Genomic DNA, 115,343 nt, shown 5'->3' with positions numbered 1-115,343 from the left:
TGGTCCGATCAAGACCAAGGCAACCCGCGCCATCCACCAGAACGCTCCGGAATATATCGAGCAGTCGACCGAAGCTGAAATCCTGGTAACGGGCATCAAGGTCGTCGACCTTCTCGCTCCTTACGCCAAGGGCGGCAAGATCGGTCTCTTCGGCGGTGCAGGCGTTGGCAAGACCGTTCTCATCATGGAACTCATCAACAACGTCGCCAAGGCGCACGGCGGTTACTCCGTGTTCGCAGGCGTCGGTGAGCGTACCCGTGAAGGCAACGACCTTTACCACGAAATGATCGAGTCGGGTGTTAACAAGCTCGGCGGCGGCGAAGGCTCCAAGGCAGCCCTCGTTTATGGCCAGATGAACGAACCCCCGGGTGCGCGCGCTCGTGTTGCCCTGTCGGGTCTGACGGTTGCTGAAAACTTCCGTGACCAGGGCCAGGACGTTCTGTTCTTCGTGGACAACATCTTCCGCTTCACGCAGGCAGGTTCGGAAGTGTCGGCTCTCCTCGGCCGTATTCCTTCCGCTGTGGGCTATCAGCCGACGCTGGCAACCGACATGGGCGCCATGCAGGAACGCATCACGACGACGACCAAGGGTTCGATCACCTCGGTTCAGGCGATTTACGTCCCTGCCGACGACTTGACCGACCCGGCACCGGCAACCTCGTTCGCCCACTTGGATGCAACGACCGTTCTGTCGCGCTCGATCGCTGAAAAGGGTATCTACCCGGCTGTTGACCCGCTCGACTCCACGTCGCGTATGCTTGACCCGAAGGTCGTTGGCGATGAGCATTACGCTGTCGCCCGTCAGGTTCAGTCGATCCTGCAGCGCTACAAGTCGCTTCAGGACATCATCGCGATCCTGGGCATGGACGAACTGTCTGAAGAAGACAAGCTCACCGTTGCCCGCGCTCGTAAGATCGAACGCTTCCTGTCGCAGCCGTTCTTCGTTGCTGAAGTCTTCACCGGTGCGCCGGGCAAGCTGGTCGATCTCGCCGACACCATCAAGGGCTTCAAGGGTCTTTGCGCTGGCGACTACGATCATCTTCCGGAAGCTGCCTTCTACATGGTCGGCAGCATCGAGGAAGCTCTCGAGAAGGCCAAGAAGCTGGCAGCTGAAGCTGCTTGATGAATTGAATTTCCCGGTGGGCCGCAAGGCCCGCCGTGAAAGCCAATCATTTTGTTTAAGCATGTTCTGAAAGTCGTTTTTTTTTTCGGGATTGTGCTTTTGAATTCAAGTGAGAACCATGGCTCAAGCTTTCCAATTCGAACTCGTGTCGCCTGAACGGCTCCTGCTTTCCGCGCAGGTGACGGAAGTCGTCATTCCGGGTAGCGAAGGCTATCTGACGGCTCTCGCCGGTCATTCGCCGTTGATGACGACGATCATGCCGGGTGTCGTTTCGGTGAAGCTTGCCGACGGCAAGTCCGACTCCTACGTGGTCTTCGGCGGTTTCGCCGATATCACCCCGCAGGGTTGCACCGTTCTGGCCGAATCGGCGACCCATGTGGACGATATCGACCCGGCAGATATTCAGCGCCGCATTGAACATGCCCGCAAGGCTCTGGACGATGCTTCGTCGAACGAACACCGCACCAAGGCGGAAATCTTCCTGCATCAGCTGATGACGCTGCAGGGAACGATCATGCCAGCCTGATCGGCAGCACTCTATCGTTTTTCGGGAAAGCGGGCTCTTGCCCGCTTTTTCTTTTTCAGATCACTGCTCTGCAGTGAATTTGTTCGCAGAACTGTCATATTGCCGCTAAATCCCATCACGCTTGCGTGAGTTCAGGAAGTTCGCTTGAAAATAGTTCGCCAGCGATTTATCCAAATCCGTAATCATTAGTTTACTAATATATAAGGCGGTTGGCATGGATACGGCAGATCTTAAAGCTGAAATGATTGATGCCATGGCGAAGGTTAATCGCAGGCTCCGCACCGTTTTCGACGCGCGTGTGAAGGAACGGGGCCTGACCCTGGCGCGGGCGCGCACCCTGCTTGCCTTGATGGAACAGGAAGGCCTTTACCAGAAAGAACTGGCAGAAGCGCTTGAGATCGAGAATGCGACTATGGTCCGCCTGCTCGATGGTCTGGAGCGCCAGTCATTCATCGAACGGCAAACCGTTCAGGGTGACCGCCGCGCCAAGCGCGTGGTGATGACGGCGGAAGGCAAGATTCTGGCTGAACAGGTCGTGAAGCTCGCCGGTGATGTCCGCGAGGATTTGCTGGAAGGTGTAAGCGACGAGGAGTTGAGCATCGCGCTCAACGTGCTTCGCAAAATGTCAGAATCGATGAACAAGACCCACTGATCGGGTTGTTTTGCCGTAAGTTTTCATCAGTATCAGCTACGTCGTTACAACCTGATACGATAAACGCGATGACAATTTCGGCGCATCTGTTCAATGCGCAGCAATTGACGTTTGGCTACGTTCCAGTGAGCCGGTCACCTAGTGCATGTCTCCCCAAAGCAGGAATCGGTTTTGGGAGACATGCGCAAGAACAAAGAGATAGAGCATTTCCAACGATTCAAACGAGACGGGAAATGCTCTGGCAATCACGATCTTGCGAGGACATGCCGTCCTTGTCGCAGATCAAAGATCGCAAGGTCGGTGAGGTCTTGAATACCTGAGTAACACCATTGCTCAGGAGTTCTCATGATACGCCTTTCCAGACCCTCGTACACAGCCGTGGCACTCGCATTTCTGGCGGTGACCGGGACATCAGCCCTCGCATCTGGTTCGCACGAGCATCCGGCGGAAAACGGCAGTGTCAAAGCTCCACTCAACATTGTCCGTCCGGCGAATGACCTGGCGCCGCCAATTAGAAGAAGCGAGCCAGCGACCATCAAGGTAAAGCTCGATACCGTCGAGGTGACGGGACAGCTCGCAGACGGCGCAGCCTACCACTACTGGACGTTCAACAAGAAGGTCCCCGGCCCGTTCGTGCGCGCCCGAGTAGGTGACACGATCCAGGTGGAGCTCTCCAACAAGGCCGACAGCAGCGAACGTCACAGCGTAGACTTCCACGCTGTGACCGGGCCAGGCGGCGGAGCGGCGGCGACCGATGCCGCACCGGGTGAAACCAAGGCCTTCTCGTTCAAGGCGCTGAAACCGGGGCTGTACGTCTATCACTGTGCTGTGCCAATGGCCGCACATCACATCGCCAACGGTATGTATGGCCTGATCCTCGTCGAGCCGGCAGACGACCTGCCGCCCGTTGACCGGGAGTTCTATGTAATGCAGGGCGAGCTCTACACGTCGCAGCCATACGGATCCAAGGGGAAGCTGACCGAGAGCGTCGAACGCCTGCTCAAGGAAGACCCGGAGTACTATGTCTTTAACGGGGCTGCCAATGCACTCACAGGCGACAATGCCCTGACGGCGAAGGTCGGCGAAACCGTACGCATCTACTTCGGTGTCGGCGGACCCAACAAGACGTCGAGCTTTCATGTGATCGGAGAAATCTTCGACAAGGTTTATCAGCTGGGCTCCTTGACGACGGAGCCGCTATCCGATGTCCAGACAATTTCGGTCCCACCGGGAGGCGCGGCGGCGGTCGACATCAAGCTGGAAGTTCCCGGCGAATACACCCTGGTGGATCACGCGCTGTCGCGAGCGGCACGCGGGTTGGTCGGAACGCTTGTCGTGAGCGGCGAGAACCGTGCCGAACTTTTCCAAAGTGCCATACCTGTCACGACCGAAGTGGAGCAGGGCGAACACAACGCTCATTGATTGGGATTGGTTCTTGTGGGATGGACGCCCTTCCGACGGCCTTAATGTGGCAGAATGGATTTGTTGAACACCATTGAGGAGAGGGCGTCCATCCCTACAAAGCCATATTGGTCGGACGCCGGGTGTCAGGGTGCAAGAGTGCGCAGATAGGCCATCAGTTCACTGGCCGTGTCGCTGGCCCGTTCCGGCTGACGGGAGACGATCGCCTCGATCAGTGTCGCATGGGCATTGGCAGAACCGGCTATGCCGGTCGATGGGCGAAGGCGGAACCAGAAGCGGCGGCTGTGGGTTTGCAGGGGGGCTGCAATACGCGCGGCATAGGGATTGCTCGCCGCCGCGCCCAGAACAATATCGAATGCCTTGTCGGCATCGAGAAACAGGGCCACATCCTCGTTGGGGATGGCCTGCCGCATGGCGGCTGCAGCGGCTTCAAGCCGTTCATAATCGCGAGGGCTGCCAAAGCGGGCAGCATCGCGCGCCAGAACGCGCTCGACACCTTCGCGGGCATCCAGCACCTTGATGAAATCCGTCGGATCGATGGCCGCGATGGCAATGCCTGAGCGCGGACGCACTTCCACGAGACCTTCCCAGGCGAGCCTCTGAATGGCTTCGCGCATCGGCGTGCGGCCCATGCCGGTCAGCTCGATCAGTGTGCGCTCGTTGACAACGGTGCCCGGTTCGAGTTCCAGTGTGACGATGGAGCGCTCCAGAATGCGATAGGCTTGCTCGGCGAGGCTTTCGCTACCCCAGCTATCCATGGTCGCCAACGGCATGTTTGCCGGGCTCCGCGTCAACCTGTCTCGAACGTTTGCTTCTTCCATGCCTGTCCATGCCCTGTGGTTACGACGATTGACATAGTGCAATCTTACAGATATATCTCTGATATATCAATATGAGGTGATTTGAGTTTGTCGATCCCTAACTTTGCCTTTGTGGCTTTTTCAAGCGATGGCGAACTTTCAGCACAGTGTCATTCCAAAAAATCGATGGACAGAGCCGAAAGGCTGGCATTGAACATACTGAACGCCAATTGCTCGAAGCGTCGACATTGTCCGGTTCTTTGGCAAGGCTATAGGCAAAAATGAATCCGGTGGGGAGCCGCACAAGATGAAATCTGATCCGCAGGGTCAGCAGGATATTCTCATTATCGGTGGCGGTATTGTCGGGGTTGCCACTGCCGCCTTGCTTGCCGAGGCTGGGCGCGAGGTTTTGGTCGTCGACAGAACCGGCATTTGCGAAGAGACCAGTTCTGGCAATGCTGCGGCGCTCGCTTTTTCGGACATTCTTCCGCTGGCCTCCAAGGGCGTCATGCGCAAGGTGCCAGGCTGGCTGATGGATCCGCTTGGTCCGTTTACGATCCGTCCTTCCTATTTTCCCAAAATGGTGCCGTGGCTCTACCGCTTCTGGCGCGCAAGCAGCGCGGATGCATTGGCGAAAACCGCGATTGCACAGGCCGACATCATGCGCCTTGCCGGCAGCGAGATGATGGCGTTAATCGACAGGGCAGGGCTGCGCGGGAGATTGCGCGAGAACGGCAATCTGGAGCTTTATGAAAGCGAAGCCGAGCTTGCTGCCTCCCAGCTGGGCTGGGATGTTCGCGAACAGGCTGGAATTGCCTATGAACACGTGCGCGGTGACCGGCTTGCCGAACTGCAGCCCGGCCTGAGCCCGCGTTTCGTTGCCGGAACTTTCGTTCCCGGCTGGAAGAATGTCAGCGATCCGAAACTGTTCGGCAAGGCCATCTGGGCCTATGCCCAGAGCAAGGGTGCGCGCTTCCTTCAGGCCAAAGTCACGAATGCGAAGCAGGGCCATGGCGGGGCGAGCGTTCATCTTGAGGATGGAACGAAAATCAAGACGACGCATCTTGTCCTTATGGCGGGCGCATGGTCTCGCGATCTTGCCAAGGGCTTTGGCGATGCGGTGCCGCTCGATACGGAACGCGGCTACAACACGACGCTGCCAGTGGGCAGTTTCGATGTGAAACGGCAATTGACCTTTCCGGGCCATGGCTTTGTCATCACGCCGATGGAAACCGGCCTGCGTGTGGGTGGTGCGGTGGAATTCGGCGGGCTCGACCTGCCACCAAATTTCGCGCGATCTGAAGCCATGCTTAAGAAGGCTTCCATGTTTCTGCCGGGCTTTCGGACAGAAGGCGGGCGACAGTGGATGGGCTATCGGCCATCCATGCCGGATTCCGTACCGGTCATCGGCCGGGCCTCGGCAGGCGGCAACATCTATTACGGCTTCGGCCATGGTCATCTCGGCCTCACGCAATCGGCGGCAACCGGGCGGCTTATCCGTGATCTCATCACGGGGGCCGCGCCTGCAATCGACATTGAACCTTTCAAGCCACAACGTTTTCGGAACTGACCATCATGGCAAGACATTCCTTCTTCTGCGTCGACGGACACACATGCGGTAACCCCGTGCGTCTCGTGGCTGGCGGCGGGCCGAACCTCGAAGGTTCGACCATGATGGAAAAGCGCGCGCATTTTCTGCGCGAGTATGACTGGATTCGTACTGGTCTTATGTTCGAGCCGCGCGGCCATGACATGATGTCCGGCTCCATTCTCTACCCGCCGACACGTCCTGATTGCGATGTCGCGGTGCTTTTTATTGAAACCTCGGGGTGTCTGCCGATGTGCGGTCACGGCACCATCGGAACCGTGACGATGGCGATAGAGCAGGGGCTGGTGACGCCGAAGACGCCGGGCAAGCTCAATCTGGACACGCCTGCCGGTCTGGTGGCGATCGAGTATGAGCAGAACGGCCAGTATGTCGAGCGCGTTCGTCTCACCAATGTTCCGGCTTTCCTTTATGCTGAAGGACTTGAGGTCGAATGCCCGGACCTTGGCAACCTCAGGGTTGATGTGGCTTATGGCGGCAATTTCTACGCTATCGTCGAGCCGCAAGAAAATTACACCGATATGGAAGATTATTCCGCGCTGCAGCTGATTGCCTGGAGTCCGATCCTGCGTGAGCGGTTAAATGAGAAGTACAAGTTCCAGCATCCGCTGCTGCCGGATATCAACCGTCTGAGCCATATTCTGTGGACTGGGAAGCCGAAACATCCGGAAGCGCATGCCCGCAATGCCGTCTTCTACGGCGACAAGGCAATCGACCGTTCGCCATGTGGAACCGGTACGTCTGCGCGCATGGCCCAACTGGCTGCCAAGGGCAAATTGAAGCCCGGCGACGAGTTTGTGCATGAATCCATCATCGGGTCGCTTTTTCATGGCCGTGTGGAACGTGCTACCGAAGTTGCAGGCCAGGACCGCACATTGCCGGCGATTATTCCTTCAATTGCGGGCTGGGCACGCATGACGGGATATAATACGATCTTCATCGACGACCGTGATCCCTTTGCACATGGGTTTACGGTCGCGTAAAGTGGGTACGGTCGGTAATTTTAATGCTGACCCCCAATTTTTTGGCTTTTCGGCCATGTAGAAAGTATGGAATAAGGCGTCCTGGGTAGGAGAAAAAAACATATACAGGACGTTTAGTAGGGGACATAACTAGTTTGTGGAGGGATGATGCCCTTAGTCTTTTGTCTGAGGCAAAAGGGGGTTGCATTCCTCTATACAGCCGTTAGGTGTAAAGAGCCGGGAATAAAATGAAGGCGCACGAAATAAAGATGCGTCAATAAAATCCCGGGCGGTAAAATGGGTGGCTTCTCGATGGAATATTTCTTCCAGCAGGTGATCAACGGGCTCGCGCTCGGCTCGATCTATGGCCTGATCGCCATCGGCTACACGATGGTCTATGGCATTATCGGCATGATCAACTTTGCTCATGGCGATGTCTTCATGCTCGGCGCCTTCATGGCGCTGATTGTTTTTCTCATGATCACAACCTTCATTGGAGCATTGCCGATTGCGCTGATGCTTCTTCTGATGATGATCGTCGCCATGTTGCTGACGGGTTTGTGGAGTTGGACGATCGAGCGCGTGGCCTACCGGCCGCTGCGTGGTTCGTTTCGCCTCGCACCGTTGATCACGGCTATCGGCATGTCGATTGCCTTGTCCAACTTCGTACAGGTAACGCAGGGTCCGCGTAACAAACCGGTGCCTCAGCTGCTGAACGGTTCCTACAATATCATGGGAACCAACGTGACGATCTCGCTGAAGCAGATTGTGGTCATTGTGGTGACAGCCGTGCTGCTGACGATTTTCTGGTATATCGTCAATCGCACCTCGCTTGGTCGCGCGCAGCGTGCCTGTGAGCAGGATCGCAAAATGGCAGCGCTTCTCGGCATCAATGTCGATCGGGTCATTTCGCTCACCTTCGTGATGGGTGCGATGCTCGCGGCTGTGGCCGGTACGCTCTACCTCTCCTTCTATGGCGTGATTTCCTTTGCCGACGGGTTCATCCCCGGCGTGAAGGCGTTCACGGCGGCAGTTCTGGGCGGTATCGGATCGCTTCCGGGTGCTGTGGTCGGTGGCTTGCTCATCGGTCTCATCGAGGCATTGTGGTCGGCGTATTTCTCGATCGACTACAAGGACGTTGCCGCGTTTTCGATCCTCGCCATCGTGCTGATCTTCATGCCGTCCGGCATTCTTGGCCGTCCTGAAGTCGAAAAGGTTTAATCATGGCTGCACAGTCGAGTTCACGCCCGGATTCCCTTTTTGGCCGGGCCATTCGTGAAGGGTTCTTCGCCGGTCTTCTGGCTCTGGGTCTCTTCTGCCTCATCATCGGTTTCAAGACCGATCAGAACATCAACAACGAACTGGTGCTCGTTCAGCGCTGGGGCGCACTGGCCGTCATGGTCGCGCTCGCTGCGGTTGGTCGTTTCCTGTTCGTTGCATTCCTTCAGCCAACGCTGGAGGCGCGCAAGCTTGCCAAGAGCAAACAGCCGACCGCTGCGGTCGACGAAAGCCCGTCTTTCGTGCGCCGCAACTTCTCGCGCCTCGGCGTTGCCTTCCTTTTTGTCTACCCGGTCCTGATCGTCACCTTTCTGGGCTGGCAGGGATCGCTCAAATGGGTCGATAATTTCGGCGTTCAGATCCTCATCTATGTGATGCTGGCCTGGGGCCTCAACATCGTGGTGGGCCTCGCCGGTCTTCTCGATCTGGGTTACGTCGCCTTCTATGCAGTCGGCGCCTATTCCTATGCACTGCTGTCGGCCTATTTCGGTCTGTCCTTCTGGATGCTGCTGCCGATTGCCGGTATTCTTGCTGCAACATGGGGCGTCATTCTGGGTTTTCCGGTCCTGCGTCTGCGCGGTGACTATCTTGCCATCGTGACGCTTGCATTCGGTGAAATCATCCGTCTGGTGCTCATCAACTGGACAGATGTCACCCGCGGCACCTTCGGCGTTTCCGGTATTGCCAAGGCAACCTTCTTCGGCCTGCCTTTCAATGCCAGCAAGGACGGTTTCGCCGCTCATTTCGGCCTCACCTTCTCGGCGGCGCATTACAAGTTCTTCCTCTATTACGTCATCCTTCTGCTGGCGCTGCTGACGGCCTGGGTCACCATCCGTCTGCGCCGCATGCCGGTTGGCCGTGCTTGGGAAGCACTGCGTGAAGATGAAATTGCCTGCCGTTCGCTTGGCATCAACACCACCACGACCAAGCTCACGGCCTTTGCCACGGGCGCGATGTTCGGTGGTTTTGCCGGTTCCTTCTTTGCAGCACGCCAGGGCTTCGTCAGCCCGGAATCCTTCGTGTTTCTCGAATCCGCCGTCATTCTTGCCATCGTCGTTCTGGGCGGCATGGGCTCCCTGGTCGGTATCGCCATTGCTGCGATCGTCATGATCGGCGGCACTGAAATCCTGCGTGAAATGAGCTTCCTGAAAGCAATTTTCGGCCCAGATTTCACGCCGGAACTCTATCGTATGCTCATCTTCGGCCTTGCCATGGTCGTGGTCATGGTCTGGAAACCGCGCGGTTTCGTCGGAAGTCGAGAACCCAGTGCCTTCCTGCATGAGAAGAAGATGGTGTCGGGTGCCTTTACCAAGGAAGGGCACGGCTGATGGCGGAGATAAGCACTATGTCTGGCACTGCGCCTGATAAAGCCGAATTGGGCAACACTGAAAAAGACACGATCCTGCAGGTCGAGCATCTTTCGATGCGCTTTGGCGGTCTCGTCGCCATCAACGATCTGAGCTTCAATGTGAAGCGTGGGGATATCACGGCGATCATCGGCCCGAACGGTGCAGGCAAGACCACGGTCTTCAACTGCATCACCGGCTTCTACAAGCCGACGGGTGGCATGCTGACGATGAACCGGAAGACGGGCGACAAGTTCCTGCTGGAACGCCTGCCCGACTTCCAGATCACCAAGCAGGCCAAGGTGGCGCGTACCTTCCAGAACATTCGCCTGTTCTCGGGTCTCACTGTTCTGGAGAACCTGCTGGTCGCGCAGCACAACACGCTGATGCGTTCGTCGGGCTTCACGATCCTCGGTCTTCTCGGTTTGCCCGGCTACAAGTCTGCGGCGAAGGATGCGGTTGAAAAAGCGCGTCACTGGCTGGAGAAAATCAACCTGATCGGTCGTGCGGACGATCCGGCAGGCGATCTGCCTTATGGCGATCAGCGCCGTTTGGAAATCGCCCGCGCCATGTGCACCGAGCCGGAAATTCTTTGCCTCGATGAACCGGCCGCCGGTCTCAATCCGCGTGAATCGGCAGAGCTCAACAAGCTCCTGCTCGATATCCGCAATGAAACCGGGACGTCAATCCTGCTGATCGAGCACGACATGTCGGTGGTCATGGAAATCTCCGATCATGTGATCGTGCTGGAATACGGCACCAAGATTTCTGACGGTGCTCCAGAAGCAGTCAAGAATGATCCGCGCGTTATTGCCGCCTATCTCGGCGTCGATGACGAAGAGATTGCCGAGCTTATCGAAGAGGCGGACAAGCCGGGCACCGGTGATGCGGCGGACTTCGTGGCGGCACAACTCGCTGAGGAAGCCATCGAGGAAGAAATTGCCGAAGAGACGGGCGAAGCACCGTCCGGACGCGTTTCTCTCGCCGGTGGTCTGGCGGAGGCACGTGGTGGCAAGGCCGATAATCTGACTCTCATCAAGGGCATCGGCGCGGTCAACGAAAAGAAGCTTCACGAACACGGGATCTATCATTTCGATCAGATTGCCGCCTGGACCGAAGCGGATATCGTGGAAGCTGAAACCTATCTGGAATTCGACGGGCGTATCGCGCGCGAAGACTGGGTCGGGCAGGCCAAACAACTTGCCGCCGGTCAGGCGACAGAGTTCTCCGAGCGCGTTGAACAGGGTGATGTTCCGACGAGCCATAAGACTGCTCCCGTAAAGGCTGCCAAAAGCGGTGGTGCGAAACGCGCTAAGGCGCCGACAAAAGCACCGACTAAAACCGCGGCCAAGCCCAAGAAGGGAGGCGAATGATGCAGGCTGAAACCATGCAGAAAAAGCAACCGCTTCTGGCCGTCGAGAAGGTCGAGACCTATTACGGCAATATTTGTGCCCTCAAGGGCATTGACCTTACCGTCGATGAGGGTGAGATCGTCGCGCTGATTGGCGCTAACGGTGCCGGCAAGTCGACGCTTATGATGACGATCTTCGGCTCGCCGAAGGCGCGTACCGGCCGCATTCTCTTCAACGGCAAGGATATTACATCCATGCCGCCGCATGAGATTGCCAAGCTGCGCATTGCGCAGTCTCCGGAAGGCCGTCGCATCTTCCCGCGCATGACGGTTCTGGAAAATCTCCAGATGGGCGCAAGTCTCGATCATCAGCAACACTTCGAAGAAGACGTGAAACTGATGTTCGACCTGTTCCCGCGCCTGAAGGAACGCATCAACCAGCGTGGCGGCACGCTTTCGGGCGGCGAACAGCAGATGCTGGCCATTGCCCGCGCGCTGATGGCGCGTCCGAAGCTCTTGCTTCTGGATGAACCGTCGCTCGGTCTGGCACCGCTGATCGTGAAGCAGATTTTCGAAGCGATCAAGGAACTGAACCGCACGCAGGGGCTGACGGTGTTCCTCGTTGAGCAGAACGCATTCGGTGCTCTCAAGCTCGCAGACCGTGGCTATGTGATGGTCAACGGCTCGATCACCATGAGCGGCGCTGGCCGCGAATTGCTGGCCGATCCGGAAGTCCGCGCCGCCTATCTCGAAGGCGGAAGGCACTAGGAGGATAAGATGCAGGGTATTCTCTACGAAGAATCGTCATTCTGGTTGTTTTTCCTCATCACCTGTCTGCTGGGCGGCTGGGCCGCCTGGATGACGGGGCGTGCCTGTGCTTCGACGTGGCGCACCTATCCGCAGCTTCTGCTCTATCTGATCCCGCTGGGAGCTGCGGTGCGCTTCATCCATTTCGCACTGTTTGAGGGAACGCTTCTTTCGTTCCACTATTATCTGGTGGATACGATCGTCCTGATGATCATAGGTACGGTCGGCTTTCGCTTCACCCGCACCAAGCAGATGGTGCGGCAATATAGCTGGCTTTATGAAAAAGCTTCGCCTCTCAGCTGGAAGGCAAAATAATTTTAAAGCTTCGCCGTCATGCGGCGAAGCTTTTTTGTAAGATCACGTTGACAGTAATAAGATTCAGCGTAGATATTGCTGAGTATTCAGCAAGAAAATAAGGCGATGCAAAACATCGTTTCGGGGTAAATACAATGATGGGAGTTTCAACAATGAAGAAGTCACTTTTCTCAGGCGTTGCTCTTGCAGCAGTTATGGCTTTCGGGGGCTCGGCTTGGGCTGATGTTCTTGTCGGTATTGGTGCGCCGCTGACGGGCCCAAATGCCGTTTACGGTGCGCAGATCCAGAAGGGCGCGGAAGCGGCCATCAAGGAAATCAACGATGCGGGCGGCATCAACGGCGAAAAAATCGCGATCACTCTCGGCGATGACGTATCGGATCCGAAGCAGGGTATCTCGGTTGCCAACAAGTTCGCAGCTGATGGCGTGAAATACGTTATCGGTCACTTCAATTCGGGCGTTTCGATCCCGGCTTCGGACGTTTATGCCGAAAACGGCATTCTCGAAATCTCGCCTGCTGCGACCAACCCGGTCTATACAGAGCGCCAGCTCTGGAACACGTTCCGTACCTGCGGTCGCGACGATCAGCAGGGCATCGTGGCCGGTCAGTATATTTTCGACAATTTCAAAGACGGGAAAATTGCCGTCATTCACGACAAGACCCCTTATGGTCAGGGCCTTGCCGATGAAACCAAGAAGAAGCTCAACGAGCTTGGCGTCAAGGAAGCCGTCTATGAAGGCGTGAATGTTGGCGAGAAGGATTTCTCGGCTCTGATCGCCAAGCTGAAGCAGCAGGGCGTTACGGTCCTTTATTGGGGTGGTCTGCACGCTGAAGCCGGTCTGATTATCCGTCAGCTTGCCGATCAGGGGCTGAAAGTCCAGTTCATCTCTGGCGACGGTATCGTTTCCAACGAGCTGGCCTCCATCGCAGGCGATGCGGTTGCCGGTACGCTGAATACGTTCGGCCCGGACCCGCGCAATAACCCGAACAATGCCGATCTGGTGAAGAAGTTCCGCGATGCTGGCTTCGAACCGGAAGCCTACACGCTTTACTCTTACGCTGCCGTTCAGTCTCTGGCTGGGGCTGCGAAGGCTGCCGGAAGTAACGACCCGCAGGAAGTTGCCAAGGCGCTTAAGGAAAAGGGTCCGTTCAAGACCGTGCTTGGCGACCTGTCCTATGACGAAAAGGGCGATCCGAAGCTTCCAGGCTATGTCATGTACAAGTGGGAAAAGGGCGCTGACGGGAAATATACTTACATTCAGCAGTAAGTTTCGCTTACATTCTTTCCCGATGAATGGAAATGCCCGGCTTCAAGCCGGGCATTTTCGTTTCGATGGCGTCGGTCCGCATAAAGTCATGCGGAAAAAGCAAGATATAGACTAAATCATTACTTTACTTCGGTATTGAACGTGATTGTATCTAGCTTGACGACTGAATATAGGGCGAATCTCTATATCCAGTCTCGCGTTCTGGTGGGAGGACCAGTTTCAGCGCGGGCAGTTTCAAGCCCGAATTGCGTTTCTGGCGCTGATGCAGTCTCCCATTCGAATATCAGGTTTATGCAACGCCTCTGGTGTTGCTGTTCATGCCTGCAAAAAATGGCGGTCATCTGATCCTGTCAGACTGCCGCTCTGAATGACTATTTTGACGTGTGTCTCGAAAATCGTTTCATACCTTTCGGGATGCGCTTAGTGGGAGCAACTGAAATGAAGAAATCCTTATTCTGCGGCGTCTGCCTTTCGGCACTGGTTGCGATGGGTGGCGTGTCCTTTGCCGACATCCAGCTCGGCGTCGGCGCACCGTTGACCGGCAGCCAGGCAGCTTTCGGCGAGCAGATCAAGCGCGGTGTCGAAGCGGCTGTCGCAGAAGCCAATGCCAAGGGCGGCATGAACGGCGAGCAGATCACCATCGTCTATGGCGACGACGCTGCCGATCCGAAGCAGGGCATTTCGGTTGCAAACAAGTTTGTGGGTGATGGTGTTCAGTTCGTTATCGGTCACTTCAATTCCGGCGTCAGCATTCCGACGTCGGACATCTATGCTGAAAACGGCGTGCTGATGATCGCGCCCGGCACCACCAACCCGACCTTCACCGAGCGCGAACTTTGGAACACGTTCCGCACCTGCCGTCGCGATGACCAGCAGGGCATCGTTGCCGGCAAATATATCGCCGACAATTACAAGGACGGCAAAGTCGCAGTCCTTCACGACAAGACCCCTTACGGTCAGGGCCTTGCCGACGAAACCAAGAAGTCGCTCAACGACAACGGCATGAAGGAAACGCTCTACGAAGGTGTAAACCAGGGCGACAAGGACTTCTCCGCGCTCATCTCCAAGATGAAGGCTGCTGGCATTACTGCTGTTTACTGGGGCGGCATGCATCCGGAAGCGGGTCTGCTCATCCGCCAGATGGATGATCAGGGCCTCAAGGCACAGTTCATTTCGGGCGATGGCATCGTGTCCAACGAACTTGCCTCGATTGCCGGTGATGCTGTTGGTGGTGTCATGAACACTTTCGGTCCCGATCCGCGCGACGACAAGTCGAATGCGGAACTCATCAAGGCTTTCCGTGACAAGGGTTTCGAGCCTGAAGCCTATACCTTCTATGCCTATGCCGGTGTGCAGTCGCTGGTCAATGCCGCCAATGCTGCCGCAAGCAACGACCCGCAGGAAGTTGCAACTGCGATGAAGGAAAAGGGTCCGTTCAAAACGGTGCTTGGCGACATCTCGTTCGACGCCAAGGGCGATCCGAGCCTTTCGCCTTACGTCATGTTCGAATGGCGCAAGGGTGAAGACGGCAAGTATAATTACTTCCAGAAGTAATGGAGCATTTCCAGCAAAAGTGCGAAGCGGTTTTGCGTTGGATAATGCGAGAACACAGATGCTTAGAGCGGTTCTGATGATTGCTTCATAATAGGAACCGCTCTTGTGCCTGATATATTAGCATAAAGTGCTACAAAATTCATCAATCTGCCCGGCATTTAGTCGGGCATTTTGTTTTTATCTCCCTGTTGCACAGTTTGTTTGCGCTTGTGTCTATTGCAGGTTAAGCAATGGCGCCTTTGTCATTGCAGTTAGGGAGATCTGCCTTGTCTTTCGCCCAAAAGCCTATCCGGAAAATTCTGGTCGCCAACCGATCTGAAATCGCAATCCGCGTATTCCGCGCCGCCAATGAGCTGGGGCTCAAAACGGTGGCCATATGGGCTGAGGAAGACAAACTTTCCCTGCATCGCTTCAAAGCCGATGAAAGTTATCAGGTCGGTCGCGGTCCGCATCTGGATCGAGATCTTGGTCCGATTGAAAGCTATCTTTCTATCGATGAGATTATCCGCGTCGCCAAGGTTTCGGGCGCCGATGCGATCCACCCCGGCTATGGCCTTTTGTCCGAAAGCCCGGAATTCGCCGAAGCCTGCGCAGAAAACGGCATCATCTTCATCGGCCCAAAGCCTGAGACCATGCGCCGCCTCGGCAACAAGGTTGCGGCCCGCAATCTCGCCATTGAAATCGGCGTGCCGGTGGTGCCTGCCACCGATCCGCTGCCGGACGATATAGAAGAAGTAAAGAAGCTGGCGGCAGAAATCGGCTATCCGCTGATGTTGAAGGCAAGCTGGGGCGGTGGCGGTCGCGGCATGCGCGCCATCCGCGCCGAAGCCGATCTTGCCCGCGAAGTCACGGAAGCCAAGCGCGAGGCCAAGGCTGCATTTGGCAAGGATGAGGTCTATCTCGAAAAGCTGATTGAACGCGCGCGCCATGTCGAAGTGCAGATATTGGGCGATACCCATGGCAATGCGGTTCATCTTTTCGAGCGTGACTGCTCGATCCAGCGCCGTAACCAGAAGGTGGTGGAGCGGGCGCCGGCACCTTATCTCGATGATGCGCAGCGTCAGGAACTGGCAAGCTATGGCCTGAAGATTGCCCATGCCACCGATTATATTGGCGCCGGTACAGTCGAATTCCTGATGGATGCCGATACGGGCAAGTTCTATTTCATCGAGGTCAATCCGCGTATTCAGGTCGAGCACACGGTTACCGAACAGGTTACCGGCATCGATATCGTCAAGGCGCAGATTCATATTCTCGAAGGCTTTGCCATCGGCACGCCGGAATCGGGTGTGCCGCGTCAGGAGGACATTCGCCTTAATGGCCATGCGCTCCAGTGTCGTATCACCACGGAAGACCCGGAACAGAACTTCATTCCTGATTACGGTCGCATTCAGGCCTATCGTTCGGCATCGGGTTTTGGCATTCGTCTCGATGGCGGCACGGCCTATTCGGGTGCGTTCATCACCCGCTACTACGATCCGCTGCTCGTCAAGGTGACCGCTTCAGGCTCTACGCCTCTGGAAGCCATCCGCCGTATGGATCGCGCCTTGCGCGAATTCCGTATCCGCGGTGTGGCGACGAATCTCACCTTCCTCGAAGCGATCATCAATCATCCGAAGTTTCAGGCAAACGACTACACGACGCGCTTCATCGACACGACGCCGGAACTGTTCGAGCAGGTCAAGCGGCAGGATCGTGCCACCAAACTTCTGACCTATATCGCCGACGTGACGGTCAATGGCCATCCAGAAACCAAGGGGCGCGCAAAGCCGGCTAAGGATGCCGCCAAGCCGCGCGTGCCGTGGTTCGGTGATAAGCCGGTCGTTGATGGCACCAAGCAACGTCTGGACCAGCTTGGACCGAAGAAGTTCGCGGAATGGGTGCGCAACGAAAAGCGTGCGCTGATTACCGATACGACCATGCGTGACGGCCATCAGTCGCTTCTGGCGACGCGCATGCGCACATACGACATTGCCCGCATCGCCAATTCCTATGCGCAGGCACTGCCGAATCTGTTTTCGCTGGAATGCTGGGGCGGTGCGACCTTCGACGTTTCGATGCGCTTCCTCACCGAAGACCCGTGGGAGCGTCTGGCGCTGGTGCGTGAAGCGGCGCCGAACCTTCTTCTGCAGATGCTTTTGCGCGGTGCAAACGGCGTCGGCTACAAATCTTATCCTGATAATATCGTAAAATATTTCGTGCGCGAGGCAGCACGCGGCGGCATCGATCTGTTCCGCGTTTTCGACAGTCTGAACTGGGTCGAAAACATGCGCGTATCGATGGATGCGGTGCTGGAGGAAAACAAGCTCTGCGAAGCAGCGATTTGTTACACAGGTGATATTCTCAATCCGGAACGCGCCAAGTATGACCTCAAATATTACGTCAATCTGGCGAAGGAAGTTGAAAAAGCTGGCGCGCATATCATTGCGGTGAAGGATATGGCGGGGCTTTTGAAGCCTGCCGCGGCCCGCGCCCTGTTCAAGGCGCTACGCGAGGAAACCGATCTGCCGATCCATTTCCATACGCATGATACGTCGGGCATTTCGGCGGCGACCGTACTTGCTGCGATCGATGCGGGTGTGGATGTGGTCGATGCGGCGATGGATGCGCTCTCCGGCAACACATCGCAGCCTTGCCTCGGTTCCATTGTCGAGGCACTGCACGGTTCCGAGCGCGATCCGGGCCTTGATCCGGATTCGATCCGCCGCATCTCTTTCTATTGGGAAGCCGTACGCAACCAGTATGCGGCTTTCGAAAGCGACCTCAAGGGACCAGCTTCAGAAGTTTATCTGCATGAAATGCCGGGTGGTCAGTTCACCAATCTGAAGGAGCAGGCCCGTTCGCTGGGACTTGAAACCCGCTGGCATGAGGTGGCGCAGGCCTATGCTGATGTGAACCGCATGTTCGGCGATATCGTCAAGGTCACGCCATCCTCCAAGGTTGTGGGCGACATGGCGTTGATGATGGTCAGTCAGGACTTGACCGTCGCTGATGTCGAAAACCCGGCAAAGGATATTGCTTTCCCGGATTCCGTAGTGTCGATGATGCGCGGTGATCTTGGTCAGCCGCCATCGGGATGGCCGAAGGCGTTGCAGAAGAAGATTCTGAAGGGCGATGAGCCGTTTACCGTGCGTCCCGGCGCTCTGCTGGAACCTGCCGATCTGAACGCCGAGCGTGAAGGGTTCGAGGAGACGGTCGATCGCAAGATTTCCGATCAGGAATTCGCTTCGGCGCTGATGTATCCGAAGGTCTTCACCGACTATGCATCCGCGCAGGAAACCTATGGCCCGACAAGTGTTTTGCCGACTCCGGTCTATTTCTACGGCTTGAAGCCGGAAGAAGAAGTCTTCGTCGATCTGGAACGCGGCAAGACGCTGGTGATCGTCAATCAGGCGATGAGCGAAACCGATGAGAAGGGCATGGTGACGGTGTTTTTCGAGCTGAATGGTCAGCCGCGCCGCATTAAGGTGCCGAACCGTGCCAAAGGCGCTTCCGGCGGTGTGCGTCGCAAGGTGGAAGCCGGGAACGACAGGCAGGTTGGTGCACCGATGCCAGGTGTCGTATCAACGGTTGCCGTGGCGACCGGCCAGACGGTTACGCAGGGTGATGTGCTGCTTTCCATAGAGGCGATGAAGATGGAAACCGCCATCCATGCCGAACGCGATGGCACCATCGCGGAAGTGCTGGTGCGTCCCGGCGAACAGATCGATGCCAAGGATTTGTTGGTGGTGTATTCCGAATAACGCCAACAAGCGTCTTCCCGGGTCAAAGTTCAATGCCGCGCCGGTAAAAACGGTGCGGTTTTGTTTGCGCTTGCAGAGTTCCCAAAATCTGGTATGCATGTTTATGCCGATTTATGCATGATTGTGCATGATGGGAGGGTGGTGGTGACAGAGCTTCTGCTTCACGAAAGACAGGCGCGCATTCAGGAACTGCTACAGCAGTCTGGTCGTGTACTGGCGGCTGAACTGGCTGAAAGTTTCGGCGTGTCCGAGGATACGATCCGGCGCGATCTGCGCGAGATGGCGGCGGCAGGGCTCTGCAAGCGTGTCTATGGCGGCGCGTTGCGTGCCGTGCCCGAGCCTTCTCCGCTCGCAGAACGGGATTCCGAGCGACCACAAGCGAAGGCCGCCCTGGCTGCGGTCCTGGCGGAACTGGTCGAACCCGGCATGACGGTGTTTCTCGATGCATCTTCGGTGAATACGGCTCTGGCGCGACTTTTGGTCGAACGCGGTGAAGCCATCACCGTCGTCACCAATACGCCGTCTATCGCTGTAATTCTTATGGGCTCGCCGGAGATTGAGCTGATCATGATTGGTGGTCCCATCGACCGGCGGGTGAGTGCCGCCGTCGGGGCGCGCGCCTTGCGTGATGCGGAACTGCTGCGGCCTGATCTTTGCGTTTTGGGCGCGTGCGGTATTGCCGCCGAAATCGGCGTAACGGCGCTGCATCTGGACGATGCGGAATTCAAGCGAGTTATAGCCGGACGCAGCCGGGTGGTGGCACTGGCCATTACGAGCGACAAGCTCGGTACGGTTGCCGCCCATGATGTCGTTCCCTTGGACGATGTCGGTGTCATGGCTGTCGAATATGATGCGGATGAAGCAGCGCTTGCGCCCTATGCGACATCGGATATGAAGATTTTACGTGCGGCAGCGGACCGCAACTGAGGGACAGATGGAACAGGTTTCCGGACGCGAAGATGCGGCGCCTGCGCGTGCGCCGATTGTAACCAGAGAGCGGATTGCCGTTGCGCTACTCTTTCTGATGAACGGCTATATTTTCGGCGGCTGGGCCCCGAAAATTCCGGAATTTGCCGAACGCCTCGGACTTGATAGTGCAGGCATGGGGTTGATGATCCTCGTCTTCGGCCTTGGTTCTCTGGCCATGATGCCGGTCGCAGGTGCGCTTTCAGCGCATCGCGGTTCGGGCATGGTGGTGCGCATTTTTGCACTCGCCTTTATCCCGGCGCTGCTCATCATCGCACTGGTGCCGAATGTGGTCACGGCTGTGATCGTGATGTTCTATTTCGGCGGAACCATGGCTGCGATGGATGTGTCGATGAATGCCAATGCGGTTGCGGTCGAGAAAAAAATGCGCCGGGCAATCATGTCGTCCTGCCATGCATTCTGGAGCCTCGGCGGCCTCATCGGTGCTGCGACAGGCGGCTTTCTTATCGCGCAATTCGGATCGACCGTTCATGCGCTGGTGACGACAATTGTCGCCGCAATCCTGATTGCTATCGCATGGCCTTCGATCATCCCGGACACGGAGCATCATCATCCAAGCGGCGAAAAGCAGAAGCTGACCTTGCCGCGTAATCCTCTGCCATGGCTTGTCGGTGTCATGGCGCTGTTTTCCATGGTGCCGGAAGGGGCGATTCTCGATTGGGGCGCCTATCATATGCGCCAGGATCTGGGTGCTTCCGTCACGGTGGCAGGCTTCGGCTTCGCAGCTTTCTCGGGCTCAATGGCCATCATGCGTTTCGCAGGCGATCTGGTCCGCGACCGGTTCGGTGCAGTCAAAACCCTTCGTGCCTGCACGATCATTGCAATCATCGGCATGCTGATCGTCGGTTTCGGAAACAGCTCAGCAACGGCGATTATCGGCTTCGCGATCTGCGGGATCGGTATTTCCAACATGGTGCCGATCGCCTTCTCGATGGCTGGTAACATGCCGGGCGTCAATCCGAGTGTCGGCCTGTCCATCGCAACGACGCTTGGTTATTCCGGCATGCTGGTGGCGCCGTCGCTGATCGGTTTTGTTGCCAAGCATAGCGGCTTTGGCGTGGTGTTTCTGGCGCTTCCGGTCTTGCTGCTGGTCGTGCTGGCCTTTTCAAGTCTGGCCCGATACGCGGATCATAAGCACTGAACTTTCTTAATGACGCGCATCTTATCCGAAAACCGGTTTCCACTTTTCGAGATGCGCTATTCGGCAGTCCACCCGCCGTCGACGGGAATGGCAGCGCCATTGATCTGCGCTGCCGCATCGCTTGCGAGGAAAGCGGCAAGGGCGCCGATCTGTGCGGTGGTGACGAATTCCTTCGTCGGCTGCTTATCTAGCATCACTTCGCGGATCACGGTTTCGCGGTCCATGTGGTAGGCCTTCATCTGGTCCGGTATCTGCGCTTCGACAAGCGGCGTCAGCACATAGCCGGGACAGATGGAATTGGCCGTGATCTTTGCGGTTGCAAGTTCCAGCGCCAGTGTTTTGGTAAAGCCGACAATGCCATGCTTGGCGGCAACATAAGCCGACTTGAACGGCGATGCCACGAGGCCGTGGGCTGAAGCGATATTGATAATGCGGCCCCAGCCAGTCTTGCGCATATGCGGGATCGCGGCAGCCGAGGTGTGAAAGGCCGATGTCAGGTTTATCGCGATGATGCGGTCCCATTGTTCGGCCGGAAACTCCTCGACGGGAGATACATGCTGGATACCGGCGTTGTTGACGAGAATGTCCACACTGCTGAATTGCTTTACCGTTTCTGCGATCAGTGCGCGGCATTGGTCGGCCTTCGACATGTCGGCCGCAATATAGACCACGCTGACGCCATGTTCCTCGCCGAGCTTGCGTGCGAGGGTATGATCCTCCTCACGGTCGGTGAATGAGTTGATCACGACGTTGTGTCCTGCCGCCGCCAGCGCATGGGCTATACCGAGGCCGATCCCGGAATTCGATCCGGTGACGATTGCGGTCTTGCAGGCAGATGCAGCATTCATGCGTGATTTCCTCCTTGTTCCCGGTGACATAATGAGAGGGCGACAAGGCAACGGCAAGCGATTATATAAAGCGAGAGCCGGATATACGCAGACCCAGATATATGCGGGCCTCAATATAGGCGGGCGTTGACATTCGCGTCGCGCTGCGCCACCTGAGAACAGGTACAGTTAAGAACAGAGCAAAATGTCTTCCGAGGCCGTCAGCTATTTTTCGCATCCATTTCCTCGTCGCCAGTCGGTTGGCGTCAGTGTCGGTGGCGTTATCGTCGGCGGCAGTGCGCCCGTCGTCGTGCAGTCAATGACCAACACGGACACAGCGGATGTGGACTCTACGGTCGCGCAGGTGGCTGCACTTCACCGTGCCGGTTCGGAAATCGTGCGCATCACGGTGGATCGCGATGAATCGGCTGCTGCCGTGCCTAAAATCCGCGAACGGCTGGAACGTCTGGGGCATGATGTGCCGCTGGTCGGTGACTTCCATTATATTGGTCACAAGCTGCTGGCCGATCATCCGGCCTGTGCGGAAGCACTTGCAAAATATCGCATCAATCCGGGCAATGTCGGTTTCAAGGACAAGAAGGACAAGCAGTTCGCCGATATCGTCGAAATGGCGATCCGCTATGACAAGCCGGTGCGCATCGGCGTGAACTGGGGTTCGCTCGATCAGGAACTCCTGACCACGCTGATGGATCGTAATCAGGATGCGGGCGCGCCATTGAGCGCGCAGGAAGTCATGCGCGAGGCCATTGTGCAGTCGGCTCTGATTTCCGCCAATCTTGCCGAAGAGATCGGTCTTGGCCGCGACAAGATCATCCTGTCGGCCAAGGTCAGTCAGGTGCAGGACCTGATTGCCGTCTATACGATGCTGGCGCAGCGTTCCAATCATGCGCTGCATCTGGGCCTCACTGAAGCCGGCATGGGCACCAAGGGCATTGTCGCCTCGTCGGCGGCCATGGGTATCCTGTTGCAGCAGGGCATCGGCGACACAATCCGCATTTCGCTTACCCCGGAACCCGGCGGCGACCGCACCCGTGAAGTGCAGGTGTCACAAGAGCTTCTGCAGACCATGGGTTTCCGGCAATTTATTCCGATCGTTGCGGCGTGTCCCGGTTGCGGTCGCACGACGTCGACCGTGTTCCAGGAACTGGCCCAGACCATTCAGGACGATATCCGCCGCAACATGCCGGTCTGGCGCGAGAAATATCCCGGCGTGGAAGCGCTGTCGGTCGCCGTGATGGGCTGCATTGTCAACGGGCCGGGTGAATCGAAGCACGCTGATATCGGCATCTCGCTTCCCGGCACGGGCGAAACGCCGTCCGCACCGGTCTTTGTCGATGGCAAGAAAGTCACGACGTTGCGCGGTCCTGCTATTGCCGAGGACTTCCAGAAAATGGTTGCCGATTACATCGAGAACCGCTTCGGACTTGATCAGAAAATCGCTGCTGGCCAGAACTAAGCGGTACAGGTGACCGCGCGCGTAGCGGTCTCTGGTGTAGCCTTTAATGTTGCTGCCCAGAAGATGAGCGTGACAAGGCTGATGCCTGCGCCAAGCAGGCAAACGCCATTCCAGCCTGCATAAGCATAGACCCAAGTTGAAACCGCCGAACCGCTTGCGCTGCCGATGGAATAGAAAACCATATAGGCGGCGGTGAGTCTGTTCTGCGCGTCTGGGCGTACACGGTAGATCATCGCCTGATTGGTGACGTGGACAGCCTGAAGGCCGAAGTCGATAATCAGCACACCTGCGATTAGCCAGAGCAGTGAATGTTCCAGCAAGGCTATCAGACCCCATGACACGAACATCAGCAGCAAAGCGATGCCTGTCATCCGCTGGGCATAACCCCGGTCGGCAACACCGCCAGCACGCGACGCGGCAAGCGCTCCGGCAGCACCTGCCAGTCCGAACAGACCGATCTCAGCATGGCTCAGTTCGAAGGGTGGTGCGCTGAGCGGCATGACCAGTGGTGCGAGCAAAGTGGTAATATTGGCGAAGATCAGCATGGCTATGATGGCGCGAATGCGCAGTACCGGCTCGGAGCGAAACAGCGTCACAAGCGACAGAATGAGTGCCGGATAGCTGACGCTGGTCGGCCGCCGCTTCTGGTCGGGCAGGCTGCGCCACAGCAGGAGCGCGATCAAAAGCGTGAGAATAGAGGAAACGAAGTAGACGCTGCGCCAGCCGCCAATGTCGGTGAGGGCGCCAGCTATCGCGCGCGCCAGCAATATGCCGAGCACGATGCCGCTGGTTACGATGCCAACCACATGGCCGCGTCGCGCCGGTGCTGCGAGGCTGGCCGCATAGGCGACAAGTGCCTGTGTGACGACGGCGAGCAGGCCCATAGTGGCCATGGCGACCAGAAGCACGGTGGCATTGGCCGCAAAGCCGATTGCGATCAGGGACAGGACCGACAGAAGGAAATGCGTGATGATCAGCTTTCGCCGGTTGAAGAGGTCGCCAAGCGGGACGAGAAAGATCAAGCCGATTGCATAGCCGAGCTGGCTGGCGGCGACGATGAGGCCTGCTGTTGAGCGTTTGAGGCCAAGGTCGTCAGCCATCACATCGAGCAGCGGGTGAGCAAAGTAGACATTGGCTACCGCCAGTCCGCTTGCAGCCGCAAACAGAAAAAGGGTAGTCGAGGAAAGCAAAGGGCGTGCATCAGGGTTCGCGGACAGCGTTGCGGCCGCGTGGGTTGAAGGTTGCATGACGGACTCCTGCAAAACGGTTTTAAAATGAAACCATTTTGCTTGTAGCTAAAAAGGTTTTATATTGCAACCAGATTGCAATCTGTGGAGTTAACATGGTTCGAAAGAAAAGCATGAAAGGCGATTATTGCCCGAGTGCACGCGCGCTTGATGTGATCGGCGACTGGTGGTCGCTGCTGATCGTCCGTGAAGCCTTCGACGGCGTGACACGTTTCAGCGCCTTTCAGAAGAATCTCGGAATCGCCCGCAATATTCTCTCGGAACGTCTGCGCAAGCTGACGGGAGAGAGAATCATGGAATCCGTGCCAGACCCTAATGGCGGCGCGCATCAGGAGTATCGCCTGACGGCAAAAGGGCGCGATCTGCTGCCTGTCATCGTGTCGCTCAGGCAATGGGGAGAAAAGCATCTCTTTGCGCCGGGTGAAACTCATTCGCGTCTTGTCGACAGCGTTTCAGGCGAGGACGTGGCCGCGCTTGATGTGCGTTCTCAGGACGGGCGCATGCTTTCCGCTGACGATGTGGTTATCGTCAAGGTACGTGAAGACGATCTTTAAATCGTTGTTTTTACGCATTATCCTGAGCAAAATCGGTTTCCGCTTGCGGGAGACATGGTCTAGCTCTGCCGTTCGGCGATGAAGCGGGCGGCCTGTTTCAGGATATCTGCGTCCTTGCCAAAGGGTGCCAGCAAGCTTTCCGCCTGGGTAACCAGTCCGGACAGTTGCTTGCGGGTCCAGTCGATGCCGTGGAGTGAAACCAGCGTGGCCTTTCCGGCGGCGGCATCTTTACCAGTGGCCTTGCCCATCGCCTCGGCGTCAGCGGTCACGTCCAGAAGATCGTCCGCCAGCTGGAAGGCAAGGCCAATAGCGGAGCCGAATTCGGCCATGCGCTCGCGGTCTTCGCTGGATGCATTGGCGATGATGGCTCCGGCCTCGCAGGCGAAACGGATCAATGCGCCAGTCTTCATTGCCTGCAACGTGATGATGCCGGCTTCGTCAGGCTTGCTGGTTTCGGCCATCAGATCGAGAGCCTGTCCGCCCACCATGCCGCCGAGACCGGATGCGCGGGCGAGCGCTGAAACCAGTTGCAGGCGAATTGCTGCATCGAGATCGGTTTCATCCGACGAGATGATGTCGAAAGCATAGGTCAGAAGGCCGTCACCGGCCAGAATGGCGGCAGCTTCATCAAATGCTTTGTGCACGGTCGGCTGGCCGCGCCGCAGGTCATCGTCATCCATGGCTGGCAAATCGTCATGGACAAGCGAATAGCAGTGAATGCATTCGAGCGCGGCAGCAACACGCAGAACGGCGTTGCCACCTTTGCCGAACAAAGCGGCACTTTCGACAACGAGAAAAGGCCGGAGGCGCTTGCCACCGTTCAGGACACCGTGCCGCATGGCGGCGAGCAGCCGTTCGGGGCGGGCGATTTCTCCCGTCTTGAGGCGCTGGTCCAGAAGGCCCGTCAGTGCCATTTCTACTTCCATGGCACGACGGTTGAGAATGGCGGTGAAATCGGTCGACAGCTTTTCCATGTCAAAGGGGATGGACGAAAGCGCTGATTTGGTCAACTGGCCACAACGATCAGCACAGGCTTTTTCATTTGAACGTCACGAAACGGCGTGTTTCGACTTGTTTCCCCGGTTGGATTATGGAATCCGGTTCAAACTTATTAAGGAATGGTTTATGTCGCTTGGGGGAAGGTAGCAGGCGGTGGCAGTGGCAAAAATCATCATCAAGAGCAAAGATGGACGCAATTATCTGGCGGATCCTGTTTGGGGTGCCCGGATTGCTCTCGCGCTCAAGATTCTGGTGATTCTGGCCGTGCTGCCGATTTTCCTGCTTTTCGTCTATTCCGTACCCTTTGTCCGCCCGATCTCGACCCTGATGGTCAAGGACTATGTTTTGTTTCAGGGCGTGGACCGTAGATGGGTCAGTATCGACGATATCGCGCCGGTTCTCGTCAATTCGGTAATGATGGCCGAGGACGGCCAGTTCTGCAGCCATGGCGGGGTGGACTGGCATCAGCTGGGGCTGGTTCTGGACGATACGGGCGAGGGCGGTCCGAGCCGCGGCGCTTCCACGATCACGATGCAAACCGTGAAGAACCTCTTCCTGTGGAATGGGCGCTCCTATGTCCGCAAGGGGCTCGAATTTCCGCTGGCGCTGGCTGCCGACGGTATTCTGTCCAAAAAGCGCATTATGGAAATCTATCTCAATATCGCCGAGTGGGGACCGGGCATTTACGGAATCGAGGCCGCAGCCCAGCATCATTTCAAGCGCCCGGCAGCAAAACTCAATGCGCAGCAATCCGCACTGCTTGCCGTCACGTTGCCAAACCCGGCCTTGCGCAACCCCGCCAAGCCGACGCGCAACATGCAGCGCATTGCCCGGATCGTAGCCGGACGCGCCGCACGGTCCGGTCCCTATGTGGTTTGCGTGCAATAAATGCATGATACGAAAAAAAGATAAGACTCCCGCTGGTCAAATGCCGTTAGAGCGTGTATAGGCACGTGACTTTCCGGAATTTTGTCCGATGTGACAGGCTCTTCGGGGCCGTGCCGGACGTTTATTGACCGATCAGTGGAGCTGGATCCATGGCAGTACCAAAACGAAAAACGTCTCCGTCGAAGCGCGGCATGCGCCGTTCGGCTGACGCTCTCAAGGCCCCGACTTATGTCGAGGACAAGAACTCGGGCGAACTTCGTCGTCCGCATCATATCGATCTGAAGAGCGGTATGTATCGCGGCCGTCAGGTCCTCGAAGCCAAGGAATAAGTCTGACGCTGCATTGCAGCCGAAAGATGGTTTTCAAAAACGCCGTTTCCGGTTTCCGGAAGCGGCGTTTTCTTTTGTGCGGCCTTCTCTGCAAACTGCATGAAAAAGGCCGCATGAAGCGGCCTTGATCGAGAACAATTATTGAAAATCAGCCTGCGTCAGATGCAAAGCCTGCGCCTTCGATGCCGGAAATGGCTGCAATCTCGTCATTGTCCGATGTGTCGCCGGAAATACCGACTGCACCGAGGATTTCGCCGCCTGCATCCTTTATCAGAACGCCACCCGGCACCGGCACGACCTTGCCGCCCGACACGCCCGAGAGGCCTTCCAGGAAGTGTGGACGGTCCTTTGCCTGATTGTTCAGCCAGCGTGAGCCGGTGCCGACCGCAAGCGCGCCATAGGCCTTGCCCGAGCCGATCTCGAAGCGGAGCATGGACGCGCCGTCCTGACGTTGGAAAGCCTTCACATGGCCGCCCGCATCGAGAACGCAAACAGCCAGCGGCTTCAGTTTCAGCTCCGCCGCCTTGGCAAAGGCACCGGCAATAATCCCATTGGCTTGTTCGAGCGTCAGTGAAGGCATGGATAATCTCCTATTTATAGCTAAATGTAATTTAGCGATCATGACCGGCAATGCACACTCCAATGCTGCTCGCCATGGGAAAAACACTTTATCGATTTTCATGAAGACGGTTGCTGACGCACTGCAAAGCTTGCCAAGGCCGGAATTTTGGTCTTTGTGTTGCGCAACATTTCAAGGAGGAAAGAATGTCCGACCAGAAAGCCATCGTCATTGCCAGCGCTGCGCGTACCGCAGTGGGCGCTTTCAACGGTGCGTTTGCCAATATCCCCGCACATGAACTGGGTGCGACGGTCATCAAAGGCGCGCTGGAACGCGCCGGTGTGGCGGCGACTGATGTGGACGAGGTTATTCTCGGACAGGTGCTGACGGCAGGTGAAGGGCAGAACCCGGCGCGGCAGGCAGCCATGGACGCCGGTTGCCCAAAGGAGACAACGGCCTTCTCGATCAACCAGCTATGCGGTTCGGGTTTGCGGGCGGTCGCGCTCGGCATGCAGCAGATTCTTTCCGGCGACGCCAAGATCATCGTGGCAGGCGGCCAGGAATCCATGTCCATGGCGCCGCATTGCGCGCATTTGCGTTCGGGCGTGAAGATGGGCGACTTCAAGATGATCGACACCATGCTGAAGGACGGCCTGACCGATGCCTTCAATGGCTACCACATGGGGATCACGGCGGAAAATATCGCCCGCCAGTGGCAGTTGACCCGCGCCGATCAGGATGAGTTCGCACTGGCCTCCCAGCAGAAGGCGGAAGCTGCACAGACTGCCGGCAGGTTCGAGGATGAAATCGTTCCCTTCACCGTGAAAGGTCGCAAGGGGGATGTAGTTGTCTCAGTAGACGAATATATCCGTCCCGGTACGACGATGGAGGCTCTGACCAAGCTGAGACCGGCTTTCGACAAGGAAGGAACGGTTACAGCGGGTAACGCATCCGGGATTAACGATGGCGCTGCGGCTGTCGTTCTGATGGATGCGGATGAGGCTGCCAAACGTGGTGTGAAGCCGCTGGCTCGCATCGTTTCCTGGGCGACGGCTGGCGTTGATCCGTCGATCATGGGAACGGGGCCGATTCCGGCGACGAAGAAGGCATTGGAAAAGGCAGGCTGGAGCGTCGGTGATCTCGATCTGGTCGAAGCCAACGAAGCCTTTGCTGCGCAGTCCTGCGCCGTTGTCCGTGATCTTGGCCTCAACCCGGATATCGTCAATGTCAATGGCGGAGCAATTGCGATCGGACATCCGATAGGTGCCTCCGGCGCGCGCGTTCTGACAACGTTGCTTTACGAAATGCAGCGCCGTGATGCCAAGCGCGGTCTGGCGACACTTTGCATCGGCGGCGGCATGGGCGTTGCCTTGTGCGTCGAGCGCGACTGACCTTCGCCTTTATCAGAACAGAGGCGGGCGGAGAAATAGCTCCGTTCGCCTTTTTGTTTCCGCAATGAGACGTTTGAAATCGGCGGGGTCGGGCATACGGAATTGCCGGAAAAGTTAATGCGAAATCGAAGAAATGCTCATCAAGGTTCGTCTGGTTTCGATTTTCTATGGTGTGTCGGGCACTTTGAACACCAGATGTGGTGAGAACAAATGGAGAAACTTTGCGGATCAGCGATTCGTCGCCGATTCGTTCCGGCTTTGGCCTGAAGGTTAATGAAGATCGTGTTCGCAACCGTTCAGGGATTAACGAACTATCAGTAATCATTAAGATTTTCTGAAGAATCGCCTTGCTACCGGAACAGCCTGTTGACAGGTTTTGCCAAAAGTTAACGGCGGTGTCGTTTCGCGTCAGGAAAACACAGAAAAGCGGAACATCCGATTCATCATATTGTGGGGTTTTGTGTTAGGCTTACTATATGTTGCCGTGAACAAAAGGCGAAGCTATCCGAGTCAGCGATTCGTCGCCGATTCGTTCCAGAGTCGTTCCAATCGTTAATCGACAAGTTATTGACCGGATGCGTATCGGTCGCCGAAAGGCTGGCAACTCGTCCATATTGAAACTTAACAGGAGCGCTTCCGGTGCAGGTCGTATAGTGCTATCGCAAGAACCAGCATCCAGCCCGTGACGGGCGCTTGTACCGGGAACCCGATTATTGGCATGAACCAACTCCCTGCCCATGATTTGCCGCTGACCTTGAGTGGCCGCGATGTGACTGCGGTGCTTGGGCCGACCAATACCGGCAAAACGCATCTGGCCATCGAACGCATGCTGTCGCATGGAAGCGGGATGATCGGCCTGCCGCTGCGCCTTCTGGCGCGCGAGGTCTATAACCGCGTCGTGGAACGGGTTGGTGCGGCCAATGTCGCGCTGGTCACAGGTGAGGAAAAGATCGTGCCGCCCGGCGCGCGCTATTCCGTCTGCACGGTTGAGGCCATGCCGCGCCGCACCGATGTGGCTTTCGTGGCCATCGATGAAGTGCAGCTCGCCGGTGATCTGGAGCGGGGCCATATATTCACCGACCGCATCCTGCATCTGCGCGGACGGCAGGAGACGCTCCTGCTTGGTGCAGGAACCATGCGCGGCATTCTGGAAAAGCTTCTGCGTGGCATCAATGTGGTGACGCGTCCGCGCCTGTCGCATCTGGCCTATGCAGGGTCCAAGAAGATTACCCGCCTGCCGAACCGTTCCGCCATTGTCGCCTTTTCCGCCGACGAGGTTTATGCGATTGCCGAACTGATCCGCCGCCAGCGCGGCGGGGCGGCGGTGGTGATGGGCGCGCTCAGCCCGCGCACACGCAATGCACAGGTAGAGCTTTACCAGTCGGGCGATGTCGATTTTCTGGTGGCGACCGATGCTATCGGGATGGGGCTCAATCTGGATGTCGACCATGTTGCCTTTGCGCAGAATCGCAAATTCGACGGCTATCAGTTCCGCGATCTGACGCCCGCAGAAGTGGGACAGATCGCCGGGCGTGCGGGCCGACACCTGCGTGACGGCACCTTCGGCGTGACGGGGCAGGTGCATCCGTTTGACGAAGAACTGGTCGAGCGGGTGGAAGCGCATAATTTCGATCCGGTGAAGGTCCTGCAGTGGCGAACGGCCCGTTTCGACTTTTCAACACTCGATTCCCTGCGATTTTCTCTGGAAACGCCCGCGCCGATCGAAGGATTGGCCAAGGCTTTGCCAGCCGTCGATCAACAAGCGCTTGAAAATTTGTCGAAAGACGAAGAGATTGTGCGGCTTGCCAAGACACCGGCACGCATTGAGCTTTTGTGGGACGCCTGCGCGCTGCCCGATTATCGCAAGATCGCGCCGGCGCAGCATGCCGATATCATTGCAACCATCTATCAGGATCTTGTCCGCCGAGGGAGCGTCGATGAAGATTATATGAGCGAACAGGTGCGCCGCGCCGATAGCACAGAGGGGGAAATTGACACCCTGTCGCATCGTGTGGCGCAAATTCGAACCTGGACTTTTGTGTCGCACAGGCCGGGATGGCTTGCCGATCCGACACACTGGCAGGAAAAGACGCGCGAAATTGAGGACAGATTGTCCGACGCGCTGCATGAAAGGTTGACGAAACGCTTTGTAGACCGCAGGACAAGCGTGCTTATGAGGCGCCTGAGAGAGAATGCCATGCTTGAAGCAGAAATCAGCCCTGCCGGAGACGTGATTGTCGAAGGCCACAATGTCGGGCAACTGGAAGGATTCCGTTTTACCGCTGACGTTCAGGCCGAGGGGCCGGACGCAAAGGCGGTGAAGTCGGCTGCACAAAAGGCGCTGGCCGCCGAGTTCGAACGCCGCGCGGAGCGCTTTGCTGCTGCGCCGAACGGCGATTTCGCGCTCGGCTCGGATGGCGTTATGCGCTGGGTTGGTGCAACGGTCGCAACGCTGGTTGCAGGTGATGACCTGCTGAAGCCGCGCGCGGTGATCCTGGCCGACGAACAACTTACCGGAGCGGCGCGCGACAAGGTTGCCGCGCGTATCGAACGGTTCGTCGCCCATCATATCGAAACCGTTCTGAAGCCGCTCACCGATCTGGCTGCCGCTGATGCCCTGACCGGCATGACACGCGGCCTTGCTTTCCAGATCGTCGAGAACCTTGGCATTCTTCCGCGCCGCGATGTGGCAGAGGAAGTGCGTGGGCTCGATCAGGATTCGCGCGCGGCGCTACGCCGTCTCGGTGTGCGTTTCGGCGCCTATCACGTATTCATGCCCATGCTGCTGAAGCCCGCTCCGGCTGGCCTCATCACGCTGCTCTGGGCGCTCAAGAATGATGGCCGCGAACGGGCCGGTTATGGCGACGTCGTGAATGTGTTGGCGGCTGGCCGCACGTCGGTCGTGGTCGATCCGGCGTTCGATCCGATGTTCTACCGTCTGGCAGGCTATCGCGTGCTGGGCCGTCGTGCCGTGCGCATCGATATTCTGGAACGACTTGCTGATCTGATCCGTCCGGCGCTTGCCTGGCGTCCGGGGTCCGGTGCGCGTCCGGATGGCGCTTATGACGGCGGACGGTTCATCGTCACGCCTGCCATGATGTCCATTCTCGGTGCGACCACCGACGATATGGAAGAAATCCTGAAGAGCCTCGGCTATCGTCACGAGGCCATGGAAGCCGCTGCCGTCACGGCGAAGCTTGCTGAGCTGGATGCTTTCGCGGCTGAAGCTGCCGCCAAGGAAGCTGGCGTTTCGCCGGTCGCAGAGGCTGAGAACCCTGCTGTGCCAGCGGCTGAACCTGTGCCCGCACCGGCGGTTGTTGTCGCTGAGACGGAAACCGAAGCCAAAGCGGAAGAAGCTGCATCTGTAGCGGCAGAAACCGAACCGGCAGGTGAAATCGCAGAAGCGGTGGTTGAAGAACCGAAGCCTGTTCTTCTGTGGCGTCAGGGGCGTTTTGAAGGCCGCAACCGCAATCAGGATCAGAACCGTCAGCGTCAAAATCGCGGTAACCAGAATCGTGGTCATCAGAACCGCGATCAGGGCGGCGAAGCACGCAAGTCGGAAGGCGGAGCAGAGCAGCAGGCGCGCAATGATCGTGGCGGCAAGCGCTTCGACAAGCAAAAGCGTCATGACGGCGAAGGCAAGCGCGAAGGTTCCAAGGGTGACTTCCGTGGTGGCAATCAGCGTCAGCCGAAGCGCGATCATGGTCATCAGGGCGGCAAACGTGTGGAGCAGGAACGTCCTGCACGTATCGATCCCGATTCGCCTTTCGCCAAGCTTCTTGCTCTGAAAGAGCAGATGAAGAAGTAAGATGACTGCAGAAGCGGGCGCAAGACAGCGAATCGACAAGTGGCTGTTCTTCGCGCGCGTGGTCAAATCAAGATCGCTGGCGGCGAAACTCGCCGTCGGCGGCAAGGTCCGGGTCAACCGTGACAAGATTGAGCAGGCCGCTCATCAGGTGAAGGTTGGCGATGTGCTGACCATCACACTCGACCGTCGTATCCTCGTTTACAAGATCGTTGCTCCAGGTGAGCGCCGCGGTCCGGCGCCTGAAGCCCAGCTTCTTTATGAAGATCTTTCGCCGCCACCGGTATCTGCTACTGCGATGGCGGCGGAGGCGGTAACGCCGCAACGTGAGAGCGGAGCCGGGCGCCCGACCAAGAAAGAACGCCGTGAAACGGATCGTTTGCGCGGAAACTGATACGGACGCGTTGCCGCAGGCATCTTTTGGCGGTGATGGAAATTGCGTGTTGAACTGTCCCGGCGAAAGCCTTTTCCACGTAAAAGCCTTCAAACGAAATGCTGTTTCAGATGTGCGTGACTTCGTGACATTGCGGCGTTTGTACCCTTGTCACGGCAGGATAAAATCGCTACCTCACGCATTGTCATAAAAGGGCATGGGCTGAGACCCGCAACCATTTCCGTGCACAGTGACTTCGTGGCGAGATATTCCAAAGCCCCGAGCCGATTGTCGGCTTGCCGGAGTATCGGCGCAAAGCTGTAGGATAGATAAGCCGCCTGTTCTGGAATTCGGGCGGCAACAGGAGTTCGACGATGACGTATGTCGTGACCGATAATTGCATTCGCTGCAAATATACGGACTGCGTCGAGGTCTGTCCGGTCGATTGCTTCTACGAAGGCGAAAACATGCTCGTCATCAATCCCGACGAGTGCATCGACTGTGGCGTATGTGAACCGGAATGCCCTGCCGAGGCGATCAGCCCCGACACCGAGCCGGGCCTCGACAAGTGGTTGGAATTGAATACGGAATATGCGGCAAAATGGCCCAATATTACCGCGAAGAAAGATGCCCTGCCGGAGGCCAAGGAAATGGACGGTGTGGCTGGCAAACTGGAGAAGTATTTCTCCGCCGAGCCTGGTAGCGGTGACTAATACCCGGCCAGTATTGCAGGTACTGCTTGCAGGCTGTTGCGAGCTGGACGGTATTGTATAAGTATGTCTTCGTTCCGGAAGACTTTGCGCTCCAGGAACATGTAGGTTCAGCCTGGCAAGACTGCCAGGTTGTCCGACATTACAGGAATGCAGGATTTATCACTTGCTTTTTCTGCAATGCATCGGCAAAAGACGAATGAAATCACGGGAAAACGCCCATATTTTAGGCGTGTTGCATTGCCAGATACGACATATTTGGCAATTTGTTGATTCTTTCGCGAAATTGTGTTAGGTTGCTCCAATAATTTCGGTGACTGGACGTCAATTCGTGGCGCTATGCGTTAATCTCTGAAAGGGCTGATCTTTAGTACCGGGCTGATGGCACCGGGGAAGATGATTGCGATTTGGCGTCGTCCCCCTCACCGTACACCCGGTCGGCTAGATTTGCCGTCAGATACGGTTTCAGTTCCAAGCCGACAAACAACTTCCGTGCTTCATTTCTCCGGAGCGCGGTCGAACATCATGTGTCAACCGGCGGGTCGCGCCGGGCACAACAGGGAGTAATGAAGCGTATGTCATCCCAGCAGAAAAAGTCTCCAGTAGCGCGTGGCGGTTTCAAGGCCGGTGAGGCCATCGTGTATCCGGCTCATGGCGTTGGTCAGATCGTCACTATCGAAGAGCAGGAAGTGGCAGGCCACAAGCTCGAGCTTTTCGTAATCGATTTCGAAAAAGACAAGATGCGCCTGAAGGTGCCGGTTGCCAAAGCCGCTTCCATCGGTATGCGCAAGCTGTCGGAGACCGACTATGTTGAACGTGCACTCAAGGTCGTACAGGGCCGCGCACGTGTGAAGCGTACCATGTGGTCGCGCCGCGCCCAGGAATATGATGCAAAGATCAATTCCGGCGATCTGATCTCGATCTCGGAAGTCGTTCGCGATCTTTTCCGCGCTGAGAACCAGCCGGAACAGTCTTATTCGGAACGCCAGCTTTATGAAGCTGCCCTTGATCGTATGGCGCGCGAAATCGCTGCCGTGAACAAGCTTTCGGAAACCGAAGCTGTTCGTCTGATCGAAGCGAATCTCGCCAAGGGACCGAAGCGCGGCAAAGCCGACGCTGAAGCAGACCTCGATGACGATGAAGTTGAAGCGGCATAAGCAGCTTTACTTCTCTTTCTTTCAAAAAGGCCCGGCATTATAGCCGGGCTTTTTTTCTCCATTGAGAAGAGTTCGCCTGCGTCATTCTCCGTGTGATGGAAAGCAGATTGCTTCAAAATGCATTGCGTCGAGCGACTGACCGATTTGCTCGATCTGTTGGCTCAGCGCTCATGAGTTGTTTGCCCTTGTATGTCTGGGGGATGTCGGTGTCTGACCTGCTAAGATATCGCTTGGCCATTCAATAGACCCACAAATCCCTGTATTGCCCTTCGCACGTGATCGCATAGCAGGCGGACGCGCCTTGTTTGTCGGGTATCGCTATGGGTCAGCAGCCAGATATCGCCTACACAGGAACTGGCGGTTCCGGGTACGCGCATGAGTTTCGGTTCGCTATCGCCAAGAAAGCATGGGAGAAACGAGATGCCCATCCCAGCCCGCGTTGCTTGAAACTGTGATCCTATCTCCGCAAAGCGGACCGGATTGGCAGCCATTTTAATCCCGGTCGCTGCCTCCCAATCTGATGGAGCATTTTCGTTTGGTCCCAGCAACCAGGTTGCGGAAGCTGGTGAAGATTGTGTCATCAGATTTCGATGAATGTAGAATGCCATGTGGAATTGGCAGAGTCTTGTTCCGTATAAATTGTCGGGTGGCGTCTTTCCGCCAACGACTACACGCAAAGCGACATCAGCTTCGCGGTTGACGAGATTAATCATTGACGTCGAGCTCAGGATTTCCAGTGCAATGTCTGGATAGGCGGCCTTGAAATCTGCGAGGGATGGCATCAGCAGGTCAGTCGCCATTGAAATCGGGAGCGTGAACCTCAGAGGCCCGGAGACACGCTGATCGCGCCCAAAAATCCGAGCCTCGATCTGGGATGAGGCTGTCGCCATCTGTCCTGCGAGTTCAACAATGTCGCTTCCCGCATCCGTAAGCCGGTATCCGGACGCCAGCCTGTCGAACAGTTTTGTTTCCAGTGTTTCTTCCAGCCGACTGATACCACGTATGATCGTGGCATGATTGACGTCCAACGCATCTGCTGCAGCGCGAACCGTGCCGCCCTGAGCGACCGCGAGAAACATGCGAACCTCATTCCAGTGATCCATGGTGCGTTTTCTCACGAGGGTTGTGCGTTAATCTTCAGTTTAAACCTCCACGGGTTCGTCATATCTAGCTGTCAGGCAGGGTATGCGCAATATCGCTCATGGACCTGCGGCTCCCTGTCGTTCAACGAACCCAAGCGAGGATTTCATGGGTAAGCTCGTTTCCAAAGTCGCCGTTGTCACAGGTGGTTCCAGCGGTATTGGATTTGCCATCGCACAGCGCTTTATCAAGGAAGGTGCGACTGTCTATATTGCTGGTCGTCGCAAGGCGGAACTTGAAGCCGCCGTAAATAAGCTGGGACGAGGTGCGACGGCAATTCAGGCCGACATATCCGATCTGGGTAGCTTGGATCGGCTATTTGAAACAGTCCAGAACGAGGAGGGTGGTCTCGATATTCTCGTCGCCAATGCCGGCGTTGTGGAATTGAGTTCGATCCGCGATGCTTCGGAAGATCACTTCGACAAGATGTTCGATATCAATGTGAAAGGTACATACTTCACCGTCCAGGGAGCTCTTCCCGTGATGCGTGACGGTGGTTCGATCATTCTTCTTTCTACATGTATGACAAGCAAGGGAACGCCGGGCTACAGCGTCTATAATGCTACGAAGGCGGCGGTGCGATCTCTCGCGCGTTCGGCGGCGGCGGAACTACTTGCAAACAAGATAAGGGTGAACACGCTAAGCCCTGGGCCGATAGACACTCCCATTATTGAGTCGCAGGTCACAACACCGGAGGAAGCAGCGGCGTATCGCACGAACAGTGCCGCTTATGTGCCGCTGGGACGTCTGGGGCGTCCGGAAGAGCTGGCGTCTGCAGCCCTTTTCCTTGCATCGGACGAAAGCAGCTTCTCGACGGGAACAGACCTTGTCGTCGACGGAGGACTGACGCAGATCTAAACGCGCTCTGACAAGTGGCCCGCTTTTTGAGTGGGCCACTTGGTTAAAATTCTATTGAATTTTGCAGCCAGTCATTAACCTTCCTAGTCATCTTCCTGCATTGTCAGAGATTTATCCTTGCTTGATGGGAACCTGATCGCAGCTGACGCGTTCTCCCAGACACCAGTTCGTAAACGGGTTTGTTTTGCGGCGTAACTACTTTGGCCAAAGAATGGGCCTGGCGGGGAGTTTTGGGCGAATTCGCAAGTTCGTCCAATGAGTCTTTGTGGGACTGGCATATCCTTCCACTGAACGCCCGATGGGCGTGAGTTCAGAACAGGAGAACCAGATGAAGCAGTCATCCATGAGCAGTTCTTCCGCAGTTCCAGCCAATCGCATGCCTATGGTTGCGCGTAGCCTCCCAGCGACAGCAGCCTCTTCCCAATCCATGATCCGCAGCGCAATGTCGGCTCCCTATCTGGAGCGCGAAGAGGAGCGAGCCCTCGCTATTCGCTGGAAGGAACTGAAAGATCAGGAAGCACTTCACCGCATAACATCCGCACATATGCGACTGGTCATTTCTATGGCCGGGCGCTTCCGCAAATTCAAACTGCCGATGAACGATCTCATCCAGGAAGGCTATGTCGGCCTTCTTGAAGCCGCTGCCCGTTTTGACCCCGAACGGGAAGTGCGCTTCTCGACCTATGCATCGTGGTGGATTCGTGCGTCTATGCAGGATTATATCCTGCGCAACTGGTCCATCGTGCGCGGCGGAACAAGTTCGGCGCAAAAGGCGCTGTTCTTCAATCTGCGACGGCTTCGTTCAAAACTGGCTCAGTCCGACGACAATATGACCAAGGCCGAGATGTATCGCGAAATTTCCGATCAGCTGGGCGTTTCGACAAGCGATGTCGAGATCATGGACAGCCGTCTTTCGGGGCCGGATAGCTCCTTGTCGGCACCAGTGAACAACGAGGAATCGGGCGCAGCCCGCCGCATGGATTTTCTGGTTGACGACCATCCCTTGCAGGATGAGGTCGCTGAAAGCTCCATCGATATGGAACGTCGCAATCAATGGCTCAATGTAGCGCTCGATACGCTGAATGAGCGCGAGCTGCACATCATCCGCGAGCGTCGCCTTGATGATGACGGCGTGACGCTCGAAGCGCTGGGCGAAAAGCTTGGTATTTCCAAGGAGCGGGTGCGGCAGATCGAAAGCCGTGCGATGGAGAAGCTGAAGATTGCCTTGTTGAGCCAGCACGAACTGGCTGCCTATCAGGCATAAGCTGTTACAATCAGGGCAACACAAGTGAGGGGCCGAACGGCTCCTTACTTTTGTGGTTCGGTGGCCTTGCCTTCAAGCCGCGACGACCAGTCCTCGACCTTGCGATTTTCGAGGCGGCGCACGGCATAGCGTTTCCAGCTGTCGGCGAGGTGCGAAAGCTCCGCCATCACGGACAGTTCGTCATAGTTCAGCGTGTCGACATAAAGCAGGTGCCAGACACGATGCAGTGTCCAGTTTGGTGAAAGGCGGTCGACGAGGATCATCGAATCGCCAGCTTCAACATTGCCTTCTTCCAGAACACGATAATACCAGCCTGTCCGCCCCGTCTTCTGCACGCGCACGGCCATGTCGGCGGTTGCAAAGCATTCGTTTAGTTTCCAGCAGGGCTGGCGGCCCTGTGAAACCTCGACAAGTGCGCTGCCGAGCCGGAACCTGTCGCCCACGGCGACATTGTGCTCGTTCAGACCCGATGTGGAGATGTTTTCGCCGAAGGCGCCACGCGCGCTCAGACGCGGGTTTTCGCCGATTTCTTCGCGCCAGACCGCATAATGATCATGCGGATAATGATGGAGCGCTTTTTCCGGTCCACCATGCACTTTCCGGTCGCCCTGCGCATCGCAGTCCAGCCCCTCGAAAGTCACGCGGACTTTGCCAGTAACCGGCTGCTTGTCGATGCCGCTTGGAACGCTACGCGGTCCGAGAGGAGCGATTTTTCCGGCAAGGACAGAGTGGATGCGTGTTTCCGTCATCACGACCTACTCGCTGATCAGCTTCACGCGGTCGCCGACCGAAACCGTCGCCCCTGCCGACATGGCATTGAGAAGGCGGAACAGTTCCAGTTTGCGGGTGGTGCCCTGCATGCGTGCCGACAGGCTGGCCAGCGTGTCGCCCGGCTTCACCGTCACGACGCGGATGCGCAGCGGCTTGATGGCGTTCTGTTCGGCAGGCGACAGCAAGCGGAAGGACTGTGTGACCGTCTGCGAAGCAGGCAGAAGGGCGTTGCTGCCTTTCGGTGCTGCTGTCAGGAAGCGATAGACCTTGTTGTTTGCACCGATGACCACAATGTCGAACTGCCACCGGTCGGCGCTGGCGCGCGCAGTTGCGGCGGGCAAACCGTTGATGGTGGTGGTCTGGATCGAACTGTCGTCGAGACCGGTTACCCAGCCCGAGCGGATATAGTCGGCAAGGTTTGATCCCGCCGGAAGAGATGCGCCATCGAAACGAATGGCAACTTCGCCGGGGCCGCTTGCCATGACCGCATTGGCCGAATTGTCGATGGTGAAGCCATCTGGTGCGCGGAAAGTGACACCGAGCTTCGGATGGATGAAGGTCTGTTCGCGGACATAACCTTCATTGGGCGAGTCGCCGTAGAGAAGGCCATCAATTCCGTTGAGGAAGGAATCGCGATCAGTTGTGCCGACGCCGGGTGCGCCGATGCGGCGTGCATGACCAAGCGCAAGCTGGATGCGCTGCGGCGTTGCCGGATGGCTTGCGAGAAAGTCGAGGCTGGCATCGGTCGCGCCCGAAACCGAACGAAAGCCCTGATAGGCTTCCATCGATTGCAGGAAACGCGCCGAAGCGAACGGATCGTAACCGGCTTCGCCGATCATCTTGATACCGATGGCATCCGCCTGCAGTTCCTGATTACGCGAGAACTGGGCAAGCCGCAGCTTGCCGCGCAGCGCCTCCTCGCGGCTGGCAGATTCATTATGCAGGACTTCGCTGGCGACGCGCCCGGCGATGGCCGTCTCCGCCTCCTTCTCCTGCCGCAGAATGCCGTGATTGGCGATGACATGGCCCATTTCGTGGGCAATCACGGCTGCGACTTCGGAAGAGTCGTTGGCGAGTGCAAGCAGGCCGCGTGTAACGTAGAGATAGCCGCCCGGCAATGCGAAGGCATTGATATTGGGACTATCGAGAATGGTGATGCGATAGGTCTGGTCCGGCTTGTCGGTAACCGTCGTCAGCTTGCCGACGATCTTGGCCACCATACGTTCAAGCCTCTGGTCCTTGTACTCGCCGCCATAGGTCGCGAGAATGCGCGGATGTTGTTGCGCACCGAGCTGCGCCAGCCGGTCATTGCGCGTCACATTGTCGACCGTCACGGGATTGTCGGAAGGCTGCAGTCCAAGATCCTTGCTGGAATTGATCGACTGGCAACCGGAAATCAGGGCGACCGCAAGCAAGCCAAGACCGATGGCTGGTTTCCGCCAATTGTGCTGCGTCCATTCTGGCAGGGAGATGGGTAGACACAGGAAGGCCCGGGAACGGGTCGATTGACGGAACAGTATTTTATCCTCGCTTCTGAATCAGATTGCTTGATCCGGGGCCAAATCTAGCCACAGACCAGAAAGCGTACAAGCCGTACATGGGCACTATAAGAAAGCTGTAGCCGGTTCTTCCGGCAGATTGCGAACAAAATATGTCCGCAACCGTAACTCTATTTGAGGTTTAGCGTCGAATTCCGCTTTTCGCCGATATAGTGCCGCAATGCTTCCGGTCCAGTCGAAGAGAGTAGTTCAGTGGCGGGGCCTATTGCGGAAATCCGGCCATTGTCGAGAAAAAGCAACACCGCGTCGAGATAGAGCGCATCTTCAGGCGTATGGGTCACCATCAGCACCGTCATACGGGTTTCAAGTTGAAGCTCCCTGACCAGATCCAGCATCTGGTGTCGCAGCGCCGGGCCAAGCGAGGCAAAGGCTTCGTCGAGGAGCAGAACCGGGCGCTGGCGTATAAGAGCCCGGGCAATCGCCACGCGCTGGCGTTCGCCACCGGAAAGCGCTTCCGGCTTGCGCTGTTCTTTGCCTGCGAGCCCGACACGCGACAAAGCCTCCGCAATATCGGTGTGGTCTTGCGCGGAGAGCTTCAGGTTCGGTGAACGTCCGAGGCCGACATTCTGTTCGACGGTCAGATGGGCAAACAGGTTGTTTTCCTGAAACACCATTGAAACAGGTCGATCCGCTGGCGAAAGTTCACTGACGTCTTTATCGCCGATGAAGATGCGACCGGATTGCGGAAATTCGAAACCGGCAATGAGGTTGAGAAGTGTCGACTTGCCCGAACCGCTTGGTCCGACAATTGCAGCAATAACACCGCCCTCTATCGTCGCATCGAAATGCATGGCGGTTTCACCATAGCTGAAACGAACGTCATCAAGGCGAATTTCGGCAAGGGGGTTCATCGGGGCATCCATCCGGGCATTCATAGAGAAGGCGTTTCCTTTCGGGATGCGCGATCCGCGATCATCATCAATACGAGGCAAAGCAGCCCGAGAATAAGCGCCAGACCTGCCGCGTCGAATGTGCGATAGCTGCCCATGCGCTGCAAGAGGAGATAGGGCAGCGTCAAAAGCGCGTCACTGCCAAACAGGGCAATCGTGCCGAGATCGCCAAGGGAAAGTGCCATGGCAAAGGCGAAGGCCATGCCGAAAGGCTTGCGGATCGAAGGCCAGTCGATGAGCCGGAAACGGCTGATGCCGCGAATGCCCAACAGTGCGCAAAGCCGGTTGTGGCGGCTTGCTGCCGTATCCCATGCGGGGCGTAGAAGACGCACGGCAAAGGGCATGGCCATGGCCGCATTGACGGTGACGACCATAAACGGTGCCATCGCGAACGGATCGGTGAAATGACGAAGCAGGATGAACCAGCCGGCACCGATGACGATAGGCGGCATGACGAGGATCAGGCTGGCACCCGTATCGAAAGTACTGGCGACCTTGCTTTTTTTCATCGCTTCACGTGCCGACACAAGCGCAAGTGACAGGATGACCGAGAGCAATGCCGCAGAAAAACCGAGGGCCAGACTGGTGCCAATGGCGCGCCAGACTGTTCTCTCGGTCAGAAGTCGCGCAAGATCTGCGGCGAGGCCGGAGATGACAACGCCGGCAATCGGCAGTGCGACATAGAGGAAACCTATGCCAATGACGATGACGTTCGCAACACGTTCAGCCGTTGACGCCTTGCCGTAGCGTCGCGGTGTCGCCGCGTGGGTGAAGCCTTCTTCAGACGGACTACCGGTCATCCGCAGGGCCAGAAGGACCAGCAACGTCAATGCAAGCTGTGTGAAGGTGAGGGCGACCGCGCGACCCGGATCAAAATCGAAATGCAAGCTTTGATAGATTGCGACTTCCAGCGTGGTGGCACGCGGTCCGCCGCCCAGCGTCAGCACAGTTGTGAAACTCGTCACGCAGAGCATGAACAGGAGGCCGATCATGCCCGGCAGATTGCGCCGGATTACGGGCCATTCGATGAGCCGGAAGCGCGCTCCATTGCCCATGCCAAGCTGCGCGGATAGTTTCCAGTAATCGGTTGGTATCGAGTCGTAGCCTGCAAGAATGAGACGGACAGCGAGCGGCATGTTGAAGAAAACATGGGCGATCAATATGCCCGTAATACCGTAAATGTCCGGTTGGAACGGATGGCCTGCGGCTTCTGACAGATGCGCAATGAACCCGTTGCGACCATAGATGCTGGTGACGCCGAGCACTGCGACGAGTGCAGGCAGAGCAAGCGGCAGGGCAAACAGGCGCAGAATAAGCCCGCGCCCCGCAAAGCTCGCTTCGGCATAAAGTGCACGGGCAACCGGAACAGCAAACAGCACGGAAAGCAGGCTTGAAGCGATCGCCTGCAGGATCGTGAAGCGCGCAACCCGCCACAGATAGGTGTCGAAATTAACCGCGGCGTCAAAACCACCGCGGCCCGCTTCGAATGCCAGTGCGACAAGCGCACCACCGGCAAGCACGACCAGAAAGACAAGCGCCAGTACGCCCGCAGCCGGTCTGGCGGCGGGGGCGTCTTTCGAGCGGTGCTGTGCCGGGAATGTCGTCATTTACTGGTTGCCGCCAGCCATTCATCGACCCATGACTTCCGGTTCTTGGCTACTTCGTCGGAAGGCAGGAGAAGCGTCTTTTCCGGCTTCGGCATCGCGTAGAAAGCGGCTGGAAGCGGGGTGGATGTCTTGCCCGCTGGATACATCCAGTTGGTTTCAGGAATAACATCCTGGAAGCCGGGGCTGGTCATGAAAGCCAGGAACTTTTGCGCCAGTGGATTTTTCGCGCCAGTGGTGGTCTGGGCGGCCAGCTCGATCTGGAGATAATTACCTTCCGGATAGGCCAGAGCCTTATAGCGCTCCGTCTTTTCCGCAATCATGTGATAGGCGGGAGACGTTGTATAGGACAGCACCATCGGCGCTTCACCCTTGGTGAAAAGACCATAGGCTTCCGACCAGCCGGGTGTGACGGTGAGAATACGCTTCTGCAGTTTCTGCCAGGCCGCTTCCGCTTCGTCGCCATAAACCGATTTCATCCAGAGCAACATGCCCAGCCCTGGCGTCGACGTGCGCGGGTCTTGCAGCACGATCTTCTGGGAAGCATCGCCTTCCACCAGTTCTTTCAGGCTTTTGGGCGGATTGGGCAATTTTTCCGAATCGTAGACCACGGCGAAGTAGCCATAATCATAGGGAACGAAGATATCGTCCTTGAACCCGCCCGGAATGCTCACATTGCTTTGGTCGATGCCGCTTGGAGCAAAAAAGCCGGTGGCGCGTGCTTCGGTCGTCAGATTGGTATCGAGACCGAGGACGATATCGGCTTTGGTATTGCCACCTTCAAGCTTCAGGCGGTTGAGCAGCGCGACACCGTCGGCCGAAGCGATCCAGTCCACTTCGCAATCGCATTCCTTCTCGAAGTTTTCCTTGATCTTCGGGCCCGGACCCCATTCGGAAACGAAACTGTCATAGGTATAAACAGTGAGCTTGTCCTTCGCCTGCGCAGAAGGCGTGAAAGCGAGGGCTGTGGAGATTGAAAAGGCCAGCAAAGATAAAAGCCGCATCACGGCACTTCCTTTCTTTTACAGCAAGAGGATTGAGCGCCGTTTATGGAGCATCTAATCCCTCCGCCGGTGCAAACCGGATCAGGTTCAGCGGGTTGGCCGGGAATGCGACCTCTCAGCCATCCGCGAAAGCAGACGGCACCCCGTTAGAGCGGTTGCGACAATAATCTTTCGCAACGGGAAGGGCAAGGGAGCGCAATGGCGGCGAATGCAGGCTTCCGGCATGGATTTGCCCGTGTTATGAGCGGCTTATGAGCACATTCGTCATTCTCCTCGGCGGTGATCTGGTCGTGACCGATCGCCTGAAACGCCAAATTGCAGGTGCGCGTATTCTCGCTGCCGATAGCGGGATCAGGCACGCTGCTGCTCTTGGTGTCGAACCGGAACTTTGGCTTGGCGATTTCGATTCGGCTTCTGCTGAGCTTCGCGTGCAATATGGACACGTGCCGCAAAAGAGGTTCCCTGCTGCCAAGGACATGACGGACGGGGAACTGGCCTTCGAGGAGGCCTATATGCGGGGTGCGGATCGGGTGATCCTTTGCGGAGCCTTCGGCGGTCAGCGCACCGATCACACGCTTCTGCATCTGACCATGGCAACAGCGCAAGCTGCAAAAGGGCGAAACGTGCTGTTGTCCAGCGGTTCCGAGGAGGCCTGGCCTTTGCCGCCTGGAGATTATGTTTATGATTTTCCGGACGGGACGCCGTTCAGTGTGATCAATTTCAGCACTATCGAAGGCCTTTCGATCACGAATGCGGAGTGGCCGTTAGATAATGTGACACTGCCATTTGGCTCTTCATGGACAGTTTCCAATGTAGTTCGTGGAACACTTCGCGTTACTGCGAGTTCTGGATTAGCGATACTTATCGCCAACTTGGCGATGGAGGAAACACCGCTCCGGGGCCGATAACCTTATCAATCGAAAGAGCTTGACGCTGGCAGGCGAAACGTATTGTAAATGGGCCAAGCGGGTGTCATCTGCTTTACGCCGAAATTGGGGACGCAAAGTCGGTGATTAGTTCAACTCTTGTAGGAGATGTTTCAATGAAGTCACGTCTTACGATGATTGCTGTTGCTGGCGTGCTCGCGTTCTCGACGGCTGCATGCACGACGAATGAACAGCGCACGGCCGGGTACGGCGTTGGTGGCGCAGCACTCGGCGCACTCGCCGGTGGTGCAATTGGCGGCAATGGCCGTGGCGCTCTTGCCGGTGCTGCTATCGGCGGCGTTGCCGGTACGCTCCTTGGTGCAGCCCAGACGCGCAACGGAACGCAGTACTGCCGTTACCGCGATCCTTATGGCCGCGTCTACGAAGCGCCTTGCCAGTAACACTGGGCCAGTAACACTGGGCCAGCAATAGCTGGATAAATAAGTTTGCTGACAGGTCGGGGAAACCCGACCTGTTTGTTTTTCACGGGTCTTTTCGTGCCGTACCATTTGACAGAACGGCTTTTGTCGCGGACAAGCAGGGCGGAATTTTTAACCCTGTTTATCGAAGAGAACCATGGCACCACCGCTCCTTCGCCTCGACGAGATCAAGCTCACCTTCGGAGGCACGCCGCTTCTGGAAGATGCCAGCCTTTCGGTAAGCGAAGGCGATCGCATCGCGCTGGTCGGACGTAATGGTTCGGGTAAATCCACGCTGCTCAAGATCGCCGCCGGTATGGTGGAAGCAACGTCGGGTGAGGTTTTCAAACATCCGGGTGCAACTGTCCGCTATCTTCCGCAGGTGCCGGATATGGATGGCTTTGCCAATGTTCGCGCCTATGTGGAAGCGGGGCTTGGGCCAGCCGATGACCCGCATCGTGTCACTTATCTTCTCGAACATCTCGGACTGACCGGCGACGAAAAGCCGGATCATCTGTCCGGTGGCGAGGCACGCCGTGCCGCTCTGGCGCGAGTGATCGCGCCGCAGCCCGACGTTCTGCTGCTGGACGAGCCGACCAACCATCTGGATCTGACCACCATCGAATGGCTGGAAAGCGAACTGCGCCAGATTCGCTCCGCCATTGTTTTGATCTCGCATGACCGCCGCTTTCTGGAAAATGTCAGCCGGGCGACGGTCTGGCTGGATCGCGGTCTTACGCGTCGTCTTGAGCAGGGCTTTGGCCATTTCGAGGAATGGCGCGACAAGGTGCTGGAAGAGGAAGAGCGCGACCATCACAAGCTGGGGCGGCAGATTGCGCGCGAGGAGCATTGGCTGCGTTATGGCGTTACGGCGCGCCGCAAGCGCAATATGCGCCGTCTCGGCGAACTGCATTCCATGCGTGCCGATTTTCGCAATCATCGCAAGGCACAAGGGACGGCGGTACTGGCGGCAAGCGATACCAAGGAATCCGGCAAGCTGGTGATCGAAGCCAAGGGGTTGAGCAAGGCCTATGGCGAGCGTGTTCTGGTAAAGGATTTTTCGATCCGGGTGCAGCGCGGCGATCGTATCGGTCTCGTTGGACCCAATGGTGCCGGAAAGACCACGCTTCTGTCGCTTCTGACTGGCAAGCTTGCGCCGGATTCCGGAACGTTGCGGCTTGGCGTCAATCTCGAAATGGCCGAACTCGACCAGAAGCGCGAAAGTCTCAATCTGGATGAGACATTGGCGCATTATCTGACGGATGGGCGCGGCGAAAGCCTTGTCGTCAACGGCGAACAGCGGCATGTCGTGTCCTATATGAAGGACTTTCTGTTCCAGCCGGAACAGGCGCGTACCCCCAATCGGGAGCTTTCCGGTGGTGAACGTGCGCGGTTGATGCTGGCCCGTGTTTTGGCGCGGCCCGCCAACCTGCTTATCCTCGACGAGCCTACCAACGATCTTGATATGGAAACGCTCGATCTGCTGCAGGAGTTGGTTGCAGGTTTTCCCGGTACAGTCATTCTGGTCAGCCACGACCGTGATTTTCTGGATCGCACGGTTACGTCGGTGATTGCACCGGAAGGTGACGGGCGCTGGCTCGAATATGCAGGCGGCTATGCCGATATGATGGCGCAGCGCAAGGAGCAGGCCTTGAGCCGTCGCTCGGTCAAGGTCTCAGGCGTCCGCAGTGACGAGAAGTCGGAAGAGGATGCGCCGCAGCCCAAGCGTGAGGAAAAGCGCAAGCTTTCCTACAAGCAGAAATTCGCGCTCGAAACGCTGCCCGGCAAGATGGACGCTCTCTCGAAGGAAATCGTAGTGCTGGAAGGCAAGCTCGCCGATCCGCAGCTTTATGCCAAGGACCCGGCGCTTTTTGCCAAGACTGCCGATCTTCTTGAGAAGAAGCGCTCCGAAAATGCGGCCATGGAAGAAGAATGGCTGGAGCTGGAAATGCTGCGAGAGGAAATCGAAGGGTAGGGCTACCCTTCGACATAATCTTCGAACTTAACTGCTCGCCTTGTTCAGCAAGGCGATTTCATCGTCGCTGAGTTTCAGTTCGGCTGCGGTGATCAGCTCACCGAGCTGAGCCGAGCGTGTGGCGCTGGCAATAGGGGCTGTGACTGACGGCTGCGCGATGAGCCATGCGATTGCAACCTGCGCAAGCGTGACATCGAGATTTCGTGCTACGTCATCGAGTGCCGCTATGATCCGCGAACCACGATCCGTCAGATATTTTTCGACTGATTTGCCGCGGGCGCTTTGTCCAAGATCGTCAGCGGAACGGTATTTCCCGGTCAGGAACCCTGCTGCGAGCGAATAATAGGAAATAACGCCGAGTTCGTTTTCGTGGCAGATTTTCTCTAGCCCATTTTCGAAATCTGCTCGATCATAGAGATTATAAAGAGGCTGCAGGCTTTCATAGCGTGGCAGATTGTTGGTCCGGGCGACATCAAGCGCTTCAGTCAGTCGCTCAGGCGTGAGATTGGACGCACCGATGGCGCGCACCTTGCCTGCGTCGATCAGTTCCTTATAGGTACCGAGCACATCTTCGAACGGTGTTTCGGGATCGTCCCAGTGCGATTGATAGAGATCGATATAATCCGTCTGCAGCCGTTTGAGGGAGGCATCGACCGCTTTGCGGATATAGGCCGGGGAAAGACCTTTTTCGTCAGGCCCCATCTCGGACCCAACCTTGGTGGCAATGACGACTTTGTCGCGCAGGCCGCGAGATTTCAGCCAGTTGCCGATAATGGTTTCGGATTCGCCGCCCACATTTCCGGGTGCCCAGGCCGAATAAGCATCCGCTGTGTCGATGAAATTGAATCCGGCATCGACAAAACGGTCGAGAAGCGAAAAAGACGTCGCTTCATCGACCGTCCATCCAAATACATTGCCGCCGAAGCAAAGCGGCGAAACATTGAGTTCGGTACGTCCGAGCTTCCTGAACTCCATAGACCTTATCCCCTTCCTCTGAATACGAATCGCGGGCGATCCGTCGGGTTTCGATTTCGGGAAGAAGGAAGGCTCCGGGAAGAGCCGAAATCAGCTCATGCCAAGCGCATCCATATAAAGCTGCAGCATGGCTTCTTCTTCCTGACGTTCATGGTCTTCTTTTTTACGCAGACGAATAATGGTCCTCACGACCTTGCTGTCAAACCCCGAGCCCTTCAATTCCGCGTAAACTTCCTTGATATCGTCACCGATAGTCTTTTTTTCTTCTTCCAGGCGCTCGATGCGCTCGATGAAAGCACGCAACTGGCCGACAGCAATGGTTTGGGCTTCGCTGGTAATGTCGTCGCTCACGAGGAGTTCTCCAATTCAAAATCTGTGATGATGCGGACACGCATTGCGCGAAAACCGCTTATCGAAAGTCTGGACCGTTTTTCCCGCGAGTCGCAGGCAAAATTAAGAGCCTTTTTCGATGCACGACCCGATTTGGCGGGTCAAGCCCTGTGGATAGCGGGTAAAGCCTCTCCTGACAGGCCTGTTACTCACTGCGATCAGCACGCGAGCCGAAATGCTGGGCCGCATGAATGCCGGGCAAGGTGTTGATGTGCGCGATCATTGGCGCCAGCCTGTCAGCCCATTCAGCTGCTCCTTTGTCATCGGCAATCAGGTCCTGTCGTACCTCGATCAGGACATGGGCGAAGCCCTTTGCCGTCGCGTGGCGATACATGGCATCGTTCTTGAGGGCACCGTCATAAGGTTCGTTGTCGCCAACCGTCAGATCGACGTTTTCACGCAGCAGCGACAAAAGCGGCTTTACGGCGCGGTCGTCCTTGTCCCAGAGAAGGCCGATCTGCCAGGGGCGGGCCTTTTCCTTCCAGCGCGGCGTGAAGGAATGGATCGAGACGATGAAAGGCGCTGCCCCGCTTTCAGCCACCACGCGCTCGCTCGCTCGCGCGACCGTGTCGTGATAGGGACGATAGAAGCGTTCAAGCCGTTCCTCGCGTTCACCTGCCGACATTGGGTAATTGCCGGAAATGACCGCCCCATCGGACAATTGCATGATAAGCGTCGGGTCGTCTTCACCACGATTGGGATCGATCAAAAGGCGCGAAAAGCCGCCAAGGACGGCAGGCACGTTCAGGCAGGTTGCCAGTTTGCGGGTCAGATTCTCGACGCCAATGTCATAAGCGATATGCCGGTCGAATTCACTTGTCCGCAAACCAAGCGTGCCATATTCGGCTGGAACATCACGCCGTGCATGATCGGCGGTCAGGAGCAGGCCGAGACTAAAATCGCCGTCGACACTATGTGCTGGCGAGAACGGCGACGAAGCGGTTGATCCGGATTGAAGCGGCATGGAGCGAAATCCGAGGCTAAATAAGGGGATTATTTCTGTGTTGTGCGGGAAGCTGTTTCAGGTCTGTCATGAGAAAGCCCGGATTGCAACGATCATTCTTTGATGAAGAGTACCTGTTCTCAATGGGATTGCGTTGACATCAAAGGCGAAACTGCCGAAAAGAGAGCGACCCGAAATGGGATTTGCCCGAGATGGGATTTCCCTGTGCAATATAAATTGTTCGATAAAACCGATAGCGGGCTGAAGGGGTTCTGCGTATGCGACTTCCACTATCTCTAGTTTTGTTTGCCGGTGTGCTGATGACTGCGCTGGGCATGACATCCATAGAGGCTCGTGCGGATTTCCGCGTATGCAATGCAACCCAGAACCTGGTTGGTGTGTCCATCGGCTACAGAGCCAAAACCGGCTGGGTGACCGAAGGCTGGTGGCATATCGACGGATCAAGCTGCAAAACCCTCATCGAGGGGCCGCTGACATCGCGCTATTATTACCTCTATGCAGAAGACGCTCAGGGCGGCGGACGCTGGGAGGGCAAGGTCAATATGTGCGTGGCCGAGAAAGAATTCCGTATTACTGGCGTCCAGGATTGCTTCGCGCGCGGTTTCCAGCGCAACGGCTTCCAGGAATACGACACCGGGGAACAATCGAGCTGGATGGTTCAGCTCACCGATGAAACGCCGACAGCAAATCCCACCGTTACAGGAACGAATAGTCAATGAAGCGCAACCGCAAGGTCAAGATTCTCGCCACGCTAGGTCCGGCATCGGGTGAAGAAGCCGTCATCCGCAAGCTGTTTGAGGCAGGCGCGGATGTGTTCCGCATCAATATGAGTCATGCCGACCATGACCTGATGCGCACCCTCGTCAAGCGCATCCGTAATGTGGAAAAGGAACTGGGCCGTCCTATCGGCATTCTGGCCGACCTTCAGGGCCCGAAGCTGCGTGTTGGCAAGTTCAAGGACGGTAAAGCCGATCTCGTTCCCGGCCAGACCTTCACCCTCGACAACAACGAAGCGCCCGGCGATGAACATCGCGTCTATCTTCCGCATCCGGAAATTCTTGAAGCTGTCGAACCGGGTCATCGCCTGCTGATCGACGATGGCAAGCTGCATCTGGTCGCCGAGGCGAGCGACGGCAAGTCGATCCGCTGCAAGGTGATTTCCGGAACGCGTATTTCGGACCGCAAGGGCGTCAGCCTGCCGGACACGACGCTCGGCGTCGGTGCGCTGACGGAAAAGGACCGCAAGGATCTCGATGCCGTCCTGAAGGAAGAAATTGACTGGGTTGCGCTTTCCTTCATCCAGCGTCCGGAAGATCTGGCCGAGGTACGCAAGGTTTCGCGCGGCAAGGTCGGCCTCATGTCGAAGATCGAAAAGCCGCAAGCCGTGACGCGTCTCGATGAAATCATCGAGCTTTCGGACGCATTGATGGTTGCGCGCGGTGATCTTGGCGTTGAAGTGCCACTTGAAAGCGTTCCAGGCATTCAGAAGCAGATTACCCGCAAGGCGCGCCGCGCGGGCAAGCCGGTTGTTGTCGCGACGCAGATGCTGGAATCCATGATCACAGCTCCGGTTCCGACCCGCGCCGAAGTGTCCGACGTTGCAACCGCTGTGTTTGAAGGCGCCGATGCGATCATGCTTTCGGCGGAATCGGCTTCGGGCCAATATCCGGTCGAAGCCGTTGCCACCATGAACCGCATTGCCGAACAGGTTGAAAAGGAACCGACCTATTCGACCATCATCGATGCGCAGCGTGCTGCGCCAGAACCAACGGGTGCCGACGCGATTTCGCTTGCTGCACGCCAGATCGCAGAGACGTTGAAGCTTTCGGCCATCGTCACCTACACCGCTTCAGGCACGACCGGTCTGCGCGCCGCTCGCGAGCGTCCGCGCACGCCGATCATCGCCCTGTCGCCGGTCGTCGATACTGCACGCAAGCTGTCCCTCGTCTGGGGCCTGCATTGCGTGGTGACCGCCGATGCGCATGATTTGGAAGATATGGTCAACCATGCCTGCGAAATTGTCTTCCATGAAGAATTTGGCAAAGCTGGCGACCGCGTCATCATTACCGCAGGTGTCCCATTCGGCACGCCGGGCGCGACCAACATGCTGCGCATCGCCTATATTGGACCAGACGGAAAGTCAGGCATTTAAACTGAAGATATGCCAGCCGTGACGGCCGGCAAATGGCGTTGTTTTGCGCTGCCGGTGCTCATGTGTATTTCTTTGACGCATAGTCTAATCCGAAAATTCTGCGACTTCTCGGGACTATGCGTGGAAGTACATTCCGCTCGGGCTCTCAAACTCCACCAGTTTGGTCGCTAAAGCGCCCATCGTCGATTCCGGCTCGCCACAGCCGCAATCTCATCCAGTTATGGCAGATAGCATTTAAAGAAACGCGCTCCTTCGGAGTGCGTTTTGTTTTGGTCTTGATGAATTTTGAGAATGTTTTGGGGGTAAGCCGGAGCCGTTCTAAGAGCCTGAATCAAAAAGCGATACAGGCGACTTCTGGAACAGGCTCTAAGTCCGCGTATCCGTCAGTTCGTCGGCCAAATCGTTGAAGTTCTTCTGTGCGTCGCGCATCATCGGATAGACGATGAGAGCCTGCTCATAGGCTTTTAGTGCCTGTTCCTTGAGGCCGCGCAAGCGCAAGATGGCCGCCATGCCGGTCAGGGCGCCATAATGGCGCGGTTCCAGCTCCAGGGTACGATTGATATCGTACATGGCGTGGGCGTAGTCTTTTTGCAGAAAATAGACCGTAGCGCGGCGATTCCAGGCCTCCGCATATTCCGGGTCGAGCGCGATCGCTTCATTCAGGAAGTCGATTGCCGAGGGATAACGCCGCTCGAGCATCGCCGCATTAGCCCATTGCATCAGGAGATCGACTGTTGCGCTGCCTGACTGCGACCACAGCGTATTGATCTGTGAAGCAATGCGCCGCGCCTTGGCTTCGTCCGTTGTACGGCGAAGATCGGCAAAGAGCTTGTCGAGACGCTCTTCAGGCGTCTGGGCGGTCGCTGGTGCGGGCTTTTCGGGGGCAGGTTTCTGTTCGCTGTCGGGACCGGTTTGAACGGGTGTCAGAGGTGCGGTGAGCGGTATTTTGCCGGGTGCCACTTCGGCATAAGCAAGCGGCACCGTCGTACCAAGCGACGCGAGCACAGAAAAAGAAACCAGACATGCAAAAACGTTCCGCATGCGCATAGATTTTACCATGCGCAGCGAAACGTCAAATGCAAAATCAGAAATAAGATTAGCCCTGACGAGCCTTGTAGCGCGGGGCGGTCTTATTGATGATGTAAACGCGGCCCTTGCGGCGGACCAGCTGGCAGTCACGATGACGGCCCTTGAGCGCTTTAAGCGAGTTCTTGATCTTCATGTCAATCACCGGTCTTGTTGGCCCGTTGACGTGCAGATGCCGCGGGGCTTCATAAAAACAGGCGCTCGAGGCGCCAATTGATTACAGGCACTGTTAGATGCCCGAAGGGTTGGCCGAAATACACAAGGTTTCAGGCAAATGTCAACTCCTGAGCCGCAGATTCAGGGCACTGGAGCTGAAATTCTTGGCAGGTGGCAAAGATTCATCGGGAATCGACGGGATTCCCGATGAACATTATTTCCCGCAGGGGTGAATGCGCGTCACATGGCCCATTTTGCGGCCCGGACGTGCTTCCTTTTTACCGTAAAGATGCAGCACGGCATCCTTTTCAGAGAGAATCGCTGGCACCTTCTCGACATCGTCGCCGATCAGGTTTTCCATCACGCAATCCGAATGCCGGTCGGTGTTACCCAAAGGCAGACCGGCGATGGCGCGGATATGCTGTTCGAATTGCGAAATGGCGCAGGCCGCTTCCGTCCAGTGGCCCGAATTATGGACACGCGGGGCGAATTCGTTTGCCAGTAGCGTGCCATCCTTCAGGACGAAGAACTCAAGTCCGAGCACACCGACATAATCAAGCCCGTTCAGAAGCTTTGCAGCGGCCTTGCGGGCTGCTTCTGCCGTGTTTTTGGAAACGGCAGCCGGTACGGTCGAAGTCGCAAGGATGCCGTCCTTGTGAACGTTTTCGGCAATATCGAAGATTGCGACATTGCCGGAGCGGTCACGTGCTGCGATCACCGAAACTTCGCGCTCGAAATCGACGAAGCCTTCGAGGATGGCCGGGGCACGATTGATCGCGAGAATCGCCTTGTGAGCTTCGGACTCGTCGAGTGATGTCAGGCGGACCTGTCCCTTGCCGTCATAACCAAGACGCCGCGTTTTCAGGATGCCGCGCTCGCCAAGTGCGCCCAGAGCTGCAATCAGGGTCTCTTCATCGTCCACAAGACGCCAGGGTGCCGTCTCGATGTCGCTGGAGTTGAGGAACTGCTTTTCCGTAAAGCGATCCTGCGAGACTTCAAGCGCTGCCGGGGGAGGAAAGACCAGAGCGATTTCGGCCAGCCTGTCGGCAGCGCTGACCGGCACGTTCTCGAACTCGTAGGTAATGACGTCGGACGCTGCTGCAAGTTCTGCAAGCGCTTTCGGATCGTCATAGGCGGCAATGATCTGGCGATTGGCAACCTGTGCTGCCGGGCAATCGGCCTGTGGCTCCAGGATCACCGTTTCAAAACCGAGACGTGCTGCGGCCATGGCAAGCATTCTGCCGAGCTGACCGCCGCCGATGATGCCGATCGTTGCACCGGGCCGGAGTGCAGAATTGAGTGCGGAGTTGTTCATATCAGGCCTCGTTTGAAGGGCGCTCAGCCACGCTTTCCGTTTGCGCAGTGCGCCATTCATCGAGGCGGGCTGCAAGCGCCTCATCGTAAAGCGCCAGAACGGCGGCGGCGAGAAGGGCGGCGTTGACCGCACCGGCGCGACCGATGGCGAGCGTGCCGACGGGAATGCCAGCTGGCATCTGCACGATGGAGAGGAGCGAATCCTGACCCGAAAGGGCCTTGGACTGGACCGGAACGCCGAAGACAGGCAGCGGTGTCATGGCTGCAGCCATGCCGGGCAGGTGAGCCGCGCCGCCCGCACCTGCGATAACGACCTTGAACCCTTCCGCCTTGGCGCCTTTGGCAAAGGCAACGAGCCGGTCAGGCGTGCGATGCGCGGAAACGATCCGGGCATCGAAGGAAATGCCGAGTGCTTCCAGTGTGTCCGCTGCATGGCGCATGGTTTCCCAGTCGGACTGGCTTCCCATGATGATGGCGACATCGGCAGTAACGCTCATTGATCTTCCTGCTCCGCTTCTTTCGTGCATGTTTCGGGTGATATTAAAATGATAAAGCCGGGCGAACCCCGGCTCTGTCATCGATCATTATGGACATTCAGGCGATGATGTCGGGGATCACCCGATCTTCCATCTCCTGCAGCTTGTCCTTGATTGCGAGTTTTTTCTTCTTCATGCGCTGGACGCGCAATTGGTCGCAGCCAACCGCTATCATGGCGTTTATGGCAGCATCGAAATCCGCGTGTTCCTGTTTCAGTCGTGCGACGGCCAATCTGATTTCGGCCTGTTCCTGATCGGACATGCGGTGCCCCGTTCTGTTGAATAGTTTTACGGGCCGCGCCAAACCATAAAAGGTGCGGCGTCAGCCCGTTTCCGGCGAAGCCCTTATCACATTTTTCGCGTCAGGAAAATGCTACCACGACAAAATCGACTTTGCACCAAACTCATGCCAAACTGTCATGGTTCTGTCATGGACGGCGGCTGTCGAAGGCGACAAATATACCGTATCCCTGGCAGCCGGGACTGCGTGTTTGGCCCGGAATACAGGAGGTGTGCCGGGCGTTCATGCAGGTTGAATGACGGGATAGCGGGTAAACGGACAAACGAGGTCTGCGCTGTTCCGTAAATAAGGGAAATCAACCAAAGGAGATCTGATGATGGCTATCGAGTCCCATCTTGCCACGCTCGAAAAAAAGCACGGCGCTCTGGAGCAGGAAATTTCCGAAGCCATAGCGTCACCGGCAATGGACGACCTGCACGTTGCATCTCTCAAGCGCAAGAAGCTTATGCTCAAGGACCAGATTGAAAAACTGAGATCCCAGGTAACACGTCACTAACAGGGAAGCCGCGCTTAGATCGCGGTTTGATAAGGCGTCTCAAGCCATCGACATTGGAGACCGAACGGCTCTGGCGAGCTGGTATTTCTTTGTCGTGAATGCAGTTTGCATTCCAAAGCGAAGATGCCAAAATTCAGCATTGGCGGCTGTGACACAGCCGCCGAACATATTGATTCAACTATTTAACCGGCTCTATTTATCGACGGTCATTTTCAGCGCCCGTCACCCTTCTGTCTCAGCTCTTGGATCGAGGTTCAGCGCTTCCGGTGTTGCTCCACGTTCGGAAGGCATGCTCTTGAACTGGTCTTTCTCTTCTTTCGGGACGGATGCACGCTTGCGGGAACGGAACAACGCATAGCCGGTGATGGAAATATGCGCGAGCATGGTGATGGCGAAGAGGCCGGATGGCCAGAAAATATCCATGGCTGCTGCTGCCAGCAGTGGTCCGAGCATAGTGCCGAAGCCGTAAAGCAGCAAAAGCCCGCTCGATACTTTCACAAAGCTTTCCGATGTCGCATGATCGTTGGCGTGGGCGACGGCAACGGGATAGAGTGCATAGGCAAGTGCGCCATAGCATCCGGTCATCGTAATGATGACAGGGCCGCTGGATGGAGAGACGAGGAAGGCGATGAGGCCAACCAGTGCCGCCAGCGCCGCAACGCTTGCCAGAACGAAACGCCGGTCGACCAGATCGGAAATGCGTCCGATCGGAATCTGCATCAAGGCACCAGCTGCAATGGTGACACTGACCATCAAGGCGATTTCGGTGGTAGAAATGCCGGACTTCGCACCGAAGACAGCTCCGAGCGTACCCCAGGCGCCATTGGCGATGCCGATCAGGATGCAACCTACGAAAGCTGCAGGTGAGTTATTGTAGAGCGCCTTGAGATCAAGCTGCACTTCCGTCAGTGGCTTGGGGCTGACGGCTGTGGAGATCGCGGTCGGGATGAGAGCCAGGCAGAAGAATATGCCGCTTATCATGAACAGATGATCGGAGCGTACGTCGCCTGCTGCTACCAGCATCTGGCCGGACATGGTGGCTCCGTAGTTGACCATCATGTACATGCCGAAAATCTTGCCGCGCGATTCGTTGGTCGCACGCTCATTCAACCAGCTTTCAATGACCATGAAGGCGCCAGCCATCGAAAAGCCGGTGAAGGCGCGCAGGATCACCCAGATCGTGGCATCCACGAAGATGCCGGAAAGCAGGGCGATGACCGCAGCTGATGCGGCAAAGCAACCGAATGCCCGTACATGACCGACGCGGCGCACAAGACGCGGTGCGAACAGACAACCGGCAACGAAGCCGCCTGCCCAGGTCGTGCCGAGCATGCCGAGCGATGCCACTGAGAAACCTTCCACACCGCCGCGCAGCGGCAATAGAAGACCGTGAAGTCCCGAAGCTATGAGAAGGAAGGCTGTGCCGCAGAGGAGGGCCAGAACCTGAATGTAAATGCGCAAAACTCTATTCCCGAAGTCTGAAGCCGAATTGTCAGTGCTGAGGCTGATGAGTGATCGCTGAGATCAATGATTGTTGTTCCTAAAGCGCGTCGCCCGGAAATGGTTCCGGCTGCGTGCTCCGGTATCCATTTCCGTTGACGACCCCATTCCTATCGAAACAATGCTTCTGCCGCAGCGCGGCTATCGCCCTTCTTGAGGCGTTCTGTCTTCAATCGCTCTATTTCGGATTGCAGCAGGGCTATGCGCTGGTCGATCTCGATGACCGAAAGCAGCGATAGCTCCTCTTCGCTTAGCGCCACGCTGTTGCGGGGCTTTACCACATCCTCATCGAAACCGCTCATAGCCGTCCTCCGTGGTCAATGATGGCTCAGAAAAGATTTAACACCTTGAATCGTCGCATATATATTTGAGAAAATCGATGACGATTTCCCTAACGTGACGTCTTGCATCCGCCGTGCGGCATTTCTGCGACGATGCGTAGGGCCAGAAATCTGAATGGAGTTTTGAATATGATGGCCGACTTGCCTTCCCAGATGACTGCTATCGAAATCTCCGAACCGGGCGGAGCCCATATGCTTCGACCCGTTCAGCGCTCGGTGCCTGAACCCAAGGAAGGTGAAATTCTGGTGCGGGTACGCGCCGCCGGGGTTAACCGACCGGACGTCCTGCAGCGACAGGGACAATATGCGCCGCCACCCGGCGCATCGGATATTCCGGGACTGGAGATTGCCGGTGACATTGTTGCCATGGGCAGCGGGGTCAAGCGGTTCAAGACCGGCGATCAGGTGGTCGCACTGCTGGCGGGCGGCGGCTACGCTGAATATGCCGTCGCGCATGAAACCAACGCACTGCCCTTGCCTGCCGGCTATGGCTACATCGAAGCGGCGGCGATCCCTGAAACTTTCTTCACCGTCTGGCACAATGTGTTCGAGCGCGGCGGGCTGAGGAAGGGCGAGGTTTTTCTGGTTCACGGCGGCTCGTCCGGTATCGGCACGACGGCTATCCAGCTTGCAAAGGCATTTGGTGCGACCGTCATTGCAACGGCGGGCTCGAAAGAAAAATGCGAAGCCTGCCTGAAACTCGGAGCAGATCGCGCCATCAATTACGGGCAAGAGGATTTTGTCGAGGTCGTAAAGGAAGTGACCAGGGGCAAAGGCGCCAATGTGATTCTCGATATGGTCGGCGGCGATTATGTTGACCGCAATTACAAGGCTGCAGCCGAGGATGGCCGCATCGTGCAGATTGCTTTTCTCAACGGCGCGAAGGCCACGGCCAATTTCGCAATATTGATGACCAAGCGTCTGACCCATACCGGCTCCACGCTGCGTCCGCGACCGGTTGACTTCAAGGCTGGCATTGCGCGGGAACTGGAGACAAAAGTCTGGCCGCTTCTGGCGCAACGACGCGTCGCGCCGGTGATGGACATGATCTTTTCGCTGAAAGATGCCTGGCGTGCGCATGAACGCATGGAGGAGGGAAGGCATATTGGCAAGATTGTGCTCGATATCGCTTAAGCTTCAGAGCCATTCTTGCTCTGGCGACAAAAAAACGATATATAGGCCGTGATTTCCCGGAAATTGTGGTTTTGCCCACGTCCCGCGCCACCGGAGCGGACGAACAGAAGGATTATATCTAATGGCCACCCAGCTTCTTATGCCGAAGGCAACGGCCGTTTGGCTTGTCGATAATACGGCGCTGTCTTTTGACCAGATTGCCGCTTTCTGCAAGCTGCACCCGCTGGAAGTGAAGGCTATTGCCGACGGTGAAGCCTCTCAGGGCATCAAGGGTCTGGACCCGGTCATCACGGGTCAGATTTCGCGCGAAGAGATCGCGAAGGGTGAAAAAGATCCATATTATCGCCTGAAGCTTTCCGAACCGAAGGTTCGCGTGCCGGAAGCCAAGCGCAAGGGCCCGCGTTACACGCCGCTTTCCAAGCGTCAGGATCGCCCGAATGCGATTCTCTGGCTGGTGCGCAATCACCCCGAGCTGAAGGATGCCCAAGTTTCACGTCTGATCGGTACGACCAAGTCGACCATCGAACAGATTCGCAATCGTTCGCACTGGAACTCGGCAAATCTGACGGCGATGGACCCGGTAACGCTTGGCCTTTGCTCGCAGATCGATCTCGACATCGAAGTCGAACGCGCCTCCCGCAACCGTCCGGCAACACCGGAATCGGATAGCACTTTGCTGCCAGCCTCCGCGACCGAGAATTTCGACTATCGTGACGAACAGCCTGCAGAAGAAGAGCTCGACGCGGACAAGGTTTTCGCCAAGCTCTCTTCGCTCAAGAGCTCGACGCCGGACGAAGAAGAAGAAGAATAGTCGGGACGGGAAACCGTTTTACCGAGATGCAAAAAAGCCCGGCTTCATAGCCGGGCTTTTTTGTTGGCTCAAGCTGCGGCCTTGCTTCCGGCAATGGGTGTTGTGGCAATCGAGTTTTTCAAGGCATCAGCAGAGCGTCCTGCCACGCCTTGTTAAGAAAAGCGCCGATCTGATCCAGTCTGATCGAAACGCGCTCTAATCGGATCAAGATAAGAAATCAGCCTGTGGTTGATATACCGGTATGAGCACTTCGCATTTTCAGGCGCACGCACCCTGCCCCCCCCCCCCCCCCAACATCTGCGCAATATAAAAGAGAATTATAATATAAATAGATATTTTATAAGTATAAGTAAAATATAATAGAGCTTAAACGGCTTTTTAAGGCATTGACTGCTAGCATCCTTTGATGAAATAACAGGATTATTTTAAAAATAGTGACCATGATTCCGACTTTTATTATGAGCTGGAAAATGATGTTTCACTATATTGTTGATTAGAGATGTCTTTTTTGCGCGTTGCAACGCGCTTTGCCAAGGGGCCTTACGGCATGAACGATTGCTGCTTTGCTGGAAAATTCCGCGACGAGAACACCCGGACCCTCGTTTCTCGGGAAGCTCGGAACGAGATGTCGATGCGCGGAATTGAACTTACCCCTTGGAGGCGCGCTTTTGCCTTGGGGCAGACGGGCAGGGTAGCGGGAAGCGGGGTAGAGCGTGGCGGCAGTCTTTTGGCGCAGGTGGCGCTGGTCCTGGCGCTCTCCGTATCCGGTCTGGCGTTAAGCAGCCATCGGGCGGCAGCGACGGACTATACGACTGGGGTGAAGAATACGAACCTGAATGCCGGTGACACCATTACTACGACGGCTGACGGTGCCGATGGGTTTCGAGTTGATAATGGGACTACGATCACTGCTCCTGGCAATAACAAAATCACGACAGGCGGGGTGGACGCTTGGGGCTTGTATGCAAGGGGGGCCAATTCCGTTCTGAATGCCACTGACGTCACTGTAATAACGACGGGTTCATCAAGTACAGCTGCTGGCGCACGTAGTGGAGGCAAGACGATCGTTACTGGCGGTACATTTACTGTCTCTGGAGCGGATGCTTATGCTGGATTCGCAGACAACGGTACCCTAAATCTAACGAATGTTGTGATCAATTCTCAAAGTACTACGGGCGGTGGAGGGGTACTGTCTTCTCAGGCGGCGGGGGTGGCCAACTTAAATAAGGTTACCATCAGTACAACTGGCAATACAGCCTACGGTGTCCGTGTGAATAATGCCGGTAGCCTGACTTTATCCAATGGCAGCTCTATCACGACAGCAGGTGCCTATGGTGCTTATGGTGAAGAAGGGGTGCTGACAATTCAAGACAGCACTATCACCACAGGTGCTGCAACCGCAGTCTATTATACTGGCAAGAATGCGGGCTCCTCCCTTTCGATCACCGGTGCCACTACCAAGATTACGGCTACCGGGGCAGATGCTGTGGTTATTGCAGGTGGTAAAGCTGCAACAATCGGTGATGGTGTCACGATTACTGCTAAGTCCGATGGCAAGAGAGGTGTCACTGTAAGCGGCGGTGGGCAACTTACAATTGGTAGCGCGACCGTTTCGACGGAAGGCACGAGCGGCTTTGGCCTTTATGCGACCGGAGCAGGCAGTTCAATCACTGCCACCGGAACGCAGATTGAAACAAAGGCGACGGGGGCAGCTAGGGCACAAGCAGTCGTGGTTAACTCTGGGGCCAGCATTACTCTCAAAAACGTCACTATCTCGACTGTGTCCGGTAATGGACATGGTATCTGGATCAAGGATGCTGGCTCAAGCGTTACGATGGACGCGTCGACTTCGATATCCACGACGGGGGCGTCCGCTTATGGTGTTCTCGTGGAAAATGGTGCCACCGAAACATTCACGGGCGGAAGTACCACTACTGCCCTGCCGGGAACCATGTCAATTTTGGGTGATAACTCGGCTGCATTCGGGACATATGGCACTGACGCAAAAATTACATTCGACGGAATAAATTTCGCCACCGCGTCTGCCATCACGCTCGGAGCCAATGCATGGACGGTGATTGCAGGCAATAATGGGGCGGTCGAATTCAAAGGCACCACTGCGGCAACAGACACCAGGCTGCTTGCTCAAGCTTCAGGCACGCTTTCATTCACCGGGGCGGCTACGGCGGCCGGTGCACGGGTCAAGACTGACGGAGCGAACAGTGCGTTTGATATAAGCGGCAGTACGCGTACCACCGATTTTTCGATAGGCTCGCTGGAGGGAACAACCGGTAAAGTCGTTCTGGGCGCAAATATGCTCACGATCGACGGTTCTGCGTCGACAAGTTACGGCGGTATTATTTCCGGCACAGGTGGATTGACGCGCGCCGGCACTGGCACGATCACGCTGACGGGAGCAAATACCTATTCAGGCGGAACGACTTTAAAAGGTGGTGTTCTCTCCGTTGTTACCGACTCCGCCCTCGGGGCGACGACAGGTGGACTGACGTTCAATGGCGGTACGCTTCAGATTACCGGGACGACGTATACCTCAACGGCTCGCGGTATCACATGGGGTGCAGGCGGTGGTACGCTGGACATAAATGCAGCGGGCAATACTTTCACTGTTGCCCAGAATCTTGGCGCGGGCGGTGCTCTGACCAAGATTGGTGCTGGCACATTGGTTCTGTCTGGAACCAATCAATATACGGGTGGCACGAGTATCAATGGCGGCACGCTGGTTGCCGGTTCGAATGGTAATCTTGGCGCCGTCTCTGGCGGTCTGAACTTCAACGGCGGCACGCTGCGTCTTTCGTCCGCCTTCGACAATGCGCGCGCCGTGACGCTTGGCGCTGGCGGCGGCACGATCGAAACGGTCACTGGCAGCAGCACTTTTTCAGGCGTGATCAGTGGCGCTGGCAAGCTGACGAAGACGGGCGCGGGCACGATGATTCTGACCGGCGCTGACAGCGCGACGGGGCTGACGACAGTTACCGCAGGCGTGTTGCAGATCGGCGGTGGTGGCACAACGGGTTCGATAGCAAGCAATATAGCCAATAGCGGTTCGGTGGTTTTCAATCGCTCCAATGATTTGGCTTATGCTGGCGTGATCAGCGGCGGCGGCTCCCTCACCAAATCGGGTGCCGGAACGCTGACGCTTACGGGCGATAGCACCTATACGGGCGCAACAACGATTTCCGCGGGCACTCTGCAAGTCGGCAATGGCGGTACGACTGGCTGGCTTGCCAGCAACGCGGTCACGAACAACGGTGCATTGAACTTTAACCGCAGCGACAACAAGACCTATTCCGGCAGCATCAGTGGTACTGGCTCGGTGGTCAAGAGTGGAACCGGTACGCTCATTCTCGACGGTACGAACAGCTATTCCGGCGGGACGACCATCAGCGGTGGCACACTGCAGGTCGCCAGCGATGCCAAGCTTGGTGCGACAACCGGCAAGGTGACACTGGATGGCGGCACGCTCAGCCTTGCAGGTACGATTACATCCGCACGCGCATTCAGCATCACCAGCAACAACGGCACGATCGATACGGGTGCCGATGCGGATACGCTCAGCGGTGTTGTAAGCGGTGCAGGCAAGCTGACCAAAACGGGCAGCGGAACGCTGGTTCTGACGGGCGCCAATACTTACAGTGGTGGCACGACAATTTCCGCAGGTACATTGCAGCTCGGTAGCGGGGCGGCTGCTGGATCGATCACGGGAAATGTTGTCAACAACGCAACTCTGGCGTTCAACCGCAGCGACTCAAGCACATTCTCAGGAGTGATCAGCGGTTCCGGTACACTGAAACAAAGCGGCACTGGCACTACAATTCTGACTGGTGCAAACACCTATACCGGCAATACTGTGATTGAGCGTGGTGTGCTGCAGGTTGGCAACGGCACCGCAACCGGCGCCATATCCGATAATGTCACCAACAGCGGCACTCTGGCGTTCGATCGTTCCGATTCCTACACGTACTCTGGCACAATCACCGGCACAGGTTCGTTGAAGCAAAGCGGTGCTGGCACACTCATTCTGACGGGTGCAAACACCTTTACTGGTCTAACGACGATTGAAAGCGGTACGCTGCAGCTCGGTGCCGGTAGTACGGGCGGAAGTCTGAGTGGTGACATCCTGAACAAATCGGCGCTTGTCGTGGATCGTTCGGATGATTTTTCCTTTGGCAATAAGATCAGTGGTTCGGGTACGTTTGATAAACGCGGTGCGGGCAAGCTGACAGTCACCGGCGACAATGATTATTCGGGTAAGACGACCATTTCGGCGGGTACGCTTCAGATTGGCAATGGCGGTGGCACCGGCTCCATTAACGGTGATATTGTCAACAACAGTAAATTGATTGTCGACCGCAGCAATAATATTGATTTCACCCATGTCCTGAGCGGCACAGGTATTCTGGAAAAGAAGGGTACGGGTAACCTTACTGTTAGCGGAGACAATTCGGACTTCTCTGGCGCCACGACGGTGAGCGCCGGTGGGCTTGTCGTTGACGGGCAACTCGGTACGGGAACTGTTACGGTTGCGAGCGGTGCATCGCTTGGCGGTACGGGCACCATCGGCGGCGATACCACGATCAACAGTGGCGGCATACTTGTAGGGACGCAAGAATCACAGCTTACATTCCAAAAAAATCTCACGCTTGCTTCGGGAGGTGTGCTGAATGTGTCCTACGGCATAGCAGATACAAGTACGGCTGCACTGTTCACGGTTGGCGGCAATCTCACCTTGAACGACAATATCGTGAATATCAGCTCTCTCGGTGGTTTCGGTCCTGGCGAGTACAAGTTGTTCAGCGTAACCGGAACATATACCGGAACATTGCAAGTGGGTACTCTTCCGCAAGATGTAGCGGCTGGAGATATTACATTCAATTACGATACCAATGATATCCATCTTACGAATTCTGCAGGAATGGACCTTGGTTACTGGGATGGTTCTGTCGTAAGCAGTGGCGCATCGCTGACCGGCGGCGATGGTACATGGGACGCGGCGACAACAAACTGGACAAATGAAAATGGCGGCCTGCATTCTGGGTGGAACGCTGCTCACTATGCTATCTTCTCCGGTCAAGCGGGCACGGTAACGGTCAGCGGCGCTGTTACAACGGCAGGTATGCAATTTGTAACCAGCCACTATACAGTCACGGGGGACGGGCTGACGCTTGATAGTGGCTCTACTGATGCGCCGATCATCCGCGTGGGCACTGGTGTCACGGGGAACACCGTCGCTACCATTGAATCTGTTCTTTCCGGCACAAATGGCATGGAAAAAACCGATCTGGGTACTCTGATACTCGCGGCAGATAATGATTACACGGGCCAGACGACCATTCAGGCTGGCACGCTTCAGCTTGGAAATGCGGGAACGACCGGCAGTGTCCTCGGAGACATCGAGATAGGAAAGTCGGACGAGGACGAGGATGCCATCCTCGCGATCAATCATACTAACAGTTTTACGCTCGGCAATACAATCTCTGGTCGCGGAAAGCTGGTGCAGCAAGGCAGTGGAGCAACCACACTCACCGGAACCAACACCTATAGCGGTGGGACGGATATTCTGGGCGGCAGTCTGATCGTTACTGCCGAGAATAATCTGGGTGATGTTGCAGGTGCCGTCAATATCAATGGCGGCACACTCGAGTTTGGCGCAAATCTGTCATCGACGCGAGGTTATACGATTGGCGCTTCTGGCGGCACTATCAATACAGGCACTTTTACCGACACGATCACAGGTGTCATTGGCGGCACCGGGCAATTCAACAAGTTGGGCACGGGAACACTTGTTCTAGGCGGTGACAATACGTTCACCGGCAATTTGCATGTGAATGCTGGCACCTTGCAGATCAGCGATAATAGCAATCTGGGAAATCCCGATAGTCATTTGTATGTCAAGGATGCGACGTTGCAGTTTGGTGATGCTTTCATCATGACGCACGACCTGACGCTTGACGGCACCGGGGCGACAATTGATACGAAAGGGAATGACAATTCGATTTCGGGCGTGATCGACGGAGGCAAGCTTACCAAGACCGGTTCCGGCACACTTACTCTAACCGGCACCAACACTTATACCGGCGATACCGAAATTGATGGCGGTACGCTGGCGGTTTTTGAAGATGCGAACTTTGGCCAGGATGTCAGCAACAGCATTATCATCGGTGATGCGACCCTGCGTCTGGATGAGAGCTTCGATACCGCGCGTGGCATCAAACTCACCAATGCCAACAGCACGATTGATGTTTTTGATGACGGCATCAATACGCTCACTGGAAAGCTGACCGGAACCGGCGCCTTGAACAAGGCTGGAACGGGTACTCTGGTTCTTGGCGGAACCAATGACTATCAAGGTGGAACCGACATCAAGGCGGGTATCCTGCAGATTTCGGATGATGCCAATCTTGGTCTAGCTACGGGAGCCGTCAAGATTGAAACTGAAGCCGAACTGCAGTTCAGCCAGGGCGTGACGAGCGCCAGAGGCATTACACTGGGAACAACGGGCTCCACCATTGATACTATGGCGGGTACCAGCACACTGAACGGTGTCGTCGGTGGTGGCGAATTGCACAAGTCCGGCGCCGGCACGCTCGTTCTTGCAGGGACCAATACCTATAAGGGTACGTTCCTTGACGGCGGTATCGTCCAGATCAGCAAAGATGCAAATCTTGGTGCAGTCAGTGGGACGGTCACTTTCAACGGTGGAACACTACAGTTGTCCGCTGACGTTGCGACTGCAAGAGCCATGACGATCAACGAAGCGGGAGGAGTGATCGACACCCAGGGCAATACCGGCACACTTGATGGTATCATCTCCGGCGCTGGCGAACTGATTAAAGATGGCTCTGGAACACTCGTTCTGACAAATGCCGGCAATTCCTACAGCGGCAACACCTTCATCAAGGCGGGTACGTTCCGTCTCAGCGGTGCTGGCTGGATAACGGGGGATGTCAAAAATGATGGCACTCTCGAATTTAGCAGCGGTGCAGATCAAGAGTTTGCGGGAGTCATTTCCGGAACGGGTTCGGTCGTTCAATCGGGAACGGGTACCACCATCACCCTTTCCGGTCAAAACGCCTATAGTGGCGGCACCTCGATCACAGCCGGCACGCTTGCCATCAGCGAAGATGACAATCTGGGCACCGGTGGGCTGACGATTGCCAATAATGCGACCCTCCAGTTAACGGATTCCTTCGCGTTCAGCCATGCTGTTACTCTCAATGCCGGTGGTACGATCGACACCGGAACAAACAGCAACACGCTTGCTGCTGTTGTCTCCGGTACCGGTGGTCTGACGAAGACAGGTAGCGGCACGCTTACGCTGTCCGGGACCAACACCTATGCTGGCGGCACGACGATCAACGACGGTATTCTGCAGATCAGTGCCGATGCCAATCTTGGTGCGGCGAGCGGTTCTGTCACCATGGCTGGCGGCACCACGCTTGATCTTGCGAACAGTGTTACAATGGACCGCGCTTTCACGCTGAACGGGGATGCGACGATCCAGGCCGATGAGGGAACATCGACGATCAGCAAGGTGATCAGCGGCGATGGCGGCCTCACGAAGACGGGTGAAGGCACGCTGGTACTTGACAGCGTCAACACCTATAAGGGCAATACATCTATAAATGACGGTGTGCTGCAGGTTGGCAGCGATGACAATCTGGGCGATGCATCGAGCAAACTCTCCTTCAATGGTGGCGAGCTTCAGATCACTGGCAGCGGTTTCAAGTCGGATCGCGATGTTACCCTCCAGGCCGGGGGTGGCACAATCGACACCTTGCTGACCAGTCCAGAGCTGTCGGGCAACATTACCGGTACGGGCGGACTGACCAAAATCGGCGCAGGCAAGCTTACGCTTTCGGGAACCAATACCTATAGTGGTGGAACATCCATTGCGCAGGGAACATTGCAGATCGGCAGCGATGACGGTCTGAGTGGTACTATTGCTGGCAATATCGAAAATAGCGGTACTCTGATCTTCAACCGCGATACACTGACCTATGGAGGTGATATCTCTGGAAGCGGGAAACTGGAGCAGGCTGGTGTAGGAACGACAGTTCTGACAGGTTCCGTAAACCTCGACGGCGGTACGACCATTGATAATGGCGGAACGTTGCAGATTGGCGACGGAACCACAAATGGTGCTCTCGCAGGTGATGTAACGAACAACGGCACGCTCGCTTTCGACGCCGCCGCCAATACCAATATTGATTTCAGCAATGTCTTAAGCGGTAACGGCGTGCTCGAGCAGAAAGGTGCGGGCTCATCGACGCTTACAGGTGACAGCAGTGGTTTCGAAGGGACAACGAATGTTACCGCTGGAAGTCTCTATGTGAACGGCACCCTTGGCAGCGCAGCATCGACAGTTACTGTCGCAACGGGTGGAACTCTTGCCGGCAGCGGCACGATCGGTGGCAATACCACAGTGGCGGGAACGCTGAAGGGGCAGGACGGTGCGACACTGACCTTCGGTGGTGGTCTGACCATGCAGGCAGGCAGCACGATAGCAGTTGCCTACGGAGCTCCCAACAGCAACAGCAACGGTCTGTTCAATGTTCAAGGTGCGCTTGCCTTGAACGGCAGTACCGTCGATATCGAGGATTTTGGCGGTTTCGGTCCTGGGTCTTATCGCCTGTTCGATTATCAGAATGGATATACCAAAACTGGCACAGGGCTGACGATAGGCACTGTTCCCGGTGGCCAGTCATCCGATGCCCATATTGTTTATGACGACGACAACAAGCAGATAAACATTATGAATGCAGCTGGTGCCGTGCTGAATACCTGGAAAGGTGGCAACGGAACATGGAACCAGACGGATATCAGTTGGCATGATGCAACCGATTCAGATATTACAGGCACCTGGAATAACTACGAGTTTGCCATTTTCGGTGACACGCCGGGAACAGTAGCTGTCGATGCAGGTATTCAGGCCTCCGGTATGCAGTTCCAGGTGGATGGGTATAGCCTTACCGGCACAAATCCTATCACACTTGCTCACGACCCGAACGCTCCGTCGCCTGACAAACCCATCATTCGTGTAGGGGATGCAACCGAAGCCGGCAAGACCATGACGGCCACGATTGCAGCGCCGATTGCTGGTACCGAAGGCTTGCAGAAAACCGACTATGGCACTCTGGTACTGACGGGTGCCAACACCTATAGCGGTGGAACAGATGTTTTACAGGGCTCGCTGGAGCTCGGCAACGGTGGCACTATAGACACGGTTGGGGGTGTTTCCGTCGATGCAAATGGACCGGACAAGGCAACATTTGCAGTCAACAAGACTGGAACATTCACCTTCGGTGGCGTGATCTCAGGCGCCGGTCAGTTTGCGCAAAAAGGCACGGGCGAAACTGTTCTTAACCAGGCTAATACCTACAGCGGCGGTACATCGATCACGGCGGGAACGCTTTCGGTTAGTGCTGAAAACAACCTCGGCGATGTCAGTGGTCAGGTTACTATTGATGGCGGGACGCTCAAGTACAGCCAGGGCTTTTCCAGTACCCGCGCCATTGCTCTCGGCGCAGGTAACGGTACGATCGAAACCGATGACACGGCCAATGACACGACTGTCAACAGTGCCGTTTCCGGTACTGGTGGTCTGACGAAGAGCGGGGCTGGAACACTGGTTCTGGCCAAGGACAACACTTATGCTGGCGGTACGACCATAGCCGGTGGTACGCTTCAGCTTGGCAATGGTGGGACAAGCGGCAAAATCCAGGGCAATGTCGATACCGGTGCGGATGCAAGCAACAAGGGCACGCTTGTCTTCAACATGTCGGATAATCCGATTTTTTCGGGAACGATTAGCGGTTTTGGTGATGTCGAACAGTCCGGCAGTGACACGCTGACATTGAAAGGCACCAACACCTATAGCGGTGGCACCACAATCAACAGCGGAACGCTGGCGGTTTCTGCTGACGCGAATATGGGTAATAAAAGCGGTTCTCTGACAATCAAGAATGGCACATTGCAGAATACCGCGCAGTTTACGATGAGCCGTGATGTGGTTCTGGATGACGCTGCAGCGACATTCCAGAATGATGCAGACCTGACATTGGCCGGTAAGATGACCGGAACTACGGATTGGACCAAGGACGGAAGCGGCAAGCTGATCATCAATGGTGACGCAAGTGCCGCTACCGGAATTGCGTCTGTCAACAACGGCTATCTGCAGGTCGACAGTGAACTGGGCGGCAATGTCAATCTCGTCAACAGCACAGCCGGAGTTGGCGGTGCTGGCAAGATCGATGGCAATGTCGATGTGGCAAGCGGAACGCTCTACGGTAAAGGCGGGCAGACACTGACTATCGGAGGTGACCTGACTCTCGCCGCCAATAGCACAACCAGCGTCCAGTGGGGCAGCGTGTCCCAGCAGGCTGCTTTCCATGTGGATGGCAATCTGACGATGGATGGCACCCTCGATGTGGTCAATACTGGTGGTTTCGGTCCAGGGACCTACAAACTGTTCACCTATGATGGCACCCTGACGGATGATGGCCTTTCGTTCGGTACCGTACCGGGTGGACAGGCGGCGAAGGACCGTATGTCGGTCGTGACCGCCTATACTGGCTCAGTCTATATCGTGAACACCTATGGCGCAAAGGTTCAGTACTGGAACGGGGAAGGGACTATCGCCGATATCGAAAGTGGTAACATTGTCGGAGGTGATGGTACCTGGAGCGCGACCAATAAAAACTGGTCCGACGATAAGGCCAGTGTGCTTGCGCCTTTCGATGATGGCTCATTCGCTTTCTTCGGTGGCAAAAAGGGTAATGTCACTGTCGATGACACTGCTGGACAGGTTAACACGGCCGGTATGCGCTTCGTTGTCGATGGTTATGTGATTAATGGCGGCTCTCTCAACCTGACGAGCACGACGGGAGCGCCGATCATTGCGGTTGGCGATGGAACCGTCGATGGTGTCGCGATGACTGCAACCATCGGCTCTGTGCTCACCGGCAACCAGGGTCTCGATAAAACCGAACTCGGCAAACTGATCCTTACCGGACAGAACACCTATACCGGCGGAACAACCGTCAGCAACGGTGTGCTCCAGCTTGGTGACGGAACCAATTCGGGTGACATAAAAGGTGACGTGACAGTTGCCAATGATGTTAACGGAGAGGGAACGTTGTCCTTCAAGCAGGGGAGTGACTACAATTTCGCCGGAAATATTGCCGGCGGCGGCAAGGTCACTCAGGACGGTGCGAATACAATTCTGACGTTGAGCGGAAACAACAGCTTCAGCGGCGGGCTGACGGTCAACAGCGGTACCGTAAAGGCGGGCAGTGACAATGCTTTCGGCACCGGGGTCCTGACTGTCGGGGATAATGGCAAAGTAGATCTCGGAAGTACCAGCAACACGGTTGGCGGTCTCAGTGGGGCCGGAGCGGTCAACATTGGCTCAGGAACCTTCACCGTCAATGAAGCTACGGACTCGACCTATAGCGGCGTATTGTCCGGCACTGGCAGCTTCACCAAATCCGGTGCGGCTGACCTGACGCTCACTGGTTCCAACCAGTATACCGGTGCAACGCTTGTCAAGCAGGGGACGCTGGCGCAGGGAAGCCAAGGTGCATTCAGTTCGGCATCGGCCTATACGACGACGCGCAACGGGACGCTGGATATTGGCGGGTACGATACGACTGTGGTCTCCCTCGACAATGGTGGCACTGTTACTCTGAGTGACATGACAGCCGGAACCACTTTGACGGTAGCTGGTAACTACACCGGCTCCAATGGCACCCTCGTCATCAACACGGTGCTTGGTGACGACAACTCCAAGACCGATAGATTGAAGGTTGCTGGTGACACCTCAGGCACTACCAATCTGCAAGTGGTCAATCGTGGTGGGCTTGGTGGCCAGACGGTTAACGGTATCGAAGTTGTCGATGTCGCCGGGCAGTCTAATGGTACCTTCTCGCTTGTCAGCGATTACACAACCAAGGATAACAAGAAGGCTATCTGGGCTGGCGCCTATGCCTATACGCTGCAGCAAGGATCGGGCAGCGGTAACAAGGATGGCAACTGGTATCTCGTGAGCCGTTATGGTGATACGGAACCAAACAACCCAGACAACAATGGTCCCCGTTATGGCGCTGGCGTGCCGGTCTATCAGGGGTACGGCCAGAACATGCAGGCCTTGAACAAGTTGCCGACCTTGCAGGAACGTGTGGGCAACCGGTACTGGACGGGCGAGAATGGCGACGGCCAGACGAACGGCGCCATGGTCGACGGAAATGGCATCTGGGCGCGTATCGAAGGAGCGCATAACCGGCTTGAACCGCAAAGCGTCACCGGCATGAAGCAGGACATCAATACCTTCATCATGCAGGCAGGCGTTGACGGTCAGTTCTACGAGGATGACAACGGAAAACTGGTTGCTGGCATCACCGGGCAGTACGGTACGGCCCATGGCAATACCAGCTCGTTCTTCGGTGACGGCTATACCGACACGCGGGCCTGGAGCCTTGGTGCAACAGCGACCTGGTATGGCAACAATGGCTTCTATGTAGACACGCAGGGCCAGCTTACCTGGTTCGATAATGACCTGTCTTCCGATGACATGAATTCGGCACTGGCTACCGGCGCGAAGGCTTTCGGTTATGCCATGAGTGTGGAAGCAGGCCAGCGTGTCGCCATTGATGATCATTGGTCGCTGACGCCGCAGGCGCAGCTGATGTGGTCGTCGCTGGATGCGGACGCTTTCCAGGACATTATGGGCAACCGGGTCGGCCTCGACAATTCAAACAGCCTGACGGCGCGTCTTGGCCTTGCTGCAAACTACCGCAACGACTGGACGGGTGAAGACGGCCTCATGGTCAACACCTCGGTCTATGGTGTCGCCAACCTTTACCAGTCCTTCCTTGGCGGAATGCGTATCAACGTGGCCGGTGTTGATATCGACACCGACAATGACAAGACCTGGGCAGGCATCGGCGCCGGTGGCACCTATGCATGGGCGGACCAGAAATACGCCGTCTATGGTGAGGGCTCGATCAACACCTCGCTCAATCACTTCGCTGACAGCTATGCTCTTAAGGCAACCGTCGGCTTCAAGTTGAAGTGGTAAGACCCAGGCTTGGGCTACGAGCTCTGCAATCTGAGGCTCCCGAAACTCCAATGGAGGACTGGGAGCCTCACTTTGAATGCCAGAAAGGAAAGACCGATGGCGACCTTTGTTGACGCGGGAGATGACCTTATCCGGTCCGAGCCGTTCGTCGATCTGAGGTGGCGGCCTGGCACGCGCCTGACCATATCCAAGATTTGTACTGCCGGCATTTGCCCCTCTGATCGAGGATATTTCTGGACAGTTGCCTACGCTGAAAGCTTTGCTGTAGTTCGCAGGCATCAGCACGGCCGGCATCGTTAGCATCGCGTAGTACGGGGTGCCCTGTATTGAGAGCGTGATCATCGCAACGGACAAGGTTGCGCGGGGCCGCGGATTGATTTCCATACTTGAATTCAACACCAGCCAGTCAGGATAAAACCATGACCGATATTGAACACCTTCATCAATTGATTCTGAACCTTGCAGCGCGTCTGCAAGCAACCGAGGCGATAGCCAATGCGGCGATCTCGATGGTTTGCGCCATAGATGAAAAGAAGGGTGGCGCCCGGGAAAAGTTCCTCAAGGAAACCTTTCCGCTTCTTCTGCTGAATGCCGCTAATGCGCCGTCTCAAGCGACCAAGCCGGAACTGGACCAATGGCTGCGCCAGCGTGAGCAGGACTTCCTCAACGAGGATTTGAGCAAGATCACAGCCCAGATTGAGCAACTGCGTGGGCAAACGAAAGCTACTGTCAATTAGAGCGTATCTCGAAAAGTGTGAAGCGGCTTTCGGACAAGATGCGCTTTAAAATAAACAAAGTGTCGATCTGAATCGATCAAATCGAAACGCGCCCTAACCCATTCGCCAGTCGCATGGAACTTCCACCATCGTCTGTATGCGATGAAAACAATCAAGTGTCCCTGGCATTCATTACAGGGGCGCATCAAAACAATATTTTCACAAAGGCATTTCTATGAACTATCGTTATTCGTTCTTCTCCGCCGCCGCATTCTTGGCTCTCACGGCAACAGCTTCCGCAGCGCCGTTACCCGGAGGCGCCAGCACCCTCACAGAAACCTATCAGGACTGGTCCATCTCCTGCCAGGCGCAGAAAGAGAGCACAAACTGCATCATGAACCAGATGCAGAACTCCTCCCAGACTGGCCAGCGTGTCCTGACGGTCGAACTGCGCAATGTCGCTGGCGGCAAGGTTGAAGGCGTGCTTTTGATGCCGTTTGGATTGAATCTGGCGAAGGGCGCCACATTGAAGATCGACGAGGGAGAAGCACCGGCGCTCACCTTCTCGACCTGCCTGCCGCAGGGTTGTCTGGCGCCACTTTCTTTCGATGCCAAGCAAGTCGGTAAGCTCAAGACGGCAGCTAATCTCAATATCACTGCCACCGCACTTGAACCCAGCCAGCCAGTCGCTTTCAAGGTCTCGCTCAAAGGTTTTGGAAGCGCTCTTGATCGCATTGCCGCTCTGACGAAATAAGCCGGGTTCAAAAATTCCTCTCTAGTTTCGCGCGTCGATCTGCTTCAAGCATATCGGCGTGCGAAGCAGAGCCGTTCCACATATTCTGAGTGTGACACCGGTAGAAACAGCAGCAAGGACGCGGGTTCAAAGATCAACCGAACGGGCATTTTGCCATATCTGTCGACCGTCAACGTTAGCCAGATCGCTTCAGAACCGAACTCATTTGAAAGTTCATACAATTCATTCTGCTCGGAAAGCGGTAGAAGAGCCAGTCCCAAAACGGCTTAGCGGTCATCTTGGGCTTGGAAGGCAATGATCAGTCTTTAAAAGCGTTATATTCGCTCAGTTCCATGAGGCGGTAGAAATCGCCCAGCGTTTTGCCGCGTTCGGCCCGGAAGAGGCGGCCTGCGTCGCTGGCCTCAACGATACGGTCGGTCCGGAATGTGCGGAAAGCATTGCGCAATTCGCACCAGCCGATAACCGTCCAGACCTTACCCCAGAACCACAGACCAAGCGGGCGAATATCACGCTCGCTTTCGCGCGATTCCAGATCTCGATAGCGGATATTGAGTACATTGCCCTGATCGACGGCGCGTTCCACCGCGTCGATGATGCGGCGTTCGTCCATGCTGATGCGGGCAGTTGGCGCATGTATCTGGGTGCTCGTGATGCGCGCGCGTTCTTCCTTGGGCAGAACAGCTTCGATCTTCACCAGAGCCTCTTCTGCACCACGCGCCATGGAAACGCCGCCCCAGGCGCGGATGAGGCGCGCCCCGGCAACCAGAGCGACGATTTCATCGCGCGTGAACATAAGCGGCGGGAGTTCGAAGCCCTGCCGCAGAATATAGCCGACACCGGCTTCGCCATCGATGGGGACGCCAGTCGACTGCAGATCGGAAATATCGCGATAGATGGTGCGTTCGGAGACTTCCAGCCGCTCGGCCAGCTGGCGCGCGGTGACGAGCCTGCCACCGCGCAGGTGCTGAACAATCTGGAAAAGGCGGTCTGCACGGCGCATTCCGTTCTATTCTCCGTTGCAGTATTTGGTGTTACGCTGTTCCAGATAGCGATCCGGCCAGCCCAGATCCTTGCGCAGGTCTTTCGGCAGTCCGTCGATCACACGCTCGGTGCGAATGAAACGACGGCGTTCATCATGCCTGCGCCTGTATTCCTTCAAAACTGCGATCAATGGTGCGATTGCGAGTGCCATGGTGAAATCTCCCTCATCCTTGGATACGCAGTATCGCACACCCCTCCTGACAGCTTTCTGTCAGGAGCAAATCCTTATTTCATTATCTTCCTAATATAGCGAAGCCGCAACATCATGCCTTATAGCGTGGTGCTGCTGTATAGCTGAGGGGCAGGCGTCCACCATCCGCATAGATGGTCTGGCCTGTTACATAGCTCGCATCCCGCGATGCCAGAAACGACGCTATCGAAGCAATTTCAGAGGCTTGGCCTATGCGACCGAGTGGTGTTCTTGATAAAATCCTGTTGCGGGCATCGGCGTCTGTGTTTACGGCGGAAAGCATGTCGGTCTCGATGGAGCCGGGGCCGATGGCATTGACGCGAATCCCCCAACGGGCGAGCGCTACTGCCATGGTACGTGTCAGCTGGTTCAATCCGCCCTTGGAAACGGAATAGGCAAGCTGTTCCGGTAGACCGAAGATTGCGTTGACAGATGACATGTTGATGATCGTGCCTGGATCACCGCCCGATTCGACTCGCTCCACCATGCGTTTTGCCACGGCCTGTCCGCACAGAAACGCGCCTTTGAGATTGACACGCATGACACGGTCAAAATCCTCTTCCTTGAGGTCAAGGAAATCCGCCTGATGCACGATACCCGCGTTGTTGACGAGAATATCAACCTCACCCAGATTGGTGATGGTGAAGGTCAGGAGATTGTGGACATCGAGCTTATCCCCCACATCCGCCGCCATATGGCGAACCGGGCCGAATTGCTCCAGATCCTTGGCTGCGCGCATGGCGGCGGCGTTGTCGATATCGGACAGGACTACGCTTGCGCCATCCATCAGGAAGCGCTTTGCTATGGCATAGCCAATACCGCGGGCAGCGCCGGTGACAATTGCCACCTTGCCTTCTAATTGCATGATCGATCTCCAATTTGCATGGAGAGTGGACCGGCGGAAACCGCCGGTCAATAGTCGGGACGGTTAAGATCAGGCGAAGGCGAGACCGGTGTGACGCTCGCGCAGAACGGTGCTGATTTCGTCCAGAATAGCCGGATCGTCAATTGTGGCCGGCATCTTCCATTCTTCGCCGTCGGCAATCTTCTGAATGGTTGACCGTAGAATCTTGCCGGACCGCGTCTTGGGCAGACGCTTTACGGTCAGCGCCAGCCGGAAGGCTGCAACGGGTCCGATGACGTCACGCACCATGCTGACGCATTCCTTCTCGACCTCTTGCGGATCGCGGTCGATGTTGGATTTCAGCACGAGGAAGCCGCAAGGCACCTGACCTTTAACCGGGTCGGAAATACCAAGCACCGCACATTCGGCAACATCGGGATGGCTGGAGAGTACCTCCTCCATCGCCCCGGTCGACAGGCGATGGCCAGCGACATTGATGATGTCGTCAGTGCGGCTCATGATGTAGAGATAGCCATCTACATCCATGTAGCCGGCATCGGCGGTTTTATAGTAGCCGGGGAACTCGTTCAGATAGGCTTTGCGGAAACGCTCATCGGCGTTCCAGAGTGTTGGCAGGCAACCGGGCGGCAGGGGCAGCTTGATGAGAACATTCCCGAGCTGGCCGCGCTCGACCTCGTGGCCTTCATCGTCCAGCACGCGGATATCGTAACCCGGAAGACAGACAGCGGGTGAGCCGTATTTGGTTTCGAGAAGACCGAGGCCGAGCGGATTGGCGACCATCGGCCAGCCGCTTTCCGTCTGCCACCAGTGATCGATCACCGGGCAGCCCAGCAGATTTTCTGCCCAGTGGATCGTGTCGGGATCGGCGCGTTCGCCAGCGAGATAAAGGGCGCGGAACTTTGAAAGGTCGTAGTGACGTACGAAATTGCCGTCCGCGTCGTCTTTCTTGATTGCACGCAGCGCCGTTGGTGCGGTGAACATCACTTCAACGCCATGTTCGGCGATGATGCGCCAGTAGGTGCCAGCATCGGGTGTGCCGATAGGCTTGCCTTCGAACAGGATGCTGGTCGCGCCATGGATCAACGGGGCATAAACGATGTAGGAATGGCCAACCACCCAACCCACATCGGATGCGGCCCACCATACTTGTCCCGGTTCCACGCCGAAGACATTCTTCATGGACCAGTCAAGCGCCACCATGTGTCCGCCATTGTCGCGCACGACGCCTTTCGGCTCGCCGGTCGTGCCGGATGTGTAGAGTACGTAAAGCGGGTCGGTAGCATCAACCGGCGTGCAGGGAACATGACGACCGCGCGCGGCATCAACGGCCTCGCGATAGTCGATGTCACGTCCTGCTACCGGTTCGTGCCGGTGCTGCTCGCGCTGCAATATGATGCAATGATCGACTTTGTGCTGCGCAAGTGAAATCGCCTTATCGAGCATGGCCTGATAGGGCACGATACGGGTAGGCTCGATACCGCAGGAACCGGCGATGATCATCACTGGCTTGGCGTCGTCAATACGGGTTGCGAGTTCAGTGGCGGCAAATCCGCCGAAGACGACGGAATGGACGGCACCGATACGGGCCGATGCCAGCATGGCGACAGCCGCTTCGGGAACCATCGGCATATAGATCAGAACGCGGTTGCCTTTCGATACACCATTGTCGAGCATGACGGCGGACAGCGCTTCCACTTCTTCCAGCAGTTCGCGATAAGTGAATTTGCGCACCTTGCCGGTGACAGGGCTTTCATAGATGAGCGCAACCTGTTCACCGCGCCCTTTGGCGACATGGCGGTCGAGCGCATTATAGCAGGTGTTGCACTGCGCACCCTTGAACCAACGTCCATAGACACCTTCGTCGCCCGCAAAAACCTGGTCCCATGGCTTGAACCAGTCGATTGCCTGCGCCGCTTCAGCCCAGAAGCGTTCAGGATCGGCCTGCCATGCGGCATAGGTTTCGGCATATTTTGAAGTCATGCTCTTCCTCCCAGAAGCACGCGCAACGCCACCCGTCGGGCGGTTGTCGCTTCCTGATTAGTCTGCTGATGAAAGCGCAAGATCGACCTGTTTTGGTCTATCTCCTCCATGCGCTTTTCATCACCTCCGCATGCAGTTTACGCCGCCCGGCGGCGGCTCGTCCATGAAACTTAAGATGAAGATGGAACCTTGTCGGTAAAAGGGTTGTGTCTGTTGCACGCATCTTGCAGCGACGGCCTGTCTGCGTCACAAGGAGGCAGAGAGGTGATTTGTGACCAAAATCCTACCTGTGCTGCTTGTTCTTCTGATGGGACTGCACATCATCAAACCGCTTGGCCTGCCGGGCCTGAAGCAGCGCGGCGATTTCTGGAAGATCGCAGCGTTCGCAATATTTGCCATGGCACTGGCAGTCGGATTCCATCTCCGTGATGTTTGATTAAATTTAATAGCTAATAATTTCGACCCGATTTTGGGGAATTGTTGCGCCCGCTTTTATTTGTCATAGCACCAGTTAGTGAGACTGCATTTAGAGCGGGGATTATGAAATGCGTTTTGTCGGCAACGTTATCTGGTTTGTATTCGGTGGCGCTATACTGGCGCTGGTCTGGCTTATGGGGGCGGTTGTTTTTGCAATCTCCATTGTCGGACTGCCACTTACACGTGCTGCGCTTGAGATGGCCAAGATGTCAGCTTTTCCATTTGGAAAGACCGTAGTTCATGTACGGGAGTTGGATGGTAAGGAACTTTCCGCCACGACTGCTGCAACAGGCACTATTGGCTTTATCTTTAATATTCTTTGGGCATTTACGTTCGGCATTACCCTTTTCTTTGGCTACATCATTGCGGGCATTTTCAATTGCCTGACGATCATTGGTATTCCATTCGGTCTTCAGGCATTTAAACTGGCTGCCATCTCTTTATGGCCAGTTGGTCGCCGCGTTGTCAGTCTCGAATTGGCGGATGCGGCGAGGAATCGTAATGCATTGAAACAGCTAGATGCAATTCGCGGAACTTGATTCCGACAACAAAGGCCCGGTTGTAAACCGGGCTCTTTGCTATTCAGTAGTAAATCAGGCTGCTTTCTCTAGATCTTTTTTCCAGCCGCCGGTGGCAGCCAGACCGTTCATCTTTGCTCGATGGGCAAAAGCCCGCTGACCGGCAGCGATGTTTTCATCCTTACCGCCCCAGGCGTCCAGCGCTGCCGCCTGCAGGGCACGGCCATAGGAGAAAGTCATTTTCCACGGCATGTCGAAGCTCGCATTCATCGCAGAAAGGTGGGCGGTCGCTTCCTCACCGGTCTGACCGCCGGAAAGGAAAGCAATACCGGGCACTGCTGCCGGAACCGTGTTGCGGAAACAGCGGACAGTTTTCTCCGCCACTTCCTCGACGGAAGCCTTGCGTGCCTTTTTGCCGTCGATGATCATATTCGGCTTCAGGATCATGCCTTCCAGCCGAACGCGAGCATCGTAAAGTTCCGTAAACACCGTCTTGAGAACCCATTCCGTCACGTCATAACAACGGTCGATGGTGTGATCGCCCGGCTGGCCGTCCATCAATACTTCCGGCTCAACGATAGGGACGATGTTTGCTTCCTGGCAAAGCGCTGCATAGCGGGCGAGCGCTCGTGCATTCTGTTTCACCGCCCCCCAGCTGGGCAGGCCATCGGAAATTGAGATCACTGCGCGCCATTTGGCGAAACGGGCGCCAAGTGCGTAATATTCATTGAGCCGTTCGCGCAGACCGTCCAGCCCCTCTGTGATCGTTTCACCTTCGAAGCCCGCTAGCGGCTTCGCACCCGCATCGACCTTGATGCCCGGAATCGACCCCGCCCTTCGGATGATTTCGACAAGCGGTGTACCGTCCTTGGCCTTCTGTCTTATGGTTTCGTCATAGAGAATGACGCCCGAAATATAGTTCTTCATCGCTTCGTCCGAGCGGAACAGCATCTCGCGATAGTCGCGGCGCGTGTCTTCCGTCGATGCGAGATGGATTGTGTCAAAGCGCTTCTTGATGGTGCCCGAACTTTCGTCGGCAGCGAGAATGCCTTTTCCTGCCGCCACCAGTGCAATCGCAATATCCTCAAGACGTTCAGTCATATGCAATGCTCCTTCTATCAAAGCGATGAGGGAGTGTTGGTTAAAACTATGAAGAGCGCAAGTCATTGAAACGTTTGAAAGATTTTTCAAACGGTTTAGATGAGACAAGTTATCTTACGAGCGGTCAGATTGGTTATCTCAGGTTTTTCCCGAAACTCGTTTTGATATCCGCCTCTCAACCCCCATGTAAGAAACCAGTGAGAAAAACCTCGCCTGTTTTCCATTGTCCAGATTTGAGGAGGAGATATGCGACGCGCCGTTTTGAGCCTGCCGTTTGTTCTGGCAGCATCAATGGTTGCCCTGCCGGTGCTGGATGTTTCGGCTGAGAGTATCAATGCCGGTGGCAGGAAGGCCGAAGCACGTGCTCCGTTTACTGCAACGTCGGTTGCCGAATTCGATACGCCCTGGGCTATCGCCTTTCTGCCCGATGGCAGACTTTTATTGACGGAGAAGGGCGGCAAGATTTTCATCGTCACGCAATCGGGTGACAAAACTGCTGTCGATGGTGTGCCGGAAGTGGCATTCAGTGGCCAGAACGGCCTGCTCGATATTGCGCCTGCCCCGGATTTCGAAAAGGGTAAGGCAGTCTACTTCTCCTATAACGAACCGGCGAAGAACGGCAGCAGTGTCGTTCTGGTGCGCGCTATGCTGGATGAAGGTGACGGCAAAGCAGCGCTACAGGACAAGACCACGATCTGGAAACAGGATGCGGCGGCTCGCGGCGGACAGCCGGGCGGCATTATTGCATTTGCGCCGGACGGCAAACATCTGTTCCTTTCCGTCGGCGACCGCATGTTGCCTGCAACCGCGCAGGACGATGAGGCTCCCATGGGGAAAATTCTCCGCATGAATCTCGATGGTTCCGTGCCGAAGGATAATCCGCACGCGGATGCGGGAGGTGTACGGGCATTGACCTGGTCAACCGGCCATCGCAACCCGTACGGACTGGCCTTCGGCCCCGATGGAAAGCTCTGGGAGCACGAGATGGGCCCGCGTGGCGGTGACGAGTTCAATCTCATCAAGCCCGGTCTTAATTATGGCTGGCCTGTTGTTTCCAATGGCGACAATTATAGCGGCAGACCGATCCCGCGCCATAGCACACGTCCGGAATTCGAGCCGCCATTGGTGTACTGGACGCCGGTTATCGCTCCGGCCGGGCTTGCCTTTTACGAGGGAGACATGTTCCCCGAATGGCGCGGTTCGGCTTTGATCGGAGGGCTTTCGGTCATGTCGCTGGTGCGTGTCGTGATCGACAAGGATGGCAAGGCGGACGAAGCCGAGCGCTTTGAAATGGAAAACCGTATCCGCGATGTGGCTGTCGGTCCCGACGGGGCCATCTGGCTGATCGAGGATGACAATCCGGGACGTCTCCTGAAGTTGACCCCCAAAGCATGAAGAAAAGCCCCGGATTTCCGGGGCTTTATTTGTTCTCATACATTCTTCCGTGCAAACCGCTTCACGCTTTTGCTGGAAATGCTCTACTTCTTCAGCACATCAACGCCGGGGAGGGGCTTGCCTTCCATCCATTCGAGGAAGGCGCCGCCTGCGGTCGAGATATAGGTGAAGTCGTCGGCCACGCCAGCATGATTGAGGGCTGCGACCGTATCGCCGCCGCCGCCGACCGAAACCAGCTTGCCAGCCTTGGTGCGGGCGGCGACGTGTTTTGCGGTCTTGACCGTCGCGGTGTCGAACGGACGCAGTTCGAACGCACCGAGCGGACCGTTCCAGACAAGCGTGGCCGCATCATCGATGGCCGAGGCGATCAGATCGGTCGAGAGTGCTCCGGCATCGAGAATCATGCCGTCGCTTGGAACTGCATCGACTCCATAGGTCTTGTTCGGCGTGTCGGCTGCAAAGTGCCAGCCCACGACAGCATCGACCGGAAGGATGATCGCGCATTTGGTGGTTTCGGCCTTGGCCATGATTTCGCGGGCGGTGTGGGCCAGCTCATGCTCGCAGAGCGATTTGCCGACATCGTGTCCCTGTGCTGCCAGGAAAGTATTGGCCATGCCGCCGCCGATAACGAGCGCATCAACCTTTTCGATCAGGTTGGACAAGAGGTCGAGCTTGGTCGAAACCTTTGCGCCACCGACGATGGCGACAACCGGACGAGCCGGATTGCCAAGGCCCTTTTCCAGCGCTTCAAGCTCGGCCTGCATGCCGCGACCCGCATAGGCGGGCAGGACGTGTGCGAGGCCTTCGGTCGAAGCATGGGCGCGGTGGGCAGCCGAAAACGCGTCGTTCACATAAAGATCGCCATTGGCTGCCAGAGCCGCGACGAATTCCGGATCGTTCTTTTCCTCGCCCTTGTGGAAACGGGTGTTTTCCAGAAGCAGGACATCGCCGTCCTTCAGTGCATCAACGGCGGCCTTGGCGTGCTCGCCGATGCAGTCTTCGGCAAAATGGACACCGTGTCCAAGCACCTTGGAGAGCGGCTTCACGACATGCTTCAGCGAATTTTCGTCCGAAGCAACGCCCTTGGGGCGACCGAAATGAGCGAGCAGAATTACCTTTGCGCCTTTCCTGGAAAGCTCGGCAATGGTTGGAACGATACGCTCGATACGGGTCAGGTCGGTGACTTCGCCATTTGCCATCGGCACGTTGAGGTCAACGCGGACCAGTACGCGCTTGGACTTGACGTCGGCATCGTCGAGAGTGCGGAAACTCATGATCTTTCTCCCAGAACTGTCTTTCGGGTGCCGGTGGAGCAGGAGAGCTCAAACAGGCAGGCGCCGGAAAAGGGTTGGATAATCGGTGACAAGCCCGTCCTCGTCGACGGGCAATTCGGCGGTGAAGGTGCGGTCGGCAGCCTCGTAGCGATAGCGCCGCCCTTCCTCAAGGCAGGTATAACGCTGCTGGTCGCGCAGCGGACGGAAACTGTCGAACGGCACGTAAAGCATGTCGAGCTGAACGGTGCCGCTTTCCGGTGTGAGGCCAAGGCGGCGGATGGGCAGCGTGTTGGTGAAGGGCGTTCCTGCCAGATCGATATCGATGCAGCCATCGAACTCGGGCAATGCATCGCCAGCCATCGTGCTCCAGCGACCGTCGCCGTCGGAAACAAGCTCCAGCCGGTGCCCGGCTGTAGTTTCGATCAGGAAATGGAGGACATGCCAGACGCTGTTGCAGTCGATGCTGTAGCGCACGCCGTAGGGATTGTCTCCGCGGTCGCCAATCACCACGCTTTCAGCACGGATCGTGCGGCCGGCGGGGCCGATATTGAGATGTTCGAGCCCTTCTCCTTCCAGCGGACGCCAGCGCGCAACGGTGGGGAGAAGGGCGCGAAACATGGTCGGAGGCTTAGATCAGCTTGCCAAAGGCGACAGCGGTATCGCCCATGCGGCTGGAGAAGCCCCACTCATTGTCGTACCACGACAGGATGCGCACCATGGTGCCTTCCATGACCTTGGTCTGGTCCGTGTGGAAGACCGAGGAATGGGAGTCGTGGTTGAAGTCGTGCGAGACGAGTGGCTCATCTGTGTAGCCGAGGATACCCTTGAGGCGGCCATTGGCGGCTTCACGGATCGCGTTGTTGACTTCATCGACGGTCGTTGCGCGCTTGGCGATGAAGGTCAGGTCGACGACCGAGACGTTCGGGGTCGGAACGCGGATGGCAACGCCGTCGAGCTTGCCCTTCAGTTCCGGCAGAACGAGGCCGACAGCCTTGGCTGCGCCCGTCGAGGTTGGGATCATCGAAAGAGCTGCTGCGCGCGCGCGGTAGAGATCCTTATGCATGGTGTCCAGCGTCGGCTGGTCGCCCGTGTAGGAGTGGATCGTGGTCATGAAGCCCTTTTCGATGCCGATAGCATCGTTGAGAACCTGAGCCACCGGTGCAAGGCAGTTGGTGGTGCACGAAGCGTTCGAAATGACCAGATGGTCCTTGGTCAGCTTGTCATGGTTGACGCCATAGACGACAGTCAGGTCCGCGCCGTCGGCAGGAGCCGAAACGATGACGCGCTTTGCACCAGCTTCAAGATGAAGTGCTGCCTTGTCGCGCGAGGTGAAGATGCCGGTGCATTCCAGAGCGATGTCGACGCCTTCTTCCTTCCACGGCAGTTCAGCCGGGTTGCGAACGGCATGAACCTTGATCGGGCCGTAGCCGACGTCGATGGTGTCGCCTGCAACCTTAACTTCCTTGGGGAAACGGCCATGAACGCTGTCATAACGCAGAAGATGTGCGTTGGTTTCGACCGGGCCGAGGTCGTTGATAGCCACGACCTGAATATCGGTGCGGCCCGACTCGACGATGGCGCGAAGGATGTTGCGGCCGATGCGGCCAAAACCGTTAATTGCGACGCGAACTGCCATTTTCTCTTAATCTCCCGATAGGGTACTGCACATGCAGTGCTTCAAAACTCCGTCGGAACGGACAAATCGAACAGGATTCGTCCGGCCGGACTGGAATGGAAACTCAAACGCCGGCGTTTTTACGACGCCGGCGTTCTTAAAATCATGCGGCGTTGAGCTTCTTCTCCGCAGCTTCGGCGGCATGTTCTGCCGTGATGCCGAAATGCTTGTAAAGATCGTTGATCTCGCCCGAAGCGCCGAAGCCCTTCATGCCGATGAATATGCCGTTCTCGCCGATGAAGCGTTCCCAGCCGAGTGAGATTGCCGCTTCGATCGCCACCTTGACCGGCGCATTGCCGATGGTCGCGGTCTTGTAGGCATCGCTCTGCTGTTCGAAAAGCTCGAAGCAAGGAACCGAAACGACACGGGTGGCAATGCCTTTGCTTTCCAGCAGGTCGCGGGCCTTGAGTGCGATTTCCACTTCCGAACCGGTCGCGAAGATCGTCACCTTGGCATCCTTGCTTGCCGCAGCAAGTTCATAGGCGCCGAAAGCCGAAAGGTTTTCGTCGCGATGCTCGGTACGAACCGTTGGCAGGTTCTGGCGAGTGAGAGCCATCGTCGATGGCGTCTTCTTCGATTGCAGGGCAATCTGCCAGCATTCAGCCGCTTCGACAGCGTCGGCAGGACGGAACACATTATGGTTCGGAATGGCGCGCAAGGCGGCAAGCTGTTCTACCGGCTGGTGGGTCGGGCCGTCTTCACCAAGACCGATGGAGTCATGCGTCATCACGTAAACGACGCGGATGCCCATCAGCGAGGAAAGGCGCATGGCCGGACGGCAATAATCCGAGAAGGTCAGGAAGGTGCCGCCGTAAGGGATCAGCCCGCCATGCAGCGTCATGCCGTTCATGGCTGCTGCCATGCCGTGCTCACGGATACCGTAATGGACGTAACGCTGGCCGTAGTCTTCCGGCGTTATGGCCTTGGTCTGGCTCGTCTTGGTGTTGTTCGAACCGGTGAGATCGGCGGAGCCGCCGATGGTTTCCGGCACGACACCATTGATGACTTCCAGTGCCATTTCCGAAGACTTGCGGGTTGCGACCTTCGGCTTGTCTGCGGACAGCTTCTTCTTGTATTCGATGATGGTTGCATCGAAGTTGGAAGGCAGGTCGCCACGCATCCGGCGCTCGAATTCAGCGCGGGTGTCCGCGTCGACGGCAGCAAAGCGCTTTTCCCATTCCTGACGCTTCCTGGCGGCATTCAGACCGGCAACGCGCCAGCCGTCCAGCACTTCTGCCGGAACGACGAAGGGTTCAGCACTCCAGCCGAGCGCCTTGCGGGTTGCAGCGATTTCTTCAGCACCGAGCGGCGAGCCATGCACCTTGTTGGTGCCAGCCTTGTTTGGTGCGCCGAAGCCGATGGTCGTCTTGCAGGCGATGAGCGTCGGCTTGTCGGAAACCTTGGCCAGTTCGATTGCCTTGGCAATCGCATCCTGATCGTGACCATCAACAGCCATGGTGTTCCAGCCGGAAGCGGCAAAACGGGCTGGCTGATTGGTATTGTCGGAAAGCGTGACCGGGCCGTCGATCGAGATGTTGTTGTCATCCCAGAACACGATCAGCTTGTTCAGCTTCAGATGACCGGCAAGCGCGATGGCTTCCTGGCTGATGCCTTCCATGAGGCAGCCGTCACCGGCAATCACATAGGTGTAATGGTTGACGAGGCTGTCGCCGAACTGTGCATTGAGGATACGTTCGGAAAGTGCCATGCCGACGGCATTGGCGATGCCCTGTCCGAGCGGGCCGGTCGTCGTCTCGATACCGGCGGCGTGACCATATTCCGGATGGCCTGCGGTGCGCGAACCGAGCTGACGGAAATTCTTGATCTCGTCGATGGTGATGTCTTCGTAGCCCGAAAGATAGAGCAGCGAATAGAGCAGCATCGAGCCGTGGCCTGCGGAGAGCACGAAACGGTCGCGATCCGGCCAGTGCGGGTTCTGCGGGTCGTGCGAGAGAAAACGGGTATAAAGCGTCGTCGCTATATCGGCTGCACCCATCGGCAGGCCGGGATGGCCCGAATTGGCTTTCTCTACCGCGTCCATAGAGAGGAAGCGGATCGCGTTGGCCATCTGGTTTTGTTTGTCGGAATTGGTCATGGTCTCAGCCGTCTTTCCTTGGGAGGGGTTAACGGGGTTGCGGCGATGCCTTTTGCCTGAGCACGATCCGTGTCCAAAACGGCTTCATGCGTTTCGGGATCACGCTCCAGAAGGCATCGGGACACATAGCACCTGCGTATAAGGAGTCAATAAACCGATGACTTTTGGGCAATAAACTGTCCGCGACTAATCGATTGAGTTGTGTGGAAAGCTGTAGAACAATCACCGAAAAGCCGTTTTTGCACCGATAACGGTGCATGAACGTTTAGATGTGCCCCTCATTTGTTGCTTATCGGGCGGGTGATTATTACAATCTTTTCAAAGATGCCCGTCCCGCAGGCGCGATTCGATCCCCATAAGTTGGCCCGCGAATTGGCATTGGAAAGGATATGGATGGCACCCGAAACGACCCTCAGGCAAGTCTTGGAACGGCTGGAAAAGGCACTCAATACGCTTGAACAAGCGGTCGATCTGCGGCTGGACAAAGAAGGCGACTTCGCCGAGGCCGAGGAGGAGGTGCAGCGTATGAATGCGGATCGCAGCCGTCTCGCCCAGGAACTCGATCAGTCGGAAGCGCGCGCCGAGCGGCTGGAAGCTGCTAATCGCGAGGTTTCACGCCGCCTTGTGACTGCGATGGAGACAATCCGCGCCGTTCTGGACCGATAGGAGGCTACCATAGCGACCGTAACCGTTACCATTGATGGCAAGGCCTACCGCATGGCCTGCGACGAAGGACAGGAAGAACATCTGTCCGGGCTTGCCGACCGTTTCGATCAATATGTCACGCATCTCAAAACGTCCTTCGGGGAGATAGGCGATCTGCGCCTGACCGTCATGGCCGGGATCATGGTGATGGACGAGATGGCCGAGATGCAGAAACGTATCAACGGTCTGGAAAGCGAAGTTGAAACGCTGCGCCGTGCACGTGATGAAGCGCTTGGTCGCGCTGATAGCAACGATGCTGCCTTGACAGGCATGCTGTCGGATGTGGCGTCGCGCATCGAGCAGGTGGCTTCGCGCATTGCGCCACGGAACAGCTGAACTTCGTCCAGATTTTTCTGAAAAGTTTTCCTGTTAAGCCGGTGTAAGCCACTGGCGTTCCCATCGGGCAGGTACTATATTGGGCCTTGGCGAACTGCGCTTCCCGACAGGTGTAACAGCATCCCCGGGGCCTTATTGATCTCTAAGGGAGCTGTCCCTGTGAAGGCTTGCGGGCTTTCGCATATGGCGCCCACCTACTTTGTAGGTTCCCGGGATCAATCACTACCATCGGTCGTCGTGGTCGCCGCTTTCTTTTCCTCTGGCTGTCGCAGGATAGCTATGAGCTTGATCTAACGGACAATTTGTTCGTAAACATGCGCAATGCTCCAACGATTTGCGCATCTTGATGAAATCTCCTGAAACAGCATCGCCCGATTCATCGGAAAGACTGGCCGTCGCGGTACCCATCGCATTCGTCTACGGCCTTCTGCTTTATGTCATGATCTGGTCGGGCCAATATGCGGATGCGATGCCCGTCATTGCGGGCCTGATGCTGTTACCGATGGCTGTTGCCAGCCTTGCTTCGAGCCTTTCCGACCCGCGTGCGCAAAAAAGCCTGTGGCGGCATGTCCGTATGGGATGGGCTATCATCGCCGGGCTTGTCGTTACCAGCATGGTCTTTTTCCATGAAGCAGGAATTTGCGTGGCCATGGCTGCTCCGTTTTTCATGGTGTTCTCGGCGCTCGGTTCGACGGTGACCTTGTGGATCATCCGGCAATTTCGTTCGCGTCGCACCACGACGCTGGTGATTGCGCTGCCGCTGCTCGTTCTGCCAGCCGAACTTCAGATGTCCTACACCCCGCATGATGGCGCTGTAACCACGGTGATCGAGATCGTAGCGCCTCCGGAAGTCGTCTGGCAGCAGACGGTTGAAATCCGCAATGTGCGCCCGGACGAACTGTCGTGGACATTCAGCCATGGCGTTCTTGGCGTGCCGCAGCCCGTGGGTGCAAGGCTGAACGGTACTGGTGTTGGAGCGGTACGCGACTTGCAGTGGACGCACGGCGTCAATTTTCAGGAAATCGTCACGCAATGGGAAGAAAATCGGCTTCTGGCGTGGGATTTCCGCTTCGGCCCTGGCTCCATACCGCCCGAGGTGGAAGCGCATATCAAGGTCGACAGCACCTATCTGAAGCTTGCGCAGGGTGATTATCGTCTTGAGCCTCTCACGAATGGTCACACACGTCTCACGCTGACGACCCATTATCAGATCGCCACGCCGATCGATTTTTACTGTGACCTGTGGGGCAAACTGTTCCTCAATGACTTCCACGGCGTTGTTTTGAAGGTCATTCGTGACCGCTCGGAGAAGATCGCGTATGGCGCGGGCGGGATCACTTGACGGATTGGCTCTTTGCGGTTCCACTGCATGGTGAAAGACGGCAGCAGGGAGTGGCTTGGAATGGCAGCAACGGAGCGCAGCCCCGGTCTGGAAAAGCAGGAGCTTAGACGCAAGGTTCTGGCGGTCCGTGATGCGCTTGATCCGCGTTTTCATTACGAGGCTTCGCTGGCGGCAGCCAAAAAAGGTGAAGCTGCAATTGACGTTCCCAAAGGCACCTTGATTGCTGGTTATTGGCCGATCCGTTCCGAAATCGACCCACGCCCATTATTATCGGCGCTTCGCGCCAAGGGTGCCCGGCTTTGCCTCCCCGTTGTTCTGGACAAGGAAACGATTGCCTTTCGTGAATATCTGCCTGATGCCAGATTGCGTCAGACTGGTTTCGGCACGATGGGGCCGGGAGCAGATGCGCCGATTGTCGATCCTGCGATCCTGTTGATGCCGCTTGCAGGCTTTGATCAACGTGGGCATCGACTTGGCTATGGTGCAGGACACTACGACCGCGCGCTGGCGCGGTTCACCGAACGCGGTCTGCAGCCGCTTTTGATCGGCATGGCTTTCGACTGCCAGGAAGTCGAGCATGTGCCAAATGAGCCGCATGATATCGCGCTCAACCAGATCCTGACCGAGAGCGGCTTGCGCCCGGTTGGAACCGAGCTGCCGCTCTAGATTTTGTTTTCATGTATGTCTCCCAAAACCGGTTCGCGCTTTTGGGAGACATACATTAGTTTTTTCTTCTGCATTTATGCGAGGTCAGGCAATTCCGCCTGACTGCAAAATGCCCTGATCTGCTTGCGTTCGCTTGGCGCAAGTTTATAAGGCATTCTCATGAGATTGCTTTTTCTTGGTGATATGGTGGGCCGGTCGGGCCGCACCGCAGTATATGAAAAACTGCCGGGGCTGATTTCCGATCTGAAGCTGGACTTCGTAATCGTCAACGGCGAGAACGCCGCAGGCGGTTTTGGCATTACGGAAGAGATTTTCCACGATACCATCCGTGCTGGCGCCGACGTTGTCACGACCGGCAACCACGTGTGGGATCAGCGCGAGGCGCTGGATTTTTCCAAGCGCGAAGACCGCTTTCTGCGCCCGGCAAACTTCCCGAAAGGCACAGCCGGAAAAGGTGAGGGGCTTTATATCGCCAAAAATGGCGCCCGCGTTCTCGTGTCAAACGTCATGGGCCGGGTGTTCATGCATCCCGATCTCGATGATCCGTTCATCGCCGCCGAGAAAATTCTGGAAGCCTGCCCGCTTGGCGAGCAGGCCGATGCCGTCTTCTTCGATTTCCATGCTGAAGCGACGAGCGAAAAGCAGTGTTTCGGTCATTTTGTCGATGGTCGCGCCAGCGCTGTTGTCGGGACTCACACGCATGTCCCGACCGCCGACTGCCAGATATTGCGCAATGGCACAGCCTATATGTCTGATGCAGGCATGTGCGGTGATTATGATTCCTCACTGGGCATGGATAAGGAGGAACCACTCAACCGCTTCCTGTCGAAAGTGCCCAAAGGACGGTTCGAAGCGGCGAATGGTCCGGCTACCGTCTGCGGTGTGGGCATAGAGATTTCGGATCGCACGGGGCTTGCAGAAAAGGCCGCTCCCTTGCGCATCGGTGCGCATCTGGAGGAAACCATTCCGGCATTCTGGCGATAACGTCTTATTTTAGCTTGAAGTATGATGTTATCTATAACTAGGCCGCTATTTTAATCTGGCAGCTTTCTGCCAGTTGAATGGATTTTCCAGACTACTATCTCCTTGCAACGAGTTTTTTTGCAAGGGGACGCAACTCAATGGATTTTTTTGCCGAGTATCTGGGATTTCTTTCGACCCCCGCCGGCTGGGCCGCGCTGGTTACGCTGGTGACGATGGAAGTCGTCCTCGGTATCGACAATCTGATCTTCATCTCGATCCTTACCAACAAGCTGCCCGCCTCGCAGCAGGCGCGCGCCCGCCGCATCGGCATTGGCGCGGCGCTCATCCTGCGCCTGGCGCTTCTTTTCACGATCTCGATCATCGTCCAGCTCAAGGATCCGATCTTCGAGGCGTTCGGCCATGGCTTCTCCTGGCGTGACATCATCCTGATTGCCGGTGGCCTGTTTCTTGTCTGGAAGGCGACCAAGGAAATTCACCACACGGTCGATCCCGATGATGGCAAGGAGAACATCGGCGGCAAGGTGGCCCAGCTCACCATGGGTGCCGCCATCGTGCAGATCCTGATCCTTGATCTGGTTTTCTCGGTCGATTCGATCATCACCGCCGTCGGCATGACCGACGAGATCGCCATTATGGTCATTGCCGTGGTCGCAGCCGTTACTGTCATGCTGCTTGCAGCCGATCCGCTTTCGCGGTTCATCGCGGCGAACCCAACCATCGTCATGCTGGCGCTGGGCTTCCTGCTGATGATCGGCATGACGCTGATTGCCGATGGTTTCGGCTTCCACGTGCCGAAGGGCTATATCTACGCTGCTATGGGCTTCTCAGCGCTGGTCGAAGCGCTCAACATGCTGGCGCGGCGAAAGCGCAAAAGCCAACAGTAAAAGCCAGATACAACAAGGCCACCCGTCTCATCCTGAGGCGGGTGGCCTTGTTATTTTAACGCCGTGAAACTGGTCTGTTGTGGCAATTCTCGTGCAGAGGTTCGACCATTCGCAACGCTCGCAGGCTTTGCGTAACGTGCCTTCTGCAAAAGCGCCGCGCATTACGGCAAGCCGCTCTGCGTCGAGCCCGAGACGGTTCTGCGTGGAAAGCGTCTGGCCGAGAAGTTCGCCTACGGCCTCCAATGCCAGCCGGTCGCGCTCGCGAACACTCGCTTCGTAACAATGGCAATCGCCCCCGCAGAGCAGGGGCGCACAAATGTCGTCAGGGCCATCGACCAGAAAAATCTCTTCACCTTTGCTGAGCCGCCCGGCAATCCTGTCGTAGTTTTCGACGAAAGCCGGGCTGTAGCCTTTGCCGACATAAGTCAGCATGCACAGGAGATGATGGCCGCGCAGGCGTACTGTCACCTGGCAGATCAGGCCTTGCCGTCGCGGGCGATGGCCTTGAGGATCGCAGCGCCGAGAGCCGACTTGATGAGGGCGCCGACGAGGAACGGCGTCACGCCGAAGGCAACGGCCTTTTCAACGCCAATGATGCTGGACAGCCAGGCTGCGCCAAGAGCAAGGCAGACCACATTGGCGGCAAGGAACGAAACGAAGGCGAGGCCGACGCGGTTACCGTTCCAGCCGCGTTCGGCCAGATAGCCGGTCAGCGCCGCGATGATCGGGAAGGAAACGAGATAGCCTGCGGTCGGGCCTGCGAAATGCGGAAGACCACCAGCGCCGCCTGCAAGGACCGGAAGTCCGAGCATGGCTTCGCCGAGCCAGGCCAGAACCGTGGCCATGCCAAGACGCCAGCCATAAAGCGCGCCGATCAGCGGAACGATCAGGGTCTGCAGTGTGATCGGGACCGGAATCATCGGAACTTCGATCTGCGACGAGACGGCGAGAACCAGCGTGCCAAGCGCAACGGCTGCAAGGCGCATTGCAGGGGAACGGGATTCCAGATTGAGCGGGCTGAAGGATGGGCGCGTCTGGGTGATGGTCGTCATGGCTTCCTCAAATTATAGATAAAATTGAGATTCGATCTATATCTTCTTAAAGCTCCTGACGATAAACGCAAGAGGCGGAACAGGCAGCATGGCGTGTTGCTGTGGGAGTCGCGCAGAGACCCGGTCGTGCAGATGAAAATCTGTGCGAATAATCCGTCACTACAGCCTGGAATGGGGACGCCGAAAATAAGATGCTTATCTGTGCAATCGCCTGATCAGCCGACAATCGCAAACGAATCGCGCGTCTTGCCCGATGCGGTCTTGACCGGACGGTGCCCGATCCATTGCACATGCCGGGCGAGGATAGTGACTGCGCTCTCGACATCGTTCTGGCGCAGCGCCCGCAATATGGCACGATGGTCGTGGTCGGTGCGGGTTTCCCACTCCGACCGCCAGGTGGCGAAGAGAAACCGGGCGCTGGCAGCGTGAAGATCATCGATAGCCGCAAGCAGGCGCGGCATCTTGCACGGTTCGAGGATGAGCCGGTGGAAACGGCGGTTGGCGTCTTCCCAGCTTCTGACATCGCGTGACTTGTCGCCTTCCAGCGTGGCCTGCTCTGCGGCATCGAGCGTTGCCTGCGTGATATGGGGCGCGGCATGGCGTAGCGCCAGGACTTCCAGAGCGGTCCGCATTTCCGCCACTTCCCTGATTTCGCCGATGTCGAACGATGCAACCCGAACGCCACGCCGAGGCTCGGAAACAGCAAGTCCCTGAGCCTCCAGTCGCCGGAATGCTTCGCGCACCGGCACATGGCTGGTTTCGAACTCTTCGGCAATGTGATCCTGTCGCAGTTTCGTGCCGGGCTCGATCTCACCGGCGATGATGCGGTCGGCGAGAATGCGGCTGATACGGGCTGCGATGGTTTCGCTGGGGGTGTTCTGGGCGGGCTGAATCATGAATTTATAGATAATCCGCTTTGCCTGACGGGTCGAGCAATATTGCTTTTGTTGACAGAGATTCGGGGGACAGCGGCGCTTTTGCTGGACGAATGGGCCTGAATTCCTTATAACGCCGCCATTCTGCACGGAAAGCACTGTGGCCCAACCTGCGGCCCTTCTCTGCTTGATCTCTGTTTCATGCGTGACGCTTTCTCCGTGCACAGCATTTTAAACAGAACAGGGGTGCCATGGCCGGCCATTCACAGTTTAAGAATATCATGCACCGCAAGGGTCGTCAGGATGCGGTGCGGTCGAAAATGTTTTCCAAGCTCGGACGCGAAATCACCGTCGCTGCCAAGCAGGGTCTGCCTGACCCGACGATGAACCCGCGCCTGCGTCTGGCGATCCAGAACGCCAAGGCGCAGTCCATGCCGAAGGACAATATCGAGCGCGCCATCAAGAAGGCTGCCGGTAATGACGGCGAGAATTATGATGAAGTGCGCTACGAGGGCCGTGGCCCCGGCGGCGTATCGGTTATCGTGGAAGCACTGACGGACAATCGTAACCGCACGGCATCGAATGTGCGTGCAGCCTTCACGAAGTCGGGCGGTGCGCTGGGCGAAACCGGTTCGGTGTCCTTCATGTTCGACCGTGTTGGCGAAATCGTCTACAAGTCCTCCGTCGGCGACGCCGACAAGGTTATGGAAGCGGCCATCGAAGCCGGTGCTGACGATGTGCAGTCCGGTGAAGAAGAACACGTCATCATCTGTGCGTTCGAAGATATCGGCGAAGTGTCGAAGGCTCTGGAAGCTGCTCTCGGTGAAGCCGAATCGATCAAGACGATCTGGAAGCCGCAGACCAATACCGAGCTGGACGAGGAAAAGGCGCGTTCGGTTCTCAAGCTTCTCAACGTGCTCGAAGACGATGACGACGTGCAGAACGTCTACACGAACTTCGAAGTCAGCGACGAAGTGATGGAAAAGCTGAGCGCCTGATTTCTCGTGCTCACAACAATGATGCAAAACTCCCGGTTATCCGGGAGTTTTTTTGTGCCCTGATGAATGAAATTCAGGCATAAAAAAACCCCGCCGAGGCGGGGCTTTTCAACCAGATGCAATATCGGATTAGATGCCGAGATTGCCGAAACGGTTCTTGAATTTCGTAACGCGACCACCGCGATCGAGCAGGGTCTGCGAACCGCCCGTCCAGGCTGGATGGGTGGTCGGGTCGATATCGAGGTTCATCGTATCGCCTTCTTTGCCCCAGGTCGAACGGGTCATGTATTCGGTGCCATCGGTCATCACGACCTTGATGGTGTGGTAGTCGGGATGGATATTGGCTTTCATCTTCTCAATCCTGAAAGTCTGGGGTGAAAAGCGCAGCCTTGACTATCGAAACTGCGGCACTTTCGCCCAATGGCAGATATGAAGACCCATTACCTACAGGCAACGGCTTCCAAAAGGGTTGGCGAGCCTATACATCAGGCGCACGGCAATAACAAGGGCGCAAACACAAGAATGGCCGACCGGGATACTGAAATTGATATGAATCACGAATTGACTGCAGAAGATGGCCGCAAACGCCGCACGCTGAAGCCGCTGAAGAGAGTTTTGCCGTTTCTGGCACCCTATAAGGTCCTGGTTGCAGGCGCGCTCTTTTCGCTGGTGCTGGCCGCTGTAACGACCCTTGCCGTGCCCGTCGCGCTGCGTCGTATGATCGACCATGGCTTTACGGGATCGAATGCGATCTTCGTTAATAATTACTTCGGCATGCTCGTGTTGCTGGCGCTCATTCTCGCGCTGGCATCGGGCCTGCGCTATTTCTTCGTGATCTCGCTCGGCGAGCGAGTGGTCGCGGATTTGCGCAATGCGGTCTTTTCGCATGTGACGGCGCTTTCGCCGGAATTCTTCGACCGGTCACAGTCGGGTGAAATCGTTTCGCGCCTGTCGTCCGACACGACGCAGATCAAGTCGGTGGTGGGCGCTACGGCCTCTGTCGCGCTGCGCAACATGATTCTGGGTGTCGGCGCGCTGGCGATGATGGTCGTGACCAGCCCGAAGCTTTCTGCGCTGGTCATTGCTGCCATCCCGATCATCGTTGTGCCCCTGATCGCCTTCGGACGCTCTGTGCGTCGCCGTTCCCGTATGACGCAGGACATGCTGGCGAAGGCCAATGCCTATGCCAGCGAACAGATCGGCGCGATGCGCACGCTGCAGGCCTTCACCAACGAGAATATGGTGGTCGGGCGTTTTGGCAGCGCGGTAGAAAAAGCCTTTCAGGCGGCGCGTTCCTCCATTCAGGCGCGTGCGATCCTGACGGCCTTTGCCATTTTCCTGATCTTCTCCAGCATTGTTGCGGTGCTCTGGTTCGGTTCGCGTGATGTGCTGGCCGGCACGATGTCTGCCGGTACGCTCGGTCAATTCGTGCTTTATGCCGTGTTCGCAGGCAGCTCCTTCGGGGCCTTGTCGGAAGTGGGTGGGGAACTGGCGCAGGCAGCAGGGGCTACGGAGCGGCTTGTCGAAATTCTGGACGAGCAGCCGGGTATTGCCGCGCCTTTGAAACCTGTTGCCATGCCGGTGCCGCCACGCGGTGAGGTCGTGTTCGATTCCGTGCATTTCTCCTATCCGACGCGTCCGGATGCACCGTCGCTCAATGGCGTCAGCTTCACCGTGAAGCCCGGCGAGACTGTTGCGATTGTCGGTCCCTCGGGTGCAGGCAAGAGCACGATCTTCGCGCTCGTCATGCGCTATTACGATCCGCAGTCAGGCAAGATCCTGATCGACGGCGTGGCTTTGCCTGATGCTGACCCGCAGGCCGTTCGGGCGCGCATCTCAACCGTGCCGCAGGATGTGGCGATTTTCGCCACCAGCGTGCGCGAAAACATCGCCTTCGGTAGACCCGGAGCGAGCGACGAGGAGATTGTGGCAGCGGCAAAGGCAGCCCTTGCGCATGATTTCATCATGGCGCTCGACAAGGGCTATGACACGGAAGTCGGCGAACGCGGTGTGACGCTTTCAGGGGGCCAGCGCCAGCGCATCGCCATTGCGCGGGCAATCTTGCGTGCTGCGCCCATCCTTCTTCTTGATGAAGCGACATCGGCGCTTGATGCTGAAAGCGAGATGCTTGTGCAAAAGGCCCTGGACAGTCTGATGGCTGATCGCACGACGCTTGTCGTCGCGCACCGGCTTGCGACCGTGCTCAAGGCCGACCGCATTCTGGTGCTCGACCATGGCCATATTGTCGAAGAAGGCACACATCAAAGCCTTGTCGAGAAGGGCGGCATCTATGCCCGTCTCGCCAAGCTGCAATTCGAGGCAGGTGCTGGAGCCTTCGCTGCGAAGTGAAACGGGGGGCGTTGCCCCCGTTATTTCTTCTTATCGTTCGGTCAGCTTCAGCTCGATGCGCCGGTTCTTGGATCGGGCATCGGCTGTGTCGGAGGCGTCGAGCGGTTGATATTCCCCGAAACCTGCTGCAACGAGCCTATTGGCGGGGACGCCATTGGCGATCAGGAATTTGACCACTGCGGTTGCGCGGGCTGACGAAAGCTCCCAGTTGTCGCGGAAGCGTCCCGTGCCAGTCAGAGGCACATTATCCGTGTGACCGTCGACACGGAGTACCCAGTTGATGTCATCCGGGATTTCCTGATTGAGCTGGATCACCGCGTCGGCAAGTTTCTTCATCTCGTCCTGACCGGCAGGATTAATGTCCGCCGAGCCTGTCGGAAAAAGAACTTCCGACTGGAAGACGAAACGGTCACCGACGATACGGATATTCTCCTTGTCCGACAGGATTTCACGCAGGCGTCCGAAGAAGTCGGAACGATAGCGGTTCAGCTCCTGCACACGCTGCGCCAATGCGACATTCAGGCGGCGACCGAGATCGGCGATCTTGGCGTTCGATTCGCGATCGCGGCTTTCTGAAGCGTTGAGCGCATCTTCAAGTGCTGCGATCTGGCGGCGAAGGGCTGAAATCTGCTGGTTCAGCAGTTCCACCTGACTGAGTGCGCGGGCGCTGACCTGCTTTTCGGCATCAAGGCTTTCGGACAGTTCGCCAGCGCGCTTTTCAGCGGCAGCACCTGCGCCGCTGCCTTCGTTCAAAAGGCTTTGCAGACGTGAACGCTCGCTTTCCGTGCTGGACAGCGAAGCCTGCAGATTGGCGATGGTGTCCTGCATGTCCTGCGAATTGCTGCGCTCCAGCGACAGAAGCTGTGTCAGTTCCTGTATCTGGCTATTGAGTCGTGCGAGAACGCTATCCTTGTTGTTCACCTCGCGGCTGAGCAGGAATTGCGCCAGCACGAAGACGGTAAGCAGGAACATGATTGCGAGCAGTAGTGTCGTCAGGGCATCGACGAAGCCCGGCCAGTAATCGACATGCCTCTGGGAGCGGCGGTTGCGGGCGAGGGACATGGCTGCTTACTCCGCCTTGTCCGTGCGATCGGATTTGCGGTCGTGCGAGCGCTCGCCGATGGCCTTGGTGAGACGATCAAGCGTCTGGCGGATAGCCTTCTGCTCGTCCGCCTGTTTTTCCACCCAGTCGCGCATGATCTGCTGCTCGTTGCGCATGTTCTTGACGAGGCCCTGTATGCCTTCGGCAAGATTGGCCAGCGCTGCCGTGGTGCGCTGCGTGGATGCGTCGCCGCCATGCAGGTTCTGCAACCGGTCGGCCAGAACGCGGATTTCTTCCGTGCCTCCGTTCTGGTCGGCACCGATATCGGAACCGAGATCGGTGACTGAAGAAAGCCAGTTTTCCAGTTCCGTATAGAAGCGGTTTTGCGCGCGGCCCGCCTGAAGGTCGAGGAAGCCGAGAATCAGCGAGCCGGAAAGACCGAACAGCGAAGACGAGAAGGCTGTGCCCATGCCGGAAAGCGGAGCTTGCAAGCCTGCCTTCAACGCATCCAGCACATCGCCGGTGCTTCCTGAATTCGGGTCGAGGGTCTGAATAGTGCGCCCGATGGAGCCGACCGTTTCGAGAAGGCCCCAGAATGTTCCGAGCAGACCAAGAAAGACCAGAAGTCCGATCAGATAGCGCGATATATCCCGGCTTTCATCAAGACGTGTCGCGATGGAATCGAGGATCGAACGCATGGAGGCAGTGGAAAGCGCCATCGACTGGCGGCGGCCGATCAAAGCCCGCATCGGTGCAAGCAGGACGGGCGGTCGCGTGGTGCCGTCGCGGTCACCGTCGCGGAATGAGTTGACCCAGCGAATCTCTGGCAGAAGTCGCAACACCTGTCCGAAGGCCAGCAGAATACCGACCAGAAGAACGCCGAGAATGAGCCCGTTAAGGCCGGGATTGGTGACGAAGAACGTATGGATCTGCCGCATCAGGATCGCGGCCAGAAAAGCCACGATAATAAGGAAGATCGCCATGGAGAGAATGACAATGCGCGGGCTCGACAGGCGGTAGGGGTCGTAATCGCGTCCCTCGTCCAGACGGTCCCGGGAAACTCTCAAATCGCTCATGCGTTCCGCTCCATGGTCGCGTGTTTGAAAAGAAGCCTACTTCATTAATTCGTGAAGCGGAATCATTGGAACAAGAAAATTACGCGGATTTGTGGAGTGTGCTGTCAGGCTCGCGGGATGGTCTGAATATCGTAGAGCAAAAATTTTATAATATTAAATCCCGTGATCTTAATATAATTTATTTCTTATATATACCTATATAATTGATGGTAATAAATAAATTATAAGTTGCTATTTTTAAGTTTTCTAATTTTGATAATTATTGCTTCGTACACTCAACTTTGTGAGAGGGACTAAGCATGAATTGGTGGAATATTCTTGGGAATATACTTGAGGCTCTGGGAAAGTTTCTCGGCCAACTGTAGCATAATTTTCTATAGATACGCTCTAAATTAATAAAAAGGCCGAGCCATTTAAGCGCTCGGCCTTGTTTTTAGATTGCTGGAGATGACCCAGGTGAAACAAACCATTGGATCGACAAAGCAGCAGGTCTTTTTTAGATCGGTTTGTTGATCGTTTTCAGCAATGCCTTCTGAATGATTTCATTGCCTGCAACGATGGTCTTGGTGCCGAAAATGTCCTGACCGCCATTCTTGTCCGAGACGAAACCACCGGCTTCGCGGATCATAAGAATGCCTGCGCCGAGATCCCACGGATGCATGCCATCTTCCCAGAAACCATCCAGACGGCCGCCTGCAACATAGGCGAGGTCGAGTGCAACAGCGCCCATGCGGCGAATGCCTGCGGTTTCGGCCATGACATTGCGCAGTTCGACCAGATAATGCCCGTGATGGCCGCGACCCAGATGCGGGATACCCGTGCCGATAACGGAATCGACCAGCTTGTTGCGTGATGCGACGCGCAGGCGACGGTCATTGAGGAATGCGCCACCGCCGCGCTCTGCGGTGTAAAGCTCATCCATGGCCGGATTGTAGATGACGCCGGCGACAATCTGCCCCTGACGCTCGAGAGCGATGGAGACTGCGAAAACTGGAATGCCGTGCAGGAAATTTGTGGTGCCGTCGAGAGGATCGATCAGCCAGCGGTGCTGTCCGTCCTTGGATTCAACCTCGCCGGATTCTTCCATCAAGAAGCCATAATCCGGGCGGGCGCGGCTCAATTCCGTATAGATGATCTGTTCGGCGCGGCGGTCTGCCTGGCTGACATAGTCGCCGGGGCCCTTGAGAGAAACCTGAAGATTCTGGACTTCACCAAAATCGCGAGCGAGGCTGCGGCCGGCCTTCATAGCGGCCTGTACCATAACGTTGAGAAGGGCTGAGCGGGCCATTTCATTGTCCTTGTAAGCACGATCCCGAAGCGTGGATTTTGAAAGGGATCAAGCAGTTAATCATAAACAGAATGTCGAACATCCGAACCGAAACACATTCGGTGGAGGTCGAGGAATTGAGCGATCTGAGAAAGAACGGTCGCAATCTTTGCGACATGGATAAAGTGGTGCCTGATCCAGGCACCACAAATCTCGTTTTTCGTATTAAGCGCGGCTGACGTAGGTCAGTTCGTTGGTATCAACGATCACGCGTTCGCCGGATGCGATGAACGGCGGAACGAGGATGCGGATACCGTTTTCAAGCACAGCCGGCTTGTAGGACGAAGCAGCGGTCTGGCCCTTGACGACCGGATCGGCTTCGGTGATGGCAAGCGTGACCTGATCCGGAAGGCGGATACCGATCGGCTTTTCTTCATAGAGTTCGACAGTAACCATCATGCCGTCCTGCAGGAAAGCGGCACGGTCACCGACGAAATCCTTGGCCAGCTCAAGCTGTTCGTAGGATTCAGTGTCCATGAAGATCAGCGCTTCGCCCTGTTCGTAGAGGAACGAGAAATCCTTCTGTTCCAGACGAACGCGCTCGACGGTTTCTGCAGCGCGGAAACGTTCGTTGAGCTTGGTGCCGTTGATGAGGTTCTTCAGTTCGACCTGATTATAAGCGCCGCCCTTGCCAGGCTTGACGGCGTTGGTCTTGACCGCAACCCACAAGCCGCCAGCATGTTCGATGACATTGCCGGGGCGGATTTCGTTACCATTGATCTTCATGAGCTTGATCCGGAATGAAAATGTGAAACCATGTGCGGTTCGACGCATGACGACGAAAAGGCAACCGTCCGGCATTATTCCGGAGATTGCGCACCTGCCTTATACTCGAACCACGATAATCGGCGTCTCAAGACCATAAAAAGGCGCTTGGCGCAAGCCTGAGCGCGAAAAGAGAGCCAATCCAGCCTCAAAATTCGCCCAAAAATCAGCGGACGCGCAGATTGTTGGCGGTTTCTATGGCCTGTTTAATCTGGTCATCAGCCAGTCCGTCCATCATGTCGTTGAGGTCTGGTGAGCGAAAACCGGCGCGCTGGGCAACAATATACCAGGCCGCTGCTTTGACGAGATCGCCTTCTGTGCCAATGCCATCGCGATAGAGGCGGGCGAGCCAGGCCTGTGCCATCACCATGCCGCGCTGTGCGCCAAGACGCATCCAGCCAAACCCCTGTTCGTAGTCGCGGTCGCCACCGCGGCCCTCAATCAGCCAGCGGCCCAGATCGAACTGCGCCGTATCATAACCCTGTGCGGCAGCAAGCAGGAGATAGACGCGCGCTTTCTTGTCGTCGCGGGGGATGGTCGGGGTACCGTTGGCATAAATCTGGCTGAGTGCATATTGTGCATCGGCCAGCGTGGCCCCGGCCGCCTTCTCGAACCACGGGAAGGCGAGATCGATGCCCGGCTTGCCCGGCGTTTTTTCCATCAGCATCTGGCCGTAGTTGAACTGCGCCATGGCATTGCCACCCTCGGCAGCCTTCTTCATCAGTTCCTCTGCCTTGACGGGGTCTTTCCTGGCGTAGGTGCCCTGAAGCAGAAGTGCGGCATAGCGGAACTGCGCTTCTACAACACCGTTATTGGCTGCTTTCTCGTACCATTCCGCCGCCAGTTTCTGGTTGGCGGGGATGCCAAGGCCGCGCGCATAAATTTCTGCAATGAGTGTCTGCGATGCCGGATCGCCCTTTTCAGCCTGTGGCTTGGCCAGATTGAAAGCGGTCAGATAAAGGCCACGCTGAAATGCACCGAAAGCCTCGTCTGCCGGTTTGTCGCCGAAACGGCTTGGGTCGATGTGGGGCATCGGTTCGGTCGTTGCCGGTTGCGGCAGCATCACCGGCTTGGCAGGCTTGTCGGCTTTCTTATCCTGATGATCGCCCTGATGGCTGTTCTTTTGACCGCGCACCGGCTCGCCCGCTGCCAGAGCAGGCAGGACCGGCAGCGCGATTGTCAAAATGGCAGCGAGAAGAAGTTTGTTCTTCATGGGCATCGGCAAGACCTTGATGAAGGGATCAGTTTTCAAAGCGTGGCGCGTTCTCATCGAGAAGCCGGTTGGCTTCCGCGACAGCTTTTGCAGGGTCTTCGGCGTCGAAGACCGCCCGACCGAGCGCAACGAAATCCGCGCCGGTTTCGGCTGCGGGGATGATGCTTTCCAGCGTGCTTCCGGCTTGCGCGATGCTGGGAATTTCCACCATCTGCGACCACCATTCGGCCAGCGACAGGTTGCGCGGATGGGCATCCGGCTTGTTATCCGCACCGATCTTGCCGAAGAAAACATAATCGGGCTGCAACTCGCCGATTTCCATTGCGCCATGGCGGTCGCGCAGATTGCCGGTGCCGACGATCATCTTCGGCGTATGTTTTTCGATCGCATCTGCCAGATCGGCAGCCTTGCCTTCGATATGAACGCCATCTGCACCGACGCGACCCGCGATGCGCGTATCGTTCAGGATAAGCGCGGCGGCGCCTTTTTCCTGAATGACGGGGATGACCTTTTCAGCCGTGGCCTGAAAAGTGGCTTCGTCGAGATCGCCGGTGTCGAGAATGACGCTTGCAACGTCACCGCCCGAGAGCGCAGCCGTCAAAAGCTTTGCGAGGGCCGCGCCGTCGGCAAGTGGAGGCGCAACCAGCACGATGCGGCAGCGTTCGGTTTCAGTCTGGTGAGCGGGCGTGTTCATGAGCCAAGCCTAACGGGAAAAACGTGATGGAATTCGGGCAATAGAGGCGTTCTGTTTACCGGAAACGGAAGCGGGGCTCTATCTATTTGTTTTGTCGCATTTATGCGACGCAACCGGGCTTCGGCAAGTATTCATTGGCGAAACCTTCTCGGGCCCGCGCCTGTCCGGGCTGGCATAATGTTATCCACTGGAACGAAAGTTGATCGGAACCAACCCGGTTCTGCCGGGATTAACGCGTATATAAGCCACACCAAGACCGGGCGCTGAATGCTCCGGCAGAACGTGTGAAACTGTTCCGGCACCCATCCGGAATGACACGAAGAAAAGTGGAAAGGCTCGCAATCCCAAGTGCAGGCACTTTCCTTCAAAGATAGGCAGGCTGGTAAATGAATATTGCGACCGCTAGAGAAGCGATGCCCGCACAACCGACGAAAATGCGCGACACGCGCATCGACGTGTTTCGTGCGCTCGCGCTGCTAACGATCTTCATCAACCATGTGCCCGGCACGATCTACGAGCATTTCACGCACAAGAATCTGGGCTTCTCCGATTCGGCTGAAGCTTTCGTGCTGATTTCCGGCATGGCCGTGGCGCTTGCCTATGGATCTAAATTCGCTCCCGGCAATCGCCTGCTTCTGTCGCTGAAAATGTGGCGCCGCGCTGGTGTGCTCTATACGACGCACATCATGACGACCATGGCGACCATCGCCATTTTCGCCGCTGCCGCTATCTTCCTGAAGCGTTCGGAGTTGCTTACGCAGATCAACATCGCGCCGCTGGTCAAGCACCCGGTCGAAGCGCTGTTCGGCATCGTCACGATGGGTCACCAGCTCGGCTATAACAACATTTTGTCGATGTATGCCGTGATGCTGGTTTTGACTCCGATCCTGCTTCTGCTGGCGCGCATCAGCCTGCCGCTCATGCTCGGTGTTTCCGGCACGGTCTGGTTCCTGTCAGGCCTCTATCACGTTGCGCCGGTAAATTATCCGACCGAAGGCGTCTGGTTCCTCAATCCGCTGTCGTGGCAGTTCCTGTTTGCAATCGGTATTGCAGGCGTGATTCATGTACGTCGCGGTGGCGAACTGCCGAAGCATCCGCTGCTGATCGGCCTTGCCGTTGGCTATCTGGTGCTGGCGCTGGCATGGGTGCGTATTCCGCTTTGGGGCATCGACGCGTCGATGGGCCTGCCCATGGTTCTTACCGGCTTCGACAAGACTTTCCTGTCGGGGCCGCGTCTGCTGCACGTGCTGGCGATTGCCTATCTCATCGCCGTCGTTCCGACGCTGAACAATATTGCCCGGACGGCGCCGGATAATCCTCTCGCCGTTCTCGGCAAGCATTCGCTGCCGGTCTTCATTGCCGGTACGCTGCTGGCAATGGTTGCGCAGGTGATGAAGCTCGTGAACCCGGGCGGCCTGCCTTATGACACTTTGCTGATCGCAACCGGCATCGTGATGCAGTTCGCACTGGCCTATTATCTGGAATGGCTGCCAACCATCGGTTGGGGCAAGAAGGGGGCTCCCGTTTCGGCAAAGCCCGCTGTTCCTGCTGCCGAACCCGTCAAGATGCAGGTTGCGTCAAACTCCAAACCCGCGATGCAGCGCTATTAAGCACCACTGATCAGCCGCCCATTTCGGGCGGCTTTTCTTTGAGTGAAAAGTGCCGGATTGCGTGAGATTATCCACAGCGCTACGCAGAAATTAACCATTCATTAATCTTAAGAATGTTAAATGGTTTACATCCAGTTCGGCTGGATTCTTACCGAGTGGTTTAGCCACTCTGTTTGACGCCTCCCTGTTAAACTCCTGAGAGCCGCCATTGCGGCTCTTTTTTTGTGCGCTTTTTGCTGCATATCGGGGGAATATCGCTTTCCACATGCAGGCGCGCGGAACGGAACAACTGCCCAATCCGTTCTATTTACAAGCTTTCGTCAAAAGCCTCTGAAAATGTTAACCGAATGTTAAACATAAACTTGCGCGACGGTGTATGAAGGTGCAGTTTATCGTGGACTTGTTTAGCACAGCTGTTCCGTCTCAGCCTCCCCCATGGTCGAACAGCGGTTCAATGGTTTCATTCGTATCCGTCTGGCATATCCCACTGGACGAATACGGCAACGGAATGGGCCGCCGATACAGGCGGTCATGCAAGGTGGCAGAGCAGTGATTAGCGAACAGAGCCAGATGCCGAGCAATATGATCAGCCTCGCAGAGCGCATGGTTTTCTCGGATTCGTTCAAGCCGATCTATGCAGAAGGCATGGATATGGTCGAGGAAGCGGCAAGCTATCTCGACGGCGAAGGCCGTGAGGATGCGCGCAATCTTTCGCGTGTGGCTGCGACGCTCTATGCCGCCGAATCGATGCGTCTGACCACGCGCCTGATGCAGGTTGCTTCGTGGTTGCTGCTCCAGCGCGCGGCGCGGAACGGTGAAATGACCCGTCAGCAGGTTGCAGCCGAGAAAGCCAAGGTGCGTCTTGATACGCCATCGGCGGGTGAAATCGCACAAGGCTGGTCCGAACTGCCTGCAGCATTCATGGAGCTGGTCGAACGTTCCATGCGCCTTCAGGCGCGTGTGCGCCGTATGGACCGCGAAGTTTACGGTGAAGTGGTCTCGCTGCAGGGCGTCCCACGTGGCAATCCGGTTTCCGAACAGATCGTATTGCTCAAAACTGCTTTTGGCGCTTCATAACGATCGATCATGTGCGCCCTTCGTGGCGCATGTTTCTCTTTTGTTCACTTTTCTGCTGTCAAGTGAATCCGTCTGAGGATAGGGTTCGCTTATGAAAGAAACGATTCGCATCATTGGTATCGATCCGGGCCTGCGCCGTACCGGCTGGGGCATTGTCGAATCGTTGGGCAATTCACTGCATTTCATCGGTTCGGGGACTGTGACCTCGAATGCCGAGATGGATCTTGCATCGCGCCTCTGCCAGCTGCATGAAGGTCTTTCCAAAGTCCTGCATGAATATATGCCGCATGAGGCGGCGGTTGAACACACCTTCGTCAACAAGGATGCAACGGCGACGCTCAAGCTTGGTCAGGCGCGCGGCATTGCCTTGTTGGCTCCCGCGCAGGCTGGACTGCCCGTTGCCGAATATGCGCCGAATGCCGTGAAGAAGGCTGTAATCGGCGTTGGACACGGTGAAAAACAGCAAATCCATATGATGGTGAAAGTGCTGATGCCGCGCGCATCGTTCGATACGAGCGATGCCGCCGATGCTTTGGCCATTGCCATTTGTCATGCGCATCACCGGCAAAGCATCGCAAGTGCGCGCCGGTTGCAACAACTTATCGCGTAGGTGGCCATGATCGGTAAGCTCAAGGGTGTGATCGATGAAATTGCCGAGGATCATGCTGTCATCGACGTGCATGGTGTCGGCTATGTTGCGTTTTGTTCGGCGCGCACGCTCGGCAATCTGGGCGGTGCGGGCGAGGCGGCCATCCTGTTTATCGAAACCTATGTTCGCGAAGACATGATCCGCCTTTATGGCTTTGCCAATCAGCTTGAGCGCGAATGGTTCCGCCTGTTGCAGAATGTGCAGGGCGTTGGCGCCAAGGTGGCTCTCGCCGTGCTCGGCACGTTGTCGCCGTCGGAACTCGCCAATGCAATTGCACTGCGCGACATCGCCATGGTTTCGCGCGCGCCGGGTGTCGGCAAGAAGGTTGCTGAGCGCATCGTGACCGAACTCAAGAACAAGGCGCCTGCCTTCGCCGGTGATGCGAGCGGCACGATCGGGCTCAAACAGGAACTTGGCGCGGGCGCTGCCCCGGCGCCGGTTGCCGATGCGGTGTCGGCGCTTTCCAATCTCGGCTACTCGCGTGATCAGGCCGCTAATGCTGTCGCCGCGGCCTTGAAGGAAGCGGGGGAGAATGCCGATTCGGCCAAGCTCATCCGCCTGGGTCTGAAGGAATTGTCGCGGTGATTTACTTGCCTGAGCGATATGTTCATGCGAGGAGGATGGCATGAGCGACCGCAACCCTCTCATTGATGCTGACAGACGCGTAGACGAAGACAATACGCTGCGCCCGCAGACGCTTGACGATTTTGTCGGGCAGGCGGCAGCGCGCGCCAATCTGAAAGTCTTTATCGAGGCCGCCAAAGTGCGTGGCGAGGCGCTTGACCACGTCCTGTTCGTTGGCCCTCCGGGTCTAGGCAAGACGACGCTGGCGCAGATCATGGCCAAGGAACTGGGCGTCAATTTCCGTTCCACATCCGGCCCGGTTATTGCCAAGGCGGGTGATCTTGCGGCTCTGCTGACCAATCTGGAAGAGCGCGACGTTCTGTTCATCGATGAAATTCATCGCCTGAGCCCGGCAGTGGAAGAAATCCTCTATCCAGCCATGGAGGATTTCCAGCTCGACTTGATTATCGGCGAGGGGCCTGCCGCGCGTTCGGTGAAGATCGATCTTGCGAAATTTACGCTGGTTGCGGCAACGACCCGTCTCGGGCTTCTGACCACGCCGTTACGGGATCGCTTCGGCATTCCGACACGGCTCAATTTCTATACGGTCGAGGAACTGGAATATATCGTGCGGCGTGGTGCGCGCATCATGCAGATGGGTATTTCGCCGGATGGTGCGCTGGAAGTCGCCCGCCGTTCACGCGGCACACCACGTATTGCCGGACGGTTGTTGCGTCGCGTGCGCGATTTCGCGCTGGTCGCCGGCGCCGATGTCATCGATCGCAAGATCGCTGATGAGGCGCTGTCACGCCTTGAAGTGGACAACCGCGGGCTGGATCAGCTCGACCGGCGTTACCTCAATATTATCGCACGCAATTTCGGGGGCGGTCCGGTGGGGATCGAAACCATTGCCGCCGGCCTGTCTGAGCCGCGTGACGCAATTGAAGACATTATCGAACCCTATCTGATCCAGCAGGGTTTCCTGCAGCGCACGCCACGCGGCCGCGTTTTGACGGCCATCGCATGGCAGCATCTCGGATTGCCCGCGCCTGCCGAAATCATCCAGCAGTCGCAATACGGCCTCTTCATGGAAGACGAATGACGGAACGACAGGAACAATCGGCGCAGGCTGCTGTGTCTGGCGAACTGAAAGACGGCGTGCATCTGCTCTATGCGCGCATCTATTATGCCGATACGGATTTTTCCGGCTTCGTCTATCACGGTCGCTATCTGGAATTCTACGAACGCGGACGCACGGATTTCCTGCGTTTGCAGGACGTTCATCATATCGAATTGGCTGAGGGCGCGCTTGGTGAAGAAATGGTCTGGGTCGTTCGCCGCATGGAGATCGATTACAAATCGCCCGCGAAGATGGATGATCTTATTCTGATTGAAACCCGCGTCAGCGAAATTCGCGGCGCGCGGGTCATCATGGCGCAGAAAATTACCTGCCGGGAGCGTCTGCTTTCGGAGGCGAAGGTAGAGGCCGTGATGATAACCAAAGAAGGCCATCCGCGCCGCATTCCCGACGAATGGCGGGAAGCTTTCACCAACAACCGCAAGAACTGAGTCCCAGGACCGCTCCAATGACTGTCTTCACTGGCATGTTCGTGCGGAATTCGATGCGCTAGCGGCAAATATACCTATTTGGGCGAATGCTAACGCATCTTTAACCATAATATTCCATTAATCACCCTGACGGAATCGGTGGAGAGGCAGGCTTGAAGCGCAGCGCCTTCCTTTCACCAAAATTAACCGTAACAAGCGCGTGATGGATTTAAAGTTGAAATCCGGAATGGCGGTTGCGGTGCGAAGTGTCGGCCGCTCGTCGGGCAGGTACGGCTTCAAGTTGAAAAGCTGCGCAGGTTTGGAGCGTCTGTTTTCAGACGTTGAGTAACGGATTTGCGATACCGCCCGGTCATGTGGCCGGGCGTTTGGATTCGAGGACGGTAGATCGATGGAAAATGTTGCGTTAGCGGCCCCCGCCGCCGATGTTACCCTCTGGGGCCTGTTCATGCAGGCGAACTGGGTCGTCAAGCTGGTTATGCTTGGCCTGCTGTTCGCCTCGATCTGGACTTGGGCTATCATCGTGGACAAGACGATTGCTTACGGACGGGCACGGCGCGCGATTGATCGCTTCGAGCAGACGTTCTGGTCCGGCCAGTCGCTGGAGGAGCTCTATCGCAATCTCGGCGAACGCCGTACCACCGGCATGGCGTCCATCTTCATGGCCGCGATGCGTGAGTGGAAGAAATCATTCGAGAAGGGCGCTCGCTCGCCCATTGGCCTGCAGATGCGTATCGACAAGGCCATGGATGTCGCGCTGGCGCGCGAAAGTGAAAAGCTCGACTCGCGTCTGGGCTTTCTGGCGACCATCGGCTCTGCAGCCCCCTTCATCGGTCTGTTCGGTACGGTTGTCGGTATCATGACCTCGTTCCAGGCAATCGCCGCTTCCAAGAACACCAGTCTTGCCGTTGTGGCGCCGGGTATCGCCGAAGCACTTCTGGCAACGGCAATCGGTCTTCTCGCCGCTATTCCTGCCGTTATTGCCTACAACAAGCTGTCGGCGGATGCGGGCAAGATCGGCGGACGGCTGGAAGGATTTGCGGATGAGTTTTCCGCCATACTGTCGCGCCAAATTGATGAGAAGCTGACGCCGCGTAATTAAGCGGCTTCAAGCATCGAGTGTAGTTTCAGCCTTCGGGAATCTTGCAATGGGCATGTCGGTAGGAAATCAGGGAATGCAGTCGGGCGGGCGCCGCAGGCGCGGCCGCAAGAAGGCATTGATGAGCGAAATCAACGTGACGCCGTTCGTCGACGTGATGCTCGTTCTCCTCATCATCTTTATGGTCTCCGCGCCGCTGCTGACGGTTGGCGTGCCGATTGACCTGCCCGATACGCAGGCCAAGGCGATGAATGCCGATACGCAGCCGATCACTGTTTCGGTCAACAGCGAAGGCAAGATCTTCCTGCAGGAAACCGAAATTCCGATCGATGAAGTGGTGCCGAAACTCCAGGCTATCGCCAAGACAGGCTATGAAGAGCGCATTTTCGTGCGTGGTGACAAGGCTGCCGATTACGGCACCGTCATGAAAGTCATGGCCCGCATTTCCGCCGCCGGTTTCAAGAATATCGGCCTTGTGACCCTCCAGGAGCAGGATAGCTGACGCCATCATGAAGGCTGGCCTGACATCTTCTGTTGCCTTGCATGCCGTTGCGGTCGCGCTGGCAGTGGTTTCGTTTTCCTCGCCGAAGGCTTTCGACGTGCAGGATTCGGAATCGTTCCCGGTTGATATCGTACCGATCGAGTCGATGACGCAAATCCAGCAGGGCGAAAAGACTGCGCCCATGAAGGAAAAGTCGGCTCCTGTGCCGACAACCAAACCGCAGACTGTTCCAAACGCCGAGAATTTTGGCGATCAGGATATCGATACCCAGACACCGCCAAAGCCCGATGCAAAGGCGAAGCCAATTGAGGCGGCGGAAGAACCCAAGGCGCAACCGGAACCGGTAAAAAAGCCGGAACCGAAGCCTGATCCGAAACCGGAACAGAAGCCCGAGACCAAGCCAACGCCGGTTCCGGCGACGGAAGTTCAGGCCAAGCCGGAAGAAAAGCAGGAAGTGAAGCCTGATCCGGTGGCTGAAGCCATCGAAAAACAGGCGGAAACCCCTGACGCTGAAACGCCGAAGCTGCCGGACAAGGTGCCAGCGCCCGACGCCAAGCCGAAGCCGCCGCAGGCGCAGACAGCAAAGACGCCGGACCGCAAACCGACGGAAGACAAGAAGCCGACGCAGAACGCCGCTCAGACTTCGAAATCGAAGAATGATGCGATTGCCGATGAGGTTGCTGCCCTTCTGAACAAGCAGAAGGCGGCAGGCGGCGGAGCCAAGCGTTCCACCGATCAGGCATCGCTGGGCGGCAAGAAGAATACTGGCGGCTCCAAGCTCAGCCAGAGCGAAATGGATGCGTTGCGCGGTGCGATTTCCAAATGCTGGAACGTGCCTGCCGGTGTGGCCGACGCGCCGGGACTGGTCGTGACCGTCAAGATGAAGCTGAATCAGGATGGCTCCATTCAGGGCTCTCCGGAAGTGACATCGGGTGGTGGCGGCGATGGTGTTGGTCGTGCAGCAGCCGAGAGCGCCAAGCGCGCTGTCGCACGCTGCGCGCCGTACAATCTGCCAGTCGACAAATATGATTCATGGTCGGAAGTGATCGTCAACTTCGACCCAAGCGAAATGTTCTGACCGGGTTTCCGGTCGCCAACCAACTTACTGCAAGGACAAAGAGGTCCCAGAAGACATGAAAATCGGCATCATCAATACAAAGATCCGGACGGTCTTTTCGGCTTTCGCGTGTATGATTGCCGCAAGCCTTGTCTGCACCATGCCGGCGCGCGCCGTCGTGGAAATCAACATCAACAAGGGGGTGATCGAGCCGTTGCCGATCGCCATCACCGATTTCCTTTCGGCTGATCAGCTCGGACCGAATATCACGTCGGTCATCGCGGCCGATCTTGAGCGGTCTGGTCTTTTTGCACCGATCGACAAAGGCGCCTTCATCGAGAAGATCTCCAATCCGGATGCGGCTCCGCGTTTCGAGGACTGGAAGGTCATCAATGCGCAGGCGCTTGTCACGGGCCGCATCACCAAACAGCCGGATGGCCGTCTCAAGGCTGAGTTCCGCCTGTGGGATACGTTCGGTGGCCAGCAGATGATCGGCCAGCAGTTCTTCACCACGCCGGACAACTGGCGCCGCGTCGCCCATATCATCGCTGACGCCATCTATGAACGCCTGACCGGTGAAAAGGGCTACTTCGATACGCGTGTTGTTTTCGTCGATGAATCCGGCCCGGCACAGAAGCGTGTGAAGCGTCTTGCCATCATGGATCAGGACGGCGCCAATGTGCGTTACATTTCCGACGGTCGCGCCATTTCGCTGACGCCGCGTTTCTCGCCGAACCGTCAGGAAGTCACCTATATGTCTTTCGAAGGCGGTTCGCCGAAGGTGTATCTGCTGCAGCTCGAAACCGGCCAGCGTGAACTCGTCGGCAATTTCCCCGGCATGACCATTGCTCCGCGTTTCTCGCCCGATGGCCAGAAGGTTGTGATGAGCCTGCTTCAGGACGACGGCAGCGCCAATATCTATACGATGGACCTGCGCAATCGTTCGACCACACGCCTGACCAACAGCCAGGCGATCGATACGAGCGCGTCCTATTCACCGGACGGATCGCAGATTGTTTTCTCCTCCGACCGTGGTGGACGTCCGCAGCTCTATGTCATGGGTGCTGATGGCTCCAATCCGCGCCGTATCTCGGCCGGTGACGGCAGCTATTCCACGCCGGTTTGGTCTCCGCGCGGTGATCTCATCGCCTTCACCAAGCAGTCGCAGGGCCAGTTCTCCATTGGTGTGATGAAAACTGACGGTTCGGGCGAACGCCTGCTGACCTCGGGCTTCCACAATGAAGGCCCGACCTGGGCTCCGAACGGTCGCGTGCTGATGTTCTTCCGCAAGGCGGCGGGTGCAGGCGGTCCGAAGCTCTTCACCATCGACCTGACTGGTCGCAACGAGCGCCAGATCCAGACGCCGAACTTCGCATCCGATCCGGCCTGGTCGCCGCTGCTCGAATAGCGGATTCGCGGATAGTTATGGAAAGTGAAGGCGCGAAACTCCAGTTTCGCGCCTTTTTCATGGATAGAACGGTTCCGGTTCAAGCGGAAACGGGAAACCGTTCTATCTCCTTGTTTTATCGCATTATCCTCACGCAAAACCGCTTCGCACTTTTGCAGGAAATGCTCAAATTGCCACAATCATTGCCAGGAAGCCGTGTTTCTGCCGTATTTTGCCCCCAAGGGCTAACACCAGAACTGCTGCCGGAAATCGCCGGTTGCATCTGGCCGCAAGAAAATATTAACCATACTTCTTGAGCCTGTCTTAACCTCAATATGATTATTGGATGGTTACGCAGGAACATCAAATCTTAAGGAGCTCCGGCCCATGCGCCGTATCCAGTCGATTGCACGTAGCCCGATCGCTATTGCCCTTTTCATGTCGCTCGCCGTTGCCGGTTGTGCGTCCAAGAAGAACCTTCCGAACAATGCCGGTGATCTGGGTCTCGGTGCAGGCGCTGCAACGCCGGGTTCCTCGCAGGACTTCACGGTCAATGTTGGCGACCGCATCTTCTTCGATCTCGATTCTTCGCTGATCCGCGCCGATGCACAGCAGACGCTTTCCAAGCAGGCCCAGTGGCTGCAGCGTTATCCGCAGTACTCGATCACGGTCGAAGGCCATGCCGACGAGCGCGGTACGCGTGAATATAACCTTGCTCTCGGCCAGCGCCGTGCAGCTGCCACCCGCGATTTCCTCGCTTCGCGTGGCGTCCCGACCAACCGTATGCGCACCATCTCCTACGGTAACGAACGTCCGGTCGCAGTTTGCGATGCCGACTCGTGCTGGTCGCAGAACCGTCGTGCCGTCACCGTTCTCAACGGTGCAGGCAGCTAATCTGCGGGCACCTGACAGTGTTACGGAAAAGCGGCTTTCGAGCCGCTTTTTTCGTTTTTGACCGCCTGTTTGGTCGTTTCGACAAACTTTGGCCGAAGTCGCACTTGTCATAGTGAGCGTCAAAAGGCCTTCGCTTTTCGCATTATCCGACGCAAAACCGCTTCGCACTTTTGCGGGAAATGCTCTAAAAGCGGAGCTGATCGTGCGGCAATCATGTTCAGCGTCTGTTCAGGCGCGGCACTCGATCATCGTGTTCGCCCCGAATTGGATGGGTGAATCGGATGGATGAATTAGCAGGGGCAAAAGGGAATGAGGAAACCAATGAGGAAAGTGACGCTGGCAATTGCCATGCTGCCGCTTTTGGTGAGTGCTCCGGTTCTGGCGGCATCTGTTTCTTCGCAAGGGGGGATTCAGCTCGCGCAGGCAGGTGCTCCCGGCGGCGATCAGTTTTCGCAGCAGGTCTGCAATCTGGCACATCAAAACGCCCAGTCCTATGCGCGCATCTTGCAGCTTCGCGACAAGATGCTGAAAATCCAGCGCGACAACGAAGCGCGTTTTCAGGCCTTGGAGAAGGGGCGTGGCGGCGCCCAGAATCCTGTCAGCATCGGTTCGACGGCAATTCTCGATGATGCCATGCGTGATAATGGCAGCGGCGGCGGTCAGGGCGGCGGCTATCAAAGCCCCGGCCTGCAGCAGGAACTGGTGCGCAACCTGACCGGAAAGGTCGAGGACGTGGACGCCCAGATTTCGTTCACCGATAATCAGTTGCAAAAGACGCAGGAAGACAATGAATTCCGGTTTGAAGAACTGGAAAAGAAGAACGGCGTAACCTCGCCTGCTTCCAGTGGTGCAGCTCAAGCGGCTCCCGCGGCAGCATCGCCGGGCGCCGATCTCTGCGCGCAGGGCATGGGCAACCCCGCTGCGATAGCAGATGCGCTGGGTGCGCGTGCGGAAGCCATGAACTTCCAGATCCTCGAAATGCAGGATCAGATGCAGAAGATGCAGGAAGCAAACGAAGGCCGCTTCCAGTTTCTGGAAACCGGCAAACGCGCCGATGCGGAAGTGCAGCAGGCTGGCGGCGACACGTCGCTCGCCGATGCCGGTTCCAGCCAAGGGACTAGTCAGGGCAATAACGGAAACCTCGATGGCGGGGTTTCCGGAAGCGCCCCCAAGAACGGTGGATACAACGCTTCTTCGCAGACTGCGGCCAACCAGTCTTCTGGCGCCGATTCCATGGCTATTGGTTCGAACGCACCCGCACAGGGTGGACCGGAACGTGGAGAGCCGCCGCAGTCGCTGGGTTCCATCCGGTTCGACGCCAATGGCAATGTAATCGGCGAAACGCTTGATGTCACACCGCGCACGGCACAGTCGGGTACGGCACCCGGCGCCACCTCGGGAGGAAATGCTGCAGGCGATACGGTCGCATCCCTTCCGACGGACGATAATCCCAGTTCGCTCTATCAGGCTTCCTATCAGTATCTGATGTCGGGCGATTACAAGGCAGCCGAAACCGGCTTCCGCGAGCATGTGAAGCGTTATCCGGCTGACCCCAATACGGCGGAAGCACGCTTCTGGCTCGGAGAATCGCTTTACGGTCAGGGCCGTTATCCGGAAGCGGCGACGGTATTCATTGATACGCAGCGCGATTATCCCGATTCGAAACGCGCGCCGGAAAACATGTTCAAGC

Annotated in this window: 102 protein-coding genes, 1 other RNA gene and 1 riboswitch (2 of these 104 running past the window's edge); of the genes, 63 read left to right on the top strand and 40 right to left on the bottom strand. The window is 56.8% G+C overall.

Annotated elements, in window-relative coordinates:
• The 4 genes from atpD to nirK all read left to right on the top strand — a co-directional run.
• On the top strand, positions 1–1,123 hold the 3' portion of the coding sequence (gene atpD / locus AC1RHM_RS20550) for a F0F1 ATP synthase subunit beta (protein ID WP_010661465.1). The gene continues 443 nt to the left of window position 1, outside the view; the window shows 1,123 of its 1,566 coding nt (coding positions 444–1,566); its start codon lies beyond the left edge, outside the window; it ends in the stop codon at positions 1,121–1,123.
• Positions 1,124–1,241: 118 nt separating this feature from the next.
• Complete coding sequence (locus AC1RHM_RS20545; protein ID WP_010661464.1) at positions 1,242–1,649, top strand: F0F1 ATP synthase subunit epsilon; 408 nt, start codon at positions 1,242–1,244, stop codon at positions 1,647–1,649.
• A 214-nt stretch (positions 1,650–1,863) separates the two neighbouring features.
• Positions 1,864–2,301, top strand: coding sequence for a MarR family winged helix-turn-helix transcriptional regulator (locus AC1RHM_RS20540; RefSeq protein WP_010661463.1), 438 nt, complete (start codon positions 1,864–1,866; stop codon positions 2,299–2,301).
• A 345-nt stretch (positions 2,302–2,646) separates the two neighbouring features.
• Entirely contained in the window at positions 2,647–3,723 is a 1,077-nt protein-coding gene (nirK, locus tag AC1RHM_RS20535; RefSeq protein WP_010661462.1) for a copper-containing nitrite reductase, read from the top strand.
• A 125-nt stretch (positions 3,724–3,848) separates the two neighbouring features.
• Here nirK and AC1RHM_RS20530 read toward each other — a convergent pair whose 3' ends face one another.
• The gene (locus AC1RHM_RS20530) at positions 3,849–4,544 is read right to left on the bottom strand and encodes a GntR family transcriptional regulator (RefSeq protein WP_010661461.1); all 696 of its coding nucleotides are present in this window, start codon (positions 4,542–4,544) and stop codon (positions 3,849–3,851) included.
• Between the two features lie 286 nt (positions 4,545–4,830).
• Between AC1RHM_RS20530 and AC1RHM_RS20525 the strand changes: the two genes are divergently transcribed.
• The 12 genes from AC1RHM_RS20525 to AC1RHM_RS20470 all read left to right on the top strand — a co-directional run bounded on the left by AC1RHM_RS20525 (position 4,831) and on the right by AC1RHM_RS20470 (position 20,881).
• Positions 4,831–6,093: an NAD(P)/FAD-dependent oxidoreductase gene (locus tag AC1RHM_RS20525; protein WP_010661460.1), complete on the top strand. Its 1,263-nt coding sequence runs from the start codon at positions 4,831–4,833 to the stop codon at positions 6,091–6,093.
• A gap of 5 nt (positions 6,094–6,098) precedes the next feature.
• Positions 6,099–7,112: a 4-hydroxyproline epimerase gene (locus AC1RHM_RS20520; protein ID WP_010661459.1), complete on the top strand. Its 1,014-nt coding sequence runs from the start codon at positions 6,099–6,101 to the stop codon at positions 7,110–7,112.
• 291 nt (positions 7,113–7,403) lie between these two features.
• A complete protein-coding gene (locus AC1RHM_RS20515) occupies positions 7,404–8,312 on the top strand; it encodes a branched-chain amino acid ABC transporter permease (RefSeq protein ID WP_010661458.1) in 909 nt (302 codons plus the stop codon).
• A gap of 2 nt (positions 8,313–8,314) precedes the next feature.
• Entirely contained in the window at positions 8,315–9,697 is a 1,383-nt protein-coding gene (livM, locus tag AC1RHM_RS20510) for a high-affinity branched-chain amino acid ABC transporter permease LivM (RefSeq protein ID WP_010661457.1), read from the top strand.
• A complete protein-coding gene (locus AC1RHM_RS20505; protein ID WP_043061904.1) occupies positions 9,697–11,088 on the top strand; it encodes an ATP-binding cassette domain-containing protein in 1,392 nt (463 codons plus the stop codon). The genes livM and AC1RHM_RS20505 overlap by 1 nt, the downstream gene beginning before the upstream one ends.
• On the top strand, positions 11,088–11,834 hold the full coding sequence (locus AC1RHM_RS20500; protein WP_029376283.1) for an ABC transporter ATP-binding protein: 747 nt from the start codon (positions 11,088–11,090) through the stop codon (positions 11,832–11,834). Before AC1RHM_RS20505 ends, AC1RHM_RS20500 begins: the two co-directional genes overlap by 1 nt.
• 9 nt (positions 11,835–11,843) lie before the next feature.
• Positions 11,844–12,188, top strand: a complete 345-nt coding sequence (locus AC1RHM_RS20495) for a DUF6867 family protein (protein WP_010661454.1) — start codon at positions 11,844–11,846, stop codon at positions 12,186–12,188.
• A 152-nt stretch (positions 12,189–12,340) separates the two neighbouring features.
• Positions 12,341–13,456, top strand: coding sequence for a branched-chain amino acid ABC transporter substrate-binding protein (locus AC1RHM_RS20490; RefSeq protein ID WP_010661453.1), 1,116 nt, complete (start codon positions 12,341–12,343; stop codon positions 13,454–13,456).
• Between the two features lie 438 nt (positions 13,457–13,894).
• A complete protein-coding gene (locus AC1RHM_RS20485; protein WP_010661452.1) occupies positions 13,895–15,010 on the top strand; it encodes a branched-chain amino acid ABC transporter substrate-binding protein in 1,116 nt (371 codons plus the stop codon).
• Between the two features lie 266 nt (positions 15,011–15,276).
• Entirely contained in the window at positions 15,277–18,753 is a 3,477-nt protein-coding gene (gene pyc / locus AC1RHM_RS20480; RefSeq protein ID WP_010661451.1) for a pyruvate carboxylase, read from the top strand.
• 93 nt (positions 18,754–18,846) lie between these two features.
• Entirely contained in the window at positions 18,847–19,680 is an 834-nt protein-coding gene (locus AC1RHM_RS20475) for a DeoR/GlpR family DNA-binding transcription regulator (protein WP_010661450.1), read from the top strand.
• A 7-nt stretch (positions 19,681–19,687) separates the two neighbouring features.
• Complete coding sequence (locus tag AC1RHM_RS20470) at positions 19,688–20,881, top strand: MFS transporter (protein ID WP_010661449.1); 1,194 nt, start codon at positions 19,688–19,690, stop codon at positions 20,879–20,881.
• Between the two features lie 56 nt (positions 20,882–20,937).
• Here AC1RHM_RS20470 and AC1RHM_RS20465 read toward each other — a convergent pair whose 3' ends face one another.
• A complete protein-coding gene (locus AC1RHM_RS20465; protein ID WP_010661448.1) occupies positions 20,938–21,729 on the bottom strand; it encodes a 3-hydroxybutyrate dehydrogenase in 792 nt (263 codons plus the stop codon).
• Positions 21,730–21,913: 184 nt separating this feature from the next.
• Between AC1RHM_RS20465 and ispG the strand changes: the two genes are divergently transcribed.
• A complete protein-coding gene (gene ispG, locus AC1RHM_RS20460) occupies positions 21,914–23,185 on the top strand; it encodes a flavodoxin-dependent (E)-4-hydroxy-3-methylbut-2-enyl-diphosphate synthase (RefSeq protein ID WP_010661447.1) in 1,272 nt (423 codons plus the stop codon).
• Here the strand turns inward: ispG and AC1RHM_RS20455 are convergent.
• Positions 23,182–24,432, bottom strand: coding sequence for an MFS transporter (locus tag AC1RHM_RS20455; RefSeq protein WP_010661446.1), 1,251 nt, complete (start codon positions 24,430–24,432; stop codon positions 23,182–23,184). The two genes, ispG and AC1RHM_RS20455, sit on opposite strands and share 4 nt — an antisense overlap.
• A gap of 95 nt (positions 24,433–24,527) precedes the next feature.
• On the opposite strand from AC1RHM_RS20455, the gene AC1RHM_RS20450 reads away from it, so the two are divergent.
• On the top strand, positions 24,528–24,986 hold the full coding sequence (locus tag AC1RHM_RS20450; RefSeq protein ID WP_029376281.1) for a winged helix-turn-helix transcriptional regulator: 459 nt from the start codon (positions 24,528–24,530) through the stop codon (positions 24,984–24,986).
• Positions 24,987–25,045: 59 nt separating this feature from the next.
• On the opposite strand, the gene AC1RHM_RS20445 is transcribed toward AC1RHM_RS20450, so the two are convergent.
• On the bottom strand, positions 25,046–25,960 hold the full coding sequence (locus tag AC1RHM_RS20445; RefSeq protein WP_010661444.1) for a polyprenyl synthetase family protein: 915 nt from the start codon (positions 25,958–25,960) through the stop codon (positions 25,046–25,048).
• Between the two features lie 184 nt (positions 25,961–26,144).
• On the opposite strand from AC1RHM_RS20445, the gene mtgA reads away from it, so the two are divergent.
• Together mtgA and rpmF are read left to right on the top strand one after the other, a co-directional pair.
• On the top strand, positions 26,145–26,873 hold the full coding sequence (gene mtgA, locus AC1RHM_RS20440; protein ID WP_029376280.1) for a monofunctional biosynthetic peptidoglycan transglycosylase: 729 nt from the start codon (positions 26,145–26,147) through the stop codon (positions 26,871–26,873).
• A 149-nt stretch (positions 26,874–27,022) separates the two neighbouring features.
• Positions 27,023–27,202 carry a 50S ribosomal protein L32 gene (gene rpmF / locus AC1RHM_RS20435; protein ID WP_006467787.1) on the top strand — a complete coding sequence of 60 codons (180 nt, stop codon included), beginning with the start codon at positions 27,023–27,025 and terminating at the stop codon, positions 27,200–27,202.
• Positions 27,203–27,350: 148 nt separating this feature from the next.
• On the opposite strand, the gene AC1RHM_RS20430 is transcribed toward rpmF, so the two are convergent.
• Positions 27,351–27,782, bottom strand: a complete 432-nt coding sequence (locus AC1RHM_RS20430; RefSeq protein WP_010661442.1) for a GlcG/HbpS family heme-binding protein — start codon at positions 27,780–27,782, stop codon at positions 27,351–27,353.
• Between the two features lie 185 nt (positions 27,783–27,967).
• On the opposite strand from AC1RHM_RS20430, the gene AC1RHM_RS20425 reads away from it, so the two are divergent.
• From AC1RHM_RS20425 to AC1RHM_RS20405, 5 genes are all read left to right on the top strand, one after another.
• Positions 27,968–29,152, top strand: a complete 1,185-nt coding sequence (locus tag AC1RHM_RS20425; protein WP_010661441.1) for an acetyl-CoA C-acetyltransferase — start codon at positions 27,968–27,970, stop codon at positions 29,150–29,152.
• Between the two features lie 718 nt (positions 29,153–29,870).
• On the top strand, positions 29,871–32,960 hold the full coding sequence (locus AC1RHM_RS20420) for a helicase-related protein (protein WP_010661440.1): 3,090 nt from the start codon (positions 29,871–29,873) through the stop codon (positions 32,958–32,960).
• A gap of 1 nt (position 32,961) precedes the next feature.
• Positions 32,962–33,351 carry an RNA-binding S4 domain-containing protein gene (locus tag AC1RHM_RS20415; protein WP_010661439.1) on the top strand — a complete coding sequence of 130 codons (390 nt, stop codon included), beginning with the start codon at positions 32,962–32,964 and terminating at the stop codon, positions 33,349–33,351.
• A gap of 353 nt (positions 33,352–33,704) precedes the next feature.
• Complete coding sequence (gene fdxA / locus AC1RHM_RS20410; protein ID WP_006467781.1) at positions 33,705–34,043, top strand: ferredoxin FdxA; 339 nt, start codon at positions 33,705–33,707, stop codon at positions 34,041–34,043.
• Positions 34,044–34,615: 572 nt separating this feature from the next.
• Entirely contained in the window at positions 34,616–35,197 is a 582-nt protein-coding gene (locus tag AC1RHM_RS20405) for a CarD family transcriptional regulator (RefSeq protein WP_006471273.1), read from the top strand.
• A 218-nt stretch (positions 35,198–35,415) separates the two neighbouring features.
• On the opposite strand, the gene AC1RHM_RS20400 is transcribed toward AC1RHM_RS20405, so the two are convergent.
• Positions 35,416–36,300 (bottom strand): LysR family transcriptional regulator, encoded by an 885-nt coding sequence (locus AC1RHM_RS20400; RefSeq protein WP_010661438.1) that lies wholly within the window; start codon positions 36,298–36,300, stop codon positions 35,416–35,418.
• Between the two features lie 145 nt (positions 36,301–36,445).
• Between AC1RHM_RS20400 and AC1RHM_RS20395 the strand changes: the two genes are divergently transcribed.
• Positions 36,446–37,195, top strand: a complete 750-nt coding sequence (locus AC1RHM_RS20395) for an SDR family NAD(P)-dependent oxidoreductase (protein WP_010661437.1) — start codon at positions 36,446–36,448, stop codon at positions 37,193–37,195.
• A 328-nt stretch (positions 37,196–37,523) separates the two neighbouring features.
• Positions 37,524–38,459 carry an RNA polymerase factor sigma-32 gene (locus AC1RHM_RS20390; RefSeq protein WP_010661436.1) on the top strand — a complete coding sequence of 312 codons (936 nt, stop codon included), beginning with the start codon at positions 37,524–37,526 and terminating at the stop codon, positions 38,457–38,459.
• A 44-nt stretch (positions 38,460–38,503) separates the two neighbouring features.
• Here AC1RHM_RS20390 and AC1RHM_RS20385 read toward each other — a convergent pair whose 3' ends face one another.
• The 5 genes from AC1RHM_RS20385 to thiB all read right to left on the bottom strand — a co-directional run bounded on the left by AC1RHM_RS20385 (position 38,504) and on the right by thiB (position 44,287).
• Positions 38,504–39,208, bottom strand: coding sequence for an MOSC domain-containing protein (locus AC1RHM_RS20385; RefSeq protein ID WP_010661435.1), 705 nt, complete (start codon positions 39,206–39,208; stop codon positions 38,504–38,506).
• A 6-nt stretch (positions 39,209–39,214) separates the two neighbouring features.
• On the bottom strand, positions 39,215–40,696 hold the full coding sequence (gene cdlP / locus AC1RHM_RS20380) for a cell division protease CdlP (protein ID WP_029376279.1): 1,482 nt from the start codon (positions 40,694–40,696) through the stop codon (positions 39,215–39,217).
• 203 nt (positions 40,697–40,899) lie between these two features.
• The gene (gene thiQ, locus AC1RHM_RS20375) at positions 40,900–41,640 is read right to left on the bottom strand and encodes a thiamine ABC transporter ATP-binding protein (protein ID WP_029376278.1); all 741 of its coding nucleotides are present in this window, start codon (positions 41,638–41,640) and stop codon (positions 40,900–40,902) included.
• Positions 41,641–41,660: 20 nt separating this feature from the next.
• Complete coding sequence (thiP, locus tag AC1RHM_RS20370; protein WP_010661432.1) at positions 41,661–43,286, bottom strand: thiamine/thiamine pyrophosphate ABC transporter permease ThiP; 1,626 nt, start codon at positions 43,284–43,286, stop codon at positions 41,661–41,663.
• On the bottom strand, positions 43,283–44,287 hold the full coding sequence (gene thiB / locus AC1RHM_RS20365; protein WP_010661431.1) for a thiamine ABC transporter substrate binding subunit: 1,005 nt from the start codon (positions 44,285–44,287) through the stop codon (positions 43,283–43,285). The genes thiP and thiB overlap by 4 nt, the downstream gene beginning before the upstream one ends.
• Before the next feature lie 41 nt (positions 44,288–44,328).
• Positions 44,329–44,443, bottom strand: a riboswitch (TPP riboswitch).
• 95 nt (positions 44,444–44,538) lie between these two features.
• Here thiB and AC1RHM_RS20360 point away from each other — a divergent pair.
• The 3 genes from AC1RHM_RS20360 (at position 44,539) to AC1RHM_RS20350 (ending at position 47,607) form a co-directional block, all read left to right on the top strand.
• Positions 44,539–45,195 carry a thiamine diphosphokinase gene (locus AC1RHM_RS20360; RefSeq protein ID WP_010661430.1) on the top strand — a complete coding sequence of 219 codons (657 nt, stop codon included), beginning with the start codon at positions 44,539–44,541 and terminating at the stop codon, positions 45,193–45,195.
• Positions 45,196–45,329: 134 nt separating this feature from the next.
• Positions 45,330–45,614 carry a YMGG-like glycine zipper-containing protein gene (locus AC1RHM_RS20355; protein WP_010661429.1) on the top strand — a complete coding sequence of 95 codons (285 nt, stop codon included), beginning with the start codon at positions 45,330–45,332 and terminating at the stop codon, positions 45,612–45,614.
• Between the two features lie 175 nt (positions 45,615–45,789).
• Positions 45,790–47,607: an ABC-F family ATP-binding cassette domain-containing protein gene (locus AC1RHM_RS20350; RefSeq protein ID WP_492332612.1), complete on the top strand. Its 1,818-nt coding sequence runs from the start codon at positions 45,790–45,792 to the stop codon at positions 47,605–47,607.
• A 27-nt stretch (positions 47,608–47,634) separates the two neighbouring features.
• On the opposite strand, the gene AC1RHM_RS20345 is transcribed toward AC1RHM_RS20350, so the two are convergent.
• The 3 genes from AC1RHM_RS20345 to AC1RHM_RS20335 all read right to left on the bottom strand — a co-directional run bounded on the left by AC1RHM_RS20345 (position 47,635) and on the right by AC1RHM_RS20335 (position 49,936).
• A complete protein-coding gene (locus tag AC1RHM_RS20345) occupies positions 47,635–48,582 on the bottom strand; it encodes an aldo/keto reductase (RefSeq protein WP_036581627.1) in 948 nt (315 codons plus the stop codon).
• Between the two features lie 90 nt (positions 48,583–48,672).
• A complete protein-coding gene (locus AC1RHM_RS20340) occupies positions 48,673–48,933 on the bottom strand; it encodes a DUF2312 domain-containing protein (RefSeq protein ID WP_002964837.1) in 261 nt (86 codons plus the stop codon).
• A gap of 184 nt (positions 48,934–49,117) precedes the next feature.
• Complete coding sequence (locus AC1RHM_RS20335; protein ID WP_010661426.1) at positions 49,118–49,936, bottom strand: N-formylglutamate amidohydrolase; 819 nt, start codon at positions 49,934–49,936, stop codon at positions 49,118–49,120.
• Between the two features lie 257 nt (positions 49,937–50,193).
• Between AC1RHM_RS20335 and AC1RHM_RS20330 the strand changes: the two genes are divergently transcribed.
• Positions 50,194–50,655: a DUF1036 domain-containing protein gene (locus tag AC1RHM_RS20330; protein WP_010661425.1), complete on the top strand. Its 462-nt coding sequence runs from the start codon at positions 50,194–50,196 to the stop codon at positions 50,653–50,655.
• Positions 50,652–52,088 (top strand): pyruvate kinase, encoded by a 1,437-nt coding sequence (gene pyk / locus AC1RHM_RS20325; protein ID WP_010661424.1) that lies wholly within the window; start codon positions 50,652–50,654, stop codon positions 52,086–52,088. Before AC1RHM_RS20330 ends, pyk begins: the two co-directional genes overlap by 4 nt.
• A gap of 366 nt (positions 52,089–52,454) precedes the next feature.
• Here pyk and AC1RHM_RS20320 read toward each other — a convergent pair whose 3' ends face one another.
• From AC1RHM_RS20320 to AC1RHM_RS20300, 5 genes are all read right to left on the bottom strand, one after another.
• Complete coding sequence (locus AC1RHM_RS20320; protein ID WP_010661423.1) at positions 52,455–53,147, bottom strand: tetratricopeptide repeat protein; 693 nt, start codon at positions 53,145–53,147, stop codon at positions 52,455–52,457.
• Between the two features lie 37 nt (positions 53,148–53,184).
• On the bottom strand, positions 53,185–53,310 hold the full coding sequence (ykgO, locus tag AC1RHM_RS20315) for a type B 50S ribosomal protein L36 (protein WP_010661422.1): 126 nt from the start codon (positions 53,308–53,310) through the stop codon (positions 53,185–53,187).
• Positions 53,311–53,544: 234 nt separating this feature from the next.
• Positions 53,545–54,645 carry a 5-(carboxyamino)imidazole ribonucleotide synthase gene (locus tag AC1RHM_RS20310; RefSeq protein WP_010661421.1) on the bottom strand — a complete coding sequence of 367 codons (1,101 nt, stop codon included), beginning with the start codon at positions 54,643–54,645 and terminating at the stop codon, positions 53,545–53,547.
• 1 nt (position 54,646) lies between these two features.
• A complete protein-coding gene (purE, locus tag AC1RHM_RS20305) occupies positions 54,647–55,141 on the bottom strand; it encodes a 5-(carboxyamino)imidazole ribonucleotide mutase (protein ID WP_010661420.1) in 495 nt (164 codons plus the stop codon).
• Between the two features lie 97 nt (positions 55,142–55,238).
• Complete coding sequence (locus tag AC1RHM_RS20300; RefSeq protein ID WP_006471281.1) at positions 55,239–55,442, bottom strand: YdcH family protein; 204 nt, start codon at positions 55,440–55,442, stop codon at positions 55,239–55,241.
• Between the two features lie 352 nt (positions 55,443–55,794).
• On the opposite strand from AC1RHM_RS20300, the gene AC1RHM_RS20295 reads away from it, so the two are divergent.
• Positions 55,795–55,977 carry a YdcH family protein gene (locus AC1RHM_RS20295; protein ID WP_012091308.1) on the top strand — a complete coding sequence of 61 codons (183 nt, stop codon included), beginning with the start codon at positions 55,795–55,797 and terminating at the stop codon, positions 55,975–55,977.
• Between the two features lie 222 nt (positions 55,978–56,199).
• Here AC1RHM_RS20295 and AC1RHM_RS20290 read toward each other — a convergent pair whose 3' ends face one another.
• Both AC1RHM_RS20290 and AC1RHM_RS20285 read right to left on the bottom strand, forming a co-directional pair.
• Positions 56,200–57,438 (bottom strand): MFS transporter, encoded by a 1,239-nt coding sequence (locus AC1RHM_RS20290; protein ID WP_010661418.1) that lies wholly within the window; start codon positions 57,436–57,438, stop codon positions 56,200–56,202.
• A gap of 149 nt (positions 57,439–57,587) precedes the next feature.
• Positions 57,588–57,779, bottom strand: coding sequence for a DUF1192 family protein (locus AC1RHM_RS20285; protein WP_010661417.1), 192 nt, complete (start codon positions 57,777–57,779; stop codon positions 57,588–57,590).
• Positions 57,780–57,947: 168 nt separating this feature from the next.
• On the opposite strand from AC1RHM_RS20285, the gene AC1RHM_RS20280 reads away from it, so the two are divergent.
• The 5 genes from AC1RHM_RS20280 (at position 57,948) to AC1RHM_RS20260 (ending at position 74,329) form a co-directional block, all read left to right on the top strand.
• Positions 57,948–58,952, top strand: coding sequence for an NAD(P)H-quinone oxidoreductase (locus AC1RHM_RS20280; RefSeq protein WP_029376277.1), 1,005 nt, complete (start codon positions 57,948–57,950; stop codon positions 58,950–58,952).
• Between the two features lie 121 nt (positions 58,953–59,073).
• The gene (locus AC1RHM_RS20275) at positions 59,074–59,763 is read left to right on the top strand and encodes a DUF1013 domain-containing protein (protein WP_010661415.1); all 690 of its coding nucleotides are present in this window, start codon (positions 59,074–59,076) and stop codon (positions 59,761–59,763) included.
• A gap of 631 nt (positions 59,764–60,394) precedes the next feature.
• Positions 60,395–72,859, top strand: a complete 12,465-nt coding sequence (locus tag AC1RHM_RS20270; protein ID WP_166943191.1) for an autotransporter-associated beta strand repeat-containing protein — start codon at positions 60,395–60,397, stop codon at positions 72,857–72,859.
• Positions 72,860–73,278: 419 nt separating this feature from the next.
• The gene (locus AC1RHM_RS20265; RefSeq protein ID WP_010661413.1) at positions 73,279–73,596 is read left to right on the top strand and encodes a hypothetical protein; all 318 of its coding nucleotides are present in this window, start codon (positions 73,279–73,281) and stop codon (positions 73,594–73,596) included.
• Positions 73,597–73,810: 214 nt separating this feature from the next.
• A complete protein-coding gene (locus AC1RHM_RS20260; RefSeq protein WP_010661412.1) occupies positions 73,811–74,329 on the top strand; it encodes an invasion associated locus B family protein in 519 nt (172 codons plus the stop codon).
• Positions 74,330–74,627: 298 nt separating this feature from the next.
• Here the strand turns inward: AC1RHM_RS20260 and AC1RHM_RS20255 are convergent, their stop codons facing one another.
• The 4 genes from AC1RHM_RS20255 to AC1RHM_RS20240 form a co-directional block, all read right to left on the bottom strand.
• Positions 74,628–75,329, bottom strand: coding sequence for a helix-turn-helix transcriptional regulator (locus tag AC1RHM_RS20255; RefSeq protein WP_010661411.1), 702 nt, complete (start codon positions 75,327–75,329; stop codon positions 74,628–74,630).
• Between the two features lie 6 nt (positions 75,330–75,335).
• Positions 75,336–75,521: a hypothetical protein gene (locus AC1RHM_RS20250; RefSeq protein WP_012091315.1), complete on the bottom strand. Its 186-nt coding sequence runs from the start codon at positions 75,519–75,521 to the stop codon at positions 75,336–75,338.
• 112 nt (positions 75,522–75,633) lie between these two features.
• A complete protein-coding gene (locus tag AC1RHM_RS20245) occupies positions 75,634–76,425 on the bottom strand; it encodes an SDR family NAD(P)-dependent oxidoreductase (protein WP_010661409.1) in 792 nt (263 codons plus the stop codon).
• A 69-nt stretch (positions 76,426–76,494) separates the two neighbouring features.
• A complete protein-coding gene (locus AC1RHM_RS20240) occupies positions 76,495–78,405 on the bottom strand; it encodes a propionyl-CoA synthetase (protein ID WP_010661408.1) in 1,911 nt (636 codons plus the stop codon).
• Positions 78,406–78,676: 271 nt separating this feature from the next.
• Here AC1RHM_RS20240 and AC1RHM_RS20235 point away from each other — a divergent pair, with 271 nt between their 5' ends.
• Both AC1RHM_RS20235 and AC1RHM_RS20230 read left to right on the top strand, forming a co-directional pair.
• Entirely contained in the window at positions 78,677–78,841 is a 165-nt protein-coding gene (locus tag AC1RHM_RS20235; RefSeq protein ID WP_010661407.1) for a hypothetical protein, read from the top strand.
• A gap of 109 nt (positions 78,842–78,950) precedes the next feature.
• Positions 78,951–79,421, top strand: a complete 471-nt coding sequence (locus AC1RHM_RS20230; RefSeq protein WP_010661406.1) for a YccF domain-containing protein — start codon at positions 78,951–78,953, stop codon at positions 79,419–79,421.
• 54 nt (positions 79,422–79,475) lie between these two features.
• Here AC1RHM_RS20230 and AC1RHM_RS20225 read toward each other — a convergent pair whose 3' ends face one another.
• On the bottom strand, positions 79,476–80,501 hold the full coding sequence (locus tag AC1RHM_RS20225) for a class I fructose-bisphosphate aldolase (RefSeq protein ID WP_010661405.1): 1,026 nt from the start codon (positions 80,499–80,501) through the stop codon (positions 79,476–79,478).
• Positions 80,502–80,747: 246 nt separating this feature from the next.
• Between AC1RHM_RS20225 and AC1RHM_RS20220 the strand changes: the two genes are divergently transcribed.
• The gene (locus AC1RHM_RS20220) at positions 80,748–81,896 is read left to right on the top strand and encodes a PQQ-dependent sugar dehydrogenase (protein ID WP_010661404.1); all 1,149 of its coding nucleotides are present in this window, start codon (positions 80,748–80,750) and stop codon (positions 81,894–81,896) included.
• Between the two features lie 83 nt (positions 81,897–81,979).
• Here the strand turns inward: AC1RHM_RS20220 and AC1RHM_RS20215 are convergent, their stop codons facing one another.
• The 4 genes from AC1RHM_RS20215 to tkt all read right to left on the bottom strand — a co-directional run bounded on the left by AC1RHM_RS20215 (position 81,980) and on the right by tkt (position 86,940).
• Positions 81,980–83,170 (bottom strand): phosphoglycerate kinase, encoded by a 1,191-nt coding sequence (locus AC1RHM_RS20215; protein ID WP_010661403.1) that lies wholly within the window; start codon positions 83,168–83,170, stop codon positions 81,980–81,982.
• Between the two features lie 48 nt (positions 83,171–83,218).
• Positions 83,219–83,788, bottom strand: coding sequence for a putative glycolipid-binding domain-containing protein (locus tag AC1RHM_RS20210; protein WP_010661402.1), 570 nt, complete (start codon positions 83,786–83,788; stop codon positions 83,219–83,221).
• A gap of 10 nt (positions 83,789–83,798) precedes the next feature.
• A complete protein-coding gene (gene gap / locus AC1RHM_RS20205; RefSeq protein ID WP_010661401.1) occupies positions 83,799–84,806 on the bottom strand; it encodes a type I glyceraldehyde-3-phosphate dehydrogenase in 1,008 nt (335 codons plus the stop codon).
• Positions 84,807–84,948: 142 nt separating this feature from the next.
• A complete protein-coding gene (gene tkt / locus AC1RHM_RS20200) occupies positions 84,949–86,940 on the bottom strand; it encodes a transketolase (protein WP_010661400.1) in 1,992 nt (663 codons plus the stop codon).
• 393 nt (positions 86,941–87,333) lie between these two features.
• Here tkt and AC1RHM_RS20195 point away from each other — a divergent pair, with 393 nt between their 5' ends.
• From AC1RHM_RS20195 to AC1RHM_RS20165, 7 genes are all read left to right on the top strand, one after another.
• Positions 87,334–87,606 carry a DUF4164 domain-containing protein gene (locus AC1RHM_RS20195; RefSeq protein ID WP_010661399.1) on the top strand — a complete coding sequence of 91 codons (273 nt, stop codon included), beginning with the start codon at positions 87,334–87,336 and terminating at the stop codon, positions 87,604–87,606.
• Positions 87,607–87,615: 9 nt separating this feature from the next.
• Positions 87,616–87,981, top strand: a complete 366-nt coding sequence (locus AC1RHM_RS20190; RefSeq protein WP_029376275.1) for a cell division protein ZapA — start codon at positions 87,616–87,618, stop codon at positions 87,979–87,981.
• A gap of 88 nt (positions 87,982–88,069) precedes the next feature.
• Positions 88,070–88,228, top strand: a non-coding RNA gene (gene ssrS / locus AC1RHM_RS20185) — 6S RNA.
• A 99-nt stretch (positions 88,229–88,327) separates the two neighbouring features.
• Entirely contained in the window at positions 88,328–89,323 is a 996-nt protein-coding gene (locus tag AC1RHM_RS20180) for an SRPBCC family protein (protein ID WP_010661397.1), read from the top strand.
• Positions 89,324–89,383: 60 nt separating this feature from the next.
• Positions 89,384–89,989, top strand: coding sequence for a 5-formyltetrahydrofolate cyclo-ligase (locus AC1RHM_RS20175; protein WP_010661396.1), 606 nt, complete (start codon positions 89,384–89,386; stop codon positions 89,987–89,989).
• Between the two features lie 159 nt (positions 89,990–90,148).
• Positions 90,149–90,973 (top strand): TIGR00282 family metallophosphoesterase, encoded by an 825-nt coding sequence (locus AC1RHM_RS20170; RefSeq protein WP_010661395.1) that lies wholly within the window; start codon positions 90,149–90,151, stop codon positions 90,971–90,973.
• A gap of 137 nt (positions 90,974–91,110) precedes the next feature.
• Positions 91,111–91,857: a TerC family protein gene (locus AC1RHM_RS20165; protein WP_010661394.1), complete on the top strand. Its 747-nt coding sequence runs from the start codon at positions 91,111–91,113 to the stop codon at positions 91,855–91,857.
• Positions 91,858–91,884: 27 nt separating this feature from the next.
• Here the strand turns inward: AC1RHM_RS20165 and AC1RHM_RS20160 are convergent, their stop codons facing one another.
• From AC1RHM_RS20160 to AC1RHM_RS20150, 3 genes are all read right to left on the bottom strand, one after another.
• Positions 91,885–92,325 carry a DUF1284 domain-containing protein gene (locus AC1RHM_RS20160; RefSeq protein WP_010661393.1) on the bottom strand — a complete coding sequence of 147 codons (441 nt, stop codon included), beginning with the start codon at positions 92,323–92,325 and terminating at the stop codon, positions 91,885–91,887.
• An 8-nt stretch (positions 92,326–92,333) separates the two neighbouring features.
• Positions 92,334–92,909: a biotin transporter BioY gene (locus AC1RHM_RS20155; protein ID WP_010661392.1), complete on the bottom strand. Its 576-nt coding sequence runs from the start codon at positions 92,907–92,909 to the stop codon at positions 92,334–92,336.
• A gap of 215 nt (positions 92,910–93,124) precedes the next feature.
• A complete protein-coding gene (locus AC1RHM_RS20150; RefSeq protein ID WP_010661391.1) occupies positions 93,125–93,805 on the bottom strand; it encodes a GntR family transcriptional regulator in 681 nt (226 codons plus the stop codon).
• A 230-nt stretch (positions 93,806–94,035) separates the two neighbouring features.
• Between AC1RHM_RS20150 and AC1RHM_RS20145 the strand changes: the two genes are divergently transcribed.
• Positions 94,036–94,782, top strand: coding sequence for a YebC/PmpR family DNA-binding transcriptional regulator (locus tag AC1RHM_RS20145; protein WP_010661390.1), 747 nt, complete (start codon positions 94,036–94,038; stop codon positions 94,780–94,782).
• Between the two features lie 129 nt (positions 94,783–94,911).
• Here the strand turns inward: AC1RHM_RS20145 and rpmE are convergent, their stop codons facing one another.
• Positions 94,912–95,133 (bottom strand): 50S ribosomal protein L31, encoded by a 222-nt coding sequence (gene rpmE / locus AC1RHM_RS20140; RefSeq protein WP_002964804.1) that lies wholly within the window; start codon positions 95,131–95,133, stop codon positions 94,912–94,914.
• Positions 95,134–95,202: 69 nt separating this feature from the next.
• On the opposite strand from rpmE, the gene AC1RHM_RS20135 reads away from it, so the two are divergent.
• Positions 95,203–97,131 carry an ABC transporter transmembrane domain-containing protein gene (locus tag AC1RHM_RS20135; RefSeq protein ID WP_029376274.1) on the top strand — a complete coding sequence of 643 codons (1,929 nt, stop codon included), beginning with the start codon at positions 95,203–95,205 and terminating at the stop codon, positions 97,129–97,131.
• Positions 97,132–97,161: 30 nt separating this feature from the next.
• On the opposite strand, the gene AC1RHM_RS20130 is transcribed toward AC1RHM_RS20135, so the two are convergent.
• The 6 genes from AC1RHM_RS20130 to AC1RHM_RS20105 form a co-directional block, all read right to left on the bottom strand.
• Entirely contained in the window at positions 97,162–98,193 is a 1,032-nt protein-coding gene (locus tag AC1RHM_RS20130) for a peptidoglycan -binding protein (protein ID WP_010661388.1), read from the bottom strand.
• A 6-nt stretch (positions 98,194–98,199) separates the two neighbouring features.
• The gene (locus AC1RHM_RS20125; RefSeq protein ID WP_010661387.1) at positions 98,200–99,249 is read right to left on the bottom strand and encodes a MotA/TolQ/ExbB proton channel family protein; all 1,050 of its coding nucleotides are present in this window, start codon (positions 99,247–99,249) and stop codon (positions 98,200–98,202) included.
• Positions 99,250–99,745: 496 nt separating this feature from the next.
• Positions 99,746–100,537 carry an inositol monophosphatase family protein gene (locus AC1RHM_RS20120; RefSeq protein WP_010661386.1) on the bottom strand — a complete coding sequence of 264 codons (792 nt, stop codon included), beginning with the start codon at positions 100,535–100,537 and terminating at the stop codon, positions 99,746–99,748.
• A 204-nt stretch (positions 100,538–100,741) separates the two neighbouring features.
• A complete protein-coding gene (gene efp, locus AC1RHM_RS20115; protein WP_010661385.1) occupies positions 100,742–101,302 on the bottom strand; it encodes an elongation factor P in 561 nt (186 codons plus the stop codon).
• Positions 101,303–101,507: 205 nt separating this feature from the next.
• Positions 101,508–102,554 (bottom strand): tetratricopeptide repeat protein, encoded by a 1,047-nt coding sequence (locus tag AC1RHM_RS20110; protein WP_029376273.1) that lies wholly within the window; start codon positions 102,552–102,554, stop codon positions 101,508–101,510.
• 28 nt (positions 102,555–102,582) lie between these two features.
• A complete protein-coding gene (locus AC1RHM_RS20105) occupies positions 102,583–103,248 on the bottom strand; it encodes a thiamine phosphate synthase (protein ID WP_010661383.1) in 666 nt (221 codons plus the stop codon).
• A 386-nt stretch (positions 103,249–103,634) separates the two neighbouring features.
• On the opposite strand from AC1RHM_RS20105, the gene AC1RHM_RS20100 reads away from it, so the two are divergent.
• From AC1RHM_RS20100 to ybgF, 13 genes are all read left to right on the top strand, one after another.
• Positions 103,635–104,858, top strand: a complete 1,224-nt coding sequence (locus tag AC1RHM_RS20100) for an OpgC family protein (protein WP_085982332.1) — start codon at positions 103,635–103,637, stop codon at positions 104,856–104,858.
• A 570-nt stretch (positions 104,859–105,428) separates the two neighbouring features.
• Positions 105,429–105,935, top strand: a complete 507-nt coding sequence (rcdA, locus tag AC1RHM_RS20095; protein WP_010661381.1) for a protease adaptor protein RcdA — start codon at positions 105,429–105,431, stop codon at positions 105,933–105,935.
• Between the two features lie 91 nt (positions 105,936–106,026).
• On the top strand, positions 106,027–106,545 hold the full coding sequence (gene ruvC / locus AC1RHM_RS20090) for a crossover junction endodeoxyribonuclease RuvC (RefSeq protein WP_010661380.1): 519 nt from the start codon (positions 106,027–106,029) through the stop codon (positions 106,543–106,545).
• Between the two features lie 6 nt (positions 106,546–106,551).
• The gene (ruvA, locus tag AC1RHM_RS20085; protein ID WP_010661379.1) at positions 106,552–107,169 is read left to right on the top strand and encodes a Holliday junction branch migration protein RuvA; all 618 of its coding nucleotides are present in this window, start codon (positions 106,552–106,554) and stop codon (positions 107,167–107,169) included.
• 40 nt (positions 107,170–107,209) lie between these two features.
• The gene (gene ruvB / locus AC1RHM_RS20080) at positions 107,210–108,250 is read left to right on the top strand and encodes a Holliday junction branch migration DNA helicase RuvB (RefSeq protein WP_010661378.1); all 1,041 of its coding nucleotides are present in this window, start codon (positions 107,210–107,212) and stop codon (positions 108,248–108,250) included.
• Positions 108,247–108,717 (top strand): YbgC/FadM family acyl-CoA thioesterase, encoded by a 471-nt coding sequence (locus AC1RHM_RS20075; protein WP_036581835.1) that lies wholly within the window; start codon positions 108,247–108,249, stop codon positions 108,715–108,717. Before ruvB ends, AC1RHM_RS20075 begins: the two co-directional genes overlap by 4 nt.
• A gap of 388 nt (positions 108,718–109,105) precedes the next feature.
• Complete coding sequence (gene tolQ, locus AC1RHM_RS20070; protein ID WP_010661376.1) at positions 109,106–109,816, top strand: protein TolQ; 711 nt, start codon at positions 109,106–109,108, stop codon at positions 109,814–109,816.
• A gap of 46 nt (positions 109,817–109,862) precedes the next feature.
• On the top strand, positions 109,863–110,315 hold the full coding sequence (gene tolR / locus AC1RHM_RS20065) for a protein TolR (protein WP_010661375.1): 453 nt from the start codon (positions 109,863–109,865) through the stop codon (positions 110,313–110,315).
• Positions 110,316–110,322: 7 nt separating this feature from the next.
• Entirely contained in the window at positions 110,323–111,393 is a 1,071-nt protein-coding gene (locus AC1RHM_RS20060) for a UCP034077 family protein (RefSeq protein ID WP_010661374.1), read from the top strand.
• Positions 111,394–111,448: 55 nt separating this feature from the next.
• Positions 111,449–112,780 (top strand): Tol-Pal system beta propeller repeat protein TolB, encoded by a 1,332-nt coding sequence (tolB, locus tag AC1RHM_RS20055; protein ID WP_010661373.1) that lies wholly within the window; start codon positions 111,449–111,451, stop codon positions 112,778–112,780.
• A 17-nt stretch (positions 112,781–112,797) separates the two neighbouring features.
• On the top strand, positions 112,798–113,076 hold the full coding sequence (locus AC1RHM_RS20050; RefSeq protein WP_010661372.1) for a hypothetical protein: 279 nt from the start codon (positions 112,798–112,800) through the stop codon (positions 113,074–113,076).
• A 70-nt stretch (positions 113,077–113,146) separates the two neighbouring features.
• On the top strand, positions 113,147–113,653 hold the full coding sequence (pal, locus tag AC1RHM_RS20045; protein WP_010661371.1) for a peptidoglycan-associated lipoprotein Pal: 507 nt from the start codon (positions 113,147–113,149) through the stop codon (positions 113,651–113,653).
• 309 nt (positions 113,654–113,962) lie between these two features.
• On the top strand, positions 113,963–115,343 hold the 5' portion of the coding sequence (ybgF, locus tag AC1RHM_RS20040; RefSeq protein ID WP_010661370.1) for a tol-pal system protein YbgF. The gene runs 137 nt beyond the window's last position; the window shows 1,381 of its 1,518 coding nt (coding positions 1–1,381); its start codon is at positions 113,963–113,965; the stop codon falls past the right edge of the window.

Source organism: Brucella sp. GW823-FHT04E01 (assembly GCF_058796175.1).
Note: the sequence above shows the minus strand (reverse complement) of the source record. Positions and strands in the feature narration are given on the sequence as shown.

What these genes read in the sequence shown, in the direction of transcription:
- AC1RHM_RS20545 (WP_010661464.1), top strand. Translation starts at nt 1,242, where the DNA reads ATGGCTCAAGCTTTCCAATTCGAACTCGTGTCGCCTGAACGGCTCCTG.
- AC1RHM_RS20540 (WP_010661463.1), top strand. Translation starts at nt 1,864, where the DNA reads ATGGATACGGCAGATCTTAAAGCTGAAATGATTGATGCCATGGCGAAG.
- nirK (WP_010661462.1), top strand. Translation starts at nt 2,647, where the DNA reads ATGATACGCCTTTCCAGACCCTCGTACACAGCCGTGGCACTCGCATTT.
- AC1RHM_RS20530 (WP_010661461.1), bottom strand. Translation starts at nt 4,544, where the DNA reads ATGGAAGAAGCAAACGTTCGAGACAGGTTGACGCGGAGCCCGGCAAAC.
- AC1RHM_RS20525 (WP_010661460.1), top strand. Translation starts at nt 4,831, where the DNA reads ATGAAATCTGATCCGCAGGGTCAGCAGGATATTCTCATTATCGGTGGC.
- AC1RHM_RS20520 (WP_010661459.1), top strand. Translation starts at nt 6,099, where the DNA reads ATGGCAAGACATTCCTTCTTCTGCGTCGACGGACACACATGCGGTAAC.
- AC1RHM_RS20515 (WP_010661458.1), top strand. Translation starts at nt 7,404, where the DNA reads ATGGAATATTTCTTCCAGCAGGTGATCAACGGGCTCGCGCTCGGCTCG.
- livM (WP_010661457.1), top strand. Translation starts at nt 8,315, where the DNA reads ATGGCTGCACAGTCGAGTTCACGCCCGGATTCCCTTTTTGGCCGGGCC.
- AC1RHM_RS20505 (WP_043061904.1), top strand. Translation starts at nt 9,697, where the DNA reads ATGGCGGAGATAAGCACTATGTCTGGCACTGCGCCTGATAAAGCCGAA.
- AC1RHM_RS20500 (WP_029376283.1), top strand. Translation starts at nt 11,088, where the DNA reads ATGCAGGCTGAAACCATGCAGAAAAAGCAACCGCTTCTGGCCGTCGAG.
- AC1RHM_RS20495 (WP_010661454.1), top strand. Translation starts at nt 11,844, where the DNA reads ATGCAGGGTATTCTCTACGAAGAATCGTCATTCTGGTTGTTTTTCCTC.
- AC1RHM_RS20490 (WP_010661453.1), top strand. Translation starts at nt 12,341, where the DNA reads ATGAAGAAGTCACTTTTCTCAGGCGTTGCTCTTGCAGCAGTTATGGCT.
- AC1RHM_RS20485 (WP_010661452.1), top strand. Translation starts at nt 13,895, where the DNA reads ATGAAGAAATCCTTATTCTGCGGCGTCTGCCTTTCGGCACTGGTTGCG.
- AC1RHM_RS20475 (WP_010661450.1), top strand. Translation starts at nt 18,847, where the DNA reads ATGCATGTTTATGCCGATTTATGCATGATTGTGCATGATGGGAGGGTG.
- AC1RHM_RS20470 (WP_010661449.1), top strand. Translation starts at nt 19,688, where the DNA reads ATGGAACAGGTTTCCGGACGCGAAGATGCGGCGCCTGCGCGTGCGCCG.
- AC1RHM_RS20465 (WP_010661448.1), bottom strand. Translation starts at nt 21,729, where the DNA reads ATGAATGCTGCATCTGCCTGCAAGACCGCAATCGTCACCGGATCGAAT.
- ispG (WP_010661447.1), top strand. Translation starts at nt 21,914, where the DNA reads ATGTCTTCCGAGGCCGTCAGCTATTTTTCGCATCCATTTCCTCGTCGC.
- AC1RHM_RS20455 (WP_010661446.1), bottom strand. Translation starts at nt 24,432, where the DNA reads ATGCAACCTTCAACCCACGCGGCCGCAACGCTGTCCGCGAACCCTGAT.
- AC1RHM_RS20450 (WP_029376281.1), top strand. Translation starts at nt 24,528, where the DNA reads ATGGTTCGAAAGAAAAGCATGAAAGGCGATTATTGCCCGAGTGCACGC.
- AC1RHM_RS20445 (WP_010661444.1), bottom strand. Translation starts at nt 25,960, where the DNA reads ATGGAAAAGCTGTCGACCGATTTCACCGCCATTCTCAACCGTCGTGCC.
- rpmF (WP_006467787.1), top strand. Translation starts at nt 27,023, where the DNA reads ATGGCAGTACCAAAACGAAAAACGTCTCCGTCGAAGCGCGGCATGCGC.
- AC1RHM_RS20430 (WP_010661442.1), bottom strand. Translation starts at nt 27,782, where the DNA reads ATGCCTTCACTGACGCTCGAACAAGCCAATGGGATTATTGCCGGTGCC.
- AC1RHM_RS20425 (WP_010661441.1), top strand. Translation starts at nt 27,968, where the DNA reads ATGTCCGACCAGAAAGCCATCGTCATTGCCAGCGCTGCGCGTACCGCA.
- AC1RHM_RS20420 (WP_010661440.1), top strand. Translation starts at nt 29,871, where the DNA reads ATGAACCAACTCCCTGCCCATGATTTGCCGCTGACCTTGAGTGGCCGC.
- AC1RHM_RS20415 (WP_010661439.1), top strand. Translation starts at nt 32,962, where the DNA reads ATGACTGCAGAAGCGGGCGCAAGACAGCGAATCGACAAGTGGCTGTTC.
- fdxA (WP_006467781.1), top strand. Translation starts at nt 33,705, where the DNA reads ATGACGTATGTCGTGACCGATAATTGCATTCGCTGCAAATATACGGAC.
- AC1RHM_RS20405 (WP_006471273.1), top strand. Translation starts at nt 34,616, where the DNA reads ATGTCATCCCAGCAGAAAAAGTCTCCAGTAGCGCGTGGCGGTTTCAAG.
- AC1RHM_RS20400 (WP_010661438.1), bottom strand. Translation starts at nt 36,300, where the DNA reads ATGGATCACTGGAATGAGGTTCGCATGTTTCTCGCGGTCGCTCAGGGC.
- AC1RHM_RS20395 (WP_010661437.1), top strand. Translation starts at nt 36,446, where the DNA reads ATGGGTAAGCTCGTTTCCAAAGTCGCCGTTGTCACAGGTGGTTCCAGC.
- AC1RHM_RS20390 (WP_010661436.1), top strand. Translation starts at nt 37,524, where the DNA reads ATGAAGCAGTCATCCATGAGCAGTTCTTCCGCAGTTCCAGCCAATCGC.
- AC1RHM_RS20385 (WP_010661435.1), bottom strand. Translation starts at nt 39,208, where the DNA reads ATGACGGAAACACGCATCCACTCTGTCCTTGCCGGAAAAATCGCTCCT.
- thiQ (WP_029376278.1), bottom strand. Translation starts at nt 41,640, where the DNA reads ATGAACCCCCTTGCCGAAATTCGCCTTGATGACGTTCGTTTCAGCTAT.
- thiP (WP_010661432.1), bottom strand. Translation starts at nt 43,286, where the DNA reads ATGACGACATTCCCGGCACAGCACCGCTCGAAAGACGCCCCCGCCGCC.
- thiB (WP_010661431.1), bottom strand. Translation starts at nt 44,287, where the DNA reads ATGCGGCTTTTATCTTTGCTGGCCTTTTCAATCTCCACAGCCCTCGCT.
- AC1RHM_RS20360 (WP_010661430.1), top strand. Translation starts at nt 44,539, where the DNA reads ATGAGCACATTCGTCATTCTCCTCGGCGGTGATCTGGTCGTGACCGAT.
- AC1RHM_RS20355 (WP_010661429.1), top strand. Translation starts at nt 45,330, where the DNA reads ATGAAGTCACGTCTTACGATGATTGCTGTTGCTGGCGTGCTCGCGTTC.
- AC1RHM_RS20350 (WP_492332612.1), top strand. Translation starts at nt 45,790, where the DNA reads ATGGCACCACCGCTCCTTCGCCTCGACGAGATCAAGCTCACCTTCGGA.
- AC1RHM_RS20345 (WP_036581627.1), bottom strand. Translation starts at nt 48,582, where the DNA reads ATGGAGTTCAGGAAGCTCGGACGTACCGAACTCAATGTTTCGCCGCTT.
- AC1RHM_RS20335 (WP_010661426.1), bottom strand. Translation starts at nt 49,936, where the DNA reads ATGCCGCTTCAATCCGGATCAACCGCTTCGTCGCCGTTCTCGCCAGCA.
- AC1RHM_RS20330 (WP_010661425.1), top strand. Translation starts at nt 50,194, where the DNA reads ATGCGACTTCCACTATCTCTAGTTTTGTTTGCCGGTGTGCTGATGACT.
- pyk (WP_010661424.1), top strand. Translation starts at nt 50,652, where the DNA reads ATGAAGCGCAACCGCAAGGTCAAGATTCTCGCCACGCTAGGTCCGGCA.
- AC1RHM_RS20320 (WP_010661423.1), bottom strand. Translation starts at nt 53,147, where the DNA reads ATGGTAAAATCTATGCGCATGCGGAACGTTTTTGCATGTCTGGTTTCT.
- ykgO (WP_010661422.1), bottom strand. Translation starts at nt 53,310, where the DNA reads ATGAAGATCAAGAACTCGCTTAAAGCGCTCAAGGGCCGTCATCGTGAC.
- AC1RHM_RS20310 (WP_010661421.1), bottom strand. Translation starts at nt 54,645, where the DNA reads ATGAACAACTCCGCACTCAATTCTGCACTCCGGCCCGGTGCAACGATC.
- purE (WP_010661420.1), bottom strand. Translation starts at nt 55,141, where the DNA reads ATGAGCGTTACTGCCGATGTCGCCATCATCATGGGAAGCCAGTCCGAC.
- AC1RHM_RS20300 (WP_006471281.1), bottom strand. Translation starts at nt 55,442, where the DNA reads ATGTCCGATCAGGAACAGGCCGAAATCAGATTGGCCGTCGCACGACTG.
- AC1RHM_RS20295 (WP_012091308.1), top strand. Translation starts at nt 55,795, where the DNA reads ATGATGGCTATCGAGTCCCATCTTGCCACGCTCGAAAAAAAGCACGGC.
- AC1RHM_RS20285 (WP_010661417.1), bottom strand. Translation starts at nt 57,779, where the DNA reads ATGAGCGGTTTCGATGAGGATGTGGTAAAGCCCCGCAACAGCGTGGCG.
- AC1RHM_RS20280 (WP_029376277.1), top strand. Translation starts at nt 57,948, where the DNA reads ATGATGGCCGACTTGCCTTCCCAGATGACTGCTATCGAAATCTCCGAA.
- AC1RHM_RS20275 (WP_010661415.1), top strand. Translation starts at nt 59,074, where the DNA reads ATGGCCACCCAGCTTCTTATGCCGAAGGCAACGGCCGTTTGGCTTGTC.
- AC1RHM_RS20270 (WP_166943191.1), top strand. Translation starts at nt 60,395, where the DNA reads ATGCGCGGAATTGAACTTACCCCTTGGAGGCGCGCTTTTGCCTTGGGG.
- AC1RHM_RS20265 (WP_010661413.1), top strand. Translation starts at nt 73,279, where the DNA reads ATGACCGATATTGAACACCTTCATCAATTGATTCTGAACCTTGCAGCG.
- AC1RHM_RS20260 (WP_010661412.1), top strand. Translation starts at nt 73,811, where the DNA reads ATGAACTATCGTTATTCGTTCTTCTCCGCCGCCGCATTCTTGGCTCTC.
- AC1RHM_RS20255 (WP_010661411.1), bottom strand. Translation starts at nt 75,329, where the DNA reads ATGCGCCGTGCAGACCGCCTTTTCCAGATTGTTCAGCACCTGCGCGGT.
- AC1RHM_RS20250 (WP_012091315.1), bottom strand. Translation starts at nt 75,521, where the DNA reads ATGGCACTCGCAATCGCACCATTGATCGCAGTTTTGAAGGAATACAGG.
- AC1RHM_RS20245 (WP_010661409.1), bottom strand. Translation starts at nt 76,425, where the DNA reads ATGCAATTAGAAGGCAAGGTGGCAATTGTCACCGGCGCTGCCCGCGGT.
- AC1RHM_RS20240 (WP_010661408.1), bottom strand. Translation starts at nt 78,405, where the DNA reads ATGACTTCAAAATATGCCGAAACCTATGCCGCATGGCAGGCCGATCCT.
- AC1RHM_RS20230 (WP_010661406.1), top strand. Translation starts at nt 78,951, where the DNA reads ATGCGTTTTGTCGGCAACGTTATCTGGTTTGTATTCGGTGGCGCTATA.
- AC1RHM_RS20225 (WP_010661405.1), bottom strand. Translation starts at nt 80,501, where the DNA reads ATGACTGAACGTCTTGAGGATATTGCGATTGCACTGGTGGCGGCAGGA.
- AC1RHM_RS20220 (WP_010661404.1), top strand. Translation starts at nt 80,748, where the DNA reads ATGCGACGCGCCGTTTTGAGCCTGCCGTTTGTTCTGGCAGCATCAATG.
- AC1RHM_RS20215 (WP_010661403.1), bottom strand. Translation starts at nt 83,170, where the DNA reads ATGAGTTTCCGCACTCTCGACGATGCCGACGTCAAGTCCAAGCGCGTA.
- AC1RHM_RS20210 (WP_010661402.1), bottom strand. Translation starts at nt 83,788, where the DNA reads ATGTTTCGCGCCCTTCTCCCCACCGTTGCGCGCTGGCGTCCGCTGGAA.
- gap (WP_010661401.1), bottom strand. Translation starts at nt 84,806, where the DNA reads ATGGCAGTTCGCGTCGCAATTAACGGTTTTGGCCGCATCGGCCGCAAC.
- tkt (WP_010661400.1), bottom strand. Translation starts at nt 86,940, where the DNA reads ATGACCAATTCCGACAAACAAAACCAGATGGCCAACGCGATCCGCTTC.
- AC1RHM_RS20195 (WP_010661399.1), top strand. Translation starts at nt 87,334, where the DNA reads ATGGCACCCGAAACGACCCTCAGGCAAGTCTTGGAACGGCTGGAAAAG.
- AC1RHM_RS20180 (WP_010661397.1), top strand. Translation starts at nt 88,328, where the DNA reads ATGAAATCTCCTGAAACAGCATCGCCCGATTCATCGGAAAGACTGGCC.
- AC1RHM_RS20175 (WP_010661396.1), top strand. Translation starts at nt 89,384, where the DNA reads ATGGCAGCAACGGAGCGCAGCCCCGGTCTGGAAAAGCAGGAGCTTAGA.
- AC1RHM_RS20170 (WP_010661395.1), top strand. Translation starts at nt 90,149, where the DNA reads ATGAGATTGCTTTTTCTTGGTGATATGGTGGGCCGGTCGGGCCGCACC.
- AC1RHM_RS20165 (WP_010661394.1), top strand. Translation starts at nt 91,111, where the DNA reads ATGGATTTTTTTGCCGAGTATCTGGGATTTCTTTCGACCCCCGCCGGC.
- AC1RHM_RS20155 (WP_010661392.1), bottom strand. Translation starts at nt 92,909, where the DNA reads ATGACGACCATCACCCAGACGCGCCCATCCTTCAGCCCGCTCAATCTG.
- AC1RHM_RS20150 (WP_010661391.1), bottom strand. Translation starts at nt 93,805, where the DNA reads ATGATTCAGCCCGCCCAGAACACCCCCAGCGAAACCATCGCAGCCCGT.
- AC1RHM_RS20145 (WP_010661390.1), top strand. Translation starts at nt 94,036, where the DNA reads ATGGCCGGCCATTCACAGTTTAAGAATATCATGCACCGCAAGGGTCGT.
- rpmE (WP_002964804.1), bottom strand. Translation starts at nt 95,133, where the DNA reads ATGAAAGCCAATATCCATCCCGACTACCACACCATCAAGGTCGTGATG.
- AC1RHM_RS20135 (WP_029376274.1), top strand. Translation starts at nt 95,203, where the DNA reads ATGGCAGATATGAAGACCCATTACCTACAGGCAACGGCTTCCAAAAGG.
- AC1RHM_RS20130 (WP_010661388.1), bottom strand. Translation starts at nt 98,193, where the DNA reads ATGTCCCTCGCCCGCAACCGCCGCTCCCAGAGGCATGTCGATTACTGG.
- AC1RHM_RS20125 (WP_010661387.1), bottom strand. Translation starts at nt 99,249, where the DNA reads ATGAGCGATTTGAGAGTTTCCCGGGACCGTCTGGACGAGGGACGCGAT.
- AC1RHM_RS20120 (WP_010661386.1), bottom strand. Translation starts at nt 100,537, where the DNA reads ATGGCCCGCTCAGCCCTTCTCAACGTTATGGTACAGGCCGCTATGAAG.
- efp (WP_010661385.1), bottom strand. Translation starts at nt 101,302, where the DNA reads ATGAAGATCAATGGTAACGAAATCCGCCCCGGCAATGTCATCGAACAT.
- AC1RHM_RS20110 (WP_029376273.1), bottom strand. Translation starts at nt 102,554, where the DNA reads ATGAAGAACAAACTTCTTCTCGCTGCCATTTTGACAATCGCGCTGCCG.
- AC1RHM_RS20105 (WP_010661383.1), bottom strand. Translation starts at nt 103,248, where the DNA reads ATGAACACGCCCGCTCACCAGACTGAAACCGAACGCTGCCGCATCGTG.
- AC1RHM_RS20100 (WP_085982332.1), top strand. Translation starts at nt 103,635, where the DNA reads ATGAATATTGCGACCGCTAGAGAAGCGATGCCCGCACAACCGACGAAA.
- rcdA (WP_010661381.1), top strand. Translation starts at nt 105,429, where the DNA reads ATGCCGAGCAATATGATCAGCCTCGCAGAGCGCATGGTTTTCTCGGAT.
- ruvC (WP_010661380.1), top strand. Translation starts at nt 106,027, where the DNA reads ATGAAAGAAACGATTCGCATCATTGGTATCGATCCGGGCCTGCGCCGT.
- ruvA (WP_010661379.1), top strand. Translation starts at nt 106,552, where the DNA reads ATGATCGGTAAGCTCAAGGGTGTGATCGATGAAATTGCCGAGGATCAT.
- ruvB (WP_010661378.1), top strand. Translation starts at nt 107,210, where the DNA reads ATGAGCGACCGCAACCCTCTCATTGATGCTGACAGACGCGTAGACGAA.
- AC1RHM_RS20075 (WP_036581835.1), top strand. Translation starts at nt 108,247, where the DNA reads ATGACGGAACGACAGGAACAATCGGCGCAGGCTGCTGTGTCTGGCGAA.
- tolQ (WP_010661376.1), top strand. Translation starts at nt 109,106, where the DNA reads ATGGAAAATGTTGCGTTAGCGGCCCCCGCCGCCGATGTTACCCTCTGG.
- tolR (WP_010661375.1), top strand. Translation starts at nt 109,863, where the DNA reads ATGGGCATGTCGGTAGGAAATCAGGGAATGCAGTCGGGCGGGCGCCGC.
- AC1RHM_RS20060 (WP_010661374.1), top strand. Translation starts at nt 110,323, where the DNA reads ATGAAGGCTGGCCTGACATCTTCTGTTGCCTTGCATGCCGTTGCGGTC.
- tolB (WP_010661373.1), top strand. Translation starts at nt 111,449, where the DNA reads ATGAAAATCGGCATCATCAATACAAAGATCCGGACGGTCTTTTCGGCT.
- AC1RHM_RS20050 (WP_010661372.1), top strand. Translation starts at nt 112,798, where the DNA reads ATGGAAAGTGAAGGCGCGAAACTCCAGTTTCGCGCCTTTTTCATGGAT.
- pal (WP_010661371.1), top strand. Translation starts at nt 113,147, where the DNA reads ATGCGCCGTATCCAGTCGATTGCACGTAGCCCGATCGCTATTGCCCTT.